112 protein-coding genes and 1 riboswitch (1 of these 113 only partly in view) are annotated in these 88,970 nt (G+C 34.8%); of the genes, 82 read left to right on the forward strand and 30 right to left on the reverse strand.

What is annotated here, in order from left to right; genetic code table 11:
- Positions 1-115 carry the 3' portion of a maltose operon transcriptional repressor MalR gene (malR, locus tag ACLBXA_RS04470; protein ID WP_000219054.1) on the forward strand. 908 nt of this gene lie to the left of the window's left edge, so 115 of the gene's 1,023 nt are visible here — the last part of the coding sequence; its start codon lies beyond the left edge, outside the window; the stop codon is at positions 113-115.
- Between the two features lie 13 nt (positions 116-128).
- Here malR and ACLBXA_RS04475 read toward each other — a convergent pair whose 3' ends face one another.
- Together ACLBXA_RS04475 and ACLBXA_RS04480 are read right to left on the reverse strand one after the other, a co-directional pair.
- On the reverse strand, positions 129-1,292 hold the full coding sequence (locus ACLBXA_RS04475; protein WP_000434586.1) for an aminotransferase A: 1,164 nt from the start codon (positions 1,290-1,292) through the stop codon (positions 129-131).
- A 121-nt stretch (positions 1,293-1,413) separates the two neighbouring features.
- On the reverse strand, positions 1,414-1,614 hold the full coding sequence (locus ACLBXA_RS04480) for a hypothetical protein (protein WP_000929277.1): 201 nt from the start codon (positions 1,612-1,614) through the stop codon (positions 1,414-1,416).
- Between the two features lie 310 nt (positions 1,615-1,924).
- Here ACLBXA_RS04480 and kinB point away from each other — a divergent pair, with 310 nt between their 5' ends.
- Positions 1,925-3,199 (forward strand): sporulation sensor histidine kinase KinB, encoded by a 1,275-nt coding sequence (gene kinB, locus ACLBXA_RS04485; RefSeq protein ID WP_000420369.1) that lies wholly within the window; start codon positions 1,925-1,927, stop codon positions 3,197-3,199.
- Between the two features lie 38 nt (positions 3,200-3,237).
- On the opposite strand, the gene ACLBXA_RS04490 is transcribed toward kinB, so the two are convergent.
- On the reverse strand, positions 3,238-3,987 hold the full coding sequence (locus ACLBXA_RS04490; protein WP_098832665.1) for a DUF3967 domain-containing protein: 750 nt from the start codon (positions 3,985-3,987) through the stop codon (positions 3,238-3,240).
- A gap of 228 nt (positions 3,988-4,215) precedes the next feature.
- Here ACLBXA_RS04490 and nucA point away from each other — a divergent pair, with 228 nt between their 5' ends.
- Both nucA and ACLBXA_RS04500 read left to right on the forward strand, forming a co-directional pair.
- Positions 4,216-4,650: a DNA-entry nuclease gene (gene nucA / locus ACLBXA_RS04495; protein WP_000811494.1), complete on the forward strand. Its 435-nt coding sequence runs from the start codon at positions 4,216-4,218 to the stop codon at positions 4,648-4,650.
- Positions 4,651-4,686: 36 nt separating this feature from the next.
- A complete protein-coding gene (locus ACLBXA_RS04500; protein WP_000424022.1) occupies positions 4,687-5,076 on the forward strand; it encodes a competence protein ComJ in 390 nt (129 codons plus the stop codon).
- A 37-nt stretch (positions 5,077-5,113) separates the two neighbouring features.
- Here ACLBXA_RS04500 and metE read toward each other — a convergent pair whose 3' ends face one another.
- The 3 genes from metE to ACLBXA_RS04515 form a co-directional block, all read right to left on the reverse strand.
- Positions 5,114-7,402 carry a 5-methyltetrahydropteroyltriglutamate--homocysteine S-methyltransferase gene (gene metE / locus ACLBXA_RS04505; RefSeq protein ID WP_001007602.1) on the reverse strand — a complete coding sequence of 763 codons (2,289 nt, stop codon included), beginning with the start codon at positions 7,400-7,402 and terminating at the stop codon, positions 5,114-5,116.
- Positions 7,403-7,530: 128 nt separating this feature from the next.
- Positions 7,531-7,718, reverse strand: a riboswitch (cobalamin riboswitch).
- Between the two features lie 196 nt (positions 7,719-7,914).
- A complete protein-coding gene (locus ACLBXA_RS04510; RefSeq protein ID WP_000062064.1) occupies positions 7,915-8,472 on the reverse strand; it encodes a PadR family transcriptional regulator in 558 nt (185 codons plus the stop codon).
- Positions 8,473-8,713: 241 nt separating this feature from the next.
- Positions 8,714-10,255, reverse strand: coding sequence for an MDR family MFS transporter (locus ACLBXA_RS04515; RefSeq protein WP_000449901.1), 1,542 nt, complete (start codon positions 10,253-10,255; stop codon positions 8,714-8,716).
- A 403-nt stretch (positions 10,256-10,658) separates the two neighbouring features.
- Between ACLBXA_RS04515 and ACLBXA_RS04520 the strand changes: the two genes are divergently transcribed.
- Positions 10,659-11,159 carry a hypothetical protein gene (locus tag ACLBXA_RS04520; protein WP_000708116.1) on the forward strand — a complete coding sequence of 167 codons (501 nt, stop codon included), beginning with the start codon at positions 10,659-10,661 and terminating at the stop codon, positions 11,157-11,159.
- 32 nt (positions 11,160-11,191) lie between these two features.
- Here the strand turns inward: ACLBXA_RS04520 and ACLBXA_RS04525 are convergent, their stop codons facing one another.
- Positions 11,192-11,425 (reverse strand): SPP1 phage holin family protein, encoded by a 234-nt coding sequence (locus ACLBXA_RS04525; protein WP_000939448.1) that lies wholly within the window; start codon positions 11,423-11,425, stop codon positions 11,192-11,194.
- Between the two features lie 163 nt (positions 11,426-11,588).
- Here ACLBXA_RS04525 and ACLBXA_RS04530 point away from each other — a divergent pair, with 163 nt between their 5' ends.
- Positions 11,589-12,242 (forward strand): diguanylate cyclase domain-containing protein, encoded by a 654-nt coding sequence (locus ACLBXA_RS04530; RefSeq protein WP_000680814.1) that lies wholly within the window; start codon positions 11,589-11,591, stop codon positions 12,240-12,242.
- 614 nt (positions 12,243-12,856) lie between these two features.
- Positions 12,857-13,519, forward strand: a complete 663-nt coding sequence (locus ACLBXA_RS04535; RefSeq protein WP_000922470.1) for a YkyA family protein — start codon at positions 12,857-12,859, stop codon at positions 13,517-13,519.
- 31 nt (positions 13,520-13,550) lie between these two features.
- On the opposite strand, the gene ACLBXA_RS04540 is transcribed toward ACLBXA_RS04535, so the two are convergent.
- Positions 13,551-14,009 carry a YkyB family protein gene (locus ACLBXA_RS04540; protein WP_000804864.1) on the reverse strand — a complete coding sequence of 153 codons (459 nt, stop codon included), beginning with the start codon at positions 14,007-14,009 and terminating at the stop codon, positions 13,551-13,553.
- Positions 14,010-14,150: 141 nt separating this feature from the next.
- Here ACLBXA_RS04540 and ACLBXA_RS04545 point away from each other — a divergent pair, with 141 nt between their 5' ends.
- On the forward strand, positions 14,151-15,725 hold the full coding sequence (locus ACLBXA_RS04545) for a Ppx/GppA family phosphatase (protein ID WP_003279790.1): 1,575 nt from the start codon (positions 14,151-14,153) through the stop codon (positions 15,723-15,725).
- Positions 15,726-15,833: 108 nt separating this feature from the next.
- Positions 15,834-17,942, forward strand: coding sequence for a polyphosphate kinase (locus tag ACLBXA_RS04550; protein ID WP_000423553.1), 2,109 nt, complete (start codon positions 15,834-15,836; stop codon positions 17,940-17,942).
- Between the two features lie 160 nt (positions 17,943-18,102).
- On the opposite strand, the gene ACLBXA_RS04555 is transcribed toward ACLBXA_RS04550, so the two are convergent.
- Both ACLBXA_RS04555 and ACLBXA_RS04560 read right to left on the reverse strand, forming a co-directional pair.
- Entirely contained in the window at positions 18,103-18,339 is a 237-nt protein-coding gene (locus ACLBXA_RS04555; RefSeq protein WP_000283738.1) for a hypothetical protein, read from the reverse strand.
- 97 nt (positions 18,340-18,436) lie between these two features.
- Positions 18,437-19,294 carry a metallophosphoesterase gene (locus tag ACLBXA_RS04560; protein WP_447617122.1) on the reverse strand — a complete coding sequence of 286 codons (858 nt, stop codon included), beginning with the start codon at positions 19,292-19,294 and terminating at the stop codon, positions 18,437-18,439.
- A gap of 231 nt (positions 19,295-19,525) precedes the next feature.
- Between ACLBXA_RS04560 and fadH the strand changes: the two genes are divergently transcribed.
- The 3 genes from fadH (at position 19,526) to ACLBXA_RS04575 (ending at position 22,434) form a co-directional block, all read left to right on the forward strand.
- Positions 19,526-20,290 (forward strand): 2,4-dienoyl-CoA reductase, encoded by a 765-nt coding sequence (gene fadH / locus ACLBXA_RS04565; RefSeq protein ID WP_000660913.1) that lies wholly within the window; start codon positions 19,526-19,528, stop codon positions 20,288-20,290.
- A 255-nt stretch (positions 20,291-20,545) separates the two neighbouring features.
- Positions 20,546-21,763 (forward strand): EAL domain-containing protein, encoded by a 1,218-nt coding sequence (locus ACLBXA_RS04570; protein WP_000564306.1) that lies wholly within the window; start codon positions 20,546-20,548, stop codon positions 21,761-21,763.
- A 182-nt stretch (positions 21,764-21,945) separates the two neighbouring features.
- The gene (locus ACLBXA_RS04575) at positions 21,946-22,434 is read left to right on the forward strand and encodes a DUF3993 domain-containing protein (RefSeq protein WP_001233816.1); all 489 of its coding nucleotides are present in this window, start codon (positions 21,946-21,948) and stop codon (positions 22,432-22,434) included.
- Between the two features lie 124 nt (positions 22,435-22,558).
- Here ACLBXA_RS04575 and ACLBXA_RS04580 read toward each other — a convergent pair whose 3' ends face one another.
- The gene (locus tag ACLBXA_RS04580) at positions 22,559-22,795 is read right to left on the reverse strand and encodes a glutaredoxin family protein (RefSeq protein WP_000717872.1); all 237 of its coding nucleotides are present in this window, start codon (positions 22,793-22,795) and stop codon (positions 22,559-22,561) included.
- Positions 22,796-23,028: 233 nt separating this feature from the next.
- Between ACLBXA_RS04580 and ACLBXA_RS04585 the strand changes: the two genes are divergently transcribed.
- From ACLBXA_RS04585 to ACLBXA_RS04630, 10 genes are all read left to right on the forward strand, one after another.
- Positions 23,029-23,265, forward strand: coding sequence for a YkuJ family protein (locus tag ACLBXA_RS04585; protein WP_000055151.1), 237 nt, complete (start codon positions 23,029-23,031; stop codon positions 23,263-23,265).
- 241 nt (positions 23,266-23,506) lie between these two features.
- Complete coding sequence (locus ACLBXA_RS04590; RefSeq protein ID WP_000400650.1) at positions 23,507-23,656, forward strand: hypothetical protein; 150 nt, start codon at positions 23,507-23,509, stop codon at positions 23,654-23,656.
- 74 nt (positions 23,657-23,730) lie between these two features.
- Positions 23,731-24,249, forward strand: coding sequence for a ribonuclease H-like YkuK family protein (locus ACLBXA_RS04595; protein WP_000348492.1), 519 nt, complete (start codon positions 23,731-23,733; stop codon positions 24,247-24,249).
- A 119-nt stretch (positions 24,250-24,368) separates the two neighbouring features.
- A complete protein-coding gene (gene abbA / locus ACLBXA_RS04600) occupies positions 24,369-24,560 on the forward strand; it encodes an antirepressor AbbA (protein WP_001188692.1) in 192 nt (63 codons plus the stop codon).
- Between the two features lie 168 nt (positions 24,561-24,728).
- Positions 24,729-25,172, forward strand: coding sequence for a cyclic-di-AMP-binding protein CbpB (gene cbpB, locus ACLBXA_RS04605; RefSeq protein ID WP_000623573.1), 444 nt, complete (start codon positions 24,729-24,731; stop codon positions 25,170-25,172).
- Between the two features lie 152 nt (positions 25,173-25,324).
- Positions 25,325-26,209 (forward strand): LysR family transcriptional regulator, encoded by an 885-nt coding sequence (locus ACLBXA_RS04610; protein WP_003261853.1) that lies wholly within the window; start codon positions 25,325-25,327, stop codon positions 26,207-26,209.
- Between the two features lie 71 nt (positions 26,210-26,280).
- A complete protein-coding gene (dapD, locus tag ACLBXA_RS04615) occupies positions 26,281-27,003 on the forward strand; it encodes a 2,3,4,5-tetrahydropyridine-2,6-dicarboxylate N-acetyltransferase (protein ID WP_000783241.1) in 723 nt (240 codons plus the stop codon).
- A 63-nt stretch (positions 27,004-27,066) separates the two neighbouring features.
- Complete coding sequence (locus ACLBXA_RS04620) at positions 27,067-28,197, forward strand: N-acetyldiaminopimelate deacetylase (RefSeq protein WP_000218667.1); 1,131 nt, start codon at positions 27,067-27,069, stop codon at positions 28,195-28,197.
- 247 nt (positions 28,198-28,444) lie between these two features.
- The gene (locus tag ACLBXA_RS04625; protein ID WP_001167320.1) at positions 28,445-29,311 is read left to right on the forward strand and encodes a hypothetical protein; all 867 of its coding nucleotides are present in this window, start codon (positions 28,445-28,447) and stop codon (positions 29,309-29,311) included.
- A gap of 82 nt (positions 29,312-29,393) precedes the next feature.
- Complete coding sequence (locus tag ACLBXA_RS04630; protein ID WP_000504032.1) at positions 29,394-30,059, forward strand: potassium channel family protein; 666 nt, start codon at positions 29,394-29,396, stop codon at positions 30,057-30,059.
- Positions 30,060-30,102: 43 nt separating this feature from the next.
- Here the strand turns inward: ACLBXA_RS04630 and rnjA are convergent, their stop codons facing one another.
- Positions 30,103-31,770 (reverse strand): ribonuclease J1, encoded by a 1,668-nt coding sequence (gene rnjA, locus ACLBXA_RS04635; protein ID WP_000670375.1) that lies wholly within the window; start codon positions 31,768-31,770, stop codon positions 30,103-30,105.
- A gap of 4 nt (positions 31,771-31,774) precedes the next feature.
- On the reverse strand, positions 31,775-31,987 hold the full coding sequence (locus ACLBXA_RS04640) for a DNA-dependent RNA polymerase subunit epsilon (protein WP_447617111.1): 213 nt from the start codon (positions 31,985-31,987) through the stop codon (positions 31,775-31,777).
- 547 nt (positions 31,988-32,534) lie between these two features.
- On the opposite strand from ACLBXA_RS04640, the gene ACLBXA_RS04645 reads away from it, so the two are divergent.
- A complete protein-coding gene (locus ACLBXA_RS04645) occupies positions 32,535-33,308 on the forward strand; it encodes a Cof-type HAD-IIB family hydrolase (RefSeq protein ID WP_000998271.1) in 774 nt (257 codons plus the stop codon).
- A gap of 60 nt (positions 33,309-33,368) precedes the next feature.
- Here the strand turns inward: ACLBXA_RS04645 and def are convergent, their stop codons facing one another.
- Together def and ACLBXA_RS04655 are read right to left on the reverse strand one after the other, a co-directional pair.
- Entirely contained in the window at positions 33,369-33,923 is a 555-nt protein-coding gene (gene def / locus ACLBXA_RS04650) for a peptide deformylase (protein ID WP_000957043.1), read from the reverse strand.
- A gap of 168 nt (positions 33,924-34,091) precedes the next feature.
- Positions 34,092-34,238, reverse strand: coding sequence for a YjcZ family sporulation protein (locus tag ACLBXA_RS04655; protein WP_000274562.1), 147 nt, complete (start codon positions 34,236-34,238; stop codon positions 34,092-34,094).
- Positions 34,239-34,752: 514 nt separating this feature from the next.
- On the opposite strand from ACLBXA_RS04655, the gene pdhA reads away from it, so the two are divergent.
- From pdhA to ACLBXA_RS04680, 5 genes are all read left to right on the forward strand, one after another.
- Positions 34,753-35,868, forward strand: coding sequence for a pyruvate dehydrogenase E1 component subunit alpha (pdhA, locus tag ACLBXA_RS04660; RefSeq protein WP_000536895.1), 1,116 nt, complete (start codon positions 34,753-34,755; stop codon positions 35,866-35,868).
- A gap of 3 nt (positions 35,869-35,871) precedes the next feature.
- On the forward strand, positions 35,872-36,849 hold the full coding sequence (pdhB, locus tag ACLBXA_RS04665) for a pyruvate dehydrogenase complex E1 component subunit beta (protein WP_000068163.1): 978 nt from the start codon (positions 35,872-35,874) through the stop codon (positions 36,847-36,849).
- A gap of 93 nt (positions 36,850-36,942) precedes the next feature.
- Positions 36,943-38,232, forward strand: coding sequence for a pyruvate dehydrogenase complex dihydrolipoyllysine-residue acetyltransferase (gene pdhC / locus ACLBXA_RS04670; RefSeq protein WP_000863420.1), 1,290 nt, complete (start codon positions 36,943-36,945; stop codon positions 38,230-38,232).
- 5 nt (positions 38,233-38,237) lie between these two features.
- Positions 38,238-39,650 carry a dihydrolipoyl dehydrogenase gene (lpdA, locus tag ACLBXA_RS04675; RefSeq protein WP_000260104.1) on the forward strand — a complete coding sequence of 471 codons (1,413 nt, stop codon included), beginning with the start codon at positions 38,238-38,240 and terminating at the stop codon, positions 39,648-39,650.
- 232 nt (positions 39,651-39,882) lie between these two features.
- Positions 39,883-40,110, forward strand: coding sequence for a hypothetical protein (locus ACLBXA_RS04680; protein WP_000697469.1), 228 nt, complete (start codon positions 39,883-39,885; stop codon positions 40,108-40,110).
- Position 40,111: 1 nt separating this feature from the next.
- Here the strand turns inward: ACLBXA_RS04680 and ACLBXA_RS04685 are convergent, their stop codons facing one another.
- Positions 40,112-40,504 carry a DUF1885 family protein gene (locus ACLBXA_RS04685; RefSeq protein ID WP_001163295.1) on the reverse strand — a complete coding sequence of 131 codons (393 nt, stop codon included), beginning with the start codon at positions 40,502-40,504 and terminating at the stop codon, positions 40,112-40,114.
- Between the two features lie 130 nt (positions 40,505-40,634).
- On the opposite strand from ACLBXA_RS04685, the gene ACLBXA_RS04690 reads away from it, so the two are divergent.
- From ACLBXA_RS04690 to ACLBXA_RS04705, 4 genes are all read left to right on the forward strand, one after another.
- Positions 40,635-40,931 carry a DUF3055 domain-containing protein gene (locus tag ACLBXA_RS04690; RefSeq protein ID WP_447617123.1) on the forward strand — a complete coding sequence of 99 codons (297 nt, stop codon included), beginning with the start codon at positions 40,635-40,637 and terminating at the stop codon, positions 40,929-40,931.
- Between the two features lie 195 nt (positions 40,932-41,126).
- On the forward strand, positions 41,127-41,255 hold the full coding sequence (locus ACLBXA_RS04695; protein ID WP_000536778.1) for a GapA-binding peptide SR1P: 129 nt from the start codon (positions 41,127-41,129) through the stop codon (positions 41,253-41,255).
- A 59-nt stretch (positions 41,256-41,314) separates the two neighbouring features.
- A complete protein-coding gene (locus ACLBXA_RS04700; RefSeq protein ID WP_000536803.1) occupies positions 41,315-41,443 on the forward strand; it encodes a GapA-binding peptide SR1P in 129 nt (42 codons plus the stop codon).
- Between the two features lie 44 nt (positions 41,444-41,487).
- Complete coding sequence (locus ACLBXA_RS04705) at positions 41,488-41,616, forward strand: GapA-binding peptide SR1P (protein ID WP_000536796.1); 129 nt, start codon at positions 41,488-41,490, stop codon at positions 41,614-41,616.
- Positions 41,617-41,652: 36 nt separating this feature from the next.
- Here the strand turns inward: ACLBXA_RS04705 and ACLBXA_RS04710 are convergent, their stop codons facing one another.
- Both ACLBXA_RS04710 and speA read right to left on the reverse strand, forming a co-directional pair.
- A complete protein-coding gene (locus tag ACLBXA_RS04710; RefSeq protein WP_000635339.1) occupies positions 41,653-42,483 on the reverse strand; it encodes a protein-glutamine gamma-glutamyltransferase in 831 nt (276 codons plus the stop codon).
- Positions 42,484-42,558: 75 nt separating this feature from the next.
- Entirely contained in the window at positions 42,559-44,031 is a 1,473-nt protein-coding gene (gene speA, locus ACLBXA_RS04715) for an arginine decarboxylase (protein WP_000084903.1), read from the reverse strand.
- A 368-nt stretch (positions 44,032-44,399) separates the two neighbouring features.
- On the opposite strand from speA, the gene ACLBXA_RS04720 reads away from it, so the two are divergent.
- The gene (locus ACLBXA_RS04720; RefSeq protein ID WP_000456553.1) at positions 44,400-44,669 is read left to right on the forward strand and encodes a UPF0223 family protein; all 270 of its coding nucleotides are present in this window, start codon (positions 44,400-44,402) and stop codon (positions 44,667-44,669) included.
- An 80-nt stretch (positions 44,670-44,749) separates the two neighbouring features.
- Here the strand turns inward: ACLBXA_RS04720 and ACLBXA_RS04725 are convergent, their stop codons facing one another.
- Entirely contained in the window at positions 44,750-45,376 is a 627-nt protein-coding gene (locus tag ACLBXA_RS04725) for a YktB family protein (RefSeq protein WP_000155316.1), read from the reverse strand.
- A 205-nt stretch (positions 45,377-45,581) separates the two neighbouring features.
- Between ACLBXA_RS04725 and ACLBXA_RS04730 the strand changes: the two genes are divergently transcribed.
- Both ACLBXA_RS04730 and ACLBXA_RS04735 read left to right on the forward strand, forming a co-directional pair.
- Positions 45,582-45,770, forward strand: coding sequence for a hypothetical protein (locus ACLBXA_RS04730; RefSeq protein WP_001250164.1), 189 nt, complete (start codon positions 45,582-45,584; stop codon positions 45,768-45,770).
- Positions 45,771-45,858: 88 nt separating this feature from the next.
- The gene (locus tag ACLBXA_RS04735; RefSeq protein WP_001158709.1) at positions 45,859-46,662 is read left to right on the forward strand and encodes an inositol monophosphatase family protein; all 804 of its coding nucleotides are present in this window, start codon (positions 45,859-45,861) and stop codon (positions 46,660-46,662) included.
- A 32-nt stretch (positions 46,663-46,694) separates the two neighbouring features.
- On the opposite strand, the gene ACLBXA_RS04740 is transcribed toward ACLBXA_RS04735, so the two are convergent.
- Entirely contained in the window at positions 46,695-46,874 is a 180-nt protein-coding gene (locus ACLBXA_RS04740; RefSeq protein WP_000400123.1) for a DUF5325 family protein, read from the reverse strand.
- A gap of 140 nt (positions 46,875-47,014) precedes the next feature.
- Here ACLBXA_RS04740 and typA point away from each other — a divergent pair, with 140 nt between their 5' ends.
- The 3 genes from typA (at position 47,015) to ACLBXA_RS04755 (ending at position 49,611) form a co-directional block, all read left to right on the forward strand.
- Entirely contained in the window at positions 47,015-48,859 is a 1,845-nt protein-coding gene (typA, locus tag ACLBXA_RS04745; RefSeq protein ID WP_000914761.1) for a translational GTPase TypA, read from the forward strand.
- A 157-nt stretch (positions 48,860-49,016) separates the two neighbouring features.
- Positions 49,017-49,319 carry a YlaH-like family protein gene (locus ACLBXA_RS04750; RefSeq protein WP_000893662.1) on the forward strand — a complete coding sequence of 101 codons (303 nt, stop codon included), beginning with the start codon at positions 49,017-49,019 and terminating at the stop codon, positions 49,317-49,319.
- 16 nt (positions 49,320-49,335) lie between these two features.
- Positions 49,336-49,611: a hypothetical protein gene (locus ACLBXA_RS04755; protein WP_001258138.1), complete on the forward strand. Its 276-nt coding sequence runs from the start codon at positions 49,336-49,338 to the stop codon at positions 49,609-49,611.
- Positions 49,612-49,646: 35 nt separating this feature from the next.
- On the opposite strand, the gene ACLBXA_RS04760 is transcribed toward ACLBXA_RS04755, so the two are convergent.
- Positions 49,647-49,847 carry a YlaI family protein gene (locus ACLBXA_RS04760; RefSeq protein ID WP_002082250.1) on the reverse strand — a complete coding sequence of 67 codons (201 nt, stop codon included), beginning with the start codon at positions 49,845-49,847 and terminating at the stop codon, positions 49,647-49,649.
- A 145-nt stretch (positions 49,848-49,992) separates the two neighbouring features.
- Between ACLBXA_RS04760 and ACLBXA_RS04765 the strand changes: the two genes are divergently transcribed.
- Both ACLBXA_RS04765 and ACLBXA_RS04770 read left to right on the forward strand, forming a co-directional pair.
- The gene (locus ACLBXA_RS04765) at positions 49,993-50,448 is read left to right on the forward strand and encodes a pyridoxamine 5'-phosphate oxidase family protein (protein WP_000024600.1); all 456 of its coding nucleotides are present in this window, start codon (positions 49,993-49,995) and stop codon (positions 50,446-50,448) included.
- A gap of 246 nt (positions 50,449-50,694) precedes the next feature.
- Entirely contained in the window at positions 50,695-52,023 is a 1,329-nt protein-coding gene (locus tag ACLBXA_RS04770) for a PhoH family protein (protein ID WP_000358083.1), read from the forward strand.
- A 31-nt stretch (positions 52,024-52,054) separates the two neighbouring features.
- On the opposite strand, the gene ACLBXA_RS04775 is transcribed toward ACLBXA_RS04770, so the two are convergent.
- The gene (locus tag ACLBXA_RS04775; protein WP_016077289.1) at positions 52,055-52,552 is read right to left on the reverse strand and encodes a hypothetical protein; all 498 of its coding nucleotides are present in this window, start codon (positions 52,550-52,552) and stop codon (positions 52,055-52,057) included.
- 155 nt (positions 52,553-52,707) lie between these two features.
- Here ACLBXA_RS04775 and ACLBXA_RS04780 point away from each other — a divergent pair, with 155 nt between their 5' ends.
- The 3 genes from ACLBXA_RS04780 to pyc all read left to right on the forward strand — a co-directional run bounded on the left by ACLBXA_RS04780 (position 52,708) and on the right by pyc (position 58,079).
- On the forward strand, positions 52,708-52,995 hold the full coding sequence (locus tag ACLBXA_RS04780; protein ID WP_000135694.1) for a YlaN family protein: 288 nt from the start codon (positions 52,708-52,710) through the stop codon (positions 52,993-52,995).
- Between the two features lie 125 nt (positions 52,996-53,120).
- Positions 53,121-54,299: an FtsW/RodA/SpoVE family cell cycle protein gene (locus ACLBXA_RS04785; RefSeq protein WP_000758416.1), complete on the forward strand. Its 1,179-nt coding sequence runs from the start codon at positions 53,121-53,123 to the stop codon at positions 54,297-54,299.
- 333 nt (positions 54,300-54,632) lie between these two features.
- Positions 54,633-58,079: a pyruvate carboxylase gene (gene pyc, locus ACLBXA_RS04790; RefSeq protein WP_447617112.1), complete on the forward strand. Its 3,447-nt coding sequence runs from the start codon at positions 54,633-54,635 to the stop codon at positions 58,077-58,079.
- 86 nt (positions 58,080-58,165) lie between these two features.
- Here pyc and ctaA read toward each other — a convergent pair whose 3' ends face one another.
- Positions 58,166-59,101 (reverse strand): heme A synthase, encoded by a 936-nt coding sequence (gene ctaA / locus ACLBXA_RS04795; RefSeq protein WP_001188745.1) that lies wholly within the window; start codon positions 59,099-59,101, stop codon positions 58,166-58,168.
- Positions 59,102-59,598: 497 nt separating this feature from the next.
- Between ctaA and ctaB the strand changes: the two genes are divergently transcribed.
- From ctaB to ACLBXA_RS04830, 7 genes are all read left to right on the forward strand, one after another.
- The gene (gene ctaB / locus ACLBXA_RS04800; RefSeq protein ID WP_001015060.1) at positions 59,599-60,522 is read left to right on the forward strand and encodes a protoheme IX farnesyltransferase; all 924 of its coding nucleotides are present in this window, start codon (positions 59,599-59,601) and stop codon (positions 60,520-60,522) included.
- Between the two features lie 93 nt (positions 60,523-60,615).
- Positions 60,616-61,665, forward strand: coding sequence for a cytochrome c oxidase subunit II (gene coxB / locus ACLBXA_RS04805; protein ID WP_447617113.1), 1,050 nt, complete (start codon positions 60,616-60,618; stop codon positions 61,663-61,665).
- Positions 61,666-61,725: 60 nt separating this feature from the next.
- Positions 61,726-63,561 (forward strand): cytochrome c oxidase subunit I, encoded by a 1,836-nt coding sequence (gene ctaD, locus ACLBXA_RS04810; RefSeq protein WP_153577875.1) that lies wholly within the window; start codon positions 61,726-61,728, stop codon positions 63,559-63,561.
- Positions 63,561-64,184 carry a cytochrome c oxidase subunit III gene (gene ctaE, locus ACLBXA_RS04815; protein WP_000557861.1) on the forward strand — a complete coding sequence of 208 codons (624 nt, stop codon included), beginning with the start codon at positions 63,561-63,563 and terminating at the stop codon, positions 64,182-64,184. Before ctaD ends, ctaE begins: the two co-directional genes overlap by 1 nt.
- A gap of 3 nt (positions 64,185-64,187) precedes the next feature.
- The gene (gene ctaF / locus ACLBXA_RS04820; RefSeq protein WP_000985703.1) at positions 64,188-64,520 is read left to right on the forward strand and encodes a cytochrome c oxidase subunit IVB; all 333 of its coding nucleotides are present in this window, start codon (positions 64,188-64,190) and stop codon (positions 64,518-64,520) included.
- 79 nt (positions 64,521-64,599) lie between these two features.
- Complete coding sequence (gene ctaG / locus ACLBXA_RS04825; RefSeq protein ID WP_041488175.1) at positions 64,600-65,505, forward strand: cytochrome c oxidase assembly factor CtaG; 906 nt, start codon at positions 64,600-64,602, stop codon at positions 65,503-65,505.
- A gap of 233 nt (positions 65,506-65,738) precedes the next feature.
- Positions 65,739-66,737 carry a formamidase gene (locus ACLBXA_RS04830; protein ID WP_000535802.1) on the forward strand — a complete coding sequence of 333 codons (999 nt, stop codon included), beginning with the start codon at positions 65,739-65,741 and terminating at the stop codon, positions 66,735-66,737.
- 44 nt (positions 66,738-66,781) lie between these two features.
- Here ACLBXA_RS04830 and ACLBXA_RS04835 read toward each other — a convergent pair whose 3' ends face one another.
- Positions 66,782-67,147 (reverse strand): YugN family protein, encoded by a 366-nt coding sequence (locus tag ACLBXA_RS04835; protein WP_001160945.1) that lies wholly within the window; start codon positions 67,145-67,147, stop codon positions 66,782-66,784.
- A 204-nt stretch (positions 67,148-67,351) separates the two neighbouring features.
- On the opposite strand from ACLBXA_RS04835, the gene ACLBXA_RS04840 reads away from it, so the two are divergent.
- From ACLBXA_RS04840 to ACLBXA_RS04865, 6 genes are all read left to right on the forward strand, one after another.
- A complete protein-coding gene (locus tag ACLBXA_RS04840) occupies positions 67,352-68,386 on the forward strand; it encodes a CAP domain-containing protein (protein ID WP_000735371.1) in 1,035 nt (344 codons plus the stop codon).
- Between the two features lie 186 nt (positions 68,387-68,572).
- Entirely contained in the window at positions 68,573-69,010 is a 438-nt protein-coding gene (locus ACLBXA_RS04845; protein ID WP_001143333.1) for a YlbD family protein, read from the forward strand.
- A gap of 12 nt (positions 69,011-69,022) precedes the next feature.
- Positions 69,023-69,268, forward strand: a complete 246-nt coding sequence (locus ACLBXA_RS04850; RefSeq protein ID WP_001200990.1) for a YlbE-like family protein — start codon at positions 69,023-69,025, stop codon at positions 69,266-69,268.
- Between the two features lie 76 nt (positions 69,269-69,344).
- Complete coding sequence (locus ACLBXA_RS04855; RefSeq protein ID WP_000134944.1) at positions 69,345-69,917, forward strand: histidine phosphatase family protein; 573 nt, start codon at positions 69,345-69,347, stop codon at positions 69,915-69,917.
- 114 nt (positions 69,918-70,031) lie between these two features.
- On the forward strand, positions 70,032-70,484 hold the full coding sequence (locus ACLBXA_RS04860) for a YlbF family regulator (protein WP_000634361.1): 453 nt from the start codon (positions 70,032-70,034) through the stop codon (positions 70,482-70,484).
- Positions 70,485-70,610: 126 nt separating this feature from the next.
- Complete coding sequence (locus ACLBXA_RS04865) at positions 70,611-70,877, forward strand: YlbG family protein (protein ID WP_002082261.1); 267 nt, start codon at positions 70,611-70,613, stop codon at positions 70,875-70,877.
- Positions 70,878-70,931: 54 nt separating this feature from the next.
- Here the strand turns inward: ACLBXA_RS04865 and ACLBXA_RS04870 are convergent, their stop codons facing one another.
- Entirely contained in the window at positions 70,932-71,321 is a 390-nt protein-coding gene (locus ACLBXA_RS04870; protein ID WP_000616017.1) for a DUF7147 family protein, read from the reverse strand.
- Positions 71,322-71,819: 498 nt separating this feature from the next.
- Between ACLBXA_RS04870 and rsmD the strand changes: the two genes are divergently transcribed.
- Both rsmD and coaD read left to right on the forward strand, forming a co-directional pair.
- Positions 71,820-72,386, forward strand: a complete 567-nt coding sequence (rsmD, locus tag ACLBXA_RS04875; protein WP_001266977.1) for a 16S rRNA (guanine(966)-N(2))-methyltransferase RsmD — start codon at positions 71,820-71,822, stop codon at positions 72,384-72,386.
- Positions 72,383-72,874 (forward strand): pantetheine-phosphate adenylyltransferase, encoded by a 492-nt coding sequence (coaD, locus tag ACLBXA_RS04880; RefSeq protein ID WP_000200601.1) that lies wholly within the window; start codon positions 72,383-72,385, stop codon positions 72,872-72,874. Before rsmD ends, coaD begins: the two co-directional genes overlap by 4 nt.
- On the opposite strand, the gene ylbJ is transcribed toward coaD, so the two are convergent.
- Positions 72,866-74,095, reverse strand: coding sequence for a sporulation integral membrane protein YlbJ (gene ylbJ, locus ACLBXA_RS04885; protein ID WP_098578245.1), 1,230 nt, complete (start codon positions 74,093-74,095; stop codon positions 72,866-72,868). The two genes, coaD and ylbJ, sit on opposite strands and share 9 nt — an antisense overlap.
- 113 nt (positions 74,096-74,208) lie before the next feature.
- Between ylbJ and ACLBXA_RS04890 the strand changes: the two genes are divergently transcribed.
- Together ACLBXA_RS04890 and ACLBXA_RS04895 are read left to right on the forward strand one after the other, a co-directional pair.
- Positions 74,209-75,000, forward strand: a complete 792-nt coding sequence (locus ACLBXA_RS04890) for a patatin-like phospholipase family protein (RefSeq protein WP_000662584.1) — start codon at positions 74,209-74,211, stop codon at positions 74,998-75,000.
- A complete protein-coding gene (locus ACLBXA_RS04895; RefSeq protein WP_000476296.1) occupies positions 74,993-76,030 on the forward strand; it encodes a SepM family pheromone-processing serine protease in 1,038 nt (345 codons plus the stop codon). The genes ACLBXA_RS04890 and ACLBXA_RS04895 overlap by 8 nt, the downstream gene beginning before the upstream one ends.
- Before the next feature lie 10 nt (positions 76,031-76,040).
- Here ACLBXA_RS04895 and ACLBXA_RS04900 read toward each other — a convergent pair whose 3' ends face one another.
- Both ACLBXA_RS04900 and ACLBXA_RS04905 read right to left on the reverse strand, forming a co-directional pair.
- Complete coding sequence (locus tag ACLBXA_RS04900; RefSeq protein ID WP_447617114.1) at positions 76,041-77,222, reverse strand: nucleotidyltransferase; 1,182 nt, start codon at positions 77,220-77,222, stop codon at positions 76,041-76,043.
- A 194-nt stretch (positions 77,223-77,416) separates the two neighbouring features.
- The gene (locus ACLBXA_RS04905) at positions 77,417-78,547 is read right to left on the reverse strand and encodes a site-specific integrase (protein WP_447617115.1); all 1,131 of its coding nucleotides are present in this window, start codon (positions 78,545-78,547) and stop codon (positions 77,417-77,419) included.
- A 162-nt stretch (positions 78,548-78,709) separates the two neighbouring features.
- On the opposite strand from ACLBXA_RS04905, the gene ACLBXA_RS04910 reads away from it, so the two are divergent.
- From ACLBXA_RS04910 to ACLBXA_RS04920, 3 genes are read left to right on the forward strand one after another with little or no spacing between them, the layout of a single operon-like run.
- Complete coding sequence (locus tag ACLBXA_RS04910; RefSeq protein ID WP_000503723.1) at positions 78,710-78,859, forward strand: hypothetical protein; 150 nt, start codon at positions 78,710-78,712, stop codon at positions 78,857-78,859.
- A gap of 18 nt (positions 78,860-78,877) precedes the next feature.
- A complete protein-coding gene (locus ACLBXA_RS04915; RefSeq protein WP_447617116.1) occupies positions 78,878-79,000 on the forward strand; it encodes a hypothetical protein in 123 nt (40 codons plus the stop codon).
- On the forward strand, positions 78,997-79,158 hold the full coding sequence (locus tag ACLBXA_RS04920; RefSeq protein WP_327956430.1) for a hypothetical protein: 162 nt from the start codon (positions 78,997-78,999) through the stop codon (positions 79,156-79,158). Before ACLBXA_RS04915 ends, ACLBXA_RS04920 begins: the two co-directional genes overlap by 4 nt.
- A gap of 88 nt (positions 79,159-79,246) precedes the next feature.
- On the opposite strand, the gene ACLBXA_RS04925 is transcribed toward ACLBXA_RS04920, so the two are convergent.
- The gene (locus tag ACLBXA_RS04925) at positions 79,247-79,591 is read right to left on the reverse strand and encodes a helix-turn-helix domain-containing protein (protein WP_327956432.1); all 345 of its coding nucleotides are present in this window, start codon (positions 79,589-79,591) and stop codon (positions 79,247-79,249) included.
- A 436-nt stretch (positions 79,592-80,027) separates the two neighbouring features.
- On the opposite strand from ACLBXA_RS04925, the gene ACLBXA_RS04930 reads away from it, so the two are divergent.
- From ACLBXA_RS04930 to ACLBXA_RS04940, 3 genes are all read left to right on the forward strand, one after another.
- Entirely contained in the window at positions 80,028-81,125 is a 1,098-nt protein-coding gene (locus tag ACLBXA_RS04930) for an AimR family lysis-lysogeny pheromone receptor (RefSeq protein WP_149289976.1), read from the forward strand.
- A 12-nt stretch (positions 81,126-81,137) separates the two neighbouring features.
- Positions 81,138-81,287, forward strand: a complete 150-nt coding sequence (locus ACLBXA_RS04935) for a hypothetical protein (protein WP_000719898.1) — start codon at positions 81,138-81,140, stop codon at positions 81,285-81,287.
- A 119-nt stretch (positions 81,288-81,406) separates the two neighbouring features.
- Positions 81,407-81,535, forward strand: a complete 129-nt coding sequence (locus tag ACLBXA_RS04940) for a hypothetical protein (protein WP_000432511.1) — start codon at positions 81,407-81,409, stop codon at positions 81,533-81,535.
- A 15-nt stretch (positions 81,536-81,550) separates the two neighbouring features.
- On the opposite strand, the gene ACLBXA_RS04945 is transcribed toward ACLBXA_RS04940, so the two are convergent.
- Entirely contained in the window at positions 81,551-81,919 is a 369-nt protein-coding gene (locus ACLBXA_RS04945; protein WP_000153812.1) for a helix-turn-helix domain-containing protein, read from the reverse strand.
- 218 nt (positions 81,920-82,137) lie between these two features.
- Here ACLBXA_RS04945 and ACLBXA_RS04950 point away from each other — a divergent pair, with 218 nt between their 5' ends.
- The 16 genes from ACLBXA_RS04950 (at position 82,138) to ACLBXA_RS05025 (ending at position 88,872) form a co-directional block, all read left to right on the forward strand.
- The gene (locus tag ACLBXA_RS04950; protein WP_000516834.1) at positions 82,138-82,365 is read left to right on the forward strand and encodes a helix-turn-helix transcriptional regulator; all 228 of its coding nucleotides are present in this window, start codon (positions 82,138-82,140) and stop codon (positions 82,363-82,365) included.
- A 51-nt stretch (positions 82,366-82,416) separates the two neighbouring features.
- Positions 82,417-82,617 carry a helix-turn-helix domain-containing protein gene (locus ACLBXA_RS04955; protein ID WP_000284332.1) on the forward strand — a complete coding sequence of 67 codons (201 nt, stop codon included), beginning with the start codon at positions 82,417-82,419 and terminating at the stop codon, positions 82,615-82,617.
- Between the two features lie 56 nt (positions 82,618-82,673).
- Positions 82,674-82,838 (forward strand): hypothetical protein, encoded by a 165-nt coding sequence (locus ACLBXA_RS04960; RefSeq protein ID WP_000390305.1) that lies wholly within the window; start codon positions 82,674-82,676, stop codon positions 82,836-82,838.
- Between the two features lie 29 nt (positions 82,839-82,867).
- Positions 82,868-83,044 (forward strand): hypothetical protein, encoded by a 177-nt coding sequence (locus ACLBXA_RS04965; protein WP_447617117.1) that lies wholly within the window; start codon positions 82,868-82,870, stop codon positions 83,042-83,044.
- Positions 83,045-83,050: 6 nt separating this feature from the next.
- Entirely contained in the window at positions 83,051-83,938 is an 888-nt protein-coding gene (locus ACLBXA_RS04970) for a DnaD domain-containing protein (protein WP_277617332.1), read from the forward strand.
- The gene (locus ACLBXA_RS04975; protein WP_447617118.1) at positions 83,886-84,749 is read left to right on the forward strand and encodes an ATP-binding protein; all 864 of its coding nucleotides are present in this window, start codon (positions 83,886-83,888) and stop codon (positions 84,747-84,749) included. The genes ACLBXA_RS04970 and ACLBXA_RS04975 overlap by 53 nt, the downstream gene beginning before the upstream one ends.
- A 2-nt stretch (positions 84,750-84,751) precedes the next feature.
- On the forward strand, positions 84,752-84,946 hold the full coding sequence (locus ACLBXA_RS04980; RefSeq protein ID WP_447617119.1) for a hypothetical protein: 195 nt from the start codon (positions 84,752-84,754) through the stop codon (positions 84,944-84,946).
- Between the two features lie 16 nt (positions 84,947-84,962).
- The gene (locus ACLBXA_RS04985; RefSeq protein WP_447617120.1) at positions 84,963-85,241 is read left to right on the forward strand and encodes an AbrB/MazE/SpoVT family DNA-binding domain-containing protein; all 279 of its coding nucleotides are present in this window, start codon (positions 84,963-84,965) and stop codon (positions 85,239-85,241) included.
- On the forward strand, positions 85,234-85,593 hold the full coding sequence (locus ACLBXA_RS04990) for a hypothetical protein (RefSeq protein WP_021728087.1): 360 nt from the start codon (positions 85,234-85,236) through the stop codon (positions 85,591-85,593). The genes ACLBXA_RS04985 and ACLBXA_RS04990 overlap by 8 nt, the downstream gene beginning before the upstream one ends.
- 19 nt (positions 85,594-85,612) lie before the next feature.
- On the forward strand, positions 85,613-85,780 hold the full coding sequence (locus ACLBXA_RS04995) for a DUF3954 domain-containing protein (protein ID WP_000717826.1): 168 nt from the start codon (positions 85,613-85,615) through the stop codon (positions 85,778-85,780).
- A gap of 25 nt (positions 85,781-85,805) precedes the next feature.
- Positions 85,806-86,057 carry a hypothetical protein gene (locus tag ACLBXA_RS05000; RefSeq protein WP_046945297.1) on the forward strand — a complete coding sequence of 84 codons (252 nt, stop codon included), beginning with the start codon at positions 85,806-85,808 and terminating at the stop codon, positions 86,055-86,057.
- 19 nt (positions 86,058-86,076) lie between these two features.
- The gene (locus ACLBXA_RS05005; RefSeq protein ID WP_098973928.1) at positions 86,077-86,532 is read left to right on the forward strand and encodes a nucleoside triphosphate pyrophosphohydrolase family protein; all 456 of its coding nucleotides are present in this window, start codon (positions 86,077-86,079) and stop codon (positions 86,530-86,532) included.
- Between the two features lie 224 nt (positions 86,533-86,756).
- A complete protein-coding gene (locus ACLBXA_RS05010) occupies positions 86,757-87,140 on the forward strand; it encodes a YopX family protein (RefSeq protein ID WP_327937726.1) in 384 nt (127 codons plus the stop codon).
- A gap of 445 nt (positions 87,141-87,585) precedes the next feature.
- Positions 87,586-87,840, forward strand: a complete 255-nt coding sequence (locus ACLBXA_RS05015) for a DUF3947 family protein (protein WP_000486224.1) — start codon at positions 87,586-87,588, stop codon at positions 87,838-87,840.
- Positions 87,841-88,368: 528 nt separating this feature from the next.
- Positions 88,369-88,563, forward strand: coding sequence for a hypothetical protein (locus tag ACLBXA_RS05020; RefSeq protein WP_001049407.1), 195 nt, complete (start codon positions 88,369-88,371; stop codon positions 88,561-88,563).
- Positions 88,564-88,872 carry a hypothetical protein gene (locus tag ACLBXA_RS05025; protein WP_000021509.1) on the forward strand — a complete coding sequence of 103 codons (309 nt, stop codon included), beginning with the start codon at positions 88,564-88,566 and terminating at the stop codon, positions 88,870-88,872.
- Positions 88,873-88,970 lie beyond the last annotated feature (98 nt).

Below are 88,970 nucleotides of genomic sequence, written 5' to 3' on the forward strand. Positions count from 1 at the left end.
ATATGAGGGAGCAAAAGCTTTAGTTGATAAAGTAGAGAATGCAGAATCCACTGCAAAGTGTATCATTATTCCTCATAAATTACTAAAACGTCAAACTTGTGATCATTATGCATAAAAAAGCTAAGAGTTTAACTCTTAGCTTTTTTCTTTAGAAAGGCTTCTAATCGGTCGCAGCCTTCTTTTAAAGTTTCAATACTATACGCATAGGACAAGCGAAGGTAGCCTTCACCGTATTCAGAGAATGCTGTTCCAGGAACTACAGCTAGTCCAGCTTCTTTGACAAGATCAAGTGCAAAATCAAATGATGAAGATGTCAAATGACCAACATATGGGAATAAGTAAAATGCACCTGTTGGCTTTTCAACTGTTAATCCCATTTGAGTGAGTCTATTATATACGTAATCACGGCGTTTTTTATATTGGTGGCGCATCATTTTGGGTGCGTCTTTAGCTGCTGTTAATGCTTCAATTGCAGCGTATTGAGCGATTGAAGTAGCACACGTTACATTGTATTGATGAACTTTTAATATGTGTCCAGCTAAATAGCTTGGTGCAAATAAAAGTCCAACACGCCAGCCAGTCATAGAATGTGATTTAGATAAACCGTTAATGACAATTGTCTTTTCACGCATTTCTGGGAAATGAGCGATAGATGTGTGCTTTTGTTCATATACCAGCTCGCTATAAATTTCATCTGAAAGGACGAAAATATTTTTGTCTTTTAAAACATCTACAATATCTTTTAGTTCTTCTGTTGATAAAGTTACACCGGTCGGGTTAGAAGGATACGGTAGTACGATACATCTTGTTTTTTCTGTAATAGCATTTTTAAGCGCTTCAGCTGTTAAACGGAATCCAGTTTTACGAACATCTACAAAAATAGGTGTTGCACCGCATAATCGAATAATAGGTTCGTAACCTGGATAAATAGGAGCAGGTAAAATTACTTCTGTTCCTGGCTCTAAAATCGTTCGAAATGTAACATCAATTGCTTCGCTAGCACCGATTGTAACGATGGTTTCGTTTTCAGGTGAGTAATGTAAATCGTAGTTATCTTTTACGAAGTTACAAGCTGCCTTGCGTAATTCTAGTAAACCAGCGTTATGTGTATAGCTTGTATAGTTTTCTGTAATAGCCCGTTTTGCAGCTTCTTTTACGAGAGAAGGTGTAGGGAAATCGGGTTGTCCGATTGTTAAAGAAATCAAATTATCATAGTTTTGAATCATGTTAGAGAATTGACGGATTCCAGAAATTTGGATGTCCTTCACTCTAGGGTTAATGAATTGTTCCATTGTATCTCCCTTTCTTCCGTTTGAAAATTAAGTTCATTTTATCATATTTTCTATGATCGCGCTTTTTATATGTAATTTAGAAAGAGAGAGAAAAGAGAAAAAAGCCGCTATAAGCGACTTTTTAATATCCGTATTCCCAATCTATTTCATCTTCATTCCAGAGTACAGAGGATACCTTGCCAAGGTGAACAACTGATTCGTTTACAGCACATGTGCAATTTTCATCTCCTGCTTTATGCTGTAATTCTTCATATACTGATTTTTCAACATTTTCTAGAACAACCAAATTTTCTTCTTTTAAAACAAGCGTAGTACCCGCCATATTTATCTTCCTCCTACTAAAGTAATGATCACTTATTTGTAAACATAGATAGTATGGATTATATGCTGTATTTTGCTATAGTTGTCCGTCTAAAAAAGTATTTTTATATTTTCTTTGTAATCCGTATTCATTGTATACTGCACGAAGGAAATTTGGTACAGGGTTTACAATCATTTCGAAAATCTGTAACAATTATGATGAGTTGTTAACAAAGAATTAACAAATATGTTAAGAAAAATCAAAATTTTAAAACAAATACACCTATAAAATGATATAATCATATCAAAATACATATAGGGGATGAGAGGTTATGGAGCTTATCCGTGATTTATTGATTCAAATTGCCATCATAATTTTGCCACTATTTTTATATGAAGCGATTCGTTTAAATCGCTATCAAGAAATGCCTCCGAAGCCAAATCGTTACTTTATTATGTTTTTATCTAGCGTTACGCTCGTTCTCTCCATGACATACTCTATTTGTTTTGGCAATGTGTGTGGGTATAACTTTCACCCCATTCCAATTGTCAGTGGTTTTTTATATGGTGGGATTGTTGGTTTAATCCCAGCGGTTATTTTTGTTGCATATGAATGGTTACTAAAGGGAATGAGCTTTCTTCCAGTTTTAGAAGTAATATTTTTATTGATAGTTCCGCTGTTTTTATCAAAGAAATGGTCTCTTTTTTCAAGGGATAAGAAATTAATTTTAGCATTTATGATTTCATCATTTTATGTGCTTGTTTCTTTAGTATTAGGCATGATTAATGTTCTTTTGGAAACAGGATTTACACCGTATATTTCGCAAATATATAGCGGATTTATATTTGCCTCGCTTATCATGGTCATGACAATGGTATTTCAGGTGTATTTAACTGAATATTTAAACGAAAATGCATTGCTACGTACAGAGATGCAAAAATCAGAAAAGCTTAATATTGTAAGTGAGTTAGCAGCAAGTGTGGCACATGAAGTTCGAAATCCACTTACTGTTGTTCGTGGATTTATCCAATTGTTAGAAAGTACGGAAGATGTGAAGAATAAGGATTATATGCGCCTCGTATTAGCTGAATTGGATCGGGCGGAACAAATTATTTCAGATTACTTGAATTTAGCAAGGCCGCAAATTGAGAAAAAAGAACACATTTGTTTATCAGCCCAATTAATAGAAATGACCACTCTCATGTCGTCATTTGCAGCGATGCAAGGTGTATATTTACAAGTTGAAATTTCAGAAAGTCTTTATACGATTGGTGATAAGACAAAGTTGAAGCAAGCTATTATGAATGTTGTTAAAAATGGTATTGAAGCAATTCAAGGAAATAAAGGATATTTAAAAGTAACAGCCATTCAAAAAGACGAAACAATCATAATAAGAGTTAAAGATAGTGGTGTTGGTATGACGAAAGAACAGTTAGCAAGGCTGGGGCAACCATATTATTCTTTAAAAGAAAAAGGGACAGGATTAGGGCTTATGGTAACATTTAGTATTTTACAAGCGCATAATGGTACATTGGAATATAAGAGTGAAAGTGGAAAAGGCACTGAAGCAATTATTATATTACCAGCTGTACAAAATAAGGAATAAAAGTTACCGATGGAAGGTAACTTTTTATTTTATATTGCTTATTCATTTGTTTTTTCTTGTTTTGCTCGGCTAAATAAACTTTTAAATGTTTGAAAGACACTTTGCTCTTTTGAGGCAGCAACCATTCTTTTTGTTTCTTGAATTTCTCGAATAACTTGCATAAGCTGTGCATCACGATTACTGTCCTTGTTATAAATTTGACTAACAAGTTTATTCATTTTTTCTTCCTGTTTGGATTCTCGTTTATACATATGATTCATTAATAAGTCCATCTTTTCTTTTTGTAATGCATCTGTTTGAGCGGCGTGCTCGACTAACTCTTGAAGCATTTTTTCTTGAGAGCCTTCTTTTACATAAACTTGTTGCATCAATTCATCTAGTTTCTCATCCTTTAAACGATTTTGTGTAATTAGAGTAGAATTTTGATGAATAATTGCTTCATTTAATTGAGCTAGCATTTCAAGTTTCAACATGAATTCCTCAAAGTTACGTCCATCTTCCTTTTCTTTCGGTTGTATCTCTTGCTTATCTTGTATAACTGGTACAGGTGGGGCCTCTTTTTCTTTTAAAATAATCGGTATCGTTTCTGAAATATCTTCTTGTAATGTAGCAGCTCTTTCATGTATAGATTTCAATAGTTTTAAATCATCAAGTTTATAAATACGAGCATCAGCTGTTTTAGAAATCATATAGCCATGTTCCTCTAACAGTTGACTATATTTGCGGACTATATGTTTTGGGATGCCTGTTTTATTCGTGACATCTTTCGTTTTATAGGTAGCTTCCATGATATTTCCTCCCCAAAAAGTATCGTATATATCATTTCAATCTTTTATGAGGACTTCCTTTGAAAAAGAATGTCGGAAGGCTATTAGTTTTCTACAGCATTAGTGAAAAAATGAAAGTTTTTGGCGGAATGGCAAGGAATAACTAAAATAATGTCTGAAAACATATACAGGAGAAGTTTGTTATAATAACGGAGGAAAAAAGAAACTGGTAGAAACATGGAGGTATACATGAAGCAATTAAAAGGTATTATCATTTCAATTATCGCAATTCTGTCTATTTTAGTAGCAGTTTATGAAGTACTTGTGCCAGAGGAAACAAGTGTAAAGAAAACGAATACGTATGATCAAGTGTTAGAATTTCCGAAAGAACGTTATCCAGAGACAGGAAAACATATTACGGATGCTATAAAAGAAGGGCATTCAGAAGTTTGTACAATCGATCGTGGTGGTGCTGCAGATAGAAGGAAATTGTCGTTAGCACCATATCCTTCAAAAAAAGGGTATGATCGTGATGAATGGCCAATGGCGATGTGCAAGGAAGGCGGAAAAGGAGCACATATTGAATATATAAGTCCGGCGGATAACCGCGGAGCAGGCTCTTGGGTAGGGAATAAGTTAGATAAATATCCAGATGGTACGCGTGTGAAATTTGAAGTGAAGTAGTAGTTGTACATTTCATAATGAAGGAGAACGGGAACTATGGAGTTAACAATTTCTTATTCGCAATTAATGTTGATGAACTATGACGGTGAGCAGCCTTATGTAGACTGGACGGATGAAGATTTTGAAAGAGGTTATGCTGAGGCAGAGGGAACTGTTATTTTTGAAGCACTTTCTGATTATACTTGTGAAGTGAAAGTGACCCCAGGGAAACATATTGAAAAAGAAGAAGTGATTAGAACGATTACGGTTCCTTTTACAGTTGAAAATGAAAGTATCGTTATAACGAGTATTCTTTCAAATAAATTTCAAATACCTATTCCAAATGGTGAGTATACAGTGGTCTTACAAGCAATTCCTCTTGAAGAGCCAACGGATGATGAATTATATAAAATACAATACGAATTCTTTTTTGAAAGTAAAGAATAAAAAATGGGTTATCCTCAATAAGGATAACCCATTTTCGTTATGCGTTTGTTTTTAGCAGGGAGCGAGCATCTTTTGCTGCTTGCACCATGTGCTCTAAAGCTGGAATAACTTCTTCTGTTCTTCTCGTTTTTAAACCACAATCAGGATTAATCCAGAAATATTTAGGATCGCATACTTCTAAAGATTGTTCTACGATTTTATACATTTCATCTTTACTCGGTACACGTGGGCTATGAATATCATATACACCTAGACCGATGCCTTTTTCATATGTTGTATGTTTTAATGTATCAATAAATTCACCGTGACTTCTTGATGTTTCGATAGAAATCACATCTGCATCTAATGCGCGAATCGCATCAACAATATCTTCGAAGTTACTGTAACACATATGAGTATGAATTTGTGTTTCATTTGCTACAGAAGAAGTTGCTAAAAGGAAGGATTGAACTGCCCATGTAATATAAGCGTCCCAATCTTTTTCTTTTAGTGGCATTCCTTCACGAAGTGCTGGCTCATCGACTTGGATTACTCGAATTCCGGAAGATTCAAGTAGTTCAATTTCGTGACGAAGAGCTAATGCAATTTGATACGAAACTTCTTTTCTTGGAATGTCATTTCGAACGAAGGACCAATTTAAAATTGTAACAGGTCCAGTTAACATTCCTTTTACAACTTTCTCTGTTAAGCTTTGTGCATAAACAGTTTCCTTAATAGTCATTCCGTTAATAAAGGCTACATCACCATAAATAACAGGTGGTTTTACGCAGCGGGAACCGTATGATTGTACCCAACCGTTTTTAGTGAATGAGAAACCAGCAAGACGCTCACCGAAATATTCGACCATGTCAGTTCTTTCAAACTCACCATGTACAAGGACATCAAGACCAATTTCTTCTTGGTAACGAATCCATTTTTCTGTCTCTTTTTCAATAAATTTTTCATATTGTTCATTTGAAATAACACCGTTACGCCATTCTTTTCGCGTTTGACGAACTTCAGTTGTTTGCGGGAAGCTACCGATAGTTGTTGTTGGTAACAATGGTAACTCTAGGGCAACTTGTTGTAATTCGTATCGCTTTTCAAATGGAAGAGGACGTGAAAAATCTTCTTCTTTTAGTGCTGTTCGTGCTGCTTTGACATCTTCACGGTTACGTACAGCAGATGAACGAATTGTATGATGTACATTTCGATATGTTTCCAGCTCATTACTAATACTTTCTGTACCTTTAGTGAGAGCAGAATGAATAAGAACTAACTCTTCTAATTTTTGATTTGCAAATGCTAACGCATCAAATAGCTCAGTCGATAAGTGAGTTTCTTCTGTTTTATCGATTGGTGTATGCAATAAGCTACAAGAAGGCTGAACAATGAAGTCTTTCGTTTGGACTTGTTTTTGTAGCGTTGTAAATAACGTAAGAACTTCATCAAGGTCAGCTCTCCAAATGTTACGGCCATCTATACAACCGACAGCTAAAGTTTTATCAGCTGGGAATCCATATTTTGAAATAGCATGTAGATTACCTTCTTTACCATGAACGAAATCTAATCCAATACCGGATACAGGGAATGTAATAATTTCTTCATAGTTTTCTTCTACACTATCAAAATATGTTTGTAAAAGAAGGTTCGCATTTGGAACTTCTTTACGAATAGCTTCATAAATTTCTTTTGCTTGTTGAACTTCTTCTTTCGTTAAAGAAGCGAAAATCGGTTCATCAACTTGAATGACTTGTGCACCAGCTGCATGTAGTTCTGAAAGCAGTTGTACGTATGGTGCAACTAATTGTTTTAAAATCGTAGCGAATTGTTCTTGTGTATAACCTTTAGCTAATTTTAAGAAAGTATATGGTCCTAAAATAACAGGTTTTCCATCTACTCCTAATTCTTGTTTTGCCTCTTCGTATAAGCGAAGTGGACGATTATCTTTTAAAGAGATTTGTAATCCCTCTTCATATTCAGGAACGATATAATGATAGTTTGTGTTAAACCATTTTGTCATTTCAGAAGCTACGTGATCTTTAGAGCCACGCGCCATTGCGAAATATACATCAAGGTAAGATGTAAACTCAGAAAAACGTGATGGGATAAATCCTAGCATATAAGCAGTATCCAAAACGTGATCATAATATGTAAAGTCGCCAATTGGAATGAGTTCAATCCCTTTTTCTTGCTGTACTTTTACGTGTTGAAGGCGAATTTCTTTCATTGTTGTTAAAAATTGTTCTTCATCGATTTTATTGGACCAAAAAGCTTCCAATGTTTTTTTCCACTCTCGTTGTAGTCCGATACGTGGATAACCTAAGTTACTTGTTTGAATTGCCATTTTAAATTCCTCCCTAATTGAAAGTAAGCATTTCCGTTTACTAGGAAATACCTATAACAAAAAGTACAAAGACATAGAAAATAAGCCTTCCTTTTTGTTTTAACACCTCATCATCATCCGTGAATCTATCAGTGTTGTTAAAACAGGCAGGTCTCCTGACTTATGCTTCATATAATTTCTTTCACCTTCCCGTTTTCACAGTGGCACTAAAAAGAAATCTCAGCATTTACAGTGGCGGGACCGTGTTGGAGTTTCACCAAGCTTCCCTTTTAAACACGAAACGAAACTTTCGTGTACCTATTTTCCTTTTGAAAGGAATTTAACAAGCGATATGATATTGAAACAAATTCTAACACAATTTTTGGAATTTTGTCTACTGTTTTAAAATAAGAAAATTCCAAAGTTTTTATTTCTTATTATTCTGACTTTTACATTCTGAAGTAACTAATAATATTACATTATAAAAAGAGAAATTGAGCTATGAAAGAAGTAGGGATGTCTTCTTTCATAGCTCAATTTTCATCTATAGCAACTTCTGAAAGCCGGCCTGCTATAGCATCTTTAAGGAGGGTGTTTAGCCATTGTAGTTCAACTGTAATATGCTCAATTACACTTTGTAAAATATATAGTTGTGCACGTGGAACTTTTCCTTTATTACAATCATATATCGTTTGCATAGTATATAAATATTGAAGAGTATCGTTTTTCTTTTTTTCTAAAATAGGAACTAATTCGTGATCATTGCTAAAGTGAGCGAAAGATAAGGCTGAATAAATAGGTTTATATATTTGGTTTTTTGCTTCGAATTGTTTTAATAGTAAAGTGTGGAATAGTTTTTTGCCTTCTTCTGTTATATGAAAAATCGTTTTGTCAGGTCGATTTGTGTCTCTAATTACATTTGTAATATGAATTGCGCCTTGCTTTTCTAATTGCTCGAAGGCGTAATAAAGTGATCCTTTAGCATATTTAATGTAACAATCCATTTGTCGTTCTTTCATAATATGCTGCACTTCATATGGATGTTTATCTCCTTCGAGTAGCAAGCCGAGAATGACTAATTTCATGCTCATGCTGTCTCAACTCCTGTATATAAAAACTTTATCCGGCATTAACGGGCAGTAAGACACCCATCCAAAAATTCAGCGGAACCAAAGAAGTTAGGTGGGGGGCGGGCTGTCCGTAAAAGCCCGATTGGTTCAATTAATAATCAGTGGGGGATGAACAAAACCGCCACTGATTAAAGATTAACTTTATACATATTATAAACGGCATATCCTTTTTCATAAAGGGATATGCCGCTTCTTTTTTATATTAACTGACTTGCTTTTGTTTTTCTTTCTTTTTAGGGCCTGTAAAGAGGCGTTCATTTCCCATAAGTAAAATACAAATAATACTTAGTACAGCCGGAATAAGTGCCCAGAAGAATGTGTTCGCAATAGATGTAGCGAGAGCTTCTTTAATACCCGCTAATATTTCAGCAGGAATTTTTGCGGTAGCGCCTGGCGATAATAAGAAACTTGTGTCTCCACCTTTTGGAGCTAATTTTGCTAGTTCAGGGGGGAACACAGAGTTTAGTTTATCTGTAAAAATATGATTTTGAATTGTACCGAAAATCGTTACACCAAGAGTCATACCGAGTGATCGGAAGAATGAGTTTGTTGATGTTGCCGAACCACGGTCTCGCATTTCTAATTTGTGAATAGAAGACATACTTAATACTGAGAATGAGAAGCCAACACCAAGCCCAGCGAGAATCATAAATAGTGTTACGAGTAAACGAGGTGTATCCATTGTTAAAGTACTTAATAAATAAATACCAAGAACGAAGAAGACGCCAGATACCATCATAATGTTACGATAGCTTGTTCGAGAAGCTAATTGTCCTCCTGTTTGACTTCCAATTACAGAACCAACCATCATTGGTGTTAAAATTAATCCGGCATTAGAGGCGGAACCTCCAAGAACGCCTTGAATGAAGATTGGAATATAAACTGTACAGATAATAAAAGCGGCACCATAGAAAAAGGCAACTCCTTGACTAGCTGCGAATAAAGGTTTTTTAAATAGATGGAACGAAATAATAGGCTCGGTTGCTTTTCGTTCTACAAAGAAGAAAATAATAAGCGTAATAACTACTGTTGTAAATAAGCCAATAATTACAGTGGAATTCCAGGCATATTCCTTACCACCAAGTTCTAATGCGAACATTAAGCAAACGATACTTATGACAAGTGTAATAGCACCAGCCCAATCAATTTTTTGTTTTCTAAATTCTAGAGACTCACTGTAGTATTTAGTAATGAAGAAAAAGGAGATAAGTCCTAATGGAATATTGATATAGAAGACCCAATGCCAACTTATATAGTCTGTAATATAAGCGCCTAATAAAGGACCGAATACACTAGAGGTCCCGAAAACAGCACCGAATAGTCCTGTCATCTTCCCACGTTTTTCTGGTGGGAAGATATCGTACATAATTGTGAAGGCGATAGGCATAAGGGCACCACCACCGATACCTTGAATAGCTCTATAAATACTTAATTGCTCAATACTTGAAGCTGTTCCGCAGAGCGCAGAACCGAATAAGAAAAGAATGAGGCCACCAATATAAAAACGTTTCCGCCCGTACATATCAGAAAGTTTCCCGAAGATAGGCATCCCTGCCATTGTTGCTACCATATAAGCTGATGTGACCCAAACAAACTTATCAAATCCTCCTAAGTCTCCAACAATTGTTGCCATTGCGGTTGCAACGATTGTATTGTCCATTGCGGCCATTAATATACCAAGCAGTAAACCAGCAACAACAAATTTTGTCTTGTTGGCGTCTTTTTTTAATGGTTGAGTTTCCAAATATAACCCTCCTTTAGAAATAAGTAAACTATATTAAGTTTTGAGTGCAGTGGATAAAAAATTTAAATGTATAGGTGATTTTAATTTCTTTTCCATAAGTGCACTGATATGCCATAAAGAATATTATAGTCAAATTTGACTATAAGGCAAACTTTTTCTTCCGTCAAAATATTCTTTCGTATGAGTAGAGAACGAGTGAGCCATATTGAATATTGCCATAAAGTAAATTGTAAAAAAATTTCATTAAGAACACCTTCTGTTAATAGATGAAAAATGGTTTTTTCTTCATATTGTCGAATAGGATAAAAGGAAGAGAAATATTAAACATTGCTTGTAGTAAGCTTTAGTAATTTGGGGAATTCATTGTGTGTATGATACATCTGAAATGAGGTGAATATATATTATGAAAATATGGGGACGAATTTCGGATACAGGAAAGTATTCAATACCGCTACAACCAGTATTGTGGATTGACGGATCGAAAAAGGAAAATGAATTTCCTCAAGTAGCCGTTACATTAAAAATTGGTAGTATGTATACAGAACAATTTTCGTATGAATTGACCTACGATGTAAACGACATACTTATTATGAGAATTGAAGTGGAAAATAAAGGGGTAGAAATGATTTCGAGAGTTGTTGTAAGTCATATGATTCGAGATTACTTTGCTTATATTCCTAATTCTTTAAAAGTTGATAAGGGGATAAGTGAGTTTTTATTCCAGCTTGTAAGGTGGCGAATTGATGATTTGTTACCGAATGAAAAGGTGGAACTACGTTGTAAAATAAAAGCTAATAAAGATAAAGCTCTTAAACAAGCATTCTTTCAGGCTACATATACATTTCAAGATAAAGAGATATCATATGGTCCACTGCAAACAAATGAAGTTGTTGTGCGTCAATAATAAAAAGGAACCTGTACAAAAGGTTCCTTTTTTTAGTGAAGGTTGTGTTTTTTGAGTATTTTCTTTTGCTCCATTCCTTTTTTTCCTACATAGTTATTTTTGTAGCCAAAGTATAGAATAAATAAAAATGAAACAACATTAACAATAGCGTCAATTTGATCGTTTGTAATAAAGTGTATGCCGAAAGAGGTAAATAATAATTTTAATGATAATAGAAAACCAGCTAGTAACCGCATAGCATCTGATAGATTCTCTTTTTGTAGCATATAGATTACTCCTTTCTATAAAAGTTATATATTATATATATGAAATAGAGTAGAAAAGGTATACAAGCTTAAGCAGAAATGTACATTGGATATGTACATTTTTTATTTGGTAGAAAAACATTATTGATATAGAAACATATATTGGTATAAAAGGGGGAGAAGTATGAAACATAAAGGGAAAATTAGTGGATTATTACTTGGAAATACAGTGGCAGTTACAGAATGGATTGCACTTCAGGATGTAATTGCAAAACTGGATTCACGATCATTTTATACCGTCTTTATTATTTATATATTGCAAATGATACTAAGTTATTATTTTGGACATTGGTACGATAAAAGAGCGAACAAGCGTATGAATGAAGAAGCAGGAGGAATGGCAAGCAACGATTTTGTTGTTGATTTTTTTGGGAAAGTAGCCGCTTTATCTGAAAGAGCTTCCCGTAATATTACAGTTTACATTCTTTCTGTAAAAGAATGGGAAGGATTAAAAGACACGTTGCAAGAAAAAAAATTGGGAGTGTTAGTACAAAAATTAGAGAGTACCATTGTAAAGTCAATTCGGAAGGGAGATGTTGTTACAAAGTGGGATGAAAATAAGTATGTTATTGTAGCAATTGATAATGGTCATGAAACATCAACAATAACAAACAGATTAATGAAAAATATTGAAAGTGAAATAGAAGGTGATTTACTCAGTGTCACTCTTTTATTTGGAGCAGCTAGCTATCCAGTAGAAGGAAAAACGTTTGAAGAACTGTTGAGAAAGTCGCAAAATCAATTGTACCAGTATAGAAATTTGCAAGAAAATGAGTGAAGCTTTGATTTGAAGATATTTGATAGGAAGAAGTTTTATTTGTAACATTTTTTTGACTTTTATTACAAAAAAACGCTGCGTTTGTAATAAAAGTCTTTAAAAATATATGAAATAAGCATATAATTATGATGGTAGTGTCAATGCAATTTGCACAATGTGTTTTATTTTAAAAGTGTAGAGGAAAGCAAGCTCTACACTTTTCCTTTTTAGGAAATGAAAAGAATATTTGTAAGTTGTTGCGAGATATCGATTGTACTGTGTAAAATGAACAAAGAGATTATTTGATAGAAAGCTGGAAAGGGAATGATAGACGTGAGAGCGGAACGATCACCTTTTATCAGGTGAACTATTATAGTCTTATTAAGACTGAGGTGAAATTCTGTGGCCATTAAGGTAATACATAGTGTGAACAGATTTTAAAGAACACGAAGTACTATACTTAAAGATGGATATGGAACTGCTAAATACTTCAAAAAGAATAATGTAATATTAAGTAATAATTTGTACAAACAATATTAATGATCTTCGTAAAAAAGATGCGAGTGTATAGAACAATTACATATTTTATAACTTTTTTATATTACACGATGGTCGTTTATAAGTAGGAGGAAGAGATGTTGAAATATAGTAAATTAGCAATTATAACTGCATTATCAATGACTTTATTAGCCGGTTGTTTTGGACCGAAACCAGAAGAAGAATTATATGTAGCGTTTGAAAACGCTGCTAAACAAGAAAAAACAATGTTTGAAGATGCAAAAAAACTTGAGACTTTAGAGAAAGAAGGACAAGAATTATATAACCAGATTGTGCAAGAAGGAAAAGATAATAATCAAACTGTTAAAGAAAAACTGAATCAAGCAGCAAAGAATACAACTGAACGAGAAAAAGTACTTACAAAAGAAAAAGAGGCCTTAAATAAAGCGCAAGAAGAAGTGAAGTCAGCTGATAAGTATGTGAAGAAAATTGAAGATAATAAGTTGAAAGATCAAGCTGATAAAGTGAAAAGCATGTATGAGAAACGACACGATTCATTTAATAAAATGTATGACAGCTATAATAAATCTTTAAAACAAGAAAAAGAGTTATATACAATGTTACAAGATAAAGGTACTAAATTAAAAGATATTAGTGAAAAAGTAAAAGTAGTAAATCAATCTTATAAGGATATTGAGTCAGAAAAAGATAAATTTAATGAATTCACAAAGTCTTATAATACAGAAAAAGTAGCTTTTTATAAACAAGCAAATATTAAAATTAAAGAAGAGAAAAAATAAAACAGTTTGGCCTACACTTGGCCAAACTGTTTTATTTTTTTGTATAAGTACGACTATACCATGGAACCGGTTCACTTAATTTTTTTTCTTGTTTCAATGCTTCAGGCCCAATATAATCTTGAAGTGTTTTTTTTGCTACTGTTAAAGATAAGGTTGTTTTCGGATTTCGATAGGAGGATTCAAGATGACCAAGATGCGGTAGAATTCGAAAATCTTCTTTCGTAGGAGGGATGTGGAAAAAATAATCGCCTAAACGTATAAGGACATCAGATTGTTGTTGGCTAAAACGTGGGTTTCTAGAAAAATGTAATCCTTCTTTAATTGCTTTTTTTTCAGCAATCAAACGCTCTAAAGCTGTCTTTTTTAACCAGTATAAATATTTAGGATTAGTAGCTGCTTTAGCATGACGATTCACAACGAAAATAGATTGAGCTAGTCGATTAATAGAATGTTGGTTTTGTAATTGAGATTGTGGTTGTGAAGGTTTCATATTGAATCTCCTTTCAATTTTTCATTATTATAGCATAAATAAAATAGGTTTTTATTATATGCAAAAAGTGATTGTATATATTTTCAATATTAAAGCAATATTGTTACAAAAAACAACTATTTTGTATAATAGTAATAGAATATGTTTTTGAAATTTGATAATGAAAGAGTGAGAAGTTTGAAAGAAATATTAAAACAACAGTATGCCATTATAGATATTGGATCTAATACAATGCGTTTAGTTATTTATGAAAAGCAAAATGGAGGTTTTTATAAAGAGATTGAAAATACGAAAGTGGTTGCTAGGTTAAGGAATTACTTAATTGATGGTGTGTTGAATGAAGAGGGAATAGAAGTATTATTACAGACATTATTTCAATTTCAAGAAAGTACAAGGTTCCATCAGTTGCATCATGTACTTTGTGTTGCAACAGCAACAATTAGACAGTCTGAGAATCAAGAGGAAATTAAAAAGCTTATTGAAGGACAAACGGACTTTACTCTTAGAGTATTATCAGAATATGAGGAAGCGCGTTACGGATACTTGGCGGTTATGAATTCTACATCGTTTTCAGAAGGAATAACGGTAGATATTGGTGGGGGAAGTACGGAAGTTACATACTTTAGAAATAGAGAGATTTTAGAGTACCATAGTTTTCCTTTTGGGGCACTTTCTTTAAAGCAACAATTTATTAAAGGTGACATTCCTACTAAAGATGAGTTAGAGGGAATGCAACATTATTTAGAATTTCAATTTCAAACGTTACCATGGTTCATCAATAAGAAATTGCCTCTTATTGCAATTGGTGGTAGTGCGAGGAACTTAGTAAAAATCCATCAAAATTTAATATGTTATCCTATAGCAGGATTACATTTATACAAGATGAAAGAAGAAGATATTGAAAATGTAAAAGATGAGTTGGAAAAATTGTCGTTCATAGAACTTCAGAAATTGGAAGGATTGGCAAAAGATCGAGCGGATACGATTATTCCAGCGGTTGAAGTATTTCATACACTTGTTAATGTTATAGAGGCACCGGCATTTGTATTAAGTAGAAAAGGATTAAGAGAAGGTGTTTTCTATGAAGAGTTGACAAAAGATTTGGGGATTTCATATTATCCGAACGTAGTTGAAGAAAGTTTGCATTTACTATCACATGAATACGAAATGGACATGGAATTTGTTATTCAACTTATTAAACATGGAAGACTAATTTGCAAACAACTTGAGGAAATAGGGCTTATTTCTATGTCAGTAAAAGACTGGGAAGTATTCCATCAAGCAGCGAAAGTATTTAATATAGGCAAATATATAGACGAAGAAGCGAGCCGTTTACATACGTTTTATTTATTGGCGAATAAGACAATTGATGGCATGATGCATAAAGATAGAGTGAGGTTAGCGCTTATTGCATCTTATAAATCAAAAATGCTATTTAAACAACATTTATCTCCATTTGAAGGTTGGTTTGATAAAAGTGAACAAAAAAAAATCCGTCTATTAGGAGCTGTTTTACAATTTTCAGCTGCTTTAAATGCAAGGCAACGATCGCTTGTTGAAACCATATCTATAACAGAAAGCAAAGAGGCATTAACGTTTAAAGTTTTATGTGAACAGTCTGCATTAGCAGAAAAAGTGCAAGCTGAAAAACAAAAAAAACAGTTAGAAAGAGTATTAAAAACGAATATTAACTTGTTATTTGAACTAAAACATTAGGTCGTACGGATGTCTTTACGAAAAATTTACACTTTGTAATATTGTAATTTGATAAAATAAAATTAACTAAATTATAGTAAAAAAGTTTCAAGGGGAAGTGTGAAGAGAATGGAATTATCGAAGGGGAATGCAGTAAATTTAAATGATACAGCTTATTACAATAATCGAGAGTTAAGCTGGCTAGCATTTAATGAACGTGTACTACAAGAAGCGCAAGATGGAAAAAATCCACTTTTGGAAAGATTGAAATTTATTAGTATTTTTAGTTCGAATTTAGATGAATTCTTTATGGTACGTGTAGCGGGATTAAAGGATCAAGTGAGTGCTGGATTTAATCAGCCAGAAAATAAAGCTGGCTTAACACCAAAAAAGCAACTAAATAAAATTGCGATAAAAGCCCATGAACTAATGACAGTACAATATGATACATTTAAAAATTATGTATTGCCAGCGCTTGAGTTAGAGGGAATTGAACGTTTAACATTCCATGATTTGACGAAAGAGCAGCGAGAATTTATAGAAGAGTATTTTGATGAGCAAATTTTTCCGGTGTTAACCCCTGTAGCTATTGATGCATATCGCCCATTTCCAATGTTATTAAATAAAAGTTTGAATTTAGCTACTCTTTTATATGATGAGAAGCAAGCAGAGGAAGAGAATCGGACGAAGCTAGGAATTGTACAAGTTCCTTCATTACTTGAGCGCTTCATATTTTTACCGAGCGAAGGGCAAAAGCATAAATTTATTTTATTAGAAGACGTAATTAGTAGCTTTACTCATAAATTATTTACGGGATATACAGTATCATCTGTTACTCGTTTCCGTATTACACGCAATGCAGATTTAACGATTCATGAAGAAGGTGCGAGAGATTTATTAAAGGTAATTGAAAAAGAATTAAAAAAACGTAAGTGGGGGGGGGCTGTACGTTTAGAAGTTGGGAAAGAACACATTGATGAAAGAGTATTAGCGTTATTATATGAGGTTCTGGAAGTAAAAGATGAAGATGTATATATAATGGATGGGCCATTAGATTTAACATGTTTGTTTTCTTTATATAAAAAACTAGCTCCTTTATATGAACATCTTGTATATCCGGCTCTTATTCCGCAACCGCCTCAAGATTTAGGTGATGAAGAAGATGTATTTGAAAAAGCAATTGAGCATGATATTTTATTACATCATCCTTTTGAATCATTTCAGCCGGTAGTTGATTTTGTCCGTGATGCGGCAGACGATCCAAATGTACTTGCGATTAAACAAACGTTATATCGAGTAAGTGGTGATTCACCAATTATTCAGGCGTTAAAGATAGCGGCTGAAAAGGGAAAACAAGTGACGGTATTAGTTGAATTAAAGGCAAGATTTGATGAAGAAAACAATGTTCATTGGGCTAAAGAATTGGAACAGGCAGGCTGTCATGTTATTTACGGTGTAAGTCACTTGAAAACACATAGTAAAATTACGTTAGTTGTAAGAAGAAAAAACGGAAAAATCGAAAGGTTCGTACATCTTGGAACTGGAAACTATAATGATGCAACAGCGAAGTTATATACTGATTTTGGATATATTACATCAAGAAAAGACTTTGGGGTTGATGCAACCAATTTCTTTAATTATTTAAGTGGTTATACAACAAAGCCACATTTTCATCATTTATCTGTTGCTCCATTTGATATAAGAGAACAATTTATGGATTTAATAGATGAAGAAATCCGTTATCATAGGCAATATGGAAATGGATATATTATCGCTAAGATGAATTCATTAACAGATAAACCATTAATTAAAAAAATGTACGAAGCATCACAAGCTGGAGTAAAGGTAGAGCTCATTGTTCGAGGAACATGTTGCCTACGACCTGGTATTCCAAATGTAAGTGAAAATATTCGTGTAGTTAGTGTTGTTGGAAGATATTTAGAACATAGCCGTATTTATTATTTCCATCATAATGGGGAGGAGAAAATATATTTATCTTCAGCTGATTGGATGACGCGAAATATGGAGAAGCGAGTGGAAATATCTTTCCCGATATTAGATATTGAAATGAAGGCACGAATTAAGGCGATTTTACAGCTTACATTAGCTGATAATGTGAAAACACGTGAACAAAATAAAGATGGTGATTACTATTATGTTATTAATGGTAGTACAGAAGAAATTGATAGCCAAGTGAAGTTGTTTAAGATGGCGTATCAAAATACAGATGCTGAATAATGAAAAAAGTAAAAACCTCTTATGTCTATAAGAGGTTTTTACTTTTTTCTACTCATATGCTCCCAAAATGGGAGGATGAGTAGAAACAATAGTTTTATTATAAGCGTGTAATAAGGTGGCTCGTTGAGAGAATAACATTTGAAATAATCGTTATTTTAACTTAGTAATAGTATGGTTGTTGACATGGTCCACCGTAACAAGGATAAGGTGCTGGCGGCGGGAAAGGTGGTGGATAAGGTGGGTAAAATGGTCGAGGGCCGAAAGCTAATGCTCCGCCGAGTAATCCACCAGCAATTCCAGCTAGAAAGGGAACGCCAAAAAACGGGAAGAAGCGTGAGTCGCCTACTGGACCAATAGGTGCTGAACGGACTGGGATTGGTTGATAATATGGATACATGAACATACCTCCTTTATTGGACTCACTTTCATCATATGGTAAATGAAACGTGGATGAGCGCGTACAAGAAAGGATATGCAAGAAAATAGGCGAATTATTACGAATGTTGGAGTGTAAAAAGTGTAATTTCAGGTTTTGACATAAAACGGAATGGAACACGCGTTCTTCCTAGGCCTCGATTAACATAGAGAGTTAAATCTTGAATTGTATAGAAGCCTTCAATATAGTCTTTGGCGAGTGATGGTGTAATAATAGCTCCTAAAAAAGGAATTTGTACTTGTCCGCCGTGGCTATGACCAGAAAGTTGCAAGTTGATTGGATATCTGGAAACTTGGGGCGCGATATCTGGTTCGTGAACAAGAACAATGTTATAAGTATTTTGTCGTGCATGCTCTAATGTTTTCTCTATTTTGGGTTTGCCTAGTAGTATATCATCGAGACCGAAAATAGAAATCTCACTATTATCCATTAGACGAATTCTTTTTTCATTATTTAGCAATAGTTCAAATCCAGATTCACGCATGATGTGCTCATAGTATTCAGTTCCATATCCACCGTGATCATGGTTACCATAAATAGCGAATTTACCGAAGGGGGCTTGTATATTTTTTAAAATGGATGCAACGAAAGGAGTGTCAGTATACGTTTGGTAATTATCAATGAGATCTCCAGTAAAAAGGACAATATCTGGATTTACAGCATTAATTTTAGAAACAACTTGAGATAAATGTTGACGCGAGAAATAGTATCCAAGATGTAAATCGCTGAATTGAAGAATTTTCATACCATGAAAACTTTTTGGGATGAGTTGTGATTTTAATGTGTGCTGTGTAAAAGAAATGAAATGGGGTTCTATATATTTAGCATAGTAGTATCCAATGCCACTGGTTATAAATGAATAGAGACAAGTGCGCATACCAATTTTTAAAAAATTTCTTCTTGTAATGTGCTTCATAAAAATATGAGTATACCTCAATGTTTTTATTCCATTTATAGGCTACTCGAATCTCCTTTCAGTTTATTTAAAATATACTTTACATAATAAAAATTTAGTATAGATTACGAAAAAAAATGAATGAAAAGAAAATTCTTTACATTAAAATATCAGAAAAGTTTAAAAATATAAAGATTTCTATTAAATAAAGTGATAAAATGAATGTGTATTCATTTTTTGGAGGGGATGTATGTGAAAGAGAAGGTAGTTATTATAACAGGTGGATCGAGTGGAATGGGAAAAGGAATGGCGACTCGTTTTGCAAAAGAAGGGGCACGAGTTGTTATTACAGGACGTACAAAGGAAAAACTAGAGGAAACAAAGTTGGAAATTGAACAATTTCCGGGGCAAGTATTACCTGTACAAATGGATGTAAGAAATACGGATGACATTCAGAAAATGATTGAACAGATTGATGAGAAGTTTGGTCGAATTGATGTTTTAATAAATAATGCAGCTGGAAACTTTATTTGTCCAGCAGAAGATTTATCTGTGAATGGTTGGAATTCAGTCATTAATATTGTGTTAAACGGTACATTTTACTGTAGCCATGCTGTCGGAAAATATTGGATTGAAAAAGGTATAAAAGGGAATATCATTAACATGGTAGCAACATATGCATGGGATGCAGGTCCAGGAGTTATTCATTCGGCTGCAGCGAAGGCAGGGGTATTAGCGATGACGAAGACGCTCGCTGTTGAGTGGGGACGTAAATATGGAATACGAGTTAACGCTATCGCGCCAGGACCAATTGAACGTACGGGCGGTGCTGATAAATTATGGATTTCAGAAGAAATGGCTAAGCGTACGATACAAAGTGTTCCGCTTGGAAGGCTGGGTACGCCAGAAGAAATCGCTGGTCTAGCTTATTATTTATGCTCAGATGAAGCTGCGTACATAAATGGAACTTGCATGACAATGGATGGAGGACAACATTTACATCAATATCCATTTTAAAAGGGATAAAAAAATGAATGTTTGATTTATTTTTTTATGGTTAAATGTGACGGAATTGTGACATATGAAAGAAAAGTGTTTACAAGAGGTCATATATACGTTATATTTAAGACCTCTTTTTTCTTCATAGTAGAATTGCTAATTCCCCTTAGCATTTTACCCCTCTAATCCCTTCAGGAAAACTGAAGGGATTTTTTATTATTTTTCCGTAAATATCATGTTATAATTTTTGAAAAGTAAAGGGAGGGAAGCACGTTGATAGATGCATTAGATGTAATGAGTAACTTGGATAAAGTCCTTCCTTATTATCAAGCTATTTTTAGTGCTGATGAGCATACTGTAATTGGATATGAAGTAGTAGGACGTATTCAAACAGAAGAGGGCATACAAAGTTTAGCTTCTTTCTTTCACGATGATTCGATTCCAAGTGAATTTCAACTGGAAGCGGATAATATTATAGTAGAAAAAGCTTTAAATCGTTATTTAGAAAGCGATCAAAAATTATTATTATTTATACATCGGAATGCTAATGTATTAATGAATGATGATGATGAAAGCTTGCTTCAACTTTTATTGAGGTATGAAGAACAAGGTTTAAATTTAAAACAAATTGTTTTAGAGATTACAGAACATGAATGTAAAGAAGATATAGAGCAATTTAATCATTTGCTTATGTATTATCGTACATATGGTATTCAAATTTCGATTAATAAAGTCGGAACGGGCACAAGTAATTTAGAGCGTATTAGCGTGTTAGCACCTGATATTTTAAAAGTAGATTTAACGAATTTAAGGCAAACAGCACTTTTACAATCTTATCAAGATATTTTATATTCTTTATCATTACTTGCTAGAAGAATTGGTGCAACTTTGTTATATGAAGAAATAGATGCTTTTTATCAACTGCAATATGCTTGGAAGAACGGCGGAAGATATTATCAAGGTAATTATTTGAAAGAATGTTTACCTGATTTTATTGAAACGAATGTTTTGAAAGAGCGACTTGGTAATGAATGTCATCAGTTTATTCAGCATGAAAAGAAGAAGTTACAAAAAATTTATAATTTGACAGAGATGTTACGCGATCGCATTGGCGATGTTTTATCAAAACAAAAAAAGAATGAAGATATAAATGATTGGTTATTACAATTTAGTCAAAGTGTATCACAGTGTAGTTTTCGTATATTTATTTGTAATGAAGATGGTTTCCAACAATCAGGAAATGTTATGAAAAAAGATGGAGAATGGATTGTGATGCCGGATTATTATATGAAGAACTGGAGTTGGCGCCCGTATTTTCTCGAGAATATCATGAAAATGCGTTTTGAGAATAAGGCAAGGCTTTCAGATTTATATGCAGATATCGAAACGGGCGAAATGGTACGAACATTTTCTTTCCCAATAGATGATGACAACTTTTTATTTATAGATTTATCTTATGAATATTTATATGAAGAAGATGTTTTATTTTAATGCACGAAGAGATTCGTGCATTTTTTGTTTGTTTTTATCATAAATTGGTAATAGTGAAAATGGTGATGAAAATGCTGTCTATCGTTGTAAAGATTTTACGAACGAAATCTGTCCTTTCTTTGCATAATCATTGTTACAATGAATACTACAAAGACAAGTTCTTTTAAAAGGAAGGTGAAAAAATGAGGAAATATGGAATATGGCTTGTTCTATTTGTATGTGTTGCCTTTCTAGTTGGTTATAGTGTTACGACTGTTTTAGGGAAAGAGGAAGTGAAAGTTGATCGGAAAGAAGTATTTACAACGATACAAAAAGGCTATGAAACCCAGTTTTCAATTCGTGGGAAGCATTTGCCGATGAATAAGATGATAGAGACGTTATCACCGTATTTTACAGATAATTTCCTTCAAGTGTTTACAGATGAAAATAGCAGAAGTGATAAACAAAGTGGTGAATATTTACTTCCGGCAAAAGAAGCACCGTTTTCTTTTAATTCAGAAACGAAAATATCGTATGATGAAGAACATAAAAATTTATATGTATATGAGCGGACAAAAAGTGGACAATATCAAATTGTAACATTGAAAAGGGATCAAGATAAATGGAAGTTAGCAGGATATCATGAAAGTCAGGAACTCTTAACTGAAATAAAAAGGTTGCAACAATTATAAAGTGAAACTTTTAATCAGTGGGAGGGATTACTAGCCCATCTAACTCCTTTGCTTTAGCTAAATTTTTTGGGTTTTACTACCTACAAATAGCGGGATAAGAATAGGAATAGGTATTTACCTATTCCTATTCTATATTGAGTAGTTTTTGTAACTTTTCAATTTGAAAACCTGCAACTACTTCGCCATCAATTACGACTGTTGGAGTTGAATAAGAATCATAGTCGTTTAAAAGACGATTGCGAGCAGCAGCGTCTTTTTTTACGTCAAATTCTTCATATGCAACGTTATTATGCTTCAAAAATTCTTTAACAATAACACATGGCGGACAATCAGGTTGTGTATAAACCTCAATTTTTTTCATTGTAATTCCTCCTTTTTTCTGTTTTTTATTATATTCTTCCAGTATAAAAACCGCAATAAAGAAGGGGAAATATGTTCTTTCTGTTTTTTCCTTCGCATTTCGACAAATTTTTAGTTGAGTTTCTGGCCAATAACCTTTATCCTAGAGTGTGGAACATTTTTTCTGTTATGACGGATAGAATGAGTATAGCTGTAAAACCTATTGGTAGGAAGATCAGAGAAAGGAGAGATTTCATGTCTCTACTCCAAGGAATTTTAACTCGACTTGTTAGTCTACAAGAACAAGCTGAAAGCGGTGAAGTAGCACAACGCTATTTTGAAGTGAACGGTGAGCGCAAATGTAGCGTGAAATTTTTCGATAAAAGTGAAATGTATGAGTTAGAAGTGTATCAACAAGGTGAAAAACCTCAAGTGTACCAATTCGATAATATCGACATGGTTGCAATTGAGATTTACGATATCATTTCTTGATACATATAAAAAAGGTACTGCCATATGGCAGTACCTTTTTTAGTTCTATTACTTTCCAGCGTAATGTATAGAATTTTTTTATTTTTCCTACAATGGTATTAAAATGAAAATTTAATCTGTGTAAGTTTGCCTATCCATGTGGATAAGTAGTCCCGCCAACCGGATGAATATGTGAAGCTAAACTTCTCACAATTGCTGGGTTCTGCAAATAGTGGGAGAAATATAACTAGGAGGTTATCGTATGGAACATTTACCAGTTGTGATTTGTCCTAATTGTCAAAGCTCTGCTGAGATTACTCATGTATTAACGGCTCAATCTAATCAAAATGTAATTTATACGTGCCAAGTTTGTCACTTTGTAATTCGAAATATTGAAACGAATAAAGGATAGGAAGTTATAATTTTAGTTTTTGTCCCATACAATGAGAATACGAAAAGTCTGTCTAATTGAAAGGACGTGACTCTGTGGACGGTGCACATAAATTTTACAATGTTTCAGAGAGACATTTAAATTTTGATATGGTCTTTAGCCGTATTTGTAGTTTCATTGAAAAGGATCCACGAAATTTATATCGATTATCCATTGGGACAGACTCGCAAGCACATCAAAAGGATACGAGGTTTATTACAGCAATCCATATTCATCGTGTTGGAAAAGGTGCCTGGGGTTGTTTACACCATAGATCAGTAAAAGATAAGCCAGCAACCTTACGTGAGAAAATATATTTAGAAACGCAGTTTAGTCAAGAAATCGCATGTCTATTTACACCTACTCATATACAAACAATATGGGAGTTATTGCATCCTTATGCTCAAGATGGGGCTGGATTCATAATGGAAATTCATTTAGACATTGGGAATGATGGTTTAACAAAGGAATTTATTTTAGATATGACAGAAAAAATTCGAGCGATGGGATTAACTGCAAAAATTAAGCCGGATGCTTATGCGGCGTTTAGCTATGCAAATCGATATACGAAATGACTTTTTGTATGTTTACAATTGCTACATATCTTTTGGTAAAAACTGAATATTACATCTATTAAATAGGTTAAATTTTTTATATAATAAGAGTAACGATGCGATTGTAAGGAGAGGGGTATATGCAAAGGGAAGTTGTTTTAACGAAGGAAGAAGAAAGTTTACTACTAGATATTTTATTTCAGCAAAATTATGCAAGTGAAATTTTAGCTGTGGAACTTACAGATATTGAGAATGGTTTGAAACAGACGGATGTGATGCAATATAAAAAAATTACAAGGTTATTTTACAGATTAAAAAATAAAGGGTATTAAGCGCTACCGGAATGGTAGTCTTTTTTTTGTGCTGTATGCTAAAATAGCTGTGTGATTGTATTTTTATTGAAATAAATTTAGGACAAAATAATAATGTGAAAACGCTGTCATAAAATGTGAATAGAGTTATGAACATAAGCAGGAAAAAGGGAAAATGGGGGATGTAATATGATTAGTATTCCGAAAGACGAATTTCAACAAATTCTTGTGAAGGATTTAATGATTTCATCGGAAAAAGTAGCTCATGTCCAAATTGGAAATGGTTTAGAACATGCTTTACTCGTTCTTGTGAAATCTGGATATTCGGCGATACCTGTCTTAGATCCAATGTATAAATTACATGGTTTGATTAGTACTGCCATGATATTAGATGGTATGTTAGGATTAGAGCGTATTGAGTTTGAAAGACTTGATGATATGAAAGTAGAGCAGGTGATGAAGGAAGATATACCTTTTCTTAAATTAGAAGATTCATTTGCAAAAGCTTTAGAAATGACAATTGATCATCCTTTTATTTGTGCTGTTAATGAAGAAGGCTATTTTGAGGGGATTTTAACACGTCGTGCTATTTTAAAATTGTTGAATAAGAAAGTAAGGCAACATAATCGATAACGTGAGAAAAGTGACTTCATAGAAACGAAGAAGTCACTTTTTTTCGTGCATATCACTTGTGTATGTATTATATTTAAAAAGACATAAAACATAAGGAAAGTTTGCGCTGGAAAATTGTATTTTCTGAATGAAAGCTTGTTGAAATAAGGTGTATGGAAGCTAAGGAAAGAGGGAGAAAGTTGCAAATTGATGATTTTCAAATGATGGTTGTGTTAGCTCAGGAATCAAATATGAGAAAAGCGGCGGAACGTTTATTTGTTTCCCAACCTGCGCTGAGTCAACGATTACAATCTATGGAGAAACAATGGGGAATGAAGTTTTTTATTCGCTCACAAAAAGGATTGACAATTACACCTGAAGGGGAAAAAGTTGCAAATTATGCCAAAGAAATGTTGCAAAAGGAAGAGGATATAAAAAGTGAGCTAGCTGTTTTTAGAACGGAAACTCATGGAACGTTAAAAATAGCTGTTGCATCAGTTATTGGTCAATATTGGCTTCCTCCTGTTTTGAAAAAGTTTGTGCATAAATATCCTTCTGTAAAGATATCGCTGTTTACTGGATGGAGTAGTGAAGTGCAAAAGCAGTTTTATGAAGGAGACGTTCATGTTGCTATACTGAGGGGAACACAAGAATATAAAGGTCAAAAGCAAAAATTATTTGAAGATGAACTGTATTTAGTTGATAAAGAAATAAAAGATATTTCGATGCTAAAAGAAACAAATAGGCCGTTCATTCAATTTAAAAGTGACTCGACTTATTATGGACAAATACAAAATTGGTGGTATGGTTTATTTTCTAATCCGCCTAAGCGAACGATTGTAGTTGACCAAATTGAAACATGCAAACAACTTGTTTTAAATGGTATAGGTTATGCCCTTTTACCTTCTACTGTTTTAAAGGAAGTACAGGAAAATATGTATAAAACACCTGTTCAATTGACGAGAGAAACATGGTTGTTAACAAGTGACTCAGCAAGGCAGTTGAAGCAAGTACAAGCATTTTTAGAAATTATAGAAGAAATTCAAAGGGAAAAATAAGATTATTATCTTGCTACTCGCTCTTTCGTTTGGTAGAGTAACATTATAAATGGATTTAGGAGGCAACAAGAATGAAAATGATGGACGCTAACGAAATTATTTCGTTTATTCAAAAAAGTGAAAAGAAAACTCCTGTAAAGGTATACATAAAAGGGGATTTAAAAGAAGTAACATTCCCTGAAACAGTACAAGCATTTGTGAATAAAAAATCAGGTGTATTATTCGGAGAATGGTCTGAAATTAAGACAATTCTTGATGAGAATAATAAGCACATCGTTGACTACGTTGTAGAAAACGATCGTCGTAATTCTGCAATCCCAATGCTTGATTTAAAAGGTATTAAAGCTCGCATCGAGCCCGGTGCTATTATTCGTGACCATGTTGAAATTGGTGACAACGCTGTAATTATGATGAATGCAACAATTAACATTGGTGCTGTAATTGGTGAAGGTTCTATGATCGACATGAACGCAGTACTTGGTGGACGTGCAACAGTCGGTAAAAACTGTCACGTAGGTGCAGGTGCTGTACTTGCAGGTGTTATTGAGCCACCTTCTGCAAAACCAGTTATCGTTGAAGATGATGTAGTAATCGGTGCAAACGTAGTTGTTTTAGAGGGTGTTACAGTAGGTAAAGGTGCAGTTGTAGCAGCGGGAGCTGTTGTAACAGAAGATGTGCCTCCATACACAGTTGTTGCAGGTACTCCAGCACGTGTAATTAAAGAAATTGATGAGAAGACAAAAGCAAAAACAGAAATTAAACAAGAGCTTCGTCAATTAAACCCAGAGAAATAAAAAGAAAAAAAAGCGTAAGAGCGTAAATGGGCTCTTACGCTTTTTATAGATAGAGGTGCAAAAATGACAGTAAGCAAATTTGTCCAAATTCGTAGAGATCTACATAGAATTCCAGAAATCGGATTTAAGGAATGGGAAACACAACAGTATATTTTAGATTATATAGGAACACTTTCTCTTGAATTTGTGGAAGTGAAGACATGGAAAACGGGTGTAATCGTTAAAGTAAATGGAAAAAATCCAGAAAAAATAATAGGTTATCGTGCAGATATAGATGGTCTGCCAATTACAGAGGAAACTGGATATGAGTTTGCTTCTATTCATGAAGGAATGATGCATGCATGTGGCCACGATGTACATACAACAATCGGTTTAGGCCTTCTAACGAAAGCTGTGAGCGAAAGAATAGATGATGACCTTGTATTTCTATTCCAGCCAGCAGAAGAAGGACCAGGCGGTGCTCTTCCTATGTTAGAAAGTGAAGAGTTAAAAGAATGGAAACCAAATATAATTCTTGGTCTTCATATTGCACCAGAATACGCTGTAGGGACAATTGCAACGAAAGAAGGACTGTTATTTGCTAATACTTCAGAATTATATATTGATTTAAAAGGGAAAGGTGGCCATGCTGCCTATCCGCATACTGCAAATGATATGATTGTCGCAGCGAGTCATCTTGTTACACAGCTTCAATCCGTTATTAGTCGCAATGTAAATCCTCTTGATAGTGCAGTAATTACAATCGGGAAAATTACAGGTGGTACGGTTCAAAATATTATTGCAGAAAAATCTCGTTTAGAAGGAACGATTCGAACATTATCAGTAGAATCAATGAAGCGTGTGAAAAGCAGAATTGAGGCAATTGTTGCAGGTATCGAAGCTTCTTTCCAGTGTGAGGCAATTATAGATTACGGAGCAATGTATCATCAAGTATATAACCATGAAGAGTTAACGAGAGAGTTTATGCAATTTGTACATAAACAAACAGATATGAATGTTATTACATGTACTGAGGCAATGACAGGTGAAGATTTTGGTTATATGCTTCGAGAAATCCCTGGATTTATGTTTTGGCTTGGAGTAAATTCAGAATATGGTTTACATCATGCGAAATTAAAGCCAGACGAAGAAGTGATTGAAAAGGCAATTACATTTTTAAGCCAATATGTAAAGTGGAAAGGGAATAGAAAATAAAACTTCCGCTTTATTGAAGGTTCCAAAAAACTTTTTGTTATGAGGTGTAAGTAACGCTCGTATAGAGTGATTTTAGACATTTACATACAAATGAAAGAATAAAGTTAATTGGACTGTTTTAATAATGAGCAGGGGGTTTTTAGCCACTGCTCATTATTAATTATTTGACTAACTTATATATGTTTACTTTTAGTATGAAAAGTGTGTAAAATCAATGTGAAACATAGAAAAAAGGGTGGGGAATTACGTGCAAATTAGCAGTGCGATTTTATGTTTCGTCTTATATGCGTATGTTATTATTGCGGCGGTTTATTTTGGGATAAGTTTTTATGCCTATCGTTTAGTAGATAATAATGAATATGACGAAACATACAAATGGGTGAAGAGATATTTATCACCTGTACTAGAAATTATGAATGGGTTTGTGCTCTTTTTATTTATTGGATTAATTGCTTTCTCAACGAGTTTAGTAGGGAATAAAACTACGTTATTTGTATTGGGTATCATTATTTTTATGCTGTTAGGAATAAGGATTGGTAATACGGTCTTTTGGAATGAAAGAAAAGTAGATGGTTGGACGGGAATGTTAATTCCGTGTATGTTAGCTGCAATCGTGACAAATATAGAACATGAATATTATCAATTACATTTTTGGCTCATTATCGTTTTAACAATTCTTTCTGTTTTGTATATAAGCACAGTAGTACTAACATATATTGCACATGAAAAAGGAGATGTTAAAGGCACTCGTTTCTTTAGAGGACGGGCATTATTTTGGAGTGTGCCGACGATGGCAGTTATCGCGCTTATTGCGATATTAGTAAATGGATATCAATTTTCTAATTGGCAACTATTTTTAGAAAATTGGTGGATCTTTATCTTTTCGTTTATTGCTTTTTTAGGTGCAACGCATTATTTATTTCATCAACATCATTACATATGGGCGTTGTTATTTGCATTCATACAGCTGCTATTTGCCTTTTTTGGTCAAGAAACATTATTATTCGTTTTTGAAACATTTAGTTCGTTTGGAAATATATTTGTATTTGCTATGTTACTTGTTGGTATCGCTTTTTACTTGCAACAATATTTTTATATACAAAAACAAAAATAAGAGCTAATTACAGTTTTTGTGACGCATATAAAGTGTGTTACACTGAAAATAAATAGTACTTGAAGTTATTGGAGGAATTCCTGTGGGTGAGAAAGAAAAAGAGTTTGCTGTCATTGGACTTGGTCGCTTTGGTGGAAGTATTTGCCGAGAACTAGCTCAATTAGGTATGGAAGTAATGGCAATCGATTCAGATGAGGATAAAATTAATGAATTTGCAAATATAGCTTCGCATGCTGTAATTGCAGATTCAACAGATGAGATGGTATTAAAAAGCCTTGGTATTCGAAATTTTGATCACGTAGTCGTTGCTATTGGAGATAATTTAAATTCAAGTATTTTAACTACTTTGATTTTGAAAGAATTGGGTGTAAAAAATATTACTGTAAAAGCTCAAAATGATTATCATGAAAAAGTGTTAAGTAAAATAGGTGCAGATCATATTGTGCATCCAGAACGTGATATGGGAAAAAGGATTGCTAATAATATTGCATCAAGCAATGTGTTAGACTACCTTGAGCTTTCAGATGAGCATAGTATTGTAGAGATTATTGCGAATAAAAAAATTGATGGGCACTCTTTAATTGAATTAGATATTCGTGCGAAGTTTGGATTGAATATTGTAGCAATTAAACGAGGTAAAGAAGTTATCGTATCCCCTCGGGCTACGGAGAATATTCAAGCAGGAGATATATTAATTGTCATTGGTCATGACGATGAAGTGGATCGATTTAAACACTTTTTAAGATAAGAGAAAAGAAAAGGACAATGCCTTCATAGCATTGTCCTTTTTCTTATATTTCCATAATGATTGGTAAAATCATTGGACGGCGTTTCGTTTTCTCATATAGGAATGGAGCTAATGTGTCTGTAATTTCATTTTTAATTTCAGACCATTGTGTTGTTTTACGCTCCATTACTTTTTCTAAATGAGTTGTAATTAATGTTTGTGCATCATTGATTAAATCGCTGCTTTCACGCATGTAAACGAAACCGCGTGAGATGATATCAGGTCCTGCTGCAACTTTAAATTCTTTCATATCAATGCTTACAACTACAATTACAAGTCCTTCTTCAGAAAGGATACGACGATCTCGTAATACGATATTGCCGATATCCCCAATACCGTTTCCATCAATGTAGACCGAACCAGATGGGATTTTTCCAGCTACGCTAGCTTCATCAGAACGTAAAGCAAGAACATCGCCATTATCCATAATGAAGCAATTTTCTTCAGGGATACCACAATCATTTGCTATGTTCATGTGCATACGCTGCATACGATATTCACCATGAATTGGCATGAAGTACTTCGGTTTAATTAGACGTAACATTAACTTTTGTTCTTCTTGCCCACCGTGTCCACTTGTATGGATATTTGAAAGTTTCCCGTGAATTACATCAGCGCCAGCGCGGTACAACATGTTAATTGTACGACTTACGCTAATTGTATTTCCTGGAATTGGTGAAGAAGAGAAAACAACTGTATCTCCAGGAATAATTTGAATTTGGCGGTGTGTACCGTTTGCAATACGTGAAAGTGCTGCCATCGGTTCACCTTGACTACCTGTACATAAAATAACAACTTTATTAGCTGGTAAGCGGTTTAGTTGAGATGCATCTATGAATGTATCTTTCGGGCAACGAATATAACCAAGGTTTTGTCCGATTTCAATCGCTGCTTCCATACTTCGACCAAACACAGCTACTTTACGGTTGTTTTCAACAGCAGCTTCAATAACTTGTTGTAAGCGGTGAATATTTGATGCAAAGGTTGCGAATATAATCCGTCCGTCTACTTTACGGAAAATGTCTTGAATGCTATCACCAACGCGACGCTCAGACATAGTAAAGTTTGGAACTTCACTGTTCGTACTATCAGATAATAGACATAGCACGCCATCTTTACCGATTTCAGCCATTTTTGTTAAATCAGCTGGTTCACCAACTGGTGTGAAATCAAATTTGAAATCACCTGTATGAACAACTTGACCTTGAGGTGTTTTCACAACAACGCCGTACGAATCTGGAATACTGTGAGTTGTACGGAAGAAGGATACAGACGTTTTTTTGAATTTAATAACGTCATCTTCTTGAATTTCGTAAAGTTTTGCTTTACGAAGTAAGCCGTGTTCTTCTAATTTGTTTTTGATGAGTGCAATTGCTAATTTTCCGCCGTAAATCGGGATGTTCACTTGACGTAATAGGTAAGGGATTCCGCCGATATGATCTTCGTGACCATGTGTAATGAATAACCCTTTAATTTTATCTTCGTTTCGCACAAAATAAGTGTAGTCTGGTATTACATAATCGATTCCGAGAAGTTCGTCCTCTGGAAATTTAATTCCAGCATCAATTATAATAATTTCATCTTGAAATTGAACAGCGTATGTATTTTTACCGATTTCACCAAGCCCACCGAGAGCAAATACAGCAACTTGGTCGTTTTTTAGAAATTTCATATCGCTATACGATTTCCGCTAATGTTAAATCAGCGTTTTCTTTTTCATATTCAAGATGAGCGCCAGTAACAGACTGAACAAACTCGATATTATATGCGAACTTATTTAATTTTGTACGAACATCCTTTTCAGACGTAGCCTTTAAATATAAAACTTTTGTATTTTCACGTACTGGAACCTCAGTTAATTTTTCTTGATAAAATACTTTAAAAATCATTTGGAAAACCTCTCCTTGTCTATGTTTTGCATTATCTGTTACTTATTATAAAGCAAACAGTCACGATTTTCATGTTTTTTCGAATGAGAATGAAGAAAAAGCCCGAAATGGGCACAATTTAAGCGATTGTCTTTTTACGGACTAGACCGTTTAAATAACGCTTGAGCTTTTTCTTCAGCTTCTTCAGCATGATTACTCCTTCCTTTCCTTATTTTAAACATGCATATTACTAGTGAAAATTCTATCTCTGATATAAGAGATAGGACAAAAGTGAATGGTGAGTCTTGTCCTTTCCCATACAGTGAAAGTTATTCTATAGTAACGATTAGTAGCCGTTAGTTATAGGTATAGTATGAGGAAGAATGGAAAAGAAAATTCATCCGAACAAGTATCCACATGTTTTACTAATATATATATGCAAAGTTTACAAATAAGGTCAGAAAGGGAACGCTTTCTTCACAGATGTTTAATATGTTATACTTTTTTTTAGAATTTGAAAAGTGATATTCAAAATAGGAATATAGAGTGCCAGAAAGGATTTTGACAAATGAATGATAAAATTGTCTTTTTTGATATTGATGGAACATTATTAGATCATGATAAAAAAATTCCACAATCTACACGAGATGCAGTAAAACAGTTACAAGAAAAAGGTGTACATGTAGCAATTGCGACAGGGCGCGCGCCATTTATGTTCGAAGATATTCGTAAGGAACTTGATATACATAATTATGTTAGTTTTAATGGACAATACGTTGTCTTTGAAGATGAGGTAATATTTAATAATCCGTTACATCCAGATTCTTTACATAAGTTTACTCAGTTTGCAAAACAAGAAGGATATCCACTTGTATATCTTGACCATCAAGATATGAGAGCATCAGTGGAATATCATGATTATGTGAAAGAAGGCTTTGGAAGCTTAAACTTTGAGCATCCACCATATGAGCCTAATTTTTATGAGGAACGTAATATTTATCAAACACTACTTTTTTGTGAAGTAAATGAAGAGGAAAAGTTTATTAATCATTATCCAGATTTTCATTTTATTCGTTGGCATGCATATTCAATGGATATCATTCCGAATGGTGGTTCTAAGGCAAAAGGAATTGAGAAATACATTGAAAAGTTAGGTTTTAATCGTGATCAAGTGTATGCATTTGGAGATGGTTTAAATGATTTAGAAATGATCGAAGCCGTTGGCACAGGTATTGTGATGGGAAATGGCCATGAAGACTTGAAAAAACTTGCAAATCATGTGACAAAGGATGTTAGTGAAGACGGTATATATCATGGACTAAAGTGGGCTGGATTGCTATAAGTGAATATGGAACCCATTTCATAATAAAGAGGCGGAAGATTAACTTCCGCCTCTTTATTATTATCGCTCTAGAGGTTTGGAATCATCAGGAGCGGCAAAAGGATTTTCTTTATTGATATGGTCATAGAACATAACGCCATTTAAATGGTCAATCTCGTGTTGGAATACGATTGCTGGTAAACCTTTTAAACGTAATTTTACTTCTTCCCCGTTAATAGAAGTTGCTTTTACTGTAATTCTTGTATAACGAGGAACATAACCAGGTACTTCGCGGTCTACAGATAGACAGCCTTCACCGCCCTGTAAATATGTACGTTCAACAGAATGGCTAATGATTTTTGGATTGAATAATGCATGGCTATATAATGTACCGTCCGCATCGGTTACATGAACTGCAATCATTTTTTTTGAAACACCGATTTGCGGAGCCGCTAATCCGATTCCAGGGCGTAAACTATATTTTTCAGCCATTTCAGGATCTTGGCTATTTATTACAAATTCAATCATTTCTTTTAGGGTAGTTGTATCTTTTTCGCTTGCCGGTAATGAAACATCTTCTGCAACGTTGCGCAAAATAGGATCTCCTTCGCGAATAACATCTTTCATTGTAAGCATATGTAATCTCTCCTTTCCTCTTTAGTCTACCAAAGGAGATGGAAAAAGTCATCGGCAAGAAAGGGAAGGTATTTTGGAAATCGTTCTATTATAGAGTATTTATGTATGTGATAAACAGAAAAAGACGGCAAAGCCGTCTTTTTCTTTCCATAGTTGTTTCGTTTTACATTAGCGAATGCAAGCAGCACCAACGATAATTAAAAGAATAAACAACACAACGATTAAGGCGAAGCCGCGTCCAGACCCGCCACAAGAACCGCCATAACCGTAGGAAGGATATGAACAAGTTGGATAGCAATATGAGTATCCGTACATGAGATGACCTCCTTTATCATTTCCCGCTAATACTGCGGTTACTATAATGTATGGAAGAGAGGGTAGAAATGTATAGGTATTTACCTAAAAAAGGAAGGATAGTTTGTATATTTTTGTTACGAAGAGAGAAAAACTAAAGAGAATTAAATCGTTTACATATTATTCTAAGAGAAAAAATAAGTGAAAAAGGGAATAATATAACAGTAGGTCAATGCTTACTAATACAGATGTAAAAAATAAAAACACGTTTGTGTAGTAGAAACCTGCATATTATTTATAAAAAAACGTATTCAAAGTAATTGACATCGTAATTAGAATAGTTGTAAACTAAAAAACGTGATCAAGATTGTATTAATATGTTTCTGAAAAAACATTAGTACAGATTGTTAGGTACACAAAATTATTCTCAACCGACAGATAAACATGTTGGTTTACATCGTTGCGCTTTTTAAACTGGAAAATAGCCAGTGAAAGCGTTTCAGAATATGGTTCAAGAGAGGAAGAGGTGAACGGAATGGGTACTAAAACAAAAAAGACCCTATTTAATGTTGATGAGCAAATGAAAGCTATCGCAGCTCAATTTGAAACATTACAAATTTTAAATGAAAACGGTGAAGTTGTGAATGAAGCAGCTATGCCTGAATTATCTGATGATCAATTAAAAGAATTAATGCGTCGTATGGTGTATACTCGCGTATTAGATCAACGTTCTATTTCTTTAAACCGTCAAGGACGTTTAGGTTTCTACGCACCTACAGCTGGACAAGAAGCTTCTCAATTAGCGAGTCATTTCGCACTTGAAGCAGAAGACTTCATCTTACCAGGATACCGTGATGTACCACAATTAGTATGGCACGGACTTCCATTATATCAAGCATTCTTATTCTCTCGTGGACACTTCATGGGTAACCAAATGCCTGAGAATGTAAATGCATTAGCTCCACAAATCATTATCGGTGCGCAAATCATCCAAACTGCTGGTGTTGCGTTAGGTATGAAACTACGTGGTAAAAAATCTGTTGCAATTACTTACACTGGTGACGGTGGTGCTTCACAAGGTGACTTCTACGAAGGTATGAACTTTGCAGGTGCATTCAAAGCTCCAGCAATCTTCGTTGTTCAAAACAACCGTTATGCAATTTCTACTCCAGTAGAAAAGCAATCTGCAGCTAAAACTGTAGCACAAAAAGCAGTAGCAGCAGGTATTTACGGAATTCAAGTAGACGGTATGGATCCATTAGCTGTATACGCAGCAACTGCTTTCGCTCGTGAGCGCGCAGTAAATGGCGAAGGTCCTACTTTAATCGAGACTTTAACATTCCGTTACGGTCCACATACAATGGCTGGTGATGACCCAACTCGTTACCGTACAAAAGATATCGAAAACGAATGGGAACAAAAAGACCCAATCGTACGCTTCCGTAAGTTCTTAGAAGCTAAAGGCCTATGGTCTCAAGAAGTTGAAGAGACAGTAATCGAAGAAGCAAAAGAAGATATCAAACAAGCAATTGCTAAGGCTGACCAAGCTCCAAAACAAAAAGTAACTGATTTAATGGAAATCATGTACGAAAAAATGCCTTACAACTTAGCTGAACAATATGAAATTTACAAAGAAAAGGAGTCGAAGTAAGCCATGGCTCAAATGACAATGATTCAAGCAATCACTGATGCTTTACGCGTTGAAATGAAAAATGATCCTAACGTACTTGTATTTGGTGAAGACGTTGGTGTAAACGGTGGTGTATTCCGTGCTACTGAAGGTTTACAAGCTGAATTTGGTGAAGATCGTGTAATGGATACTCCACTTGCAGAGTCTGGTATTGGTGGACTTGCAGTTGGTCTTGCACTTGAAGGATTCCGTCCAGTTCCAGAAATCCAATTCTTCGGTTTCGTTTTTGAAGTAATGGATTCAATTTCTGGTCAATTGGCTCGTATGCGTTACCGTTCTGGTGGACGTTGGACTGCTCCAGTAACAGTTCGTTCTCCATTCGGTGGTGGTGTTCATACTCCTGAACTACATGCTGATAGCTTAGAAGGATTAGTGGCTCAACAACCTGGTCTAAAAGTTGTTATTCCATCTACTCCATACGATGCTAAAGGTCTTTTAATCTCTGCGATTCGTGACAACGATCCAGTTATCTACTTAGAGCATATGAAATTGTACCGTTCATTCCGTCAAGATGTACCAGAAGGCGAATACACAATTGATTTAGGTAAAGCTGATATCAAACGTGAAGGTACAGATGTATCTGTTATCGCTTACGGTGCTATGGTTCACGCTGCATTAAAAGCTGCTGAAGAACTTGAAAAAGAAGGTATCTCTTTAGAGGTTGTTGACTTACGTACAGTTCAACCATTAGATATCGAAACAATCATCGCTTCTGTTGAAAAAACAGGTCGCGTAGTTGTAGTTCAAGAAGCTCAAAAACAAGCTGGTATTGCAGCTAACGTTGTAGCGGAAATTAACGACCGTGCAATCTTAAACTTAGAAGCTCCAGTTGTACGTGTTGCAGCTGCTGATACAGTATTCCCATTCTCTCAAGCAGAGAGCGTATGGTTACCAAACCACAAGGATATTGTTGAAGCTGTAAACAAAGTAATGAACTTCTAATTTTTAGTTTTTCATGTGCAAAAGAAATCAGCACATGCTGGTTTCTTTTGTACATATTCCATAATAATGAAATGAATCAGGGGGCTGAATTCCGTGGCATTTGAATTTAAACTACCAGATATCGGTGAAGGTATCCACGAAGGTGAAATCGTAAAATGGTTTATTAAACCAGGCGATGAAGTAAATGAAGACGATGTACTTCTTGAAGTACAAAATGATAAAGCAGTAGTAGAAATCCCTTCTCCTGTTAAAGGTAAAGTACTTGAAGTACTTGTAGAAGAAGGAACAGTTGCAATCGTAGGAGATACATTAATTAAATTTGATGCTCCTGGATACGAAAACCTTAAATTTAAAGGTGACGATCATGATGAAGCTCCAAAAGCTGAAGAAGCAGCAGTAGAAGCTCCAGCAGCGGAAGCTACTCCAGCAGCAACTGCAGAAGTAGTAAATGAGCGCGTAATCGCTATGCCATCTGTTCGTAAATACGCTCGTGAAAAAGGTGTAGACATTCATAAAGTAGCTGGTACTGGTAAGAACGGCCGTATCGTAAAAGCTGACATCGATGCATTTGCAAATGGTGGACAAACTGTAGCAGCAACTGAGGCTCCAGCAGCAGTAGAAGCTACTCCAGCAGCAGCGAAAGAAGAAGCACCAAAAGCACAACCAATTCCAGCTGGTGAATATCCAGAAACTCGTGAGAAAATGAGTGGTATCCGTAAAGCGATTGCGAAAGCAATGGTTAACTCTAAACACACAGCTCCTCACGTAACATTAATGGATGAAGTTGATGTAACTGAGCTTGTTGCTCACCGTAAGAAGTTCAAAGCAGTAGCAGCTGACAAAGGTATTAAATTAACTTACCTTCCATACGTTGTTAAAGCTTTAACATCTGCATTACGTGAATACCCAATGTTAAACACTTCTTTAGACGATGCATCTCAAGAAGTAGTTCATAAACATTACTTCAACATCGGTATCGCAGCTGATACAGACAAAGGTCTATTAGTACCAGTTGTTAAAGATACAGATCGTAAGTCTATCTTCACTATTTCTAACGAGATCAACGATCTTGCTGGTAAAGCACGTGAAGGTCGTCTAGCTCCAACTGAAATGAAAGGTGCTTCTTGCACAATTACAAACATTGGTTCTGCAGGTGGACAATGGTTCACTCCAGTTATCAATCACCCAGAAGTAGCAATCCTTGGTATCGGCCGTATCGCTGAAAAACCAGTTGTGAAAAATGGCGAGATCGTTGCAGCTCCAGTATTAGCATTATCTCTAAGCTTTGACCATCGTTTAATTGACGGCGCAACTGCTCAAAAAGCGTTAAACCAAATTAAACGTCTATTGAATGACCCACAATTATTAGTAATGGAGGCGTAATAACAATGGTAGTAGGAGATTTCCCAATTGAATTAGATACAGTCGTTGTTGGTGCAGGTCCTGGTGGATACGTTGCGGCAATTCGTGCAGCACAATTAGGTCAAAAGGTAGCAATTATTGAAAAAGCTAACCTTGGTGGCGTATGCTTAAACGTTGGATGTATTCCTTCAAAAGCGTTAATCAATGCAGGTCATCGTTATGAGAATGCAATGCATTCTGATGACATGGGTATCACTGCAGAGAACGTAAAAGTTGACTTTACAAAAGTTCAAGAATGGAAAAACGGCGTAGTTAAGAAATTAACTGGCGGTGTTGAAGGCCTTCTTAAAGGTAACAAAGTTGAAATCATTCGCGGTGAAGCTTACTTCGTAGATGCTAACACATTACGCGTTATGACTGAAGATGCAGCTCAAACTTATACGTTTAAAAATGCTGTTCTTGCAACTGGTTCTACACCAATCGAAATTCCAGGATTCAAATACTCTAAACGTGTTATCAACTCTACAGGTGCTTTAAGCTTACCTGAAATTCCTAAAAAACTTGTTGTAATCGGCGGCGGTTACATCGGTATGGAATTAGGTACTGCATATGCTAACTTCGGTACAGAAGTTACTGTAGTAGAAGCTGGCGACGAAATCTTAGCTGGTTTCGAAAAAGCTATGAGCTCTGTTGTTAAACGTGCTCTACAGAAAAAAGGTAACGTAAATATCCATACAAAAGCTATGGCTAAAGGCGTTGAAGAAACAGAAACTGGCGTAAAAGTTAGCTTTGAAGTTAAAGGTGAAATCCAAACTGTAGAAGCAGATTACGTATTAGTAACTGTAGGTCGTCGTCCAAACACTCAAGAAATCGGTCTTGAGCAAGTTGGAGTTAAAATGACTGACCGCGGCATCATCGAAATCGATGAGCAATGTCGTACAAATGTACCAAACATCTATGCAATCGGTGATATCGTTCCTGGACCACCATTAGCTCACAAAGCTTCTTACGAAGGTAAAGTAGCTGTAGAAGCAATTAGTGGCCATGCATCAGCTATCGATTACATCGGAATTCCTGCAGTATGCTTCACTGATCCAGAATTAGCATCTGTTGGTTACACTAAAAAACAAGCTGAAGAAGCTGGAATGACTGTAACTGTATCTAAGTTCCCATTCGCTGCTAACGGTCGTGCATTATCATTAAACAGCACTGACGGTTTCCTACAACTTGTAACACGTAAAGAAGATGGTCTTCTTGTAGGTGCTCAAGTTGCAGGTGCAGGTGCTTCTGATATTATCTCTGAGATTGGTTTAGCTATCGAAGCTGGAATGACAGCTGAAGATATCGCTCAAACAATCCATGCTCACCCAACATTAGGTGAAATCACAATGGAAGCAGCTGAAGTTGCTCTTGGAATGCCAATTCACATTGTAAAATAATTTAAGTAATGTAAATAGCCCCTCTCTTATTGTAAGAGAGGGGCTATTTTTATTTTCATCAAATGACTTGCAAGGTCTTTAAACGTACTTGTCGAATGAATATATAATACTTTAACAAATGATTTAGGCGTAACTTACTTCAAAGGTAATATATATCATCCTATAATATGTAATTGATTCAAACTTAACCCCATATATTAATAAAATAGAGCATGTCAAAGGAGAAGGTTCCATGAAAATATTACATGTTATATTTTATCATTTACTACTATGGAGTGGCTTTTCCACTGTATTAACATTATCGAATGGTGATAAGTTTCATTATAAAGTTATTCTTTTTTTCGTATTCCTGTATTTAGCCTATGTAATAGCATATTTTGTATTACACGTAAGAAAGCAAGCTTTATTTCTTACATGTTCGAATTGTATACTATTTTTAATCATATTATCTATTTTTTAAATTAACGTTTATAAAAATACATTGTTCTTCCATTAAATAATTGTAACTCTCCTTCTAATTTCTTCGCTAAAAAACGGCAAAATTCATTCGCTTTCCCTTTGTCACCATATGTTGCATTAGGTGGTAAAGAAACTTGGATGAAAGATTGTTCATTTTCTATACCAACACCAATATAAATTGAGTCATACCGGTCGTGATTGGATTGAAGTTTTAATGTTGTTGCTGATGTATCTAAAATTTCATAAGGAAAAGCGGTATTTGTATACGGGTAATTAATTTGGGCACCAGTTTTAGAAGTAACTGTTTTATAATAATGAAAAAGTTGTTTTATATCATCTATTGAAACAGATTGTTGATTGGATTTAGGTACAAGCGTAATAAAGGCATGTTGCATATAAGTTCCCCCTAACTTAGTAGAATACTATTATTCTACATCCTACTGAATTTTTTGACAATTAAAAGGAGTATTACATGTTTTGTTTAATATACTAGTAATGAAACGTGATGTAGAAAGGTGGAAACCAATGTTTGAAAAATTGTATGATGAGCATGAAAGTGTGAAGGTACGATTTTTAGGGTTTATGACACATGATACACGTTATGATTTTGGTGTTATTTATACAAATATGTTTTTTGGAAAACCGCTCATTGTTTGTATGCAAACAGGAAGGTCTACTTTACTCGGAAGAGATGATGTAGAGAATGTTCAATATATACAGGAGATTTTTAAATTAGGGTCAGAAGAGGAAGTGAAGGAGTTAGCTCAGTTTTTCAAATTTCTAGTTCCGTCAACTTCTTTACATGCGGAATATGAAGAATAATTAATGTGAAACAGTCGTACTTATAAATATGGCTGTTTTTTATTTGAATATCGCATACTAATTAAAATTTAAAATATTTAATGTGTTATACTAAAAACCTATTGACGTAAAAAGTATAACATATTAAAATAAAGACAGAAAGTTAAGCGGTTACAAAAAAGTTTTTGGGATTATAAACTTAGGGGGAAATGAAAAATGGGAACAATCGTATGTCAAGATTGTGAAGGTACAATTGCACACTTCGAAGATGAGAAAGTAACGGTACTTTACGGGAAATGTGGATCTTGCGGATGTGATCACACAGAGCATACAAAAGCCCAATAATTGATAGGAAATGGACAGCTAAAAGTTTTTAGGACCATAAACTTAGGGGGAAATAAAAAATGGGAACAATCGTATGCCAAGTATGTGAAGGAACAATCGGACATTTTGAAGATGAGAAAACGACGGTACTTTACGGAAAATGTGGAACAAATTGTGACTGTGCTAGAAAAGATAATGCGAAAGCTTAATGATAAATAAATAGATTACTATTAAAACTCAGGGGGAAATGAAAATGGGAACAATCGTATGCCAAGTATGTGAAGGAACAATTGGACATTTTGAAGATGAAAAATCAACAGTACTATACGGGAAATGTGGATCTCATTGCGAATGTGACCATAAAGAACATACAAAAGCTTAATAATAAGAAAAAGCGCCTACATGTGTAGGCGCTTTTTTAATAAATTGTAGTTGTATGGCCAACTGTTGCAACGATTGCATCATCTCTAATTGGAATAAAGCTTATGGATGTCTGTGGTGTACTAGAAGAAGCGTATTGGCTCATTATACGGCTATCGATACGGGTAATAGTATCGGTCAAGAAAGCTGAAATAAAAGCGTAAGGGACTCGTCGTTCATTTAATGAATAAATAATTTCTTCTTTTGTTTTTACACCTACGCCATGTCCGTAAAAAAAGAAATTTCCTAAATAGATTGTGTTTTCTCCTTGCCACTCAATCGTAGCTGGATTCACTTGTGGGTTTTTAAAGTAAACGAGGTCACCTGGAACAAGATCGCCACCGGTTTTTGTTATGAGCCTTAGATCTTGATCGTAGTCCCATGTATAAAGTAAAAGGTTTGCAAATAGACGATTGAAAGTTTCTTCCTCATACAATGATAATAAAGCTTTATAAAAAATAATGATCATAGCGGTTGCACATTCAGTTCCATATAGTTTTCCGTTTTTGAAAATATCTTGTATGGCAATAGAAGGTGGTATGTTTGGAAGAAGCTCGAATCCTCCAAGGGATGTTCTTTTCCAATACTGGGGGTTGCAAAAGGATTGTTGAAATGTGCGAAACTGAAATCCACTTTGAAAAAGTTCTAGTGCAGAGATAATAATATTAACTCGTAAATTGAGATCAAAGCTGAGTTCATCAGCTGTTCGGAAGGAATAAACTTCTTGATTTCCTGCCATTATTGATAAAATTTGTTGTTTCTCTGCTGCAAATGGCTCATATTCATTTGTAATATAAGGATGTACAATAGAACGGCCTATTACAATCATAATAGTATCCCCACCTATACGTTACATTCTTTAGTATCGTATGAAGAATAGGAAAAAAGGTGAAAAAAAAGCCTATCAACTGATAGGCTTGTACTCTTTAATAACACGTAATGTTTGTAATGTCATATCTTCAGGACCTTGTACAGGTAAACCTGCTTCTAAGTTTTTACGAATATACTCTAAGTTTTCTTGTGTAATAATTTCCCCCGGAGTAAAGATTGGAATCCCTGGCGGATAAACCATAACAAAATCAGCTATAATACGACCCGCTGCATTTTCAAATGGAATGACTTCTGTTTCCGAATAAAAAGCATCTCGAGGAGAAAGTGCTAGCACTGGAATTTCTGGAATCTCTACTTGTACTTGAACACCTTTATCTGCCCTATTTCTAAATGTTGCTGCTAAATCTTGTAATGCTGCAATAAGTGTATTTGTATCACTTTCTGTATCTCCCAAAGTAATAAGACATAGTATGTTGTATAAATCTGAGAGTTCTACTTCAATGTTATATTTCTCTCTAAGCCATACTTCAGCTTGGTGGCCGGTAATACCTAAATCTTTTACAGATACAATTATCTTTGTAGGATCATAGTTAAAGGTAGCATCTGTACCTAACATTTCTTTTCCAGGACAGTAAAGATGCTCAATAGAATTTATAGCATCACGAACATGTTCAGCTAATTGTATTGTTTGTTCTATGAGTGCTGTTCCTTCTGTGGCAAGACGTTTTCTGGCAACATCAAGTGATGCTAACAAGATGTAAGAAGTTGATGTAGTCGTAAGCATGCTAATAATAGATTGGACATGCTTTACATTCACCAAGCCTTCTTTCACATTAAGAATAGAACTTTGAGTTAAAGAGCCTCCTAATTTGTGGACACTTGTTGCTGCCATGTCTGCACCAGCTTGCATCGCCGACATCGGCAATTTATCGTGAAAATGAATATGAACACCATGAGCCTCGTCGACTAGTACAGGGATGTCATAAGAATGTGCTAATTGTACAATCTGTTCTAAGTCTGCAGCAAACCCAAAGTACGTTGGATTAATAACAAGTAAGCCCTTTGCATCTGAGTGCTCTTCAAGTGCTTTTTTGACAGATTGAATTGTGATTCCATGAGAAATACCGAGCTTCGGATCGATTTCAGGATGCATGAAAATCGGTTTTGCACCTGAGAAAATAATAGCTGACATTACTGATTTATGCACGTTTCGTGGTACTAGGATTTTGTCACCAGGACCGCAAACGCTCATCACCATTGTCATAATAGCGCCACTTGTACCTTGAATAGAAAAGAAAGTATGATCTGCACCGAATGCAGCGGCTGCTAAATCCTGTGCTTCTTTAATCATACCTTTTGGATGATGTAAATCATCGAGTGGCGCAATATTAATTAAGTCAATTGCTAATGCATTATGCCCAATAAATTCGCGAAATGTAGGATCCATGCCCTGTCCTTTTTTATGACCAGGAATATGGAATTGAATTGGATTTCGCTTACTGTGCTCAACTAAAGCGGTAAACAATGGTGTTTCGTATTGGGACAATCTATACACCCCTTCTTCTTCATAATATTTAGTATAATTTGTTTTATATAATCCTGCTCTAAAAAAGGTAAGTCTTTTTTTAGAATGAGGCTTGTTTTTCTGCCATTCAAAAAATCGTTTTTGAGATGGTAGCTTCACTTTATTTTCTATAAAACAAAAGCATTATATCACCAATAATTATAGATGTATAGAAAAAAATGTTTTTAAGGTGAGTATGTTTAATAGTTAGCCTCAACTAATGAATAGAGGAAGACAATTCCATTAAAATGAATAAATAGTGTATAATGCAGAGTGGCTATAATGAATAATAAAATATTCTCTTTAAGATAGCATAATGAAACAAGAAGAAATGATAAATGAGGTGCGAAATGGAATATCAATATCCGTTAGATTATGATTGGTCAAATGAGGAAATGGTTACAATTGTGAAGTTTTATGAAGCGATTGAGAAAGCTTATGAAAAAGGAATTATAAGAGAAGAATTAATGGGTTTATATCGTCGTTTTAAAGAGATTGTTCCATCGAAAGCAGAAGAAAAGAAAATTGATAAAGAGTTTCAAGAAGTAAGTGGATACTCTATATATCGTGCTATTCAAAGGGCAAAGGAAGTTGAAGAACAAAAGGTTGTAAAAATATAAAAATATTTTGAAAAATAAAAACTGAAGTGATATAATGTGATAACAACTAAAAACGGACAATATAAATTGTCCGTTTTCTACTATCGATTACAAAGTGCATATAAAGGAAGGAGTGGTTGCATCGTAGATTCAATCTTAGCAAGGAATTGTTCGTTGGTCATTGCTGAAAACTCCTCTGGTGATATATGAATACCAACTAATAATTCTGCTTTTTTTACAGTAGCTAGTCGTTCAATCATCTTTTGTAAGTCTTCGGTTTCAAGTGTTTTATGTAATTTCACACTTGGTTTAGTATGGTCAATGGACCAAACGAAGTCATTTGGAATATTTGTTTTTAAATCATTTAAATGTTCTAAGAAGGCATGAGCCGTCTCAACTTTTTGTGGACACTCATAGATTAAACCAAAGTATATGAAGGCATGAGTACCCCATAAGCCGATTTGGAAATGCGGTAGCATTTTATATCCTCGTTTATTTGTTGAAAAAGCAACCCAAGTATCGTTTGGTGGATTGACTTTCCGTCGTGCGTGTTTTGCAACATGATAAAAAAAGTTCTCATCAGTGTGTTTGGATAAGTATTCTGCAAATTGTTCCCCTAAAGCTTCTAGCTTAGGATGAATGTTCGTTTTAATTGCACTCATTCGTTCTTCGAGACCATCAACTGTAAAGACATCAAAATCAGTTGACTTGAATGTTTGTATTGTCATGATTGTTCCTCCAACTCCTATTTTGCTTTTATTTTAGCATAGCTTGTACTATTCATAAAAAAAACAGCACAAAAAAATTAAAATAAAAAATATAATTTTGTTGCATAGATGATTTATCCAACATAGTATAGTATAAAACAAAAAATCAGAAAATTTAATTAATTCTAGTCCGAGGGCAGACGAATATTGGGAGGAGGCAAATAATATGAGACAGGTGATTAATGCGTTAAAGAGAACAGATGCCGAAAAGAGAATACCGGTGCTACGTTTGGAGCTAGATTATGAATTAGCAACTTTATATGATGCGATGATGGAAGATGATAAACAGAAAAAAGAAGAGTGTGTACAAAAGTTAGAAGTGTTAAGACTTGAAATGATTCGTTTAGAAGCGTAATAATAGTATATGTATAAAAAATTAGTTGGTGCGAACCTTATAAAGGGTTCGTTTTTTCTGTGAACAGTATAGATCGGAGTGTTTAAACATGCAAGAAGTATGGAAAGACATCGATGCACACGCCAAACGGTGGATTCGGGATGCAGGAGAGCATTTGATGGCATCAATGAAAAAAGCACTTATTATAGAAACAAAATCAAATGCAGCTGACTTAGTTACAAATATGGACCGAGAGATAGAACGGTTTTTAATTGGGAAAATTAAAGAAACATTCCCGAATCATAATATTTTAGGAGAAGAGGGTTATGGAGACGAGATAACGTCTTCTGGCGGGGTTGTTTGGTTAATTGATCCAATTGACGGTACGATGAACTTTGTTCATCAAAAAAGAAATTTTGCGATTTCAATTGGTATTTATGAGAACGGTATCGGAAAGATTGGACTTATTTATGATCCAGTGCACGATGAACTATATCATGCAGTCAAGGGATCCGGAGCTTTTTGTAATGATATATCAATTCCTCCATTGGAAAAAGGAACTGTAGAGCAAGGTATTGTAGCTTTAAATGCGATATGGCTTACAGATAATCCATTGCTTAATATGGAAAGTATGATGGCACTTGTTAAGAAAGCAAGGGGCACGAGATCATATGGCTGTGCAGCACTAGAGATGATATACGTTGCAACAGGAAGAATAGATGCATATGTAACGCCGAGATTATCACCATGGGATTTTGGCGGAGGACAGATAATTGTAGAAGAAGTTGGAGGTAAGGTGACGACATTCTCTGGAGCGCCACTTTCTATCATAGAGAAGAGCAGTGTGTTAGTTGCAAAACCAGGAGTGTATGAAGAAGTGTTATCGTTTATATTAGAGCAACAAAAAAAGTAAGAGGCTGTGTATAAGCTTCTTACTTTTTAGCGTTATTGTGATTTGCGCATTTTTCTTTTTGTTACAAAACCGTACCCAACTGCAACAAATGTGCCGATAATGCAAATAATAATACCGATTGGACTATTTTCAGCAATCATAATGCCGATACCGATTAAGAAAATAACACCGATAATTGCGGTTAATAAAAAGCGATATTGAATGTGTTCCATTTCTTCACCCTCCAATCTCATTTTACTTTCACAAAAGTAAGAATACAACTATATTTTCATTCTTGCTTTTATTTTAATTGCTATTGTATCCCCTTCGCTCTTATAATAGAGAAGGATTAAAAAGACATTAGGAGTTGGACATGTTGAAAAAACGACAAGATTTACGTAATATAGCAATTATTGCCCACGTTGACCATGGTAAAACAACACTTGTTGACCAGTTATTACGTCAAGCGGGGACTTTCCGTGCGAACGAACACGTTGAAGAACGCGCAATGGATTCAAATGATCTAGAAAGAGAACGCGGTATTACAATTTTAGCGAAAAATACAGCGATTCACTATGAAGATAAAAGAATTAACATTTTAGATACACCAGGTCACGCTGACTTCGGTGGAGAAGTAGAACGTATCATGAAAATGGTTGATGGTGTTTTACTTGTTGTTGATGCATATGAAGGTTGTATGCCACAAACACGATTTGTTTTAAAGAAAGCTCTTGAGCAAAACTTAACTCCAATCGTAGTTGTAAACAAAATTGACCGTGACTTCGCTCGTCCTGATGAAGTAGTTGATGAAGTAATCGACTTATTCATTGAGCTTGGTGCAAACGAAGATCAATTAGAGTTCCCAGTTGTATTTGCATCAGCAATGAACGGAACAGCAAGCTTAGATTCAAACCCAGCAAATCAAGAAGAGAATATGAAATCATTATTTGATACAATTATCGAACATATTCCAGCACCGATTGATAACAGTGAAGAGCCACTTCAATTCCAAGTAGCACTTCTTGATTACAACGACTATGTTGGACGTATTGGAGTTGGACGCGTATTCCGCGGTACAATGAAGGTTGGACAACAAGTTGCTTTAATGAAAGTTGACGGAAGTGTAAAACAATTCCGCGTAACGAAATTATTCGGTTACATTGGATTAAAACGTCAAGAAATCGAAGAAGCAAAAGCTGGGGACTTAGTAGCCGTTTCTGGTATGGAAGACATTAACGTTGGTGAAACGGTATGTCCGGTTGAGCATGAAGATGCGTTACCATTACTACGTATTGATGAGCCAACACTACAAATGACGTTCCTTGTAAATAACAGCCCATTTGCAGGTCGTGAAGGTAAATACATTACATCTCGTAAAATTGAAGAGCGTCTTCGTTCACAATTAGAAACAGATGTAAGTTTACGTGTAGATAATACAGAGTCTCCTGATGCGTGGATCGTATCTGGACGTGGGGAACTACATTTATCTATCTTAATCGAAAACATGCGTCGTGAAGGTTATGAATTACAAGTATCTAAGCCAGAGGTAATCATTAAAGAAGTTGATGGCGTAAGATGTGAACCTGTAGAGCGCGTACAAATCGATGTACCTGAAGAATACACTGGTTCTATTATGGAATCTATGGGTGCACGTAAAGGTGAAATGTTAGATATGGTGAATAACGGAAACGGTCAAGTGCGCCTTACTTTCATGGTTCCAGCACGTGGTTTAATTGGTTACACAACAGAATTCTTAACATTAACTCGTGGTTACGGTATTTTAAACCATACATTCGATTGCTACCAACCAGTACACGCTGGACAAGTTGGTGGACGTCGCCAAGGTGTTCTAGTTTCACTTGAAACAGGAAAAGCATCACAATACGGTATTATGCAAGTTGAAGACCGTGGTGTAATCTTCGTTGAACCAGGTACAGAAGTATATGCTGGTATGATTGTTGGAGAACACACTCGTGAGAACGACTTAACAGTTAACGTTGTGAAAATGAAACAACAAACTAACATTCGTTCTGCGACGAAAGATCAAACTTCAACAATGAAGAAACCACGCCTAATGACTTTAGAAGAATCATTAGAGTACTTAAACGATGATGAGTTCTGTGAAGTAACTCCAGAATCAATTCGTCTGCGTAAAAAGATTCTTGATAAGAGTGAGCGCGAAAGAGCTGCTAAGAAAAAGAAATCGGTTGAAGCGTAAAAACAAAAAAACAACGACCTTTATAAAAGGTCGTTGTTTTTTATTTTGTTTATTTTTTAGAATATTTACTCTTTTTTGTGGACAGTATTTTTTTTGCGAGTTACTCTTGTATTAAGTGTATAAAGAAAATTGTATTTTACTGCTAGGGGGGAAGAGTGTGTTAGAAAGGATGTCTTTTTTTGCAAAATTGTGTAAGGTAGATGAAAATCCAGAGTTAGGAATGTGGTTACTTTATGGGACGATTATTATATTAAGTGCTCTCGTCTATAATTTAGGGTTTGCTAGAAAGTTGTCTGTACTTAAAAATATTGTGATATACATATCATTAGCAATTGGATGTACAGTATTAACCTTTTTTGCTGTATTTTTACCCGTTGGAGAAGGACTTGTTGTAGCAGCAATTGTACTTGGGATTTATAGATTACGTTTGCGTCAAGCGAAACAACAAAAAGCAGGATGAGGAAGGGGGAGTTTTTATGCGTTCAGTACAAGATGCACTATATAATTGGTTAACAATTAAAACAGTTGCTGAAGCACGTCCAGATGATAGTGCTGCAAAAGAAACGTATTTGTTATTTCAAAATATGATATATGAAGAACATAAATTAAAAAATGTGGAAGTCGAAAAGAACGAGGAGATGTATTTAATTACATACGAAATAAATGGAGAACGGAAATCTGCAAGGTTTCCGTTAGAAGCCATTGATTGTTTTTTGGATCAGATGAATCGTGAACCAGAAAAATATAAATAAGTCCTTATCTATATGAGTAAGGACTTATTTACATTTTACCAATCATCTTCGATTTTTTTATCACGATATAATCGGAAATTACCACTTGCATGACGTTCCATTGTACGCTCTGCAATTCGTTCCGAACATTCCATGCACATATATGTATGAATAGGGCGATTACGCAGTTTTTTTGCCATAGGATTTTCATCATCTAACATATCTTTTTTATCACAAATCATACATTTGACTCTCATTTCGTCACCTCAATACGAATTCTATCAGTATAAGTATATCATGGAAGTATAATGTTTTTGAATAATAGTGGGAAAAAATAATATTTTCGCAATTCAAAAAATAAGTTATGATAAGGATATACCAAGTATGTTTGGAGGTGAAAATATGGCGAATGTAGTAGAGCCTACCTTAACAGAGGGTTTAGTACAAACGTTGCGTAAAGAGTGTATTGTTATGATAGCAACGACAGATTTCGAAAAACAAGTTCCTAACGTAAGTGCTATTTCTTGGGTGTATGCAGTGAGTAAAACTAGTATTCGATTTGCAGTAGATCAACGTTCACGTATTGTGGAAAATATACGGCATAATACAGGTGTGGTATTGACTATAATGGCGAATGAATCCGTATTTTCCATAAGTGGTGCAGGTGAAATTTTGACAGATAGAATGGAAGGTATTTCTTTAAAATTAACTGTAATAGAAGTAAATGTGCAAGAAGTGCGTGATGTTATGTTTTATGGAGCGAAACTTGCAATTGAACCAACATATGAAAAAACATATGATCTTCGGGCAGCGAAAAAGCTGGATAACGAAGTGCTAGTAGGGATAAGAGAATTATAAAGATGCTAAATAAGAAATTCGTTTATTCACTTTTGTAATCGGTTATTGTGATTTAACGTTAATAATTATAATAAAAGGTAATATATTGAATAGAAATGAATAAAGAATAAATAAAAGGTTTAATGACTATGATTTTCGATTCTACCTCGTTTACACGGTACATATAATTATAACAATGGTTCGTCCATATTTTATGGATGAAACCCTTGTTCTACAAATTTAAAAGTGGAGTCAGGGGGTAACAGGTTGGATAAAATTTATGTGTTAGATACGAATGTACTTTTGCAGGATCCTTTATCTATTTTTTCATTTGAAACCAATGAAGTAGTGATTCCAGCAGTTGTATTAGAAGAGGTTGATTCGAAAAAACGTTATATGGATGAAGTAGGACGAAACGCTCGTTATGTATCTAAGTTAATAGATAAATTTCGTGAAATAGGAAAGTTGCATGAAAGTATCCCGCTAGAAAACGGCGGAACATTTCGTATTGAATTGAACCATCGTTCATTTGTGCAACTACAAGATATTTTTGTAGAAAAAACAAATGATAATCGAATTTTAGCTGTAGCAAAAAATCTATCTTTAGAAGAACAGGAAAAAGAGGACGGGAAGTCTGTTATTTTAGTAAGTAAAGATGTACTCGTAAGGGTAAAAGCTGATGCAATTGGTTTGAAGGCTGAAGATTATTTAAGTGATCGCGTAATTGAAGTAGAAAATATATATTCTGGCTTTTTAGAAGGATATATATCAAAAGAACAATTGGATTATTTTTATGAGAAAGGTGAATTGCCTCTATCTGAAATTGCGAATCATCCTTTTTATCCAAATCAATTTGTAGTAATGAAAGATGCATTGGGGGGCTCTAGTTCTGCGCTTGGCATCGTGGATCACTTAGGTAAGAAGGTAAAGAAACTTATTTTTCACAATGAACAAGTGTGGGGGATACGACCACGAAACGTGCAGCAAATCATGGGATTAGAATTGTTGCTTCGTGAAGATATTCCGCTTGTAACGTTAACAGGGAAAGCCGGCACAGGAAAAACGTTACTTGCATTAGCTTCGGGACTTATGCAAACAGAAGACTTAGGGTTATATAAAAAATTACTCGTTGCAAGACCAATTGTCCCAGTCGGAAAAGATATCGGTTATTTACCAGGAGAAAAAGAAGAAAAGTTAAGACCATGGATGCAGCCAATTTTTGATAACCTAGAGTATTTATTTAATACGAAAAAGCCAGGAGAGTTAGATGCTATTTTAGCTGGAATGGGTTCAATTGAAGTAGAAGCCCTTACTTATATACGCGGGAGAAGTATTCCAGATCAGTTCATTATCATTGACGAAGCACAAAATTTAACAAAGCATGAAGTGAAAACGATACTAACTAGGGTAGGGGAAAAGAGTAAGATTGTATTGATGGGAGATCCTCAGCAAATTGATCACCCATACTTAGATGAATATAATAATGGCTTAACGTATGTTGTAGAGAAGTTTAAAGAACAGCGCATTAGTGGTCATGTGAAGTTTGTTAAAGGGGAGCGATCTAATTTAGCTCAACTAGCAGCAGATTTATTGTAAAAAGGAGTGAGCTTAAGCTCACTCCTTTTCTTTAAATAATTGTAAATTTACGGATGTTCCGGATTGGATTTTGTCGATTAGATCCATCATTGAAATAGAGATGAACAGGTCCGTCTTCTTTTAATGGTTTTCCTTCTTTTGAAAAGCCTAGTATAGCATTTTTGACAGTTTCTAATGGAAGTGTCATTGTATGATCTACCGTTTCAATTTCAACTTGCGTAGTGCCCTCTAAAATTTCAGCGTTAGCAAGGAATGGATGAAATGGTATACCAAATGTTCCAGTAATCAGCTGTTCTTTTTTATATTTCTTCACACTTTGTTGTATTGGAGGAAAAGCGGCACCATCACGGATTTCGCGATCCCAATGTTCTGAAGTGTTTTTTAAATAAGTTTCTAGTTCAGACGTGTTTTCTCTAGTTTCATCAAAGTAAGTTGTCAAATCTACTTTTCGATCATCAAAGATCCAAACAGTTGGATCAATAGTGATTGGAAAACGTACTTTTCCGTTAATAAATAAAATTTCGCTCATTGTTCTTCCCCCATTTGTGTTATACTCCCACTTTTCAGTATAATAGTATTAGACACTGTTGTCACAAAAAATGTTTCTATTGCAATTTATGAAAACTATCGCTAATATTAATAGATAGGATAGAGGAGAGTAGGACGGAAACGGAGGGAATCAATTTGGCGTCTGAGACAGTAGCAAATCATCAGGAAAAGGCACTAGCCCTTCTACAAGCGGATGCAGAGAAGATTTTAAGACTTATTAAGGTGCAAATGGACCATCTTACAATGCCGCAATGTCCATTATATGAAGAAGTGTTAGACACACAAATGTTTGGACTATCCCGCGAGGTCGATTTTGCAGTTCGCCTTGGTCTTATTGCAGAAGAACAAGGGAAAGCAATGTTAGGTGAGCTCGAACGTGAGTTATCTGCACTTCATGAAGCGTTTACAAACAAACAACAATAACGGGTTCAAATAAGGGGGCTCAAACTAAATTAGTTTGAGCTTTTTATTTGTATAATAAAGCAGGAAGAATCAATGTACATATGGAATACAACAATAATTAAATTGAAACAGAAAGAGGAAATGAAATGAAAAAAGTATGGAAATCAATGGATTATTCATTGGTACTTCCTCTTGTTATCTTATGTGTGCTGGGAGTTATAATGGTATATAGTTCTAGTTCCATTGTTGCGATTTCGAGATTTGATAAACCAGCAAATTTCTTTTTTAAAAGACAATTAATTACTTTAGTTGTTGGGACAATAGTATTAATAATTATTGCTACTATCCCATATAAAGTTTGGAGAAAACGAATTTTTTTGTTGGGGAGTTACGGTGCTAGTGTTGCCTTATTAGCTGCAGCTGCTTTTTTCACTAAGAAAGTAAACGGTGCAAACGGGTGGATATTTGGAATACAGCCTGCAGAATTTGTTAAGATAACAGTTATTCTCGTCTTAGCTCATTTCTTTGCCAAAAGACAAGAAACGAATACACCTGTTTCCAAAGGGTCAGGTCCAGTACTTATTGGTGTTGGTATAATCATGTTTTTAATATTAAAGCAAAATGATTTAGGTACTGATTTGTTAATTGCAGGAACAGTAGGAATTATGTTTCTTTGTTCGGGAGTACAGGTTAACTTATGGATTAAACGAATTGCTTTAACTTCTATAGTATGGATTCCAGCACTATATCTGCTTGGTAATTATGCATTAAATCCATATCAAAAGGCACGTTTTTCTGTTTTCCTTGATCCGTTTAATGATCCTCAAAAGGATGGATTTCAATTAGTGAATTCATTTATTGGAATCGCTTCTGGAGGGCTTAATGGTAGAGGATTAGGGAATAGTGTACAAAAATATGGTTATTTACCAGAACCGCAAACGGATTTTATAATGGCAATTATATCTGAAGAACTTGGTTTTATAGGTGTAGCTATCATTTTAATCTGTTTATTACTAATTATTATTCGGTCATTTAGAGTTGCACAAAAGTGTACAGATCCATTTGGAAGTTTAATAGCTATCGGAATTGCAAGCTTGTTTGGAGTTCAAACGTTTATTAATGTTGGTGGTATGTCTGGGGTAATACCACTTACCGGAGTACCATTACCGTTTGTCAGTTACGGTGGTAGTTCTTTATTAGCTAATCTACTTGCGATGGGGATACTACTCAATATTGCTAGTCACGTGAAACGACAAGAGAAACAACAGAATGGATTAATGAAAGAAAAAGAACAAAATGGACCACATCTTGTAGTTGTAAAATAAAAAACACATTGTGCTTTAGAGCATAATGTGTTTTTTATTTTTAAGTAGTTTTAAATGTGATGTATTAATATATATTTCAGTTAAAAGATATATCACATTAAGTTGAATGTGATATACAATTAAGTTGTTAGAAAAGGAAGAGGTATGCTATACTATTTTTGTGAAACAAATTGCACAGAAAACTTATCATTTGTTAAAAAATAAGGTATGATGGATAAAAATAAAGTGAAGCTTTCTAAGTATAATATAATGTGGAAAGTGAAGAACTTCACGCTTTTTAAGGTGTGTATATATTTTATCTCTAGAGTGGTAGGAAAGTAGAGGGGGAAAATCATGACAAAGCTGCAACGTATTCAAAAAGTATTGGTAGCTAACCGTGGAGAGATTGCAATTCGTGTGTTTCGAGCTTGTTCGGAACTAGGATTAAAAACAGTTGCAATCTATTCTAAAGAGGATAGTGGTTCTTATCATCGCTATAAAGCCGATGAGTCCTATTTAGTTGGGGAAGGAAAAAAACCAATTGATGCTTATCTAGATATTGAAGGCATTATTGAGATTGCAAAAAGTAATCATGTAGATGCAATCCACCCTGGATATGGTTTCTTGTCAGAAAATATTCAATTCGCGAAACGTTGCGAAGAAGAAGGAATTATCTTTATCGGTCCGAAAAGTAAGCATTTAGATATGTTTGGAGATAAAGTGAAAGCAAGAACACAAGCGCAGCTAGCACAAATTCCAGTTATACCTGGTAGTGATGGTCCAGTAGATTCATTAGAAGAAGTCGAAAAATTTGCTGAAAAGTATGATTACCCGATTATTATTAAAGCGTCCCTTGGTGGTGGCGGTCGTGGTATGCGTATTGTGCGTACTAGTGAGGAATTAGGAGAATCATATAATCGAGCGAAATCAGAAGCGAAAGCAGCCTTTGGTAATGATGAAGTTTACGTCGAAAAATTCGTTGAAAAACCTAAACATATAGAAGTACAAATTTTAGCAGATGAAGAAGGCAATGTTGTTCATTTATACGAGCGTGACTGTTCTGTACAACGTCGTCATCAAAAAGTTGTAGAAATAGCACCGAGTGTATCACTTTCAGATGATTTGCGTCAGCGTATTTGTGATGCTGCTGTGAAGTTAACGAAAAATGTAAACTATTTAAATGCAGGAACAGTAGAATTCCTTGTAAAAGATGATGAGTTTTACTTCATTGAAGTAAATCCACGTGTTCAAGTAGAACATACGATTACAGAAATGATTACAGGAGTAGATATCGTTCAATCACAAATTTTAATAGCTGATGGACATTCATTACATAGCAAAATGGTAGGTGTGCCGAAGCAAGAGGAAGTAGTTGTGCATGGATTTGCAATTCAATCTCGTGTAACAACTGAAGATCCGCTAAATAATTTTATGCCGGATACAGGAAAAATTATGGCGTATCGATCAGGCGGTGGTTTTGGTGTGCGTCTTGATACAGGAAATAGCTTCCAAGGTGCAGTTATTACACCGTACTACGATTCTTTACTTGTAAAAGTTACAACTTGGGCACTTACTTTTGAGCAAGCAGCTGCAAAAATGGAACGTAACTTAAAAGAATTCCGTATTCGTGGTATTAAAACAAATATTCCATTCCTAGAGAATGTAGTAAAACATAAAAACTTTTTATCAGGAGAATATGATACTTCGTTTATTGATGTGTCACCTGAACTATTCTTGTTCCCGAAACGTAAAGACCGCGGAACGAAAATGTTAAATTATATTGGTTCAGTAACAGTAAATGGCTTCCCAGGAGTAGGGAAAAAAGAGAAACCAATTTTTCCAGATGCTCGTATACCGAATGTATTACACTCAGAGCCAATCCAAAATGGCACGAAACAAATTTTGGATGAGCGTGGAGCGGACGGATTAGTAAAGTGGGTACAGGATCAAAAACGTGTACTTTTGACGGATACAACATTCCGTGATGCACATCAGTCATTACTTGCAACTCGTATTCGTACAAAAGATTTACATCAAATTGCAGAGCCAACAGCGAGAATGTTACCGAACCTATTCTCAGCGGAAATGTGGGGCGGTGCAACGTTTGATGTTGCGTATCGTTTCTTAAAAGAAGATCCATGGGAACGATTACTAGATCTTCGTGAAAAAATGCCGAACGTGTTATTCCAAATGTTACTTCGTTCTTCAAACGCAGTTGGATACAAAAACTATCCAGATAATTTAATCCAAAAATTTGTAGAATGTTCTGCTCAAGCTGGCATTGATGTATTCCGTATTTTTGATAGTTTAAACTGGGTAGAAGGCATGAGAGTTGCAATTGATGCTGTACGAGATACTGGTAAAATTGCAGAAGCAACAATGTGCTACACAGGAGATATTCATGATCCATTACGTAGTAAATATGATTTGAATTATTATAAAAACTTAGCAAAAGAGTTGGAAGCATCGGGAGCTCACATTTTAGGTATTAAAGATATGGCTGGCTTACTAAAACCAAACGCAGCATATGATTTAGTTTCAGCATTAAAAGAGACGGTATCAATTCCGATTCACCTGCATACGCACGATACGAGTGGAAATGGTATATTAACGTATACGAAGGCAATTGAAGCAGGTGTTGATATTGTCGATGTAGCGGTGAGTTCTATGGCTGGTCAAACGTCACAACCGAGTGCGAACACATTATTCTATGCACTAGGTGGAAATGAAAGACAACCAGATGTTAATATCGATTCTTTAGAAAAGCTATCTCATTATTGGGAAGATGTACGCAAATACTATGTACCGTTTGAAAGTGGTATGAATGCACCTCACACAGAGGTATATATGCATGAAATGCCAGGTGGACAGTATAGTAATCTTCAACAACAAGCGAAGGCGGTTGGTTTAGGAGATCGCTTTGATGAAGTGAAAGTAATGTACCGTCGTGTGAATGACATGTTTGGAGATATTGTAAAAGTAACACCGTCATCAAAAGTTGTTGGCGATATGGCATTATTTATGGTTCAAAACCACCTGACAGAACAAGATGTTTTAGAGCGTGGACATGCGTTGGACTTCCCGGGATCTGTTGTTGAAATGTTCTCTGGTGATTTAGGTCAACCGTACGGTGGTTTCCCGAAAGAATTGCAAAAGATTATTTTAAAAGGGAAAGAGCCGTTAACAGTAAGACCAGGTGAACTACTAGAGCCAGTAGATTTCGACGCGTTAAAAGAAGAATTATTCCATAAACTTGGACGCGAAGTAACAATTTTTGATGTAGTTGCATATGCATTATATCCAAAAGTATTTATGGACTATGAAAAAGTTGCTGAGCTTTATGGAAATGTATCTGTACTTGATACACCGACGTTCTTCTATGGTATGAGACTAGGTGAAGAAATTGATGTGGAGATTGAACAAGGTAAGACATTGATGGTTAAACTTGTATCAATTGGAGAACCACAGCCGGATGGAAATCGTGTCCTTTACTTGGAATTTAATGGTCAACCACGTGAAATTGTCGTGAAAGACGAGAATGTGAAAGCAACAGTTGCACAACGTGTGAAAGGAAACCGTGAAAATCCAAATCACATTAGTGCAACAATGCCAGGAACGGTAATTAAAGTAGTTGTAAAAGAAGGCGATGAAGTGAAAAAAGGCGATTCTATGGCAATTACAGAGGCAATGAAAATGGAAACGACAGTTCAAGCGCCGTTTAATGGTAAAGTGAAAAAAGTATATGTTAACGATGGTGATGCAATTCAAACGGGTGATTTACTTATTGAATTAGATCACTAAAATAAAGAAAAGAGCTGTGTAAATACAGCTCTTTTCTTTATTGCAAAAAATCCCTTGCCTAATTGGCAAGGGATTTTAGTTTTAAATTATTTTGTTTGTTTAGAAGTTGATCCGGCTTCTTTTGCATTCACTTTACTTCTTGTTCCTAACATAACTAAATAGCATAGTACGGCAAACAAGCAAGAAATGAATAGAGAATGTAACAATGCCATCGCTAAACTAGCGTTTGTAAATACAACTAAAACTCCTACTACAGCTTGAAGTGTAACAAGGATAAATGAAATGATCCATCCCCAATATACTACAGGTTGCTGCTTGTAATGGCGAATAGCGAGAATCATCGCGTATAGTATCCAAGCGAAAATTAACATCGCTGCAACTCTATGGCCCATTTGAACCCATTCATGTAGTTGAGTTGGCATAGGTCTGTTTTTGCTACATAAAGGAAAATCTGGACAAGCTAAGCTAGCTCGTTCGTGACGTACTAAAGCACCTGTGTAGACGACGATATAACTGTAAATTGTTACACCATAAATATGAAATTTCATTTTTTTGTCCATAATAAGTGAACGTGCATCAAATTTTTGGTCAATTTCAAAGATAAGACACGTTAATAAAATGACAGAAGCAAATGAAATTAAGGAAATACCGAAATGGATAGCAAGTACAGCTGGCATTTGTCCCCAAACAACTGCTGCTGCTCCCATTAATGCTTGTGCAACTAAAAATACGAAGGATAAAATTGCTAACGTTTTTGTTTCACGCACATGTTTATAATATTTCCAGGACAAAATACAAAGGAGAGTGACAAGAATTCCAGCTGATCCTGATGTTAATCGGTGGCTAAGTTCAATAATAGTTTCCATTGATAAATTAGATGGAACAAATTCACCGTTACAAAGTGGCCATGATTTACCACAACCTTGACCAGAACCTGTTTTTGTAACTAAAGCGCCTCCTAATAAAACTATTAATAAATCAAGGCTTGTAATGACTGCTAACCATTTAATAAAGCGTTGCAATCTCTTTCACCATCTTTCTGCTATGAAGTTATTGCGAAATATTTTCATTCCATTATGTATAGAATAAAACGCGCTAGTTCCTATGATATATAAAAAATAATAAAATAGCAAAGAAATGGAGGGGGAAGACAAGGGAGAGAAAATAGGTGTGAAAACAGGGTTCGTAAGGAAAAATTTAGGTGAAAAATAGGCTATTTTGAAAAGAAATGGGGAGAATACGTGTTAAATAGGAGAAAATAGTTTATTATAGAATGTAACATCATGTTATGATAAGGACAAGTCAGAATGAAGTTTTTTATATTCGACACAAAAAGTTCATGTTTTCTTCACAAAATGTTCGGGAAATATGATTTAATATATTGGAGTATGGGCGTAGATTAGTAGTAGAATGGGTTAACAATGTTTCTACTGTAATAATATTGCTATATAGAAGCGAATTATTTCATTTGAAATAGGCGCAAAAAGAAAGATGAAAGTTTTAAGAGGGGGTTAGAGTGATGAACCATGCAACAAGTGAGCTGCATGATGAGTCCGCTGTTACAAGTGTACCGGAAACAACTCGGTTACAAGATTTATCAGCACTCGTTAAAATGGGGATTGTAAACTCAAATACACTTACTGTATTTACAGGATTTTGGTTGGCGTTACACTTTAATGGATTAAGTGTGATGGACAATCTGGATAAGCTATTTTTTACAATCGTTGGTTCTGGATTAATTATGGCGGGGGTATGTTGTTTAAATAACTACATCGATAGAGACATCGATCCGTTAATGGAGAGAACAAAGACTCGTCCAACGGTTACTGGAAAGTATAAACCAGGATTTGCACTTACATTTGGACTAGTTATATTACTTCTTGGATTTGTATTCTTATTATTAACGACACCAATGGCAGTTTTAATGGGATTTATTGGTGCTTTCACATATGTTGTCCTATATACTTTATGGACAAAGAGAAAGTATACACTAAATACTGTTGTAGGTAGTATATCTGGAGCAGTTCCACCTTTAATTGGATGGGCAGCAATCGATCCATCTTTAGGTCATCCAATTGCTTGGATGTTATTTTTAATTATGTTTATTTGGCAAATCCCACATTTCCTTGCATTAGCGATGAAACGTGTTGATGAATATCGAAATGCAGGAATTCCAATGCTTCCTGTAGTTCATGGATTTGAAATTACGAAACGCCAAATTATGATTTGGACAGTATGTTTATTACCACTACCATTTTATATGAGTGGACTAGGGATAACATTTATGGTAATTGCAACACTGCTTAACATCGGATGGATCGCTTTAGGATTTTATGGCTTCCGTAAGAAAGATGACATAAAATGGTCCGTGCAAATGTTTGTTTATTCCCTAAATTATTTAACAATCTTATTTGTATCAATGATTGTAGTTACATTCTTCTAAGACAACGACATAATTGGATTTCTTTACGTTGAGATTTACTTTACTTAACTATAAAGTACAATCTAATTCACAAGGAAAGTGGGGGTTGTTTGTATGAAGAAACAGTGGCGACTGCTTTCGTTCGTTTCACTGCTGGCTTTACTGTTAGGGGGATGCGGTAAAGCCTTTCAATCTACTTTAATTCCGCAAGGAGAAGTAGCAAAAATGCAATATGATTTACTTCTACTGGCGAGTGCAATCATGGTAGGAGTAGTACTAGTAGTTACTATTATTTTCTTGTATGTAATTGTGCGTTTCCGACAAAAGAAAGGTCAGGAAGATTATATTCCAGAGCAAGTTGAAGGAAATCACAAGCTAGAAATTATATGGACAGTTATTCCGATTATTCTTTTACTAATCTTAGCTGTTCCAACGGTTACATATACATTCAAACTTGCTGATGTAAGTGCGATGGAGAAAAAGAATATTGATAAAGATACTATCGTTGTTGATGTAACAGCGAATCTTTATTGGTGGGAATTTTCTTACAAATCAGAAAAGATAGTAACTTCGCAAGATTTAGTCATCCCCACAGGTAAGAAAGTGTATTTAAATTTGAAGGGTGCCGATATTAAACACTCATTTTGGGTTCCATCTTTAGCTGGGAAAATGGATACAAATACAGACAATGTGAACAAAATGTGGTTAAAGGCAGATAAATCGGGCACTTATAATGGTTTTTGTACAGAATTTTGCGGCCCATCACATTCTTTAATGCAATTTAAAGTGAAAGCTTTAGATGAAAGCGAGTACAAAAATTGGCTTGCTGATATGAAGAAGATTGATGGGAAGAAAGAAGTAGCTTCAACAAAGGTGCAAGAGGGCCAAGAAATATTTAATAAAAGCTGTATTGGTTGTCACGCAGTTGGATCTAATGATAGTAGACCACCTTCCGCTCGTATCGCACCAAACTTAGCAAACTTTGCGGATCGCGATATGGTTGCCGGTATTGCCGAAAACAATGAAGAAAACTTAAAAAAATGGCTGAAAGATCCTGAAAATATGAAGCCAGGAAACAAAATGACTGGCAAATATGGCAACTTAACGGATGATCAAATTGATGCATTAAATGCATACTTACAAACGTTAAAAGTTGAAAAGTAAAGAGGGATTATTCGTGAAGGGGAGGTTGAAAACGTGAGTTCTGTAGCAAAAAAACAGGGGATGGGTGCTGTCATATGGGATTATTTAACGACAGTAGACCATAAAAAGATTGCCATTCTCTATTTAATTGCAGGTGGATTGTTTTTTGTAATAGGCGGAATAGAAGCTCTATTTATTCGCCTTCAATTAGCGATTCCTAACAACGCTTTTCTTGTTGGGGATGCTTATAATCAAGTATTGACGATGCACGGTACAACAATGATTTTCCTCGCAGCTATGCCACTCGTGTTTGCATTTATGAACGCCGCTGTACCACTTCAAATTGGTGCACGTGATGTAGCGTTCCCGTTTTTGAATTCACTCGGATTTTGGTTGTTTTTCTTTGGTGGAGTATTTTTAAATTTAAGTTGGTTTTTAGGTGGAGCACCTGATGCAGGATGGACATCTTATGCATCTTTAGCTTTAGCCTCTAAGGGTCATGGTGTTGATTTCTATGTACTCGGTTTGCAAATCTCAGGTATTGGTACATTAATTGGAGGTATTAACTTCCTTGTAACCATTATTAATATGCGTGCGCCAGGAATGACGTATATGCGTATGCCGATGTTTACATGGACGACATTTGTAACATCTTCGCTTATATTATTCGCTTTTCCACCGTTAACTGTAGGATTAGGGCTTTTAATGTTAGATCGTTTATTTGGAACAAGTTTCTTTAATCCAGCATTGGGCGGGAATACAATTATATGGGAGCATTTATTCTGGATTTTCGGTCATCCAGAAGTATACATTCTTATACTCCCAGCTTTCGGAATATTCTCAGAAATCTTCGCGACATTTTCGAAAAAACGATTGTTTGGTTATTCATCGATGGTGTTTGCGACTGTATTAATTGGATTTTTAGGATTTATGGTATGGGCCCATCATATGTTTACTGTTGGACTTGGTCCAGTTGCTAATGCTATTTTCTCAGTTGCAACAATGGCGATTGCGGTTCCGACTGGTATCAAAATATTCAACTGGCTCTTTACAATGTGGGGCGGAAGTATTCGTTTTACGACACCAATGATGTGGGCAGTAGCTTTCATTCCATCATTCGTAATGGGTGGAGTTACAGGGGTTATGCTAGCATCTGCACCAGCTGATTATCAATTTCATGATAACTATTTCGTAGTAGCACATTTTCATTATGTAATCGTTGGCGGTGTTGTATTTGGTTTACTTGCAGGAGCTCATTATTATTGGCCACTGATGTTTAATAAAGTATTAAATGAAACATTAGGAAAGATAACGTTTTGGCTATTCTTTATTGGTTTCCATTTAACGTTCTTTATTCAGCATTTCCTTGGCTTGATTGGTATGCCACGCCGTTACTACACATATCTTGAAGGGCAAGGGTTGGAAATGGGGAATATGATTAGTTCTATTGGAGCGGTGTTTATGGCTCTTGGGACTATTGTTCTTCTATTCAATGTAATTAAAACGACAGTATCAAAAGAAAAAGCTGGTCGTGATCCGTGGGATGCACGTACATTAGAATGGACAATGCCAGCACCGACACCAGAATATAACTTTAAACAATTACCATTTGTTCGCGGATTAGATCCGTTTTGGATTGAAAAACGTGAAGGTAATAAAGAGATGACAGCAGCGGAACCAGTTGGTGATATTCATATGCCAAATCCTTCGTTTTCACCATTTGTCATTTCTTTTGGATTGTTTATAGCGGCATTTGGTGCAATGTATATGCAGGGTGGAAAAGATAAGTTCTGGTTATTGGTAGCAATTATTGGTTTAATCATTACATTTGGCGCAATGTTCCTACGTTCAGTAATCGATGATCATGGATATCATATTCATAAAGAAGATTTAGATGATAAGGGGGGCAAGGCATAATGCATGTAGATGAAAAATTAACGAATGAAACATTTCCAGCAGAGCCTGAAAAAGCAACCCTTGAAGGGAAAAATAAGTTTGTCGGTTTTTGGTTATTTCTTGGAGGCGAAACAGTATTGTTCGCTTCCTTATTTGGCACATATTTAGCGTTAAAGAATTCTACAAATGGTGGACCAACATCTCAAGAGATGTTCCAAATGCCACTCGTTTTCATTATGACGATGCTTTTATTAACGAGTAGCTTAACGAGTGTATATGCGATGTATCACATGAAAAACTTTAACTTTAAGAAAATGCAACTTTGGTTACTAGTAACTGTATTGCTAGGTTTAGGGTTTTTAGGGTTTGAGATATATGAGTTTTATCATTATACACATGAATTTAAGCATACTATGAGAAGTAGTGCGTTTGGCTCTGCGTTTTATGCTCTTGTTGGTACACATGGACTCCACGTATTGTTTGGGTTATGTTGGATTTTAACATTAATCTTTAGAAATGCGAAGAGAGGTCTAAATTTATACAATGCACCAAAGTTTTATGTTGCATCGATTTATTGGCACTTTATTGACGTAGTTTGGGTGTTTATTTTCACTGTAGTATATTTAATGGGAATGGTGGGATAAACAATGGCGATAAAGCAAACGAATAATCCTAAAGTTGATCTTGTTTATCGGAAGAGAAAAAGTGCGGAGGAAATGAAGCATCAAGTTATTACGTTTGCATTAATGATTTTTTTAACATTAGTTGCATTTGTAGCAGTGGCGTATCCAAAAACTTTTAGTCCGACTTTCTCTGTTCCATTTATTTTACTATTAGCAGTGGTACAAGTAATTTTTCAATTGTATTATTTTATGCATATGAGTCATAAAGGACATGAAGCAGCAAGTTTCTTTCTATACTCTGGTCTGCTAATAGGGTTAATTACAATTTTAGCATTTATGACAATCGTCTGGATTTGAAAAGTGAAAAATAAGGGAGCTTGTGTTGTCACAGCTCCCTCTTCATATTATGGATAACCTTACGAAGGTAGGTGTGAAAATGAGTAACTTGTGGATATTTGGATTTCAGGCTTTATGGAGTCCAATCTTTTTAATATTTATGCTGTCGATTCTTATTGGGTACTTCTTAATTATTGGTCCATATAGAATGCGATTTGAAAATGCGACGAAGGTAAGTAAGAAGCAAATTTTTTATTTTACGACTGGTATTGTTCTTTTGTATTTTGTAAAGGGAGGGCCTATTGATTTAATTGGCCATATTATATTTAGTGCTCATATGTTTGAAATGGCAGTCATGTATATTGCAGTTCCACCGTTACTGTTGCTTGGTATACCGATTTGGTTATATCGTTACATTACTTCTTTTAAGTTCGTTCAAATTATATTAAAGGTATTTGCTAAACCACTTATTGCGTTGTTTGTATTTAACGGCCTGTTTTCTTTTTATCATTTACCAGTTGTTTTTGATACAGTAAAACAAAGTCAAATAGCTCATCCTATTTGTTTAGCTATATTGTTTTTTACAGCAATTATGATGTGGTGGCCGATGTTAAATCCATTACCAGAATATCAAACGTTAAGTGATATAAAGAAACTTGGTTATATGTTTGCTAACGGTATATTATTAACGCCTGCTTGTGCGTTAATCATTTTTGCGACAGCCCCGTTATTTGCAACGTATACGGATCCGGCTGCTTGGATGAAAGCGATGGAACTATGTGTACCAGCGGGCACTTTATCAGATTTAAATATAACGGGACCAGAATTTTTGCACTGGATGCCAGTTGTACAAGACCAGCAAACTGGTGGTATCATAATGAAAATTGTCCAGGAAATAGTGTACGGTACAATTATAGGCTATGTATTCTTTAGGTGGGCACGTAGAGAACGTGAAAAGGATAAGGAGCAGTTGCAACAATTGCCGCCGTATTTACAGACTAAGTGAAAAAGTGTATGGGATTCCATGCGCTTTTTCTTTTTAGTTTTAGCTCTTTTCAATAAGGTTGAATTTTCTGAATTTTTATGTTAAGTTAGTGTAGGCGTGTACTAAAAGTGGATATAAAATTTACTACTAGCTTTCATGCGTAATAATTCCATATGTAGTGCAAGTTTTTTAGAGAGTTACAAATATATATTGTTATCTTTAATAAACACGAACTATTTTAAGGGGGAATTTTAATGGGTAGTAGTGGAAGTATGGTAAAGCCGATTAGTGGTTTTTTGACAGCACTAATTCAATATCCAGTACCAGTAGTAGAGTCACGTGCGGACATTGATAAACAAATTCAACAAATCATAAAAACAATTCATTCGACCAAATCAGGTTATCCTGGATTAGAATTAATAGTATTTCCTGAATATAGTACACAAGGGCTCAATACAAAAAAATGGACTACAGAAGAATTTTTATGTACAGTGCCTGGGCCAGAAACAGACTTATTTGCTGAGGCATGTAAGGAATCTAAAGTATATGGTGTTTTTTCAATAATGGAAAAAAACCCTGATGGTGGAGAGCCATATAATACAGCAGTTATTATTGATCCACAAGGTGAAATGATTTTGAAGTATCGTAAGCTAAATCCTTGGGTGCCAGTCGAGCCTTGGAAAGCTGGAGATTTAGGCTTACCTGTTTGTGATGGACCTGGAGGAAGTAAATTAGCTGTTTGTATTTGTCATGATGGCATGTTCCCTGAAGTAGCTCGTGAAGCGGCCTATAAAGGTGCAAATGTCTTGATTCGTATTTCTGGGTATAGCACACAAGTTAGTGAACAATGGATGCTAACCAATCGTTCAAATGCATGGCAGAATTTAATGTATACATTGTCGGTAAACTTAGCGGGTTATGATGGTGTATTTTATTACTTTGGTGAAGGACAAGTATGTAATTTTGATGGGACTACTTTAGTACAGGGGCATCGAAATCCTTGGGAGATTGTTACTGCTGAAGTATATCCAGAACTAGCAGATCAGGCTAGATTAGGATGGGGATTAGAAAATAATATATATAATCTAGGTTCAAGAGGATATGTAGCAACTCCTGGTGGGGTGAAAGAAAATCCATATACGTTTGTAAAAGATTTAGCTGAAGGTAAATATAAGGTTCCTTGGGAAGATGAGATTAAAGTAAAAGATGGATCTATTTATGGATATCCAGTAAAAAAAACGATTCATTCTTAGGGGAGGGAAAAAACAAGCGCATCATATTGATGCGCTTGTTTTTGTTAATCAATAATTTGAAGTTCCTTTAACTCTTTTTCGACATTTTGTAGGAGTTGTTCACTTTTTTGAAGTACATTCGTTGGGAAAGTCTCATCATCGCCATATTCAACGCCGTGAGGATAATAATGTTTTCCTAATAAGGGAGGGAGTAGTTTTACTTCAGCGTGTCTACTGCCAATGTCACCTTCAACAGCAACGCCTTGCACTCGCAAATAATAAATATCCTTTAATATTTCAAATTTATAATCGTATGTAACCCGTTCATAATCCCACTGTCCAGCAAGTACGAAGTGGTTGTTTTCCATGATTTCAGTTAAAAGAGTTAATTCAACGACGGCTCCATTAAATTTCGTATTTGTAAATTGCATATAATACCTCCTTTTTTAATGTTACACCATTATTTTTATAATAGTATGAATAATAAGAAAGTGCAATTCATATTGAGAGAAAAGGGATAATCCAGACTTTTTTCACGAAAATATGATATAGTGAAAAGAGTACGGTACACACAAAAAGAAAGAAAAGGATTTGTGTATATCTCAATTTTATGTTTTGTTCAGGAGGTATATCGTTTGAAGAAATTATTGCGTATCGTAATGATTACATTTTTAATTTTAGCTGTTGATTTATACGGAAAATTACTCGTTTCACAATATATATTAACCCCATCTCAATCAAAGCAAGAAAATAAAATTGTGAAAAAGAAAAAGCAAATTAAGGAAGACTCCTCAGACACTGTTTTAAATATGATTGGTGAAGACTCTGAAAATTTATTGGCGAAGTGGGGAGAACCCTCTCGAATAGAGCCGTCTGCATACGGATATGAATGGTGGGTATACAATCAGGATTTAACTCAGTATGCTCAATTTGGAGTTTCTGAACGTAAAGTTGTAACGGCGTATGCTGCTGGTGAACAAGTTAAGGTTCCACCTTATTATATAAATGAAAAATATGAAGAAGTATATAAAAAAAGTCCGCCTTCGCATGAAATTGCGTTAAAAAGAGGGAAAAATAGTTATCAATTTGAACTATCTGATACCGAAGTCATGGAACAACCGTTAATACCTGTAGAAGATGGATGGGCGCAATTGTATTTTGATCAATTTACACATGAGCTTGTGGGTGTTCGTTATATGGATGATGAAACATTATTACGCCAAAGACCGTATCAGCTCGTTTATTCAGGTGAATTAATAGCAGAACAACCATTGACTCCAGAAAAAATAAAACAAGTAGAAAATGGGAATATGCAACAAATTTTTGATTTAACAAATATCATTCGAAGTCGTCATAAATTATCATTATTAACATGGGATCAGGAAACAGCAGATGTTGCTGTTGGTCACAGTAAAGATATGAAAGACAATAATTATTTTTCTCATGACTCACCTACATTAGGTACGCTAGGAGATCGATTGCAGCGCGGGAAAGTAGGATTTCAACTTGCTGGTGAGAACATAGCGGCGCAACATAGTGATGGAATTGCGGCAGTGCAAGGTTGGTTAAATAGTGAGGGGCATAGAAAGAATTTATTAAATGAACAATTTACAGGATTAGGTGTTGGTGTATACGATAAATTTTATACACAAAACTTTATTCGAAAATAAAGCGAAACTGTAAGCGGTGGGGTGTTACATCACCTAATTAGTTACTTCGTATTCACTGAATTGTAGGTGGGAATCTGACCGTATGCAAATAGCAGAAAAAAAGGTGCATGAATCGTCTGAAAATAGGCGAACCATGTGCCTTTTTTTTCTTACTATATAGTAGATATACATGGAGAGGTGAGGATTATGCCAACAACAAAAGGGCCGTTACATCCATCGGTTCAACAGTTTAAAGAATTTGTAAACCATCACCCTAAAATGGTTCATGAGGTTAGAAATGGTCACAAAACTTGGCAACAATTTTATGAAGAATGGTACTTACTTGGTGAAGAAGATCCAATATGGGCAACTTATAGACCGGATGGAGCGCCTGCGTTTTCTTCGGTAAAAGAAAATAAAAAAGAAAAAGATAATCGAACTGAAGAGGAAAAAACTGCTGATGTGATGGGGCAAATGCTTTCTTTTTTTAAAAAGTTGGACGTGGAACAAATGCAGAACCATTTAGCCAATGTGACGAGTGCTATTGGGAGCGTGCAACAAGTTATTCAGCAATTTCAAGGTAACCGTACGCAGCAAGAACAAAGTACTTCAGAAAATAACCCGTTTTTCTTTCAAAAGGATTAGGGGGGAAAGATGATGAGAGCAGAAATTATGGAGTTTATAAAGGCTGATGAGGATTTATCTCGCTATATTAGAGAGCAACCGTACTGGTATAGAAAATTAACACGAAATCCTGAAGAAAAAGAGGCTTTTGAGTTAGCGGCGATGCAACATTTCAAAAAAACAATACCAGATAAAGTGGAAAAATTTCAAAATCAATTGGCTGTTGCTTCGATCATGATTGATATGTTTCAGTATATGAAGCAACAAAATGCAACCTAATTGCAAGTGAAAAATATGTCCGTCATGCAGAACTTTTGTTACAATAGAGATTGATTATTTAAAAAGGAGTTGCAGCATGACGGAAATTTGTTTAGTACGACATGGACAAACTGATTGGAATTTTCAAGAAATTATTCAGGGGCGAGAAGATATTCCGCTTAATGAAGTTGGTAAGAAGCAAGCGAGTCAAAGTGCAGCTGCTTTACAAGAAGAAACGTGGGATATCATTATAAGTAGCCCGTTAATTAGAGCGCAAGAAACGGCTAATGAAATCGCAAAGGCGGCTGGATTACAATCGATTTTATTAGATGATCGATTTGTTGAACGGAATTTTGGAGAAGCTTCAGGGAAGCCAGTTGCGACTGTTAGAGAGTTGATTGCTGAGGGTAAAGTAGAAGGTATGGAGCAAGATGAAGAGATTGTAGCTCGTTGCTTTGCTGCTTTAGAAGATGTTGCAACAACTCATTTTGGCAAACGTATTATTATTGTTGCTCACTCACACGCGATAAAAGCAATTTTACATGCCATTGAACCAGATGAAATTACATTTAAGACACCATTAAAAAATGCGTGTATTAGTTATGTGAAACAAAATAGTGGGAAATGGGATGTTCTTAAATATAATATAGCGGAACATATTAATGTATAAGTGTGTACGGATATAGTGTGAAAATAGTTTCATTATATCTTTCTTTTGAGTAAGTCACTTCAATTAGTAGTTCTAATCTAAATGTGGTATGATGGATACTCGGAGGTGTCTCTCATGATTGTAGCGACGCTAGAAAGCGTATTAATATTAGATAAGGCAGAGCAGCTTGCAAAAGCGATTATCTGTTCAGATATAGCAGAAGATTATCGTAAGTATTATAGAGAATTACATGAAGATATAGAACTTCAGACGTTAATTCAGCAATTTACAGCGATGAAAGAACGGTATGAGGAAGTACAGCGTTTTGGAAAATACCATCCTGACTACACTACCGTATCAATGAAAATGAGAGAATTAAAGCGTTCTGTGGACTTACATGATAAGGTTGCAGCTTTTAAAAGAGCAGAAACTGCTTTGCAGAAGTTATTAGATGAAGTTAGTGTAGCAATCGGTTCGGAAGTGTCTTCTTCCATTAAAGTACCAACAGGAAATCCATTCTTTGATGCTGGTGGCTGTGGTGGAGGTTGTGGTACTGGCGGAGGTTGTGGTTGTAAAAAAACGGGGTGATGTACCCCGTTTTTTAGAAGTTGGAAGAAAACGTATACAGAGTTTGTCCTGTAATGTTATAAATTTCTGATTGGTTTTCATAGAATATAAAATATATGTTTTTAAAAGGAGAAGATGGAGAAGATTATGTTCGGGCAACGACAAAGTATGATTGTTTATTTACATTCATTGAAACATGCCAAGATTTTAAGGAAATATGGTAACATACATTACATATCAAAACGATTAAAATATGCTGTAGTATATTGTGACATGGAACAAATTGAGCATATGATGCATAAGTTGAACAAACTTCCTTTTGTGAAAAAGATAGAACAGTCGTATCGCCCGTATTTAAAAACGGAATTTGAAAATTCCCGTCCTGATCGAGCAAAAGAATACGATTATAGCTAATAGAAAAAATCCCCTGCTAAGTTTAGCGGGGGATTTTTTAATTGAAATAAAGTGTTATTTCATCGGAGGAATGAAATTGTTCATTCGTAAAATGCCAATTAAATGATTAAAAAATAGTTCTTTTTCTGGGAAAGTTGTAGATGGCTTTACAGTAAAAGTAGCCACTTTTTTTCCGAGTTGCTCTGCCGTTTCTTCAAATAAAATGACACGTTTACTTTTTTTATTTTCAAATACAGGAATGCCTTCACGACATATGTATAATGGTTGGAAATCACCAGTAGTAGTTGGTTTTAATATTACAACAAGCGAACACACTTTTTTATCGTTTTTTATCGTTTCAAATTGTAACATATGTGCTATACGTTCTTGATTTGTTTTGGCAATTTCAAGTAATTCATATAAATCAGAGTAGCCTTCTCCGAGTTCTATAAAGCGTTGAATCATATTTTTTCCTCCTCTTTCTTTTACTGTACCATTTCACTTTTTAAATGAAAAGCACACAAAGAAAAAAAACCCTGCATAGCAGGGCCCTTCTTATACTAGCATGTACTAGTAAGAAGGAAAAGGGAGAGGAGAAACCGGAGGAAGAACTTATGGGGAAACGTAAGTCTTCTCCGCGGTTGGCAACAACATCGAAGGTGATGTTGTTATAATTATTTATGTCCAATCTAAATGAAGATATACATAATGAAATTAAATTTTATGTTGGGCTTTTTATTTTTCTTTTTTTTATTTTGTGATAGGATAAAAAAGATAAAGTGGAACTAATATACATATTGGATTCATATTAGTGAATGATGAGATGAATACATAAAAATAATGAGCGGTTATTTGATGGTGAGTTTTCCGATATTTAGGTGAATGTAATTTGTTAACGGTTACCGAAGTGGGAATGGCTTTGTATAATCGCTCGATAGATTGAAATAAAGGTAGTGACAACAGATGAGAGTAGTTTCAGGAAAATGTAAAGGACACCCACTTAAAGCGGTTCCTGGTAATACAACACGTCCAACGACAGATAAAGTAAAAGAATCTATTTTTAATATGATAGGTCCTTATTTTGATGGTGGTATTGCCCTTGATTTATTTGGTGGTAGTGGTGGTCTTGGAATTGAGGCTTTGAGCAGAGGGATCGATAAAGCGATTTTTGTTGATAGGGATAGTAAAGCGATAAAAGTAATTCATCAAAATTTAGAAAGTTGTAGAATACAGGAACAAGCTGAAGTATATCGAAATGATGCGGAACGTGCAGTAAAGGCGCTAATAAAACGTGAAATGTCATTCGATCTTATATTAATAGATCCTCCATATAAAGAGCAAAAAATTGTATCTTTAATTAGTGTAATGGATCAACATGGATTGCTGCATAGTGATGGATTAATTATGGCAGAGCATGGTAATGATGTGGTTTTACCTAATTCAATAGGCAGGCTTGTGAAAGTACGAGCTGAGAATTATGGGATTACTGCAATATCGATTTATAAGTATGAAGGTGAGGGGACAGAATGACAAGTATAGCTATTTCTTCAGGAAGTTTTGATCCAATTACCCTTGGGCATCTGGATATTATTAAAAGGGGAGCAAAAGTATTTGATGAGGTGTACGTAGTCGTTTTAAACAATTCATCAAAAAAACCATTCTTTTCAGTTGAAGAGCGATTAGAACTAATTCGAGAAGCGACAAAGGATATCCCGAATGTAAAAGTAGATTCGCATAGTGGGCTGTTAGTAGAGTATGCAAAAATGCGTAATGCAAATGCAATATTACGTGGTTTACGAGCAGTTTCTGATTTTGAATATGAGATGCAAATTACTTCTATGAATCGAAAATTAGATGAAAATATTGAAACATTTTTTATTATGACAAACAACCAATATTCATTTTTAAGCTCGAGTATTGTGAAAGAAGTTGCGAGGTATGGAGGAAGTGTAGTAGATCTTGTACCTCCTATTGTGGAGCGTGCTTTAAAAGAAAAGTTTCAAACCCCGTTAAAGTGAACGGGGTTTTTCTTTATACGTGCGCAAAAATAATAAAATAATATATAAGTATAGACAAAATAATGTAAAAATTGGTCCGTAATGTATAAAAGATGTCCAAATTTCATGTAGTATAGAAGGATGCTTGGATAAAAATACAGGAATATCTTTTGGTATAGGTGAGAAAGAACTCACTTTCTCATAAAATGGTGTCCAAAATACAAATGTAAAAATAGGGGCAAGAATACTTTGAATAATTCGTGCGAAAAAATAGGGTTTAAATCGGATATCTGTTTCAGCTAATATGCTAGCAACTTGTGCCTGAATAGAAAGACCGCTAAATGCTAAAATGAAGCTTGTTACCATAGCTTGTTGTAAGAGCGGTGTTTCATTTATTTGACTAATCATTTGGCTTCCGAGTGTCATTTCGAAAATACCTGATAATATAGGTATACTAAAATCCGTACTTAGTTGGAAGAATGATAAAATATGTTGCATAATAAAAGAAAGAGCTGCTGTAATGTGGAATACAGTAATCATTTTATTTAACACAGAGAATAAAATAATAAATCCGCCAATCATAAGTAATGTTTGAATAGAAGAAACGATAGCATCCCCAAGTAATTTACCGATTGGCCTTTTTTCTTGTAAGCGCGTCTCGTGAAGAATTAAAAAAGGGTTTTGAAAGCGGCGTTTTTTTGTAGTGTGTGTATTATTTTTGTAAGCGGTATTATGTCCGTAAAAACGCATAATAAATCCGACGGCAAAGTTACTGAAATAATGGGCAGCCGCTAATATAATTCCTAATTTCGGATTATTAAAAAAACCGATAGACACAGCACCGAAAATAAAAAGTGGATTAGAAGAATTTGTGAAAGAAACGAGGCGCTCCGCTTCAATCTGAGTTAAAAGATTGCTTTTTCGTAGTCTAGCGCTTAATTTGGCGCCTGCAGGGAAACCAGAAGCCATTCCCATGGCCCAAACAAATCCACCTATCCCTGGAACGCGAAAAAGTGGGCGCATGAGTGGTTCTAATATAACGCCAATAAATTTTACAACACCGATACTAATTAGAAGTTCTGCAATGATGAAAAACGGTAGTAGTGAAGGGAATACAACTTCCCACCATATATTTAACCCGCGAATAGAAGCTTGCAAAGCGGCTTGGGGGTGGAGTACAAGAGAAAAGGTTAAAAATAGCGTTGATATGGTAAGGAAAGCGGTTTTCCATTTTTCATACATGTAAGTAAATCCCCCTTTGTCCCAAAAAACGTTCATTTCAGTATACGTGGATACGTAGTGAATTTAGACCATAAGTATGAAAAAGGAATGAAAAAAATTAAAGGGTGAGAAAAATGAAAGAACCAAAGATTGGTTTAGCGCTTGGGTCTGGAGGAGCGAAAGGGTTTGCTCATATTGGTGTAATAAAGGTTTTAAGGGAAGCGGATATCCCTATTCATATGATTGCAGGAAGTAGTATGGGGGCGCTAATAGGTACGTTTTATGCGGCAAGTAGTAACGTTGAAAGATTGTATAAATTGGCATCTGTTTTTAAGCGGAAGTATTATTTAGATTTCACGGTACCAAAAATGGGATTTATTGCTGGAAAACGTGTCAAAGATATGATTAAAATGTTTACATATAATAAAAATTTAGAAGAGTTAGATATCCCGACGGCTGTTGTGGCTACTGACATACTGAAGGGGGAAAAAGTGGTTTTTACAAGTGGGCCAGTTGCAGATGCGGTTAGGGCTAGCATATCTGTTCCTGGAGTGTTTGTACCAGAAAAAATAGATGGACGATTATTAGTGGATGGTGGAGTTATTGATCGCATCCCAGTATCGGTTGTGAAAGAGTTAGGGGCCGATATTGTTATCGCTGTTGATGTATCTCCAATTAAGGTGAATGGAGATGTTACGTCCATTTATGACGTAATCATGCAAAGTATTGAAATTATGCAGCATGAGCTTGTAATGAATCGGCAAATTGCATCGGATTTAATGATGCGACCAGCTGTAGAGCAATTTAGTTCACGTGCTTTTACGAACATTGAAGACATTATTCGAGTTGGAGAAGTAGAAGCGGAAAAACATGTTTCAAATATTTATTTATTAATTGAGCAGTGGAAGGAGAAACATAATGTTTAAGCGTTTTCGGTTTATATATGCAATCTTAATAGGGGTTATATTGGCGATGTTACTTGTTTACGTACGTTTACCGTATTATGTAACAAAACCAGGAATGGCTGCCAAATTAGAGCCTTACGTTCAAGTTGAGGGTGGAACGAAAGAATCTGGTGATTTTATGCTTGTTACGGTTTCAATGGGGCCAGCAAATGTGGTGAATTTAATAGCGGCACAGTTTAATAAATATACACATATTTCGAAAGCGGAAGAAATATTGCAAAAAGGTGAGAGTGATGAAGAATATCAATTTCGCCAAAATTATGCGATGAAAGATTCACAAAATGCCGCAATTTATAATGCATATAAACGTGCAAATCGCTCTGTTTCTTTTGAAAATAAAGGTGTATTAGTTGCTGGTGTGGCAAAAGGAATGCCGTCAGAAGGAAAGCTTAAGCTTGGTGATGTTATTATAGCTGTTGACGGAAAAACATTTGAAAAGACGGAGCAATTTATTGAATATATGACTGGGAAAAAAGAAAGCGATGCTGTAAGTATTGAGTACATGAGAAATGGAAAACAATTGAAAGAAAATTTAAATGTAAAGACGATTCCTAATGGAAATGGACGTGTCGGTATAGGTGTTTCTATCGTTACGGAAAGAGAATTAGTGGTCGATCCGAAAGTGAAAATTAATTCTCATGAAATTGGTGGACCATCCGCAGGTTTAATGTTTACATTAGAAATATATAATCAACTTGTGGAAGAAGACTTAACAAAAGGACATGAGATAGCTGGAACAGGTACAATTAATGAAAAAGGAGAAGTGGGCCCAATTGGTGGTATAAATCAAAAAGTGGTGGCTGCTAGCGATGCCGGGGCTGAAGTGTTCTTTGCGCCAAATGAAAAAGGTGCGGAGAAATCGAACTATAAAGATGCACTTGAGACTGCAAAGGATATTAAAACAAAAATGAAAATTATACCAGTGGATACGCTGGATGATGCGTTAACATATTTAGAAAAGATGGATAAGGAAAAAACCTCTCTGAAATAGAGAGGTTTTTTTATAGGAATTTTGTAGTTGTTTCATCATAGCGAATAGGATGGTGTGTTATATCCTGTTTTAATAGTTGCGTGCGTAACGGTTCGTGCATGATGGAGAAATATACAGAGTTTGCTTTTTTCTCTATATCTAAAGCGGCATGGTCAAATGTTTTTGTATGAGTAAGGATTGGAAGTTCGATTTTTTTCTTGTTTTTTGAAAGATAAGTTTGTCCTTTTTGTGACATGCCTAACAGGCGGATATATGGTGCGTGTTGTTCTATATTTGCGCTACGTATTTCCTCTTTTGTTGTGTTTGTTAAAATGTGTGTACAAGCTCTTTGTAATCTAGTCCATGTATAACGTTTTGTTTTTAATGCTTCCATGAATGAATAGAAGGAGGAACTGTTTTGTATTTTTGATAAAATACGATGCTCTAAACCTTCTTCTATTTCATATATATGTCGTAAGTCCCCTGGAGACATCGTCATGAGTTTATATTTAAAAAATGAAAAGTATTGTTCCCAATTATGTAATATCCCGTAGTTTTGTTTGTAATTTGCTAAAAGCGAAGTGGTTGCCTGTGGGAGAAAAGGTTCAATTGTTGTAAATGATCCTTCTTCGCTAAAGAGTTGTTTTCGGATGCTTGTCGCGCTTGCAATATATTGGTCATTAAATGTTTCATCATGATAATGAGAGGCAAATCTTTGTATAGTTTGAGCTTGTATAGAACTATTCTGTGACAGAATTGCTTTCATATATTGGAAGCCTAAAATATTATTTGGTTGTGACATATCAATGTTGTTTTCGGATGTTAAAATGTGTGAGAAAGCATCTGATGTTGCTTTTGCATAACTATTACCAGCGTCCATGAATTGTTTTACAAGGCAGTTAAAAGTCTCTTCTTCGTTTTTTTGTACGGAGATGGTATTATAAAAGTTTTTGATTTGTCCATCCTCACTACCGAAACAAATTTCAGAAACACGTAGGGCATTTAAAATGGAAATAGCACCATTTGCGAAGGTTTCAGCCTTTTGTGTTGCAAAGACGTATGGAAGCTCTACAACAAGGTCTATGCCGTTTGCTAAGGCCATTTTAGTGCGATACCATTTGGAAATGAGTGCGGGCTCACCACGCTGTAAAAAAGGACCACTCATAACGGCAATTATTATATCGGATTGTGTTAACTTTTTTGTCTGTTGCACATGATAAAGATGACCGTTATGAAAAGGGTTATATTCAACAACAATACCACCAGCTTTTATGGTAATCTCTCCTTTCGATGTAGCATCTTTTTGAAAAACGTGATACTCTATATATTATTTACTATGATGACTTCATTATAGTGTAAAGAAAAAACTTACACTATAAATGCATTATACCACTTGTTATACGGGTTTTAATCCTCTTCATTTTCAACGATGACCACATTTTGACCACTTCGACCACTTTTTAATACATTTCCTAGCATTTCAGTTACTTCAATTTGACGCTCTTCATAAACATCAGTGTAAATATTTAAAGTTGTAGAAACATTTGTATGACCAAGCAATTTTGAAACAACCTTTGCATTTGCGCCAGAATCGATTAAAATAGTTGTAAACGTTCTTCGGATATCGTGGAATCTAATATACGGTACGTCAATTGCTTCGCACAAAGCTTTCATTTGGTAGCGTATCGTATATGGATGCACGATTTTTTTATTTCTTGTGCAAATTAATAAGCCGAAAAAATTCTCCTTCTTATGACTTTGATATTCTAACAACTCTCCCATTAATTCTTCTGTCATCGGGATTATACGATTAGATGCTTCAGTTTTTGTCTCACCTAATTCATACTTTCCATCAACAAGCGTTAATGTTCTTTGTACATGAATAGTCTTGTTTTTTAAATTAATATCATCCCACTGTAAAGCTAATACTTCTCCGATCCGCATGCCTGTATGCAACGCTAAAACAAACGCAATATAATAGCTTCCTTGTATTTTTGCATACTCCATAAACTTCATGGCTTGTTCAACTGTCCAACTAGCTTGCGATTTCTTTTTAACTTTAGGCCGTTTAGCTTTCTTAGCAGGATTAGAGTTAATCATTTCTAGTTCTACGCCTTTATCGAGGATTTGTTTTAACATAACATCAACAGATGAAATGTATTTCGTAGTTAGACCCTCTTTAAGTAGCTTCTGGTGAAAATTATGAACAGTCAATGGTTTTATATCTGATAATCTCTTTTCACCAAATTCAGGCATAACACGTGAGCGTAGAATGCGTTTGTATTGATACAATGTTGACGGTCTACATGATGATTCTTTCTCTTGCATCCAGATTTCTACGAGCTGAGAAAAGCGAATATCACTATTCTCGTAATCTCCATTTGCTAAATCATTTGTTACTCTTGCCACTTCTTCTTGAGCAGCTTTCTTTGTTTTAAAGCCACCTTTAGTGACTTGTTTCCGTTTACCTGTGATAGGGTCTTTGCCGACATCCATGGTAAAAGACCACTTCTCACCACGTTTACGAAAGTATGCCATGATTTTTCACCTCGTCATAATCGTTTTCTAGATACAAGCTGTGATATGTGGTAGTGGTATAAGAAATGATAGCATGTAAGCCTAATTTCTGTAAAAGGAAATTTACAGATATACAACAAGTGAGCTACAATATTTATATACAAAAAGAAAGGGGGATAAAAAATGGGAGAATTCACAAAAGAACCTGGTGGGCATAAAGTTACTGACCCTGGTGTAGGTTGGCACAATGAACCAGGCGGCGGTGGCTGGAAATGCAACGAAGACCCCGGGACGGGTTGGAAGACAATTACTGGTCCAAGTATAGGTGTGTAAGAAAAGGGGGATTACGAAATGAAAAGGTACATAAAAGAACCTGGTGGTTCAAAGATGATTTCTGACCCAGGACCTGGTGGTGGGTATACAACTGATCCAGGTGGAGGATGGCGAAAAGAACCAGGAGGTTTTAGAAAATGAGAAGAGATAATTTTGATCCAGGAGGTTTAGGAGGAAGTCAATTGAAGTATGATCCGAATCCAGGTGGAGGATATACAAAAGACCCAGGTGGTGGAGTGGGTATATATGATCCTGGTGTAGGTGGCGGATACATAAAAGATCCAGGCACAGGAATATAAAAAAGAGAGCATAACGCTCTCTTTTTTTGTTGATAAAATTTGTTAATTTTTACCGTTGCGATTGGAAATGTTTTCTACTACAATCGACTCATAACAATTCTTTTTTCTCGTTTAAGAATTGCGTGTAAAACTTGAGTTGTTTACAGAATTGTTCTCGTTGGGATTCATCCAGGCCTGCGAAAACCGTTTGAATTTCATCGAGAACATTTTCTAAGTGCTTTTCTCTTGTCGTGAATTTCCGGCCCATTAGTGTATCGACTGAGATATCAAAAAATGATGCGATACGATCTAACGAATCCAAATCCGGCTCATTAAAATTAGTTTCCAAATTACTAATCTGACTACGGCTTAATTGGACTTTATCACCGAATTCGGCTTGTGTTAAAGTGCGAGCATTCCTAAATTTTTTTAAATTTTCTCCAAATGTATTCATGCCTTTATTATAAATAAGGCATTATTTTTAGACTATATATACCAAGTAATTTGCCTTAAATGTTATATTTGCTTAATTTTTTGGACTTTATTTAAAAATAAACTAGAACAAGTGTTCCTTTAATGGTAAAATATTCTTAGTGAAAAAGAAATTTTCAAAAAAAACTTTCTCAACATGATTCGATAACAAACTGAATGGAAGATTCTAAATCTTGTGATAAACTGATTTTAAATATAAAAATAAGAACAAAAAAGACCCATAGCGCAGCAAAAGTAGTGTGCAGCCACTCTTATGCTGTTCCCCTAATACGGTAGGGAAAATACTTGCCATGAGTCAGCACAAGTATAACATATAAGCTTTAAAAAAACTTGAATGGTATAGTTTTTCTATTGAGAAAGTTCAGGGAAGGTGTCTCGCGTTCAAAGGAGGCTTCGTTATGAATAAAGTATCTAGTTTAAGTAATATTGTTTTAGATGATGAATTAAATTCAGTAAAGCTTTCTAAAATCACAAATTTATCACAGTCAAATTTATGGAAAACATTGAATGGAAAAGTACCTATGACTTTCGCAAAATTAGTTAAGATATTGAGTGGTCTTGACTCTGAAGAACAGAAGATGGCAGTGGTTCAAGAATTTTTAAAGTATACAGATAAAGAAGCTGATATAAGAACTGCAATGTATTATTTATATCAGTCAGGTTATACAGAATTACTTCATGATCTTGTTGAGGACGATTATAAACAATCTGTAACTAATAATTATAGAGATATATTCCGAGTTTGTTTAGATAGACAAACTCAATCATTGAGATCGGGAGCGTTTCTTAAAGAAATTGAAACATTACGTACAAAAGTGAATTTAAATAAAACAGGTGTGAATATTCTTGTGAATACCTTAAGTATATATGGTTATTTTGATTTAGGGGCATATAATGTATTAACTGTTCTCCAAGGAATTATACAGGAGAAAATTGATGAAATGCCAAAAGGCTTAGAAAAGACATTAAACGAAGTGGAATTAAATATAATCTGTGCATATGCAAGTTTAATGCAAGACGAAGTAAAAACGGCAAGGGAATTATTACAGCATGTACTAGAGAAACAAGAGATTCCGCGTTTATTGAAAGCTACAGCACTTAGTATTTTTGCTGAGAGTTATATTTTCAGTAATCCTGATAAAGCATTGTATTTTTTTGAATTATCACTTTCAGAATTAAGAAAGATTAAGAATAACAAATCATTACTAAAAAGAAAATTAGTGGAAAATACAACTGCTTTCTGTTGTATTATTCATAATATTCCTGTAAAATTAGAGTATATACATGACGACGCTGAAATTGCGTTACAGTGTATTCGTCAAAACAAGAACAGTGAAGCTTGCAAAATATTAAATCAAATCAGCAATCGAACTGCAACTCAAGATTTTTATTTATCGATTGCGATGAATGATGAAGAATTGAGAAAAAAGGCATATCACCGGTTCTTAAAGGATGGAAACTTATTCTACATAAAAATTTTTGATATCTTAAAGTGAGGGACAGTGAGAATGAAAAAAATAATTGCTAGTGTAGTTATTGCATGTACGCTCGCATTATCAGTGTTATCGATTAGTTCGGTACCAACTAAAGATAATCAAGCAACAGGAAAAGTAAAAGAAGTACAACTAATGAAAATGGATCCAGGTACTTTAGGATAACAAATAAATTGAAATGCCATTGCATCTAAGGGTGCAATGGCATTTCGTACGTTTAAGGGGTTATTCATTTTCTACAATTTGATATTTTTGAATAATTAAGGATGATGGGGGAACCAAAGATGGAAAATGTACTAGAGAGCACTTTATGGGAAATGTTAAAATTAGGAGCATTAACTACAGATGAGAATGAAAAAAAATTGGTAGAGAATATAAAAAATATAGTAAAAAAAGAAAAAAATGATTGTTAGCCCAATTGCTGACAATCATTTTTTATTATGGCCTACAGCAGCCTTCATCATATCCAGTAACATATCTTGTTTTTCTTTTGGCATTTTTTCTAACATGTCAATTAGTTCGTTAAATTCTTTTCTTAATTCAGTGAACTGAACTGCATTTAATTCCGGATCATCAGATCGGCCTAATAAATAATCGACAGATACGTTTAATACATCTGAAATGATAACTAAAGTTTCATTAGATGGTGAACTATAGCCTGTTTCATAATTAGAAATTGTAGTTTTTGTTACTTTAGTTTCCGTATCCAACTTTTCTTTTATTTTTAATGCTAATGCATCTTGTGTTAATCCACGTTTCTTTCTAGAAAGTTTTATTCTCTGCCCTAAAATAGTCATAAATTCACCCCATATATATTATATCCAAAACTGTAAACTGTTTTTCTAATTTGAAAGTACAATTAAATTGTACTTTGTTTGTAAAAGTTTTGCATTAGTTTTTTAAAATTTTGTTTAAAAATCCAAAAAACTCAAATATTATTATTGACAGTACAAAAAACTTGGATATATAATGAGTGTAACAAGTTCAAGAAAGTTGGATTTTAGGAGGTGTCATCATGGGAAAGAAACGACATAATTTAATTAAAGCTCGCAAACGTAAAAATTTTACCCAGGAACAACTAGGAGCATTGATAAATAAACAAAAAACGGTAATCAGTAATTGGGAAACTGGCTACGCAACTCCAACATTAGATGATGCAATGCAAATAGCGCAAATATTAGAAGAAGACATATATAATCTTTTTTTAGGTGTTGAAGTTCAAGAAAATCAAACTTTATTTTAAAAAGTTCAATTGTAGGATGGCTTAAATAAAAAACGAAAAGGAGCTAAAAACATGTACCAAATAAAACAATTACCATTCTCACTGAAAGCAGAGGATGTCCAAGAATTCTTAAATATTTCTCGATCAGCGGCATATGCACTTATGAAGAGAAAGGATTTCCCAACAATTGTGATTGGAAAAAGTAAACGGGTTAAAGCGGAAGATTTTCTTAAATGGGTAGAAGCACAAAAGGTGGGAGCAAATGCTAGTTAAAATTAAATTTCGGATTTTTAACAAAATTACCGTTTGATAAATAAGGAGGTGATTTAGTGGAAGATACAACATCATTAGTCATATTTGCAATGTTAATCGCATGCGGTTCATGGTTGCTTTACATCACTTATGAGCCAATAAAACAATGGGCTTGGAGTGACGTAGAACAAAATAAAAAGACCCATGGCAGTGGGTCCTTTAAGAAAAAACACTTGTTATAAGTATATCACGGAAAGTAGGGAAATAGTACATGCGTTTAACTGAATATCAAGTGCTATTACCTAATAAATTCTGGAACTTAGCAGAGAGCAAGGGCGAATTAAAGGAAATGATTGAACAGTATCTCAAAGTTGGTTATCCGGATTATGAAATTCAACGAATAATCAAAAGTGGACAAGCATATGTGGCAGTTTGTATTAGGAGGTAAATATTTATGGCAAACGTAGTAACTGAAATTGGTGGATTAAATTTCAAAGGTAATGTAGTGGATCATGAATGGTTTAATTACATCACTTTTAGTAATGGTAAGCCTCACATTGTAGCAATTATGGTATTGAGTGAAATCGTCTATTGGTATCGTCCTACAGTTATTCGAGATGAATATACTGGCAAGGTTACTTACAAGAAAAAATTCAAATCAGATAAGTTACAAAAGAGTTATCAGCAATTAGCAGAAACATTTGGATTTTCAAAACTACAAGTCAAACGAGCTTGTGACTTATTAGTGGATATGAACTTAATCGTAATCGAATTTAGAACAATTATTGTAAATGAAATCACTTTAAATAATGTAATGTTCGTTGAGCCTAAAGTAAGTGAAATAAAAAGCATATCAAGTATGTATCAACAAGTCGAAGAAGACCCTGTTGACTTTGAAGTAAAGAGGGTAGTTACTTCAAAATCAGGTACCTCTTCACATGAAAGTAATGAAGCTCCTGACTTTAAAGTAAAGACAAATACAGAGATTACTACAAAGAATACTACAGAGAATGTAAGTAGTAGTAGTAGTAGTAGCATCTTCTCTTTCTACGAAAATAATTTCGGAATTTTAAATTCATTCATAGCCGAAAGTATTTCGCAATGGGTAAACGATACGAGCGAGGAACTTGTACAGGCAGCTATGGAACGTGCTTTGAAACAGCAGAAGAAATGGAATTATGCTGAAGGGATTTTAAAACAGTGGGTTAACAAAAACATTCGTACTTTAGCTGATGTTAATGCAGCAGAAATAGAGTTTAAAAACAAAGGTAAAAAAGGAGAGAAAAACAATGCAAGCGTTAGGAAAAACAGTAGCTTCATCGAAAAATACGATTTTGAGTAAATTTGCTCAAAGTTATATGTTGTCTCCTAATAGATGTACAAATATTTTCTTAGTCGGAAAAGACAAAATTAAAGACGTTTGTAATAAACGCTTACTGATAGATACAAAAACGAATGAAGAGTTTTGTCCACAATGTAGATCGGTAGAGCAAGAGGACCAGCAACTTGCAAAAGAAACATTGGCCATTAAGAAGAAGAACGAAATTATTCATTTATACGATTCGTTTTCAGATAACAGCCTTATAAATCCTAAGTTGAAGCAAGCAACATTTGATAGCTATGAACCGCCTACAAAAGAATTAGCAAAGGCTAAAGAAGTAATGATGGATTTTGCTATAAACTTTGATCCTAACAAGTCAGAAAGCATTGTAATTACAGGTAACTATAGAGTCGGAAAGAGTCATTTATGTGTAGCAGCTACAAAAGAAATTATGAGAAAAGGCTACAGTGCAATGTTTATTGAAATGAATGCACTCTTCACAAAAATTACATCTACATGGAACAAAAATAGCGAATTAACAGAGGACAAGCTAATGTCTATTCTCGCAAATGTGGATGTACTTGTGTTAGATGACTTTGGAGCTGAGTTCACGGAAAAAGATGCTGAGGGAGTTACCTGGAAGAAAACGAAAACAAAGGATATTCTCGAGCGTAGGCTAGGCAGAACAAACTTATTTACAACAAATTTTGGAGTTATGGAGTTAGCTAAAATGTATGGAGAGCGTGAGTTTAGTCGGATTATGGAAGATACTCAAGTGTTAAAAATGAACGGTGAAAATTACAGTTTGCGTAACTTCAAAAAGGAGGAATAAGCATGTGTGCATTATGTCATGGTACAGGAATTATTCGTAAAGAAACTTATCCAGGTGTGATTGAAACGAACGGTTGTAACTGTGAATTAGCCAAGCAACAGCAAGAAGAAAACGATAAGCGTTGGCAAGCATGGTTAATCAAATTTGAATCAATGAAACAAGAGTTGCAACGGAATCAACAACAAAAAGTAAGTTAACAAGGGGGAGAAAGTTATGAAAAATACAGGTGTTGTAAGAAAAGTGGACGAGCTAGGGCGAGTAGTAATTCCAGTTGAATTACGCAGGGCCTTAGGTATTGCTGAAGGGACAGCCTTAGGCTTTCATGTTGATGGAGAAAACATGGTTTTAAGAAAACCAGAAAAGTCATGTTTTGTAACAGGTAAAATATCTGATTCCAACATCGAATTATTAGGAGGCCGAATGTTTTTGAGTAAGGAAGGGGCACTTGAGTTACTCAACTCTCTTGAAAAGAGTGTGAAGGAACATGGCTAAACAATTGAATATTTTCGATGTTGAGCCAGCAATTTGTGAATTTGATGTAATGAAAGCAAATGTGAAAAGAGGAATGGGACGAGTTACATATGCAGATGTACGTGTCCAAGTTCCAAAGAATGCAAAGTGCACGGATGAGTTACCACGTACAACTAAACAAGATGATCGTTATGACATCTTTGAACAGTATGTAATGGCAATTTGGAGATTCCAGCGAGCTGTAGATAAGTTTTTTAATTGGGATACGGCTGAAGAATTGTGTAAGGCAGCAAGGGATAAAAAAGAAATAATTCCGGTACGGATTTACTTAGGAAGTGGATTCAAACCTGATGTTGTCGAGTACATGCGGTAGTAAAAAGGGAGAGGGACATATGAAAAAAATAGAAATTGATGTTAGCAGCAACAAACTTTTAATAGTGAAGGATGGAAATGTAACGGCAGTAAATCCACCAATGAGCGGATTCGGTGAGCAAGTTGCAGTTTGGGTAAACGGTAAAGTTGATCGTGTGGATACTAAGTTTACTGAAAAGATAAAATAATCATTTTTAGAAAGTAGGTTCGCTTATGAGTGTAGTAAGAAATCATGAAGCGATGAAGGAATCACGTTTAAAAATATACATCGCTTTAGAAGAAGCTAACTTCATTTGGGATGAAAGAGATGTAGTACGTTTTCGTGAAATGTGGAGTCAAGGTATGAGCTTGCCAAAGATGGCAAAAGCGTTAAGGAGACACCAAGCGGAAGTTGCGCTTCTTGTAATAGATCAGGCTGATAAGTATTTAATTGAAAATCGTCCAATAGGATTAGGTATTTGCTAAATAGGAAGGGGAAATCAAAATGAAATCAATGAAAAACGGTGTTTTGGAAGTAACTAAATTAATTAGTAAATCAAAGGAAGGACAAGCTGTAATGAACGACAATCAAATTTGTGAATTAGATCAATATCAAGAAGCGGCATTACGTACATGGAATACAAATCAGGATTTTGGTGGACGTGTTTTAAATGCAGCATTAGGACTTTCGGGAGAAGCTGGTGAGGTCGCTGATATTGTAAAAAAAGCTATTTTCCACGGTCATGGATTTGATCCGGCTCATTGTCCAGGAGAAGAAGAAGGGAATACGCATAAAATCGCTTTAGAGTTGGGAGACATCTTGTACTACATTTCGATCATGTCCCACGAAATGGGATATACCTTAGAAGATATCGCTCAAATGAATATTGCGAAATTAGCTAAAAGATATCCGGATGGTTTTAGTAGAGAAGCAAGTCAAGCACGTGTAGATGTAAAGTAAGACAAAATTTGAATTTTATAAGAAAGCCGGTGATTAGAGTGGGAGATAGAGTGTGCCCTGATTGTAATGAAATGAGTTTGGTTGAAAAGGGTCTTACAAAATGGAAGTGTCTGAATTGTGGTGAGGAATTTACAACTAAAGAATTAGATGTGGATGTTGAGTGGGATTAAGGAACCGGTGATTTGTAACAAAAGCGTTATTTTAATCGAAAAGGGGAATGAGATATGTGTGAGATCAAGTATCGTTTATTTGGGAAAGAACTTCAAATTATGTATAGCTGGGAAGAAATTTTAGATTTCCATAGTTTAAGAGATACTTTGAAACATGGCGGGAATGAGGATAGATATTACTCCTCATTGATGCAATATACAGGAGAAAAAGATGTATACGGAAATGATATCTATGAAGGTGATATTGTATATCAAGAATTTTATGACCGTATATCAGAAAAACATGGATTTACAGGAGTAGTTAAGCAAAGGGAAGGTTCTTGGTGGATTTGCAACGGAATAGATCATGCTGAGTTGTTGTGGAGTGAATTAAACCTAAATCATATAAAGGGGAATATCTACGAGAATAGAGAGCTGTTAGAAAATTGGACAAAATAGTTATTTTGAGAAGATGGAAAATTAAAGTGTTTTATAAATTTTAGACTTATGTATAGAAAGAGTAATCATAAAAAGAATATTGCATACAAAAATGATGCGTATATAATCCAGCCGAATAAAAGTGCGGTATATTTTAAGGTTTTCATGATTACTCCTTTTTGGTTATAGAGTGCTCTATCCAGAAGAAATTTATTAATACTTAAACAAAATTCTTATTTAATTACAAATAAAGAGCGCCATAAAAGGCGCTCAATGACTACTTCTGAGTTGATCATGATTATTTTATGTAGGTTTCTAGTATAGGTGCGTTTTTTATAAAATCTTTATTTAATATAGAGAGGTTAGGAAGTAATAAGGTATAAAGTTTCACCAATTATCAACTTTAAATAGATATTCATAGTATGAAAGATGACAAATAAAGATATTTACAAAGGAGTGAATAAAATTGTTTCAAGGTTATTTTTATAATGAAACGCAAATGCGTTCTGTAGGTGGGCAGGGTCCTTCGCAAAGTACAATTCAGGCTGTACATCAAGCTATACAAGCTCAGCTACAAGCGCTACAAGCACAGCAAGAGATGCAAGTACAACAAAGTATGCAGCCTTACTATCATACATTGCAATATTATTATCCAATGTATATTCCACAGTATAGAATACCTTTTTCAATGTTACCATACGAAACTATATATTATTTATAGTAAATAGTCACAGAAGCAATTGTTTGATGAACACTTATTTATTTTAATGAAAACACTATTTCAAAGTAAATAAAAAGGAGCACACATTTTAGTGTGCTCCTAGACTAAAAGGTTTGAACGTATGGACTGTGGAGTGCCCTACACAATAATATATGCTGTCAGACTTAAGGGTATGAAGTTTTTTACAAATCGTTATTTGAAAATAAATAAAAAAGAGAGCACACATATAAGTGTGCCCCTAGTTTAAAAGGTTTGAACTTATGGAATGGAGTGTTTCCATACAATAACATATGCTTGTCTGATTAAAAGGTGAAAAATTTTTATATAAAAACGCCATTTTAGTAAAACCCCCTTTTAAAAAGGCCTGTTGTGAGGGTAGGCCTTTTTAAAAAAATTTAAGGATAAAGTTTTACATGGAGATAAATTATATATTACTAGATTTAATTCATAAATCCTGTATGTTGAAGGTTGAAAAATTTTTTATGTATTTAATAAAAACTTCATTTTAGTAGAAAAGGAGACTGAGAAATGAATTTAAAGGAGTACGTCGTTTATAAAGGTGAATCATTGCTATGTATCGGAACTATACAGGAATGCGCTAATTATATGGGCGTACTTCCTGCAACGGTTCGTTTTTATACAAGACCAGCGTATCAAAGGAGAATAGCGAATCGGAAGAACGCTAGGAACTATATAACTGTTACGGAACTCGAGGAGGATTAGATGAGTATTTTTGATAAAGATTTCACAAATGCTGTAGTTATTTTGGAGGGTAAGAAATACAAGGTTTCAAAAATAGATGTAATCGATGTATCGGATCAAGAAAATAAACCAGACGGAACACTTCAAATTACACATGTTATCTATGGATTTGAAATGCCAGTTTACCTAGTTATAGATAATGAAGATTCATCGTTTGTGTTTGGGATGTTTGTAGGAGAAGGGATTCCGTTATTCGTACCAGTTACTGATGAATCGGTGTTTAATAAAGCATCTGAAGTGTTAGCTTCATTAGAAGATATCGAAAGCTAAACAAAAATTTCATTTTGTCATAAATAAAAAGGCGGTTGTTTCCGCAACCGCCTTTTTATAAAACAGAGTCACTTTTTCATATATAACATATGTATGAT

This window comes from Bacillus sp. D48C, assembly GCF_053345735.1.

Bases quoted from the DNA above. Each gene is read 5' to 3' on its own strand.
- ACLBXA_RS04475 (WP_000434586.1), bottom strand. From the start codon at position 1,292: ATGGAACAATTCATTAACCCTAGAGTGAAGGACATCCAAATTTCTGGA.
- ACLBXA_RS04480 (WP_000929277.1), bottom strand. From the start codon at position 1,614: ATGGCGGGTACTACGCTTGTTTTAAAAGAAGAAAATTTGGTTGTTCTA.
- kinB (WP_000420369.1), top strand. From the start codon at position 1,925: ATGGAGCTTATCCGTGATTTATTGATTCAAATTGCCATCATAATTTTG.
- ACLBXA_RS04490 (WP_098832665.1), bottom strand. From the start codon at position 3,987: ATGGAAGCTACCTATAAAACGAAAGATGTCACGAATAAAACAGGCATC.
- nucA (WP_000811494.1), top strand. From the start codon at position 4,216: ATGAAGCAATTAAAAGGTATTATCATTTCAATTATCGCAATTCTGTCT.
- ACLBXA_RS04500 (WP_000424022.1), top strand. From the start codon at position 4,687: ATGGAGTTAACAATTTCTTATTCGCAATTAATGTTGATGAACTATGAC.
- metE (WP_001007602.1), bottom strand. From the start codon at position 7,402: ATGGCAATTCAAACAAGTAACTTAGGTTATCCACGTATCGGACTACAA.
- ACLBXA_RS04510 (WP_000062064.1), bottom strand. From the start codon at position 8,472: ATGAGCATGAAATTAGTCATTCTCGGCTTGCTACTCGAAGGAGATAAA.
- ACLBXA_RS04520 (WP_000708116.1), top strand. From the start codon at position 10,659: ATGAAAATATGGGGACGAATTTCGGATACAGGAAAGTATTCAATACCG.
- ACLBXA_RS04525 (WP_000939448.1), bottom strand. From the start codon at position 11,425: ATGCTACAAAAAGAGAATCTATCAGATGCTATGCGGTTACTAGCTGGT.
- ACLBXA_RS04530 (WP_000680814.1), top strand. From the start codon at position 11,589: ATGAAACATAAAGGGAAAATTAGTGGATTATTACTTGGAAATACAGTG.
- ACLBXA_RS04535 (WP_000922470.1), top strand. From the start codon at position 12,857: ATGTTGAAATATAGTAAATTAGCAATTATAACTGCATTATCAATGACT.
- ACLBXA_RS04540 (WP_000804864.1), bottom strand. From the start codon at position 14,009: ATGAAACCTTCACAACCACAATCTCAATTACAAAACCAACATTCTATT.
- ACLBXA_RS04545 (WP_003279790.1), top strand. From the start codon at position 14,151: ATGTTTTTGAAATTTGATAATGAAAGAGTGAGAAGTTTGAAAGAAATA.
- ACLBXA_RS04550 (WP_000423553.1), top strand. From the start codon at position 15,834: ATGGAATTATCGAAGGGGAATGCAGTAAATTTAAATGATACAGCTTAT.
- ACLBXA_RS04555 (WP_000283738.1), bottom strand. From the start codon at position 18,339: ATGTATCCATATTATCAACCAATCCCAGTCCGTTCAGCACCTATTGGT.
- ACLBXA_RS04560 (WP_447617122.1), bottom strand. From the start codon at position 19,294: ATGAAGCACATTACAAGAAGAAATTTTTTAAAAATTGGTATGCGCACT.
- ACLBXA_RS04575 (WP_001233816.1), top strand. From the start codon at position 21,946: ATGAGGAAATATGGAATATGGCTTGTTCTATTTGTATGTGTTGCCTTT.
- ACLBXA_RS04580 (WP_000717872.1), bottom strand. From the start codon at position 22,795: ATGAAAAAAATTGAGGTTTATACACAACCTGATTGTCCGCCATGTGTT.
- ACLBXA_RS04585 (WP_000055151.1), top strand. From the start codon at position 23,029: ATGTCTCTACTCCAAGGAATTTTAACTCGACTTGTTAGTCTACAAGAA.
- ACLBXA_RS04590 (WP_000400650.1), top strand. From the start codon at position 23,507: ATGGAACATTTACCAGTTGTGATTTGTCCTAATTGTCAAAGCTCTGCT.
- abbA (WP_001188692.1), top strand. From the start codon at position 24,369: ATGCAAAGGGAAGTTGTTTTAACGAAGGAAGAAGAAAGTTTACTACTA.
- cbpB (WP_000623573.1), top strand. From the start codon at position 24,729: ATGATTAGTATTCCGAAAGACGAATTTCAACAAATTCTTGTGAAGGAT.
- ACLBXA_RS04610 (WP_003261853.1), top strand. From the start codon at position 25,325: ATGGAAGCTAAGGAAAGAGGGAGAAAGTTGCAAATTGATGATTTTCAA.
- dapD (WP_000783241.1), top strand. From the start codon at position 26,281: ATGAAAATGATGGACGCTAACGAAATTATTTCGTTTATTCAAAAAAGT.
- ACLBXA_RS04620 (WP_000218667.1), top strand. From the start codon at position 27,067: ATGACAGTAAGCAAATTTGTCCAAATTCGTAGAGATCTACATAGAATT.
- rnjA (WP_000670375.1), bottom strand. From the start codon at position 31,770: ATGAAATTTCTAAAAAACGACCAAGTTGCTGTATTTGCTCTCGGTGGG.
- ACLBXA_RS04640 (WP_447617111.1), bottom strand. From the start codon at position 31,987: ATGATTTTTAAAGTATTTTATCAAGAAAAATTAACTGAGGTTCCAGTA.
- ACLBXA_RS04645 (WP_000998271.1), top strand. From the start codon at position 32,535: ATGAATGATAAAATTGTCTTTTTTGATATTGATGGAACATTATTAGAT.
- def (WP_000957043.1), bottom strand. From the start codon at position 33,923: ATGCTTACAATGAAAGATGTTATTCGCGAAGGAGATCCTATTTTGCGC.
- ACLBXA_RS04655 (WP_000274562.1), bottom strand. From the start codon at position 34,238: ATGTACGGATACTCATATTGCTATCCAACTTGTTCATATCCTTCCTAC.
- pdhA (WP_000536895.1), top strand. From the start codon at position 34,753: ATGGGTACTAAAACAAAAAAGACCCTATTTAATGTTGATGAGCAAATG.
- pdhB (WP_000068163.1), top strand. From the start codon at position 35,872: ATGGCTCAAATGACAATGATTCAAGCAATCACTGATGCTTTACGCGTT.
- lpdA (WP_000260104.1), top strand. From the start codon at position 38,238: ATGGTAGTAGGAGATTTCCCAATTGAATTAGATACAGTCGTTGTTGGT.
- ACLBXA_RS04680 (WP_000697469.1), top strand. From the start codon at position 39,883: ATGAAAATATTACATGTTATATTTTATCATTTACTACTATGGAGTGGC.
- ACLBXA_RS04685 (WP_001163295.1), bottom strand. From the start codon at position 40,504: ATGCAACATGCCTTTATTACGCTTGTACCTAAATCCAATCAACAATCT.
- ACLBXA_RS04690 (WP_447617123.1), top strand. From the start codon at position 40,635: ATGTTTGAAAAATTGTATGATGAGCATGAAAGTGTGAAGGTACGATTT.
- ACLBXA_RS04695 (WP_000536778.1), top strand. From the start codon at position 41,127: ATGGGAACAATCGTATGTCAAGATTGTGAAGGTACAATTGCACACTTC.
- ACLBXA_RS04700 (WP_000536803.1), top strand. From the start codon at position 41,315: ATGGGAACAATCGTATGCCAAGTATGTGAAGGAACAATCGGACATTTT.
- ACLBXA_RS04705 (WP_000536796.1), top strand. From the start codon at position 41,488: ATGGGAACAATCGTATGCCAAGTATGTGAAGGAACAATTGGACATTTT.
- ACLBXA_RS04710 (WP_000635339.1), bottom strand. From the start codon at position 42,483: ATGATTGTAATAGGCCGTTCTATTGTACATCCTTATATTACAAATGAA.
- ACLBXA_RS04720 (WP_000456553.1), top strand. From the start codon at position 44,400: ATGGAATATCAATATCCGTTAGATTATGATTGGTCAAATGAGGAAATG.
- ACLBXA_RS04725 (WP_000155316.1), bottom strand. From the start codon at position 45,376: ATGACAATACAAACATTCAAGTCAACTGATTTTGATGTCTTTACAGTT.
- ACLBXA_RS04730 (WP_001250164.1), top strand. From the start codon at position 45,582: ATGAGACAGGTGATTAATGCGTTAAAGAGAACAGATGCCGAAAAGAGA.
- ACLBXA_RS04735 (WP_001158709.1), top strand. From the start codon at position 45,859: ATGCAAGAAGTATGGAAAGACATCGATGCACACGCCAAACGGTGGATT.
- ACLBXA_RS04740 (WP_000400123.1), bottom strand. From the start codon at position 46,874: ATGGAACACATTCAATATCGCTTTTTATTAACCGCAATTATCGGTGTT.
- typA (WP_000914761.1), top strand. From the start codon at position 47,015: ATGTTGAAAAAACGACAAGATTTACGTAATATAGCAATTATTGCCCAC.
- ACLBXA_RS04755 (WP_001258138.1), top strand. From the start codon at position 49,336: ATGCGTTCAGTACAAGATGCACTATATAATTGGTTAACAATTAAAACA.
- ACLBXA_RS04760 (WP_002082250.1), bottom strand. From the start codon at position 49,847: ATGAGAGTCAAATGTATGATTTGTGATAAAAAAGATATGTTAGATGAT.
- ACLBXA_RS04765 (WP_000024600.1), top strand. From the start codon at position 49,993: ATGGCGAATGTAGTAGAGCCTACCTTAACAGAGGGTTTAGTACAAACG.
- ACLBXA_RS04775 (WP_016077289.1), bottom strand. From the start codon at position 52,552: ATGAGCGAAATTTTATTTATTAACGGAAAAGTACGTTTTCCAATCACT.
- ACLBXA_RS04785 (WP_000758416.1), top strand. From the start codon at position 53,121: ATGAAAAAAGTATGGAAATCAATGGATTATTCATTGGTACTTCCTCTT.
- pyc (WP_447617112.1), top strand. From the start codon at position 54,633: ATGACAAAGCTGCAACGTATTCAAAAAGTATTGGTAGCTAACCGTGGA.
- ctaB (WP_001015060.1), top strand. From the start codon at position 59,599: ATGAACCATGCAACAAGTGAGCTGCATGATGAGTCCGCTGTTACAAGT.
- coxB (WP_447617113.1), top strand. From the start codon at position 60,616: ATGAAGAAACAGTGGCGACTGCTTTCGTTCGTTTCACTGCTGGCTTTA.
- ctaD (WP_153577875.1), top strand. From the start codon at position 61,726: ATGGGTGCTGTCATATGGGATTATTTAACGACAGTAGACCATAAAAAG.
- ctaE (WP_000557861.1), top strand. From the start codon at position 63,561: ATGCATGTAGATGAAAAATTAACGAATGAAACATTTCCAGCAGAGCCT.
- ctaF (WP_000985703.1), top strand. From the start codon at position 64,188: ATGGCGATAAAGCAAACGAATAATCCTAAAGTTGATCTTGTTTATCGG.
- ctaG (WP_041488175.1), top strand. From the start codon at position 64,600: ATGAGTAACTTGTGGATATTTGGATTTCAGGCTTTATGGAGTCCAATC.
- ACLBXA_RS04830 (WP_000535802.1), top strand. From the start codon at position 65,739: ATGGGTAGTAGTGGAAGTATGGTAAAGCCGATTAGTGGTTTTTTGACA.
- ACLBXA_RS04835 (WP_001160945.1), bottom strand. From the start codon at position 67,147: ATGCAATTTACAAATACGAAATTTAATGGAGCCGTCGTTGAATTAACT.
- ACLBXA_RS04845 (WP_001143333.1), top strand. From the start codon at position 68,573: ATGCCAACAACAAAAGGGCCGTTACATCCATCGGTTCAACAGTTTAAA.
- ACLBXA_RS04850 (WP_001200990.1), top strand. From the start codon at position 69,023: ATGAGAGCAGAAATTATGGAGTTTATAAAGGCTGATGAGGATTTATCT.
- ACLBXA_RS04855 (WP_000134944.1), top strand. From the start codon at position 69,345: ATGACGGAAATTTGTTTAGTACGACATGGACAAACTGATTGGAATTTT.
- ACLBXA_RS04860 (WP_000634361.1), top strand. From the start codon at position 70,032: ATGATTGTAGCGACGCTAGAAAGCGTATTAATATTAGATAAGGCAGAG.
- ACLBXA_RS04865 (WP_002082261.1), top strand. From the start codon at position 70,611: ATGTTCGGGCAACGACAAAGTATGATTGTTTATTTACATTCATTGAAA.
- ACLBXA_RS04870 (WP_000616017.1), bottom strand. From the start codon at position 71,321: ATGATTCAACGCTTTATAGAACTCGGAGAAGGCTACTCTGATTTATAT.
- rsmD (WP_001266977.1), top strand. From the start codon at position 71,820: ATGAGAGTAGTTTCAGGAAAATGTAAAGGACACCCACTTAAAGCGGTT.
- coaD (WP_000200601.1), top strand. From the start codon at position 72,383: ATGACAAGTATAGCTATTTCTTCAGGAAGTTTTGATCCAATTACCCTT.
- ylbJ (WP_098578245.1), bottom strand. From the start codon at position 74,095: ATGTATGAAAAATGGAAAACCGCTTTCCTTACCATATCAACGCTATTT.
- ACLBXA_RS04890 (WP_000662584.1), top strand. From the start codon at position 74,209: ATGAAAGAACCAAAGATTGGTTTAGCGCTTGGGTCTGGAGGAGCGAAA.
- ACLBXA_RS04895 (WP_000476296.1), top strand. From the start codon at position 74,993: ATGTTTAAGCGTTTTCGGTTTATATATGCAATCTTAATAGGGGTTATA.
- ACLBXA_RS04905 (WP_447617115.1), bottom strand. From the start codon at position 78,547: ATGGCATACTTTCGTAAACGTGGTGAGAAGTGGTCTTTTACCATGGAT.
- ACLBXA_RS04910 (WP_000503723.1), top strand. From the start codon at position 78,710: ATGGGAGAATTCACAAAAGAACCTGGTGGGCATAAAGTTACTGACCCT.
- ACLBXA_RS04915 (WP_447617116.1), top strand. From the start codon at position 78,878: ATGAAAAGGTACATAAAAGAACCTGGTGGTTCAAAGATGATTTCTGAC.
- ACLBXA_RS04920 (WP_327956430.1), top strand. From the start codon at position 78,997: ATGAGAAGAGATAATTTTGATCCAGGAGGTTTAGGAGGAAGTCAATTG.
- ACLBXA_RS04925 (WP_327956432.1), bottom strand. From the start codon at position 79,591: ATGAATACATTTGGAGAAAATTTAAAAAAATTTAGGAATGCTCGCACT.
- ACLBXA_RS04930 (WP_149289976.1), top strand. From the start codon at position 80,028: ATGAATAAAGTATCTAGTTTAAGTAATATTGTTTTAGATGATGAATTA.
- ACLBXA_RS04935 (WP_000719898.1), top strand. From the start codon at position 81,138: ATGAAAAAAATAATTGCTAGTGTAGTTATTGCATGTACGCTCGCATTA.
- ACLBXA_RS04940 (WP_000432511.1), top strand. From the start codon at position 81,407: ATGGAAAATGTACTAGAGAGCACTTTATGGGAAATGTTAAAATTAGGA.
- ACLBXA_RS04945 (WP_000153812.1), bottom strand. From the start codon at position 81,919: ATGACTATTTTAGGGCAGAGAATAAAACTTTCTAGAAAGAAACGTGGA.
- ACLBXA_RS04950 (WP_000516834.1), top strand. From the start codon at position 82,138: ATGGGAAAGAAACGACATAATTTAATTAAAGCTCGCAAACGTAAAAAT.
- ACLBXA_RS04955 (WP_000284332.1), top strand. From the start codon at position 82,417: ATGTACCAAATAAAACAATTACCATTCTCACTGAAAGCAGAGGATGTC.
- ACLBXA_RS04965 (WP_447617117.1), top strand. From the start codon at position 82,868: ATGCGTTTAACTGAATATCAAGTGCTATTACCTAATAAATTCTGGAAC.
- ACLBXA_RS04970 (WP_277617332.1), top strand. From the start codon at position 83,051: ATGGCAAACGTAGTAACTGAAATTGGTGGATTAAATTTCAAAGGTAAT.
- ACLBXA_RS04975 (WP_447617118.1), top strand. From the start codon at position 83,886: ATGCAAGCGTTAGGAAAAACAGTAGCTTCATCGAAAAATACGATTTTG.
- ACLBXA_RS04980 (WP_447617119.1), top strand. From the start codon at position 84,752: ATGTGTGCATTATGTCATGGTACAGGAATTATTCGTAAAGAAACTTAT.
- ACLBXA_RS04985 (WP_447617120.1), top strand. From the start codon at position 84,963: ATGAAAAATACAGGTGTTGTAAGAAAAGTGGACGAGCTAGGGCGAGTA.
- ACLBXA_RS04990 (WP_021728087.1), top strand. From the start codon at position 85,234: ATGGCTAAACAATTGAATATTTTCGATGTTGAGCCAGCAATTTGTGAA.
- ACLBXA_RS04995 (WP_000717826.1), top strand. From the start codon at position 85,613: ATGAAAAAAATAGAAATTGATGTTAGCAGCAACAAACTTTTAATAGTG.
- ACLBXA_RS05000 (WP_046945297.1), top strand. From the start codon at position 85,806: ATGAGTGTAGTAAGAAATCATGAAGCGATGAAGGAATCACGTTTAAAA.
- ACLBXA_RS05005 (WP_098973928.1), top strand. From the start codon at position 86,077: ATGAAATCAATGAAAAACGGTGTTTTGGAAGTAACTAAATTAATTAGT.
- ACLBXA_RS05010 (WP_327937726.1), top strand. From the start codon at position 86,757: ATGTGTGAGATCAAGTATCGTTTATTTGGGAAAGAACTTCAAATTATG.
- ACLBXA_RS05020 (WP_001049407.1), top strand. From the start codon at position 88,369: ATGAATTTAAAGGAGTACGTCGTTTATAAAGGTGAATCATTGCTATGT.
- ACLBXA_RS05025 (WP_000021509.1), top strand. From the start codon at position 88,564: ATGAGTATTTTTGATAAAGATTTCACAAATGCTGTAGTTATTTTGGAG.